Here is an 87,701-nt window from a genome sequence, read left to right as displayed (position 1 = left end):
GACATTATGCGGTATTAGCAGTCGTTTCCAACTGTTATCCCCCTCGCAAAGGCAAGTTCCCAAGCATTACTCACCCGTCCGCCACTCGACATCATCTAGCAAGCTAGACATGTTTCCGTTCGACTTGCATGTGTTAGGCCTGCCGCCAGCGTTCAATCTGAGCCATGATCAAACTCTTCAATTAAATATATCGAATATGAATCGTCGTTGTGTGACACTCTTAATGAGTACCCACACAGATTGTCTTGTTATAAATTGTTAAAGAACTATCGTGCAAAAATCATAATGCGAAGCATTCTGTTTTTGCGCAAGGAGGACTAACACTACATATAGTTGCTTAGACTTCCTCACCTCACCCGAACGGCCATTGCCTTTTCGATGAGCGCTTCTCTTCGAAGCGGATGCGCATTCTACGCGTTTCGTTTTCAGTGTCAACGTTTTTCGTAAATTTCTTTTCGAACCGTTGTTAACTCCAAAGAGTTAATGAAAACTGCTTTTCCAGTGTTGTTACCAACTCCTTAAAGCGAGGCGCGCATTCTACGCGCTTCGGTTTTCATGTCAACACTTTCAGAAAATTAATTTCAAAAGCATTTCCTTGTAAACCTTGCCAGTACTACCTTTCAGGTTGTAGTGACTTGCTTTGTCAGTGTAAGTTATTTCACTTTCCTGTCGAAGCGGATGCGCATTCTAGAGATTTCTGAGGCAAGGTCAACCTCTTTTTGATAATTCATAAAAAAAGCGACCTAGAAGGTCGCTTTTTAGTCGTTTGGTATATTAATACAACTAACTCATCACTATTAATGACTGAGAGGCGTGTTTTTACACTTTATTAGACGACTCTTTGTCTTGCTGCCCTTCGCTACTATCGACAGTATCGGTCGCACTATTAGCATCAAAGTCTGCATCTTCTTCTTGCTCACCTACTACGTCGTTCAATGTAACTTTATCGACGGTTCTAAATGTATTGATTGGGCCAGCAAGCGCGTAAAGAGAAAACACAATAAAGAGTACCAAAGCAGGCTCTGTTGCTACCACCACAAATATAAGTAGCACAATAAGCAGCCCTACGAAAGGAACCTTCCCATGCCAATTCAATTCTTTGAATGAATTGTATTTGAAGTTACTCACCATTAGTAGGCCAGCGAAACCAGTGACTAACGCCACTACAATTCCGTAGTCTGTACCTACAGCATCATATTCAACGCCTACCCAGACTAAGCCAGCAACTACTGCTGCTGCTGCTGGGCTAGCCAAGCCTTGAAAGAAGCGTTTATCGGCAATACCAACTTGCGTATTAAATCGCGCTAAACGTAGGGCAGCACCTGCCACATAAACAAAGGCAGCTAACCAACCGAACTTACCGAGCTCAGTTAAGCCCCAGTTGTATGCCACTAACGCCGGCGCCATACCAAATGACACCATATCGGCCATTGAGTCATATTCAGCACCAAAATCGCTTTGCGTATTCGTCATACGCGCAACCCGGCCATCTAATCCATCAAAAACCATAGCAACAAATATAGCTACCGCTGCTGCTTCAAATCTTCCTGTCATTGAAGACACTACTGCAAAAAAGCCTGAAAATAGACCCGCAGTGGTTAATAGATTGGGAAGAAGATAAATCCCTTTTCGCTTTTGTTCAGACATAAGTCCTCATACTTCTATATGTAATGCAGCAATTATTTCATAGATATTGTTTAACGCCTAGCAAAGTAAATTCTACGTATGCGTTATCTATAAGTAATAGTGTGCGACTTGGTTTAAGTTTACATGCGCAAACTTATCTAATAACTAGGTATACGCCCACATACCTTTTTTAGCTCACCGTTCAGTTATCATACAAATCCATGTTGAAACTAGCGATACCTTTTACGCCGCCTTAAAAGTTGTACTTCTGCTCAGTAAGAAGAGGTATTCGCGCCCAAGCCCAATTAGGGTTTATAAGGAACACCGCCATGCGCAGTTTATTTAAAAAAGTAGTACTACCATCGCTACTCTTATTCTCATCAACCACAGCAATCTTCGTTGCTGGCAATGCGCAAGCTACCTATCACAACAACCACAATTATTCTTATTGCGGTAGCGGTAGTTCTAATAGTAGTAGCAACCAAAACTCATCCTGTAATTCTGCGTTGGGTGAGCATACTTATGATTTAGTAGAAGACGGGGTCTATCAAAGTACAAATGCCAACGACTCAAATATCAGCATAGATGGTGTCAGTATATCACTTGCCGCCTTTTCTGATACTCAGGGTGTTTACAACGAAACCGTAGTAGGTGCAGATTTAGAGAAAATATCTAATCAATGGGCCTATGGTGTTACCAACAACGACGAAGCAATTTACAGCGGTAACTCTGATCACGCCATAGATAACCTGAATTACAATTATCAAGGTAGTAACGCTGCGTACAGAAGCGGGACAACCAATGTTGAGAGAGACTACGACTTCGTACTTCTTTCTTTCGACCAAGCTGTAACCTTAACCGGTGCAAGTTTCTCTTGGCTATATGACAGTAACGACAGTCAAATATCTGTTGCAGCATTAGGAAACACTTCAACGCTGACTTCCGGGGTTAATACTTGGAGCGATATAGTTGCAGATGCATTGACGTCAGCATCTTTTGATATAGAGAACTGTGAAACGCTAGATCACCGCGCCGACTTTACCTTTACTGAATCTTCTCAGTATTGGCTTGTTGGCGCTTATAATACCGTTTTCGGTAACATAGGCGGGTATGTAGGTAACGATGCATTCAAACTTGCTAACATAGGTTTTTCCAAAACTGAGACACAAGCGCCCCCCGCCCCTACAGAAGTTACTGAGCCAGGTACGCTAGGACTGCTTATGGCATGTTCATTATTTGTGATGTGGCGCCGTAAGAAAAGCATTTAAAGTTATTAGACTTTAGATCACTGACAAGTGGTTGTACCTGTCAGCTTTTTTTACTACCATAAAAACAACATCATTAAATTATAAAAAAATCAACGACATAACAAATGGCACAGTAAATGCTTACTAACTATTATTATGGTAAATATTAGTGGTAATGAAACATATGAAAGGCTTAACAAGTTTTGCGTTTAGCGTAGCTGTATTATTGACCGGAAACGTTCTGGCTGATGATAGTCTCAGTGAAGCAACCTATTCTCTTTCTGAAAATGGAATTACTCAAACTTTAACTCCATCTGCCTCACATGGTTCTGTGATCAACATTGATGGAACAGATGTTTATGTCGGTATTACAGCATGGTCGGACACAGGGAACTTAAGCAGTTCTTCGTCTGAAGATACAAAATTAGACCAAGGCGACATCAAAGGCTGGAGCGAATACGGCAACGTCGGTTATGGCATCTTGAATGACGATTATTCGTGGGGTGGAGATAGTCATTCGGCTGATAATTACAATGATAAAGGTAAAGATGATTTCGATATGTTTTTACTGAGTTTTAGTGAAGACGTGACTCTTCAGGGATCATCATTTTCTTGGGTAAATGGAAATAATGGAACCAAAGAGGTGACTGTTGCGGGGTTAAGTGACATTAATTCGTTTAGCGATAGCGTAGAGTCAACATGGGCTAGTGTTTCAAGTTCTATTGTTGCGGGTACACTAGGTCACTTTGGTATAGGCAGTAGAGATAGTTCAACAAAATTGTATGAATCTAAATTTACGACGTTAACGAATTCTGCAAAATACTGGTTAGTCGGTGCATATAATACTGTTTTTGATGATAGTTCAAGCACTTATCACGGAGTAGGCTTTAAGCTTTCTTCTCTTGACCTAGCGATTCAAAAATCTACAACACCACCGCCGGCTCCAACACCAGTTAGCGAGCCAGGTGCATTAGCGCTGATGAGTATAGGTCTTGGTCTTCTTGCTTACCGCCGTAAGCGTCGCGTTTAATTGTTTTAAAACGCAGAGAAAACACGTATCTTTATAAGGTGGCTTAGGCCACCTTTTTTTATGCTATTTTTAAGCTTGTAGCTGGGTAATATTTTAAGGTAATTATGGATTTGGTTAATAATAAGAAAGGTTTTTTCAAGCAAGCCCTTGTCTCGGCTATCGCAACCTCATTTTTTGCATTCAATAGTTTCGCAACAACTTCTGAAGATTATGAAAAAGCACTCTCAGCTTTTAACGAGACGGCTTACGATGAAGCCTATATACACCTAAAAAACAGCTTACAAAAAGATCCCGAAAACCTTGCTGCAAAAATGTTGATGGGTGAAATTTTACTTATTAACGGTTATTTAAACGCAGCTGAATTGGAATTTGTAGAAGCGCTAGAAATGGGCGCCGATATAAATTTATTGGCTGAGTTACTGGGTAATACCTGGCTGTTCATGAACAAGTATCAAAGCATCGTCGATTTCACCGATGTGGACAAGTTATCTGGTGACGCTGAGCGGGAATGGTTACTGATAAGAGCTACCGCGTGCATTCGACTAGAAGATAATGAATGTGCGCTAAAAGATTACAATACGATTGTGGCCTCTTCACCTAATTTTGTGCCGGCGATAAACGGGCTAGCCTCTATTGCTTTGCAAAACGAAGAATTAGTTGAAGCCAACCAACTAATACAGAACGCTATTTCCATCGAGCCAGAAAACGCTATTTCGTGGAGATTAAAAGGACAATTAGCTTACCGCCAGGGCGATAAAGATGCCGCAACCGCTAATTTACAACAAGCGCTTACCTTTAATCGAAACGATCCTATTGCACTTCGTAATTTAGTTGATTTGTATTTGGAAGCCAAAGACTACGATACCGCAAAGTTGTTTGTTGATGAAATTATTGAAGATACACCAAACGATCCTTTAGCTATACTGTTGAATAGCTGGTTGCAAAGTAGAGACAATAAAGAGGCCATTGATAATAAAAAGCTAAAAGAGCTAAACGACTTTATGGCTCAGCTCGATCCAGAGTTAATTACCTCTCAACCTATGCTGCTTTATATCAGTGGTTTAACTAACTTTTTCAATAACAACATGGAAACGGCAGCTAAAGATTTTTCCTCTTATCTGCAAAAAGAGCCCGAAGATTTGCAAGCAGTACTGATGCTCAGTCAAGTTTATATGGCTACTCAGCAAGACAAGCAAGCACTGCTACTTCTAGAACGCTATCAAGAACCTTTAATGGAAAATCCCGACTCTGCACTTATGTTGGGTGATCTTTTCATTCGTCAAAAAAAGGCATTTAAAGCTGAACGACTGCTTCGAAATTTAGAAGAAAAGTATCCTGATGAAGGAAAACTTCAACTATTCAAAATTAAGTTGATGGCGGCTAGAGGTAAACAAGAGCAAGCCTTATCTATCCTTCAAGAGAACCTGCCAAAATACACACAAAATGCAGGTTTCCTTTTTACTTATGCGTTAATGAATTTGCAAGCAGAGCGTTTTGAACCAGCCCTTGAAGGGGCTAACTTGCTAAACAAGCTGTTCCCTGATGAAGCCGAGGTTTATAATTTAAAAGCCGGTATTCTTATTAGGCAGGGGCAACTAGAAGCGGCAAAAGAAAATATCGAAAAAGCACTTGAGCAAAACCCCACCCTCTTTCCTGCAAAGTTTAATTTAGCAGCTACAGAAAGTCGTTTGGGTAATGTTGATGAATCAAACGCGCTGGTAGAAGAGTTACTTATCCTATCGCCAAAGCACAGTGAAACCCTAATGTTGAAAGCGTTCAACATGACTAAACAGGGCTATGTAGAACCCGCGAAACAGATTTATCTCGATATACTTACTTTAGACCCATCGAATGTGGGTTCAAGAGAAAGACTGTCATTCTTGTATCAACAACAAGGCGATACAAAAAACGCGTTGTATCATTTAGATTTACTGTTAAAGGATAACTTCGATAACGCAGAGTACTTACTGAGAAAAGCATCGCTACTCATAAACTCAAAGCAGCGTGCTGAAGCAGAAAAGACGCTCAATATTGTTCGCAACTTTATTAATGACAACCCAAGAGATTTAGTAACGTATTCCGATTTGATACGCTCGCTAGGCAATAATGACCTATCGCTCCACGCGATGGAGCGGGCATATAATATTTCGCCAGAGAATAGCTTTATTTCTTTACGGTACGCCAGCTTACTGCTCGACTTACAAAACAACAATAAAGCTAAATCACTGTTAAATGGCATGCCAAAAGCAAAAGAGCAAAGTCCAATTTATTGGTATTTGATTGGCCGTTTAGAAGCTAATTTGAACAAAGACAAGGCAGCAGTCGATGCTTACCTCAAGGCTCTGGATGTTAATCCAAGCTTTTCTCAAGCTTTCGTTGCCATTTACAATTACGCGTTGAATGAAGAGTTTGTAGATACCTTTCTATCTAAATCTAGAGAACTGATAGCAGAAAATGACGCTAATTTGTTAGCGAAAAACTTATTAGCGCAATATTTGTTTTTCATTCGCGATTTTGAAGAATCTACAGCGCTATACAAAGAGTTAGTCGAGAACCCCAATACACTTAATCCAGCTGAGGCTTACAACCGTTTGGCTATTATGGCCGTTGAGGACTCATTAGAAACAGCCCATGCATACGCTAATACAGCCTTCGAATTGCAGCCTAATTCAGCCAAGATACTTGATACGTTTGGTTATTTAAAAGCATTGCGAGGGGAATATGAAACCAGCCTCAAACTATTACGCGACGCCTTTGCCCGTGATGCCAATGATCCTAACATTCGCTATCACTTGGGTTATACATTGGCTAAGTTAGGCAGAATTGAAGAAGCAAAAGAAGAATTAACCTTTGCGGTAAATGTGAAACGACCTTTCTTTAAACGTCCTGAAGCACAAAGCCTGCTTGATAGTCTTTAGCTACGCTCGTTACCTTTTCTCACGTATAAAAAAGCCACACTATCTATCAAGATGTGTGGCTTTGTTTTATCTACACAGTCACTACTGCGGCATAGCTAATCAATCACTGGTTTGAAATCACTAGCTTTTCGTTATCCACATCTATTCTGATAACAGAATCTGGCACCAAATCACCAGAAAGTAACTTTTGTGCTAGCGGGTTTTCTATATGAACTTGAATTGCCCGTTTGAGTGGCCGAGCACCATATACTGGGTCGAAGCCGGCATCAGCAAGTTTATCCATAGCGGCGCCCGATAAATTAAGCTTATAGCCTTTTTCTACTAACCTAGCACGTAGAGCTGCCAGTTGAATTTTGGCAATAGATTTAATTTCATCTTTGCCGAGTGGGTGGAATACCACAATGTCGTCAACTCGGTTGATAAACTCAGGGCGGAAATGTTGCCCTACCACCGACATCACTGACGCTTTCATTTCTTCGTACTGACTTTCTTCATGTTGATTTTGAATAATGTCAGAACCTAAGTTGGACGTCATGATCACCACAGTATTTTTAAAATCTACAGTGCGGCCATGTCCATCGGTCAAACGGCCGTCGTCTAGCACTTGTAGCAAGATATTAAAGACATCAGGATGCGCCTTTTCAACTTCGTCGAGCAAAATAACAGAGTAAGGCTTTCTACGAACCGCTTCGGTTAAATAGCCGCCTTCTTCATATCCAACATAACCAGGGGGCGCCCCAACTAATCGAGCAACAGAGTGACGCTCCATAAATTCCGACATATCAATACGCACCATGGCGTCTTCGGTGTCGAACATGAAACCGGCTAGTGCTTTACATAATTCAGTTTTACCAACCCCTGTTGGGCCTAAAAATAAGAATGAACCGATAGGACGGTTAGGATCCGCAAGACCAGCTCGAGAACGTCTGATTGCATTAGATACAGCCTCAACCGCTTCCCCCTGCCCTACTACACGTTTGTGTAAAACATCTTCCATCTTAAGTAATTTATCACGCTCGCCTTCTAGCATTTTAGCGACAGGTATACCTGTCCAGCGAGACAATACATCGGCAATTTCAACATCGGTGACTTTGTTTTTAACTAGCTTCGTTTCTCGGGTTTCATTTTCAGATGCCCGCTCTAGCTTCGCTTCTAACTCAGGAATTCTGCCGTACTGAAGCTCAGACATACGATTTAAATCAGATGCTCTGCGCGCAATCTCTAAATCGAGCTTCGCTTGTTCAAGTGCCGACTTAATAGTTTGGGTGCCTTGCATAGCCTCCTTTTCATCAAGCCACACTTTTTCAAAGTCATTGTATTTTACTTCCGCCTGCTCTCGCTCCAGCTCAATCATTTCTAGTCGTTTATGGCTGGCGTCATCAGTCTCTTTCGCAAGCGCTTGCTCTTCCAGTTTCAATTGAATAATACGGCGCTCTAATCTGTCCATATCTTCAGGTTTTGAATCTATTTGAATACGAATACTTGATGCTGCTTCGTCAATCAAATCGATAGCTTTATCGGGTAGTTGCCTATCACTGATATAACGGTGCGACAACGTAGCTGCGGCTACAATCGCGGGGTCGGTAATATCTACTGAATGGTGAAGTTCATATCGTTCTTTCAACCCCCGCAAGATAGCAATGGTGTCTTCTACGCTGGGTTCATCTACCACTACCTTTTGGAACCTGCGTTCAAGAGCGGCATCTTTTTCAATATATTGGCGGTATTCATCAAGGGTTGTGGCGCCCACACAGTGCAATTCACCTCGGGCTAGCGCGGGTTTTAACATATTCCCCGCATCCATAGCACCGTCGCCTTTGCCGGCACCAACCATGGTGTGTAATTCGTCGACGAACAAAATAACGCGGCCTTCTTCTTTAGCCAATTCATTGAGTACCGCTTTAAGTCGCTCTTCAAATTCTCCGCGATATTTTGCGCCTGCCACCAGTGCTCCCATATCAAGAGAAAGTACACGCTTATTCTTGAGCCCTTCTGGTACTTCACCGTTAATAATTCGCTGCGCTAAGCCTTCAACAATCGCGGTTTTACCGACTCCAGGCTCACCGATTAACACGGGATTATTCTTGGTTCTACGTTGCAAAACTTGCACTGCACGACGAATTTCGTCATCACGACCAATAACGGGGTCGAGTTTGCCTTGTTCTGCGCGTTCAGTTAAATCGGTCGTAAATTTTTCCAGTGCTTGACGTACGTCTTCGGCATTAGGATCGTTTACGGTTTGCCCGCCACGCATAGAATCAATGGCATTTTCAACGTTATCTTTGGTAATGTTAAGCTGCTTTAGAATTTCGCCTAACCGGCCATTGTCTTGAATAGCGGCAAGTACGAAAATTTCAGAGGTAATATATTCATCTTTACGCTGCTGAGCGATTTTGTCGCACAGGTTAAGCAATATGCCACTTTGTTTACTTAGCTGTACATCACCGCCAATGCCATCAACACTAGCAATGCGGTCAACCGCTTCACTTAACGCCGAGCGTAGTGCATTCACATTTACATTTGCTTGGTCAAGTACGGGTCGTACCGAACCACCTTGCTGATTTAGCAAAGCCGTCATTAAATGTACAGGTTCGATGTATTGATGGTCGCGCCCAAGCGCTAAAGATTGAGCATCCGAAATGGCAAGTTGGAACTTATTGGTGAATCTGTCTAATCGCATAGCTAAACCCTAATAATGTCAAAATACCCTATACATTAGTTATGGGAGCTTATTGAATGAGATTCAAGAGAAACGATTAAAGTTTCGTAAACCTTTGATTTAGCGCAAACCTATTACACTTACCATTCTACCGGTAGATGGCTTGCCTTGATGCGTGGCCCTGCGGTGGGAGTAAAACTGTTTTTCATTGCAGTAGGTGCAAAGCTGACTATTAATGACGGTACCCACATTGAGCGATGCTAGCTGCTGGGCTGCAATGGCGGGTAAATCCAATTGAAACTTAGTGGGAGTATCACCTTGGCATAATGCTGACGGATAATCTGCGAAGCGTTGTGCTAATGCTGAATCTACTTCATAGCATTGTTGACAAATAGCGGGTCCAATCCAAGCCATTAACTCTGAAGCTTGGCTTGAAAAGTGGTTTACTGTGCGTCTAATAATTTCAGACTCAAGCCCTTTCCACCCAGCATGCACGGCGGCTACTTCCTTACCCGCATTATCACAAATAAGAATAGGTACGCAGTCAGCGGTCATTACCGCACAAAAATGCGTAGTACTTGTGGTATAAGCTGCATCGCCTTCTGTCTCGCTAGAAGGCAACGTAACAACATGGTTACCATGAACTTGGTTTAACCACGTAATAGCATTGGCATAGGGCAAACCTGCACGATTTAATGCCACGGCTTTTGTGTCATCACCCACATGGTCACCAACATTGCACTGGGCATACTCACCGCGACTGGCACCTGGGTTATCGTGGTCACAGCCACTACCGTCACGGGTAGTGGTGTAAGCAACCACGTTATTAGGGCTATTCCATTGAGGCGTTATCATACCGAGTTCCGTTGCACAGCAACCATTATTCGTGATTCAGACATACCAGTTACACTGACTAAATCATATCCTCAGGATTTTCTTTAGAGTCTAAGCGTACCGCCGCTAATAAGTCTTGCATATCTTGCGGCAGTGGCGCTTGCCATGTCATCCATTCTTCCGTTTCTGGATGATATAAAGAAAGCTGAGCTGCGTGTAAAGCCTGACGCTGGAAACCCCGTAAGGTGTTAACAAAGTCATCAGATGCACCTTTGGGTAAGCGAGGTCTTCCACTGTAGGTAGGGTCGCCTAGTAACGGATGCTTAATGTGGGCCATATGCACACGAATTTGGTGGGTCCTGCCTGTTTCCAGCTTTAAGCGCAAATGCGTATAAGCACGAAACTTCTCAATGACACGAAAGTGAGTTACTGCAGGTTTACCATTTTCACGCACGGCCATATGTGTACGCTTAGTTGCATGGCGACCAATAGGCTCATCCACCACACCACCCGCTACCATAGTGCCCATTGCAACGGCTTCATACTCTCGGCTCATCACCCGCGTTTGAAGCTGGTCTACTAGGTGGGTTTGCGCTGGTAATGTTTTCGCTACTACCATCAAGCCAGTTGTGTCTTTATCTAAACGATGCACTATACCGGCCCGCGGCACTTTATCGATGTCTGGAACATGATTAAGCAATGCGTTTAGCACGGTGCCACTTGGATTGCCCGCACCAGGATGAACCACTAAGTCAGCAGATTTGTTAATGACTAAAATATGTTCATCTTCATAAACAATATCCAATGCAATATCTTGCGCTTGGCTCGTGACCTGAATTTCTATTTCAGCGCTAACAGTCACCACCTCATCCATTTGCATTTTATGGCGTGGTACTGTGATAACCTGTCCATCAACGGACACATTTCCGCCTTGGATCCAAGTTTTTAGCTTAGAACGTGAATATTCAGGGAACAAATCAGCTAAAACCTGATCTAACCGAAGACCAAAGTGCTCAGCCCCTGTGGTTGCTTCTAATTGTAATGTGTTGTCCGACTCTGTCATAACACCGATTATTAAGTGTAAAAAGGGTATTATAACAAGCTTTCAATCGGTACACTGCGTTGTTTACGAATTTGTATGGTTTTTATCATCGCGAGTACGTTAGAATAAGTGAACATGAGCTTAGACAGCGAAGTAATCAATACTGTTTAGCAGGAAAAAAGAACTATTATGAAATCAATTCGATTACTAGCACCTGTGTTATTAGGTGCGATGGTATCTGTCGCAGGCTGTAGTAGCTCCTCCGACGAAGAAGAAAAAGCCGTAATGGCTAATATGGGTGCGCAACAGCTATATAACCGAGCCAAGCAAAGTATGGAAGTAGGTAACTTCAGTGCTGCAGCCCAGACATTAGGCGCGTTAGACTCTCGCTATCCATTTGGTCCGCTTTCGCACCAAGTACAATTGGACCTTATCTACAGTTACTACAAATCAGGTAAAAGTGATGAGACGTTGGCCACTATTGATAGGTTTATTCGTCTTAATCCAAACCACTCAGATGTTGATTATGCCTACTATATGCGCGGCCTGACCAACATGGAGTCTGACAGTAACCTGTTTCAAGATTTAATGAACATTGATAGGACTGACCGAGATCCTTCGAAATCTCGTCAGGCTTTTGAAGATTTCAGACGCTTAATGCAACAATACCCTGACAGTAAATATGCTGCAGACGCTCGCAAGCGCATGCTTCATATTAAAGACAGGCTTGCACGATATGAAATTGCTATTGCCCGCTTCTACATGCGCAGACACGCTTATGTTGCAGCAGCTAACCGTGGTAGATATGTTATCGAGCACTTCCCTGAAAGTACGCAAATTCAGCAAGCGCTTGAAATCATGGTGTCTAGTTACGAGCAGTTAGGGTTGGACGATTTACGTGGAAATGCAATGAAGACATTGAAGCTAAACTTCCCTGAAAGTGATTTTATTAGCTAACGATGCTGATAACGTTATCAAAAAAGCGCAGTTCATAATGAACTGCGCTTTTTTTTGATTTTAAACTTTTACAGAGGAAATATTTGGATGCTGCTATTGCGAAAGGTTAGCGAAAGAAAAGATGACTAAACGGATTGAGAAGGCGCGCTATACCAGAAGTAAAATGCAAAGGCTGATCGACAATAGTAAAAACCAGGCAACCTTGAGTGTTATCTGACCGAGGTGTGTGAGTGTTTTGGCCATCCATAAAGATAAAATCGCCGGAGTCGTAGTTGTTAAGCCCGTCACTAAATTCACCATTGATGACTAAGGTGTATTCAGTGCCTCGGTGGGTATGTTCGGGCACACTCCCCCCCTTACCCATATAGATAAAGTTAGCAACACCTTGGCTACCTAAATCTACTGGTGCCTGCCACAACTTCCCTACTAAGCTAGACCAACCTCCTGTCTTCTCTATATATCGCTGAAGTGTTCTTGGAAGGACAAAGTTTCTACCATCAAGCTCAATAGAACCCTTAGCGGTAATGCTGACTTGAGTGCTTTCGCATTGTTTGCGGTTGGGCTGCTTTTGCTTTTCAACAGTATCCGCTTCGACGGATGATGGCGATTGGGTAATTTGCGCAATCATTGCGCTATAATCAGCTTTAAGATCAACTTGCTTAAAACCATTATCTTCTAGTAATGAACCAGCAAGGCGCTCGGTCTCTTGCTCCACAAACCGCTGACATGTGCTACACATATCACAGTGTGCGGAAACCATCAGCGAAACGGCCGGCGATAAATCCCCGTCCACAAATGAAACAAGTTGTTGAGCACTCGGGTGGAACCTAATCATTACTCTGCAACATACCTTTTAGTCTTTGAAGTGCCAAACGGGTTCTTGATTTAACTGTACCCAAAGGAATATCTAATTCATCAGCGACTTCTTGCTGTGATTTACCATCGATATAAATTGCTTCGATTACTGCTTTTTGTTTTACAGGAAGCGATTCAAACAAATAACCAATTTGTTCTAATGTAACTTGTTCATCAAGAGGTGCTTCGTTTAAGTCTGCAGTTTGTTCACACAATACTGGCCATAAATCATCAGAACACACATCTTCTTTTCGATTTTGAAGCTTACGAAGCATATCAAAACGAATGTTTCGAGCGATAGTGAAAATCCACGTAGATGGCGAACCTTTTTCCGCATTAAACAAATGCGCTTTTTGCCACACGTTCGACATGGTGTCTTGGACTAACTCCATAGCAAGGGCTTCGTTACCCATCTGCTTTAAAGCATATGAACGAAGTCTTGGAGCAAAGTAATTAAAAACTCGCGCAAAAGACGCTTTACAACGCTTTTGGGCAACTTCTACTAGGTAATCTGACATCTCAACCGCGCATTCTTTCGGTTTAATCGTACTCTTACTTTGTTCTAAAGGAATTCCAACTAACATAAGGTTTCGTCCGTTTATCCGATTCTATTAATATAGTTTACAAACAAACGATGAAAGAAGTTCGAAAAAATCGCCAAATCCACATTACAATTGTTTAATGGAATTTAAGAAGTTATCTCTTAATTCGTTTTATCGAATTAAAGCACAAAGATAGTTAAGTAAGTTCTTGTCACCACCTTTATTAAGAAACTGCTGCTTTTGTCCACCATCAACAGGTAACAATTCAAGCCACCGTCTTAACACCCATGTAGGGTCGTCAAACCGGGTTTCTTCGTAAAGTGATGCTATCTCCGTATACTTCGCAAAAATTTCTTTCAAACGCTCATTTATAGGCGCTAATTGCTGAGGTGATATTTCGCAGTTCCAAGGCGATACAGAACGACAATGGCCTGTACGTAACCCATCTGATTCAACTGCTACATCAGTTACCTCAACTAACTCTAATCCAGCAACCTTTATGCCAAGCAAGCCGTCATCGAGTAAATCGAAGTCGACAACCTTAGCGTAGGTACCAATCGGATAAATATGTTCATTACGGGATTTATCACCTGATGCGTTGAGCATACACATCACAAACCCTTTGTTTTCAGCGCATGCCTGCTTAACCATGCGCGTATATCTGGGTTCGAAAATACGTAATGCCATGCGTCCTTCTGGAAGCAAGTGGGCAGATAATGGAAATAGTGGAATCGGTGTATTACTCATAAACTCTTAACTCTTTTGGTCATAAGCAATTACGCCACTGTGAACAAATTGGATCGCTAGGGAAAAAATTTCACACTTTAGTCTAGGGACAATGATCCTACGCGCCGCTTTATTTGTAAAATGACTATATTAAGAAAACGTTAACTCACTCGGTTACGCTTGGAATAATAGAACGACAATCAAAATAGCGTGTATAGTAGTTACAAACATACTTTATCGAGTATTAGCAATAGTAACAAAGAGTTACATAGTTGTTTTACGTTAGCAAATTAACAAAGTGAAGAAGTAATGACTGTATTAGATAGATTCTCAACCATGTACGCCGATATATGCCAAATCACTTTAGATGACTTATCCGATATATATGCTTCCAACGTTACATTTGTTGACCCTATCACTACCCACCATGGCCTAGATGATGTTCAGAAATATTTTGCGAACTTGCTAGAACAAGCCGAGCGTTGTCAGTTTGACATATCGATGATTGCGCCAGTGAGTAGTAACAGTGTGACTCATATTGTTAACTGGACGATGAACCTCAAACTTAAACAAAGTGATAAGTTGATTACCGTGGATGGGAACACCCAACTAACGGTAAAGGATGACATTATTGTTTATCACAAAGATTATTATGATTTAGGGGAAATGGTATATGAACACATTCCTCTGTTAGGCTTCTTTGTGAAGAAAATTAAAAAGAGGTTAGCGAAATGAAGACATTACTCATTACAGGCGCCACCTCGGGTATTGGCAAAGCCTTAGCACTTCAAGCCGCAGAAAAAGGCTATCAGGTAATTGCATGTGGTAGAAACCAAGATGTTCTAAATGAGCTAGCGTCGAAGCCGAATATTCAGCCGCTTCAATTTGATGTAACTTCTCTAGAGGATGCAAAACAGGCGCTTCACAACGTAAAGTGCGACATTGCTATTTTAAATGCAGGCACTTGTGAATACGTAGACATTGATAAATTCGAGTCAGATATGTTTAGGCGCGTTTTCGAGCCCAACTTTTTTGGGGTGGTTCATTGTGTAGAGGCGCTCATTCCTTCATTAAAGAAAGGGAATAAGCTAGTCATCGTGGATAGTATGGCTCGCCTTCTACCATTTACCCGTTCTCAGGCTTATGGGGCAAGCAAGGCAGCCCTTCACTATTTCACGAAAAGCTTAGAGGTCGATTTACACGACCGGGGTATAAAGGTTCAAGCGGTATCACCAGGGTTTGTTGAAACCCCTCTTACCGACAAAAATGATTTTGATATGCCAATGAAAATTACGGCCACTGAAGCGGCCGAGTCTATGCTTAAAGGTATTGAAACCGACAAGCAAAACGTTTTTTTCCCCCGCATGTTTGGTTTCATACTAAGGTTTATGCATATTTTACCTGTAGGATTACAAAAAAAATTATCGCTATCAATGCGAGAAAAGCAGTAGAGCACAATAACAATGACAAAAAATGTAGCGATTATTGGGACAGGCATTTCAGGCCTGACTTGCGGGTATTTGTTAAATAAAACGGCTGATATAACGGTTTATGAGGCCAATGATTACATTGGCGGGCACACCGCCACTAAGAAAATCATTGATGATGGCATTGAACGAAATATCGATACCGGTTTCATTGTATTTAATGATTGGACTTACCCCAGATTTATAAAGCTGATGAAGCAACTTGATGTTGCATACCAACCTACCGAGATGAGCTTTTCTGTTACCAGTAAGAAAGCTAACATCGAGTACAATGGCAATACAATAAACAGTTTATTTGCACAGCGTAGAAATATACTACGCCCGAGGTTTTGGCGCATTGTACGCGACATTCTGAAGTTTAATAAAGCTTGTAAAGCTTTTGTCGCCGAGAAGCGAGACACTTCTTCAATGACACTTCAAGATGTCATTAACGAGTTAAAATTAAGCGATGACTTTGCGCGCTACTATATTTTGCCCATGTGCGCCGCTATTTGGTCTGCAAGTCTTGCTCAAACTAGGCAGTTCCCGCTGACTTTCTTTCTTCAGTTTTTCAACAACCACGGTTTACTCAACATAAGTGACAGGCCACAGTGGTATACCATTAAAGGTGGCTCTAGCACTTATATTCCCCCGTTAATTGCCAGTTTTCAAGACAAGGTAAAATTATCATGTGGCGTTACTAATGTTAAGAAAGTGGGTGATACGTGGCAAGTTACTGACACATCTGGCGCTCAAGCAATATTTGATCACGTTATTTTTGCCTGTCATAGCGACCAAGCACTAGCAATGCTAGATACCCCCACCAAAGCGCAGCAAGCTGTGTTGGGCGCCATTGGCTTTGCTGAAAACGATGTCGTCATGCACAAAGATACAAACCAACTTCCTAAGCGAAAGCTTGCATGGGCAAGTTGGAATTACCGCTTAAAAGACGATGCTGGCGAGGAGGAAAGACCGGCCTCGGTGACTTACGATATGAATATTCTTCAGCGATTAGACGCGCCCAACACCTACTGCGTTACCCTAAATAACACGGATGAAATTGATACAAGCGCGTTACTGGGTAGTTATCAATACGCGCACCCTCAATTTAGTGAAGTTATGGTGAATGCACAACAGCGCCGAAGCCAAATATGTGGTGTGGATAATCTGCATTTTTGTGGCGCTTACTGGTATAACGGTTTCCATGAAGATGGCGTGCATAGCGCATTAGATGTATGCGAGCGATTTGGAGTTAACCTTTGATGGATAGCGCTATTTATGAAGGAAAGGTGTATCACGAGCGCTTTTCACCTACCCAACATAAGTTCGACTATCATATTTATTTGTTCTGGATAAAGTTAAACGAAGTCGATGCATTGCCAGCAGCCTTGAAGCACTTCTCTGTTAATTCTAAAGCAAGAGTGCGCTTTAAACGTGAAGACTATTTAGGTGATAGCAACACACCATTAGACCAAAGCGTACTAGAAAAAATGAATAGTTTAAGTGAGGATACCTTAAGCGGTGATGTATATATGCTTGGGCAACTTCGTATGTGGGGAATGTACTTCAGCCCTGTTAATTTTTACTATTTAAAGGGCGAAGACAATTCTTTTACCCATGTATTAGCAGAAGTCAGTAATACCCCTTGGAATGAGCGGCATTATTATTTGGTCGATTTAGCCTTACAAGCAGATACACCGAAAGCATTTCATGTATCGCCGTTTAATCCCATGGACATGACGTACAAATGGCGAATTACGCAACCTAGCCAACGTCTCGCGTTAACGATGGACTGCGTTCGAGGCGATAAAGAATTTAGTGCTGGAATTAATTTAACACGGCTTTCATTAGATAATGCGAATCTAAGTCGAGTTATGAAACGTATACCTAGTATGACCATTAGAACAATGATTGGCATATATTGGCAGGCGCTTAAGTTACTTATAAAGCGAACGCCACTTTATAACCACCCTAAGAAAAGTCAGGAATAATAACTACATGTCTTCCGGTGAATCTGTATTTAGTACCCCTTCAGAAGCGTCTCTTTTAGACAAGGTTTGTAGGCGCGCATTTTTAAAGTGTTTAGAGAAACTTCCACATGGTTCACTTACCATTATGGAAAATGGCAGCAAAATTGCTTCAATGGGTAGCCCAAATGACGACTTGCACGCTACGATTAATTTCAAAGACGTAAAGGCGTATCGCCAGTTATTATTAGGCGGTAGCGTGGGTGCAGGTGAAGCCTATATGGATGGCCTGTGGGAAAGTGACAATGTGACGGCAGTTGTACAGATATTTGCGCGTAACCTATCTACCCTTGATGCTTGGGAAAACAAGTTCAAGTGGATTTCCATGCCTATTCTGAAAATTCAGCATTTTGCCCGCCGCAATACACAAGACCAAGCCAAGAAAAATATTGAAGCCCATTACGATTTGGGTAATAAGCTTTACACTCGTTTTCTTGATAACACTATGATGTATTCATCGGCTATTTATCCTGATGTGAACGCCAGTTTAGAAGAAGCGCAAAATCACAAACTTAAAACAATTTGTGACAAGCTTCAGTTAACAGAAAGTGACCATCTTTTAGAAATTGGCACTGGCTGGGGTGGTTTAGCGGTATATGCAGCCAAGCATTATGGTTGTAAAGTGACCACCACCACTATCTCTGAAGAACAATATGCGTGGGCAGAGCAGTGGATTGAGCGCGCACAAGTGTCTGATAAAGTCACTTTACTGAAAAAAGACTATCGCTTGCTAGAAGGTAAGTACGACAAGCTGGTTTCAATTGAAATGATTGAAGCTGTAGGAAAAGATTACTTAGGTAACTTTTTTGAGAAGTGTTCATCGCTGCTTAAAGACGATGGGCTAATGTTGCTACAATCCATCACCATTGATGATAGACGTTACGAAAGTTACGCCAGCAGTGTGGACTTCATTCAAAAATACATTTTCCCTGGTGGATTCCTTCCCTCACAGTATCAGTTAAACGCTCATTTAAAGCGCTATAGCGACATGATGATTAGAGACCTGCATGATATCGGATTAGATTACGCTCAAACCCTTAATCATTGGTACGAAGCCTTTATTAGCGCCAAAGAAGCATTACTCAACGATGGTTATGATGAACGTTTTATGCGTATGTGGATTTACTATTTAAAATACTGTGAAGGCGGTTTTTTAGAAAGAACCATTAGTACGGTGCAATTGGTAATATCTAAGCCACATCACAGGGAGGCACTGCAACGTTAGTTGCCTATAAAAAACAACGTTAGTTGACTATAAAAACCCACGTTAATTGCCTATAAAAGACAACTTCAAACTAAAAGGGCGAATCATTGATTCGCCCTTTTTGATTTTGTATTTTGCTTAGCAACCTATTCATCAACCACTGATATAGGTTGAGAAGTCATTGGTTTACCTTGATTGATATTAATCTCTACCCGTCTGTTCCGTGCTCTATCCGCCGGTGTTGTTGCATCTTCCACCATGGGGTCGGTATCGGCCTTGCCGACTACAGACATTCTGCTTTCATCGAACCCCGGCGCTGTTCGCATGGCTTCAGCTACGGCTACGGCACGCTGAGACGATAAATCCCAATTAGAACGATAGAGTTCATTAGCAATGTGTTGTCCGTCACTATGCCCTGAGATTTCTATTTCCCCTGGAACGTCTGCTAATAACACACCAATTTTGCGTAAAATAGGCTGAAATTGAGGTTGTAAAAATGCAGAACCGGCAGAAAATGAACCGTTCTCTCTAATGCGAATAGTCAACTGCTGACCTAAAGATTCCAATTCTACTGCGCCATCGAGAATTTGCTTTTGTAACTGCTGCGCTACTTTTTTCATTAACTCAGCAGTTTGTGTTTGATCTGAACTTTGCGACTCTGAGGACGACTGATCGGTGGCGGTTTGTTGTGACTGCCCCCCTCGCTGCTCACCCCTTTGCTTCTGCCTACCGCCGGATGAATCTTCGTCACCCGCTTGGAACTCTAGCATCTGCTGAGTCATTTCGATTGTTTGTTGCTGAATAGTGTCGATGGGCGACGGATCTGGACGACCAGGCCTAAACTCCATCGCAATAACACTCGTCCCTTTTGGGATGTCTTTCACTTCAATTTTGTTTTGCACACCAAAGGCAAACTTCATTGAGCCGGCGATTTGCTTGAACTTCAGTACATCCATTTCTGAAAATGAGAGCAAGAGTACAAAGAAGCACATGAGCAACGACATCAAATCAGCAAAGGTCCCCATCCATGCAGGAAGCCCTTCGGGAGGACATTTTGGGCACTCTTCTTCAGCCATTATTCGTCCTCAGCGCCCGTACCGCGTTTACTTGCCGCCAGATAATTTTTCAATATACCTTCGATAACACGCGGGTTTTGCCCATCGGCAATCCCTACAATGCCATCGAGCACTAACATTTGGTTAAGCTTTTCTTCTTGTGCGCGGTTTCCGAGCTTTACCGCCATGGGTAGGCAAATAATGTTGGCAAGAAATGCACCATACAAGGTGGTTAATAGTGCTACCGCCATTGCTGGCCCAATTGATTTAGGATCATCCATGTTAGAAAGCATGGCCACCAGACCAATCAGAGTTCCAATCATTCCCATTGCTGGTGCGATATCACCCATGCCTTTAAAAATGGTGGCACCAAACTCGTGTCGCTCGGTGGTCATAGAGATATCTTTCGCTAAGGTTTCTCTGACCACTTCTATGTCGTGACCATCAACTAACATGTCTACGCCTTTTTGCATAAACGGATTGTCTATTTCAGCTTCTTCTAATGCAAGAAAACCGCCTTTACGCGCTGCATCTGCCATCTCAACAATTTTTTCAATAAGATCTTCAGGCGTATCAATTTTGAACATGAATGCTTTGCCTGCAATTTTACCTGCACCAAAGAACTGCCCTAAAGTGTATTGGGATAAAATAACGAAAAGGGTGCCACCAAATACGATCAAGATAGACGGTACGTTGATGAACATGGCAATACTGCCACCCATAACCATGGCCATTACTACAAAGCCGATGGCGCCCAACATACCTATGACGGTTGCTAAATCCACTCACTCTTCCTCATTTTTTGCAGACGCTGCATACTATTACTCGTATTCTATCGGCATTGTATAGAATTTCTATAACAAGATTATCGCAAATTGCCTTAATTATTGTATACATAATGAGGTTAGTCGAACTTTAGGCGGTAGTTTTTAATACAAAGAGTTGCTTCACAAAACGTTATCATAGATAGCTGCAATAGGGCATATATTGACAAACCATTTGACCCTTTGGCTACCCTCAGTTAATGTGCGCGTAATCCAAAAAACGCCTAAAAATGAGTGCGATTGTGACGAAAGTGACGAAAAAGACAAATTCTCCCTCGTTTGAGGAAACCCTTACCGAATTAGATGCAATCGTTAATGAGATGGAAAACGGTGAGTTGCCATTAAACGTTGCACTAGAAAAATTCGAGCGAGGCATAGCCCTTTCCCGCGAAGGTCAGAAATCGTTAGAGCAAGCCGAGCAAAAAGTTAAAATTTTGCTTAATGAGCAAGGCGAAAGCGCATTACACCCTCTTCCTGAAGACGAGCAACCTTAAGCCTCGTGTCGCAACAAACAGGTATAGTATGAATTTCACTGCATTGCATCAGCAAGTTAAGCAGCAGACCGATACGTCGTTAAATACGCTTATTGATGACCTTCCCCACGACGCGCCGCGGCTTAAAGAAGCAATGCGTCACGCGTTGTTGGTGGGAGGAAAGCGTATGCGACCTTTACTGGTTCAAGTTATCGGCAACACCCTGGATGTGCCTAAAGGCGATCAAATGGCTATTAGTATGGCCATTGAGTGTGTGCATGCTTACTCGCTTGTACATGATGACTTGCCAGCCATGGACGATGACGATTTGCGTCGCGGCCAGCCGACTTGTCATATTGCATTCGATGAAGCCACCGCAATATTAGCCGGTGATGCATTGCAAGCGCTTGCTTTTAGCACGTTGGCAGATGCGCCTTTAAGTGATTTCGCAACCAATAAACGTGGCGAGTTACTTTCTGTGTTAGCCCGCGCCGCTGGCTATCGCGGTATGTGTGGCGGGCAAGCAATCGATTTAACCAGCACGGGTGAAGAAATAAGCCTTGAGCAGCTTAAGCGACTGCACAATTTGAAAACCGGCGCCCTACTTCGTGCATGTGTTGAAATGGTATCTATTGTTTCTCAAGACCTTGATAGCAACAGTAAAGCAGACTTATTAGCTTATGCCGACGATATTGGTCTTGCATTTCAAGTCCAAGATGACATTCTTGACGTAGAAGGTAATAGTGAGCAATTAGGAAAGCCAGCAGGCTCTGACATTGCTTTGGGTAAGAATACCTTTCCTGCCAAACTTGGCATTGAAGGTGCAAAACGAGAACTTGATAAGCTGCATCAGAATGCCCTTCAAGCCTTGGCTCGTTTACCCTACAATACAGACAGTTTAATTGCGTTTAGCGAACTATTGGTAAAACGAGACCATTAGTTCTGCAACCATGTTGAAAAAGATAATAAATAATGAGTTTAGACCTCCAACATTACCCCACGCTTGCTATTGCGCAAACGCCGGATAAGTTAAGACAGTTACCGCAAGAGAAATTGCGTGAGTTGTCAGATGAATTACGAGAATATTTACTAAATAGTGTAAGCCAAACCAGTGGACATTTTGCGTCGGGCTTAGGCACGGTCGAGCTTACTGTGGCCTTACATTATATTTATAACACGCCTATCGACAGATTGATTTGGGATGTGGGTCATCAGGCCTACCCCCATAAAATTCTTACGGGTCGCGCTAAGCAAATGTCGACGATTCGACAAAAAGACGGCTTACACCCCTTCCCTTGGCCTCCTGAGAGCGACTACGACACTTTTGCTGTAGGCCATTCGTCTACGTCTATCAGTGCTGCACTTGGCATGGCGGTTGCCGCCGAGCAAGAAGGCAAAAACCGTAAAGTGGTTGCCGTAATTGGTGATGGTGCGATTACCGCGGGCATGGCATTTGAAGCGATGAACCATGCTGGTGACATCAATAAAGATATGGTTGTGGTGTTAAACGACAACGAAATGTCTATTTCTGAAAACGTAGGTGCGCTTAATAGTCACCTAGCTCGCTTATTAACGGGTAATGTTTTCAACTCTATTCGCGATGGCTCTAAAAAACTATTAAGCAATGTACCGCCTATCAAAGAATTCGCTAGTCGCGCAGAAGAGCACCTTAAAGGTATGGTAGTGCCCGGCACAATCTTTGAAGAGCTTGGCTTTAATTACATAGGCCCTATTGATGGCCATGATGTAGATGCCGTTGTAGATACCTTGCGTAATATGCGCAAATTTAAAGGTCCGCAACTGCTTCACGTGGTCACTAAGAAAGGTAAAGGGTACGCCCTTGCTGAAAAAGACCCGATTAAATTCCACGCGGTGCCTAAATTTAACCCTGCCGATAACGCGTTGCCAAAAGCGAAGCCTTCAGCGCCAACTTTTTCTGCTATTTTTGGCGATTGGTTGTGCGATATAGCAGCGCAAGATCCTAAATTGATGGCGGTAACGCCTGCCATGCGTGAAGGTTCAGGCATGGTCGCGTTTTCGCAGCAATACCCTGATCAGTATTTCGATGTAGCCATTGCAGAACAACATGCGGTTACCTTTGCTGCGGGCTTAGCCAAAGACGGGTGTAACCCAGTAGTTGCGATTTATTCGACCTTTTTACAGCGTGCCTACGATCAGCTTATTCACGATGTGGCGTTGCAAGACTTGCCTGTTTTATTTGCCGTTGACCGAGCCGGTATTGTGGGGGCTGATGGCCCCACCCACCAAGGTGCGTTTGATATTGCCTTTTTACGCTGCATACCAAATATGATTGTGATGGCACCATCTGATGAAAATGAATGCAGACAAATGCTTTATACAGGTCATAAAGCACAAAAACCTGCGGCGGTACGCTACCCTCGCGGTGCTGGAATGGGCATTACCCCTGACACCGCAATGACCGAGTTACCTATTGGTAAATCGAAGGTTAGCCGCGCTATTACCGGCAAGCCATCGAAAAAAGCAGCCATATTGAATTTCGGCACACTCTTACCTAATGCATTGGCAGCTGCCGAAGCTATTGATGCTACGGTTATTGATATGCGCTTTGTTAAGCCGCTCGACGGCCAGGCTATTGAGAAAGCGGCGGCAGAACACGATTTGCTTATTACCTTAGAAGATGGCTGTATAGCCGGCGGAGCAGGCTCTGGTGTGCTTGAGTACTTGCAACAGCAAGGTATTATGAAACCTGTTCGTACATTAGGGCTTCCAGACAGCTTTGTTTTACAAGGTACGCAACAGGAAATGTACAAAGAGCATGGACTAGATATCGAAGGTATTACCTCCACACTTAGAAGCTTACTGAGCTAGCTGTTTGCTTTCACTCTCGCTCAATAGCCTTTAAAAACAAAAAGCCCGCAGTTGCGGGCTTTTTAATATGTACAAATTTTGCGTATTATTGCACGAACTTATCTTCGTCCAATTTAAAACAAGGTGGTAAATGCCGGCCACATCATCATCATAATATGTAAACACGCACACGCCATAGCCCCAGCCACTATATCATCAAGCATAATGCCTGTACCGCCGTGTAAGCGCTTATCGATAGGCCCTATTGGCCAAGGTTTTAAAATATCGAATATGCGAAACAGCACAAATCCTGCTAGCAAAGACGGTGCAGTAATAGGTACAAATAAGAAGGTAATAAACATACCTGCCACTTCGTCCCACACAATAGAACCGTGATCATGCACCTGCATATCATCAGCGGTTTTTCCGCACAGATAAATACCAAAAATTGAGGCGAAAACAGTGAAAGCGATAAATACCATCACAGGCATGTTGGCCGACAATATAAGTAGTGGTATTGCTACCGCAGAACCAAAGGTTCCAGGCATAAACGGGATAAGTCCGCTACCAAACCCAAGCGCTAAAAAGTGCACTGGATTTTTCATGCTAATTCTAGCGCGATATTCTTTTTGCATAAAATGCTCTATTAGCTTCTAGAAAGTATGTTCGTAGCCATTTTCATTGGTTGGTGTAAACGGCTGATTGTCTTTTAGCAAAGACAACTGACCCGCTTGCCCAGTAAGCTGACCAATGCAAGTTGCTTTCACACTACTACCGCCCATCGAGGTTTCAAAGTTACCTCGCTGTTCTTCACCTACGGTAAAGATGAGCTCATAGTCGTCGCCTGCTGACAGTGCATATTCGATCGCTTGGGCATTATCTACGGCACTGGTTAACGCTCTCGATAAAGGAAGCTTATCAACATGTACGTTTGCACCACAGCCTGATGCTTTCAAAATGTGGCCTAAATCAGAGATTAAGCCATCAGACACATCAATACACGATGAAGCAATACGACGAAGTGCCGTACCCATTGCTACTCGAGGCGTAGGGTAATAATGACGATTAATAAGCACATCTCGCGCTTCACCGGCCACGTTAAGTTTATTTTGCAGAATATCCAAGCCAGCACCAGCATCGCCTAAGGTGCCTGTAACATAAACCCAATCACCGGGTTTTGCATTACTGCGGGTCAGTTCGGAACCGGGTGGTATAAACCCTTGCGCCGTAATGGTCATGGCCATCGGGCCCTTAACGGTATCGCCACCAATTAACTGCACAGAATAGTACTGCGTAAGCTCGTACAAACCATCTACGAACTCGCTAAGCCATTCATCATTCACTGTTGGCAACGACAGCGATAAGCTGATCCAAGCAGGTTCAGCGCCCATGGCGGCTAAATCGCTCAAATTCACCGCTACGGTTTTATACGCAACCGATTTTGCTGGCGCATCTTCTAAGAAGTGCACACCTGCAACCAAAGTATCTGTGGTAACGGCTAATTGTTGATTACTAGGAACGTTAGTTACGGCACAATCATCACCGATACCAATAACTACGTCTTTACGAGTGTGGCCGCCATCAGAGAAGTAACGGCCGATAAGATCAAATTCTTTCACGATAGTCTATTAAACCCTTGTGACATCCAATGCCACTGTACAAGGTTAATCGCGTTCGTCTTTACGCAACGAGCGAACCGCTTTATCAAGCGCACCATTAATGAATTTATGACTTTCTTCGGCCCCGAAAGACTTCGCAAGTTCAATCGCTTCATTAATAATTACGCGATAAGGCACATCCTTACGCTCTGTAAGTTCCAGTGTCGCAATGCGTAAAATAGCCTTTTCGATTGCATCTAGTTCTTCAGGCAAACGGCCCAGGTACGGCTTAATAGTCGTATCTAAGTGGCTAGCGCTGTGCGCCACACCGCGAAGCAGTGCCTGAAAATAAGCCATATCAACTTTCTTCATATCGTTACTGGTCGCAAGCGCCAGTTCAATTTGTTGAATATCGTTATGACTCATTTGCCATGAATAGATGCCTTGAAGGGCAAGTTCACGGGCTTTACGACGAGCTGAAACTTTCACTTAATTTTTTACCTTAAAGCTTTTCAACAGCATCGATAACGTTAACCATCTCAAGCGCACCTAAGGCTGCTTCAGCGCCTTTGTTGCCTGCTTTGGTTCCAGAACGTTCGATAGCCTGTTCAATAGAATCTGTAGTGATAACGCCAAAAGATACCGGTACACCGTATTCTAGCGATACTTGCGCTAGGCCTTTGTTACATTCGCCTGCAACAAAGTCAAAATGAGGTGTGCCGCCACGAATTACCGCACCTAGTGCAATAATGGCGTCAAAAGATTTTTTCTCAGCAAGTTTCTTAGCAACAATAGGCAACTCATAAGCACCTGGAACACGAACCACTGTGATATCGTCTTCATTCACTTCGCCGTGACGGTCTAATGTGTCTAATGCGCCTTCCAATAAGCTCTCAACAACAAAGCTATTAAAGCGTGCAACAACAATAGCAATCTTCTTACCGGTCGCTCTGATATTACCTTCAACTACTTGCATGATTTCATTCCTCGAGAAAAACGGCGCGAAGTATACCACAACTACGCCCAAACTAAATCGATTGTTTCTTTTACTCTGCTACTTAGTTCATTAGCCGCAGCCAAGTGATAAGGAGGGGGAGTGCCTGCCGTAAACCCTCCACCGCATGGATGCGGTGGCGGAGCGTACATGGATGTATTCACCGCGTGTTTGCGGCAGGCGCTCCCCCTCCTTTATAAACCGCTCAGTCGTGAACGTACTCAACCACTTCTAGGCCGTAACCTGACAGCGCATGATACTTAATAGGTTTACTTAGCAGGCGCATTTTTTGTACGCCAATAGAGGCTAAAATTTGGCTACCCACACCAATAGTACGTGACGAGCCTTGCCAATCAGCACCCGTTGGACGTTCGCCTCTATCTTCTGCGGCAAAGCGACGAACTTGCTGTTCAATTTGCTCATCTTTACCAAGCAATACCAGAACACCGCCTTCATCAGAAATTTTTTGCATTCCTTCAGATAACGTTAGTGAGCGATGAATACCTCGGGTAGAGCCCAACAAGTCACTGAAAGTGTTATGCAGGTGCACGCGAACCAGTGTTGGGTTTTCAGCGCTAACTTCCCCTTTCTTTAAAGCAAAGTGTAGCTGATTATCAATACTGTCTTTAAAAGTATGAAGCTCGAAATCACCATACTCTGTGGGTAGGTTGCACTGAGCAACCTTTTCGATGGTGGTTTCGTTTAAATTTCTGTACTCGATTAAATCGGCTATGGTGCCAATTTTAAGGTCATGTTTCTCGGCAAATTTCTCAAGCTCTGGACGACGTGCCATTGAGCCATCTTCATTTAGGATTTCAACGATAACACCCGCGGGTTCGAGCCCTGCTAAACGAGGTAAATCCACGCCCGCTTCAGTGTGGCCTGCGCGGTTTAATACCCCACCTTCTTTTGCAATTAGTGGAAAGATATGGCCTGGCTGCACAATGTCAGTCGCCTTTGCTTCTTTCGCGACCGCAGCTTTGATAGTTACTGCGCGATCGGCGGCTGATATACCTGTAGTTACGCCCGTTGCCGCTTCAATCGACACCGTAAAGTTGGTAGAAAACTGCGCTTCGTTCTTATCCACCATTAACGGTAAATTAAGACGACGACAACGCGCCTCTGTCATAGGAAGGCAAACTAAACCTCTGGCGTGCGTTACCATAAAGTTAATGGCTTCTGGCGTGACATGCTCTGCTGCCATAATAAGATCGCCTTCGTTTTCACGATCTTCATCATCCATCAAGATAACCATTTTACCTTGACGAATGTCTTCAATAATTTCTTTCGAGGTGTTAAATGCCATAGTTTTTATACTTCTTGTAGGGTTACTTTCTCAAAAATCCGTTCTCAGCCAAAAACGCCATATCAATGTCTTTTGATATCGGTGACGCTGCTTTATCACCCATCATTAAGCGTTCAAGGTAACGTGCTATTACATCTACTTCTAAATTTACAGCGGTGCCTACTTCGTAATGTCCCATCACCGTTTCTTTCAGCGTATGAGGAATTATCCAAAGCATAAACTCAGCACCGTTGACTTCATTCACTGTAAGGCTCACACCATCAACAGTGATGCTGCCCTTATGAGCAATGTACTTGGCTAAAGATGTAGGTGCTTTTACCCAAAATTCAACATAGTCGGTGTGTTTTATAATTTTACTGATCTCGCCCACGCCATCGACGTGACCTGAAACAATGTGTCCGCCCAGTCTGTCAGTGGGTCGCATTGCCTTTTCAAGGTTCACAGTAGAGCCCGTGCCGTAATGGGCAAACCCGGTAAGTTTTATGGTTTCAGCCGATACATCAGCGCAATAATAATCGCTACCCATATCAGTTACGGTAAGGCATACCCCGTTGGTAGCAATACTATCACCAAGCGCTACATCGGCCATATCCAGTGTAGTTGATGAAACCGTTAACCGTATGTCACTACCTCGGTTATCGAGTTTGGTAATCTTGCCTAAAGCTTGAATAATTCCAGTAAACATAATGTTCCTATAAGGCTATTGAGGCGTGTTAAGGGTGTTAAGAAGGTAACGAAGCTTAATATCGTTACCTATTTGTCGACTTTCAATCAGCGACAATTCAATAGCTTGATTCAATTCGGTAAAGGTGGGTAAAGATACCATACTCACCCCTTTGTCTCCCAATAGCTTAGGTGCTTGATAACAGATGAGTTCATCTACTTCACCAGCTATCAGTAAGGCGCCAGCTAAACCCGGTCCTGCCTCTACCCACACTTCATTAAACTGCATGTCGCCTAACTGCAGCATCAATTTACTGATATCCACTTTACCGTTCATCGCATCAACGGTTAGGTGTTGGCGGTTGTCAGTATCGGCGCTATTTTGGGTAGATACCACGAAGGTGGGATGACCATCGTTCATGCACCTGTAGTCTCTTGAAAGATCATCGGCACTATTCACAATTATCCGCACTGGCTGGCGAATAGCCTCCAATGGGTAATGTGCAAACTTCGCTTCGTCTGGTCTGACTAATAGACTAGGATTATCGGCTTTTACCGTTCCCGATCCTGTTAACACCGCGCAGCTTTGTGCACGGTAATGCTGTACATCTCGTCTAGCTTCTGGCCCAGTTATCCATTGACTATTACCATTTTGAAGCGCAATTTTTCCATCCACACTTATGCCTAATTTCACTCGCACATAAGGTTTGCCAGTTAACATGCGCTTGATAAAGCCTGGGTTCAAAGCGGCAGATTCTGCCGACATAATATCGGATGACACCTCAATGCCCGCATCTTGTAACATGCGAATACCATTACCGCTGACATTGGGGTTAGGATCAGTCATGGCAATAACTACTCGCGAGACTTGTGCTTTTATCAGTGCTTCTGCGCAGGGGGGCGTTCGTCCATAATGACTACATGGCTCTAGTGTCACATAGGCTGTAGCGCCTTTTGCTTTTTTCCCTGCTTCACGAAGGGCATGAATTTCTGCGTGAGGGGTGCCGGCTTGGACATGAAAGCCTTGGCCAATAGAGTCATTGTTATTATTAACAATGACACAACCAACACGGGGATTAGGAGAAGTTGTAAATTGGCCTTTTTGCGCCAATCGAATGGCTTTGGCCATCCAATAATAGTCAATTTCAACGGCCTTACCCGGCAAGTCACTGGAAGAGCTACTATTGTGGTCTTTGCCTACGTCGGTATTTGAGCCGCTATTTATATGAGCATGGGTAGTATTAATTGACACTGCAAATCCCGTGGTTAATCCCCTAGTCTGGCTATTTCCTCACCAAACTCTCGGATATCTTCAAAGGAACGATAAACAGATGCAAACCGCACATAAGCGACCTTATCTAGCTCTTTTAGCGCTTTCATGATTAGGTTGCCTAACAGTTCACTCCCCACTTCTCGTTCGCCGGTTGCCCGAAGCTCTGACTTAAGTGACAAGATACACTGCTCAACTTTTTCTGTACTCACTGGGCGTTTTTCTAGCGCGCGCTGTAAGCCTGCACGAAGCTTATCTTCGTTGAAAGGCTCTCGTGAACCATCACGTTTAATAACACGCGGCATTACGAGTTCGGCACTTTCGAAGGTCGTAAAACGTTCATGACACATTGCGCATTCACGACGCCGGCGCACCTGATGCCCCTCTGCCACTAGGCGAGAGTCAATCACTTTTGTTTCTTGTGCTGAACAAAAGGGGCAAAACATGAGCGATCCTTAACTTACTATTTACTACGCGTTAGCCTGTGTTTGTAGAGACTAACGCGTGGTAACTTTTCTTATCTAGGTTGCTTACGCGTAAACAGGGAACTGTTCACAAAGTGCAACCACTTCACTTTTAACACGGTCAATAACGCTGTCATCACCCATATTATCTAGCACATCACAAATCCATGTAGCGACTTGTTTGGCTTGTTCTTCTTTAAAGCCACGACGAGTAATAGCTGGGCTACCGATACGCAATCCACTTGTAACAAACGGTGAGCGAGGATCGTTAGGAACCGAGTTCTTGTTAACGGTAATGTTAGCCGCACCAAGGGCAGCATCAGCATCTTTACCCGTAATATCTTTATCGATAAGATCTAACAGGAACAAATGGTTTTCAGTACCATTAGATACAATTTTGTATCCGCGTTCTTGCATTACCGCCACCATCGCTTTTGCGTTCGCAACAACCTGTGTTTGGTATTCTTTAAAATCTGGCTGAAGTGCTTCTTTAAACGCTACTGCTTTTGCTGCAATAACATGGCACAAAGGACCACCTTGGTTGCCCGGGAATACTGAGCTTTGAAGCTTTTTATAAATCGCTTCGTCACCACAGGCAGACAAAATTAGTCCACTTCGTGGGCCCGCTAAGGTTTTATGTGTGGTTGTAGTGACTACGTGTGCGTGCGGCAGAGGATTTGGGTAAACACCCGCTGCAATCAAACCTGCTACGTGCGCCATATCAACTAACAAGAAAGCGCCAACACTATCGGCGATTTCACGGAATTTTGCCCAATCAACAACACCTGAGTAAGCTGAGAAACCACCAATAATCATTTTTGGTTTATGTTCTTCTGCTAACGCAGCAACCTGTTCGTAATCGATTTCACCGGTTTCGTGGTTCAAACCATACTGAACGGCATTGTAGGTTTTGCCCGAAAAGTTCACATGAGAACCATGAGTAAGGTGACCACCTTCAGAAAGGCTCATACCAAGCACAGTATCGCCAGCATCAAGCAATGCCATAAATACCGCTGAGTTAGCTTGTGAACCTGAGTGAGGCTGCACGTTAGCGTAATCTGCACCGAAAAGCTCTTTTGCACGGTCGATAGCAAGTTGCTCAACCACATCTACGTGCTCACAACCGCCGTAATAACGCTTGCCAGGATAGCCTTCAGCATACTTGTTAGTAAGTTGAGAGCCCTGTGCTTCCATAACCCGCGGGCTACAGTAGTTTTCAGAGGCGATAAGTTCGATATGCTGTTCCTGACGGACAACCTCTTTAGCCATTGCATCGGCTAGTTCTGGATCAAAGTCAGCGATATTCATTTCGCGAGGTAACATGAGGGCTCCTTAACGGCGTTAATTTATGGCTTGTTCGTGGCTTATTCTAGTCATTTTCAAGGGCTTGTATACCGCTTTATGACCAATTTAATTTAAATGGCGCAGGTTTAACGAATTCCCTGCGCTGTGACGTGATCAGACCTGTTTTTCTAGCGCCTTCACGCGGTCATATAAACTGCCAATTTTTTGCAGTCTTATGGTATTTCGCTTCCATTCTCGGTTAGACGTGGCTGGCTGACCTGAAGAATAAACCCCTGGTTCCGTGATATCTTGAACAATCATGGAGTAGCCGGTTATTTGCACTTTGTCGCAAATAGAAATATGGCCGTTTACGCCAACACCACCGCCGATAACAACGTACTTTCCTATATGGCAACTGCCCGCAATACCGGTTGCACCGCAAATACACGAATGATCGCCAATAATGCAGTTGTGACCTATTTGTACTTGGTTATCAATAATCACATTTTTACCTAGCACAGTATCTTCCATGGCACCGCGGTCGATAGTACTACTTGCACCAATTTGACTGTCGTCGCCAATTTGTACAGACCCCGTTTGCGGAATAGGAAGCCATACGCCTTTATCATTCGCGTAACCAAAGCCTGCAGCACCGATAACCGTTTGGCTATGTACTGCTACACGTTTTCCTAAAACAACATCGTGGTAAATAGTAACGTTAGGGTGAATTACACAACCTTCCCCTATTTGCGTACCTCTACGAATAACCGTATTCGCACCAATAGTTACCCTATCGCCTATCACCACGTTATCTTCAATAATCACATTGTGACCTAACGACACATCACTACCAATATTTGCCGACGACGCAATAACGGCGGTGTCGGCAATACCACTTGCTACTACGGGTGTGGTATCAAATAGCTGGGCAATGCGTGCAAACGCTGCATGAGGATTGTCTACCACAAGCGCTGGGCACGGGGCCGTGTCTTTCAAACTGCTGTGTAGAATAACCGCACCGGCAGAGGTATCGCTTAACTGTGATTTATATTTCGGATTAGTAAGAAATGAGATTTGATGGCTGGCAGCGCCTGCCAGCGTTCCTACCGCAGAGATAACGACACTGCCGTCTCCCTCTACAACACCGCCTACATGGCTGGCAAGTTCCGATAGGCTGTAAGGGCGTTTGTTCATTGCAGTCATACAGTGAATACCTATTTTTTCATTAAAGCGTATGCTAGCGAAGTTTACCTCAATTTGTTAAAGGTGACCGCCGTATTATTCGTACTTTTCGCCTTCTTTTTACTTCAATTGAACAAAATACCATCAAGCATGAGGTTGTATGGCGGTTCACACTGGCACAGACTATCCTGTTACGAGTACAATGATGCTTTATTTTCTGGCAAGGACACAGCATGGCTCAATACGTTTACAGTATGCATCGCGTGGGGAAAATTGTTCCACCGAATCGTCAAATTCTTAAAAATATCTCTCTTAGTTTTTTCCCTGGTGCCAAAATTGGCGTATTGGGTTTAAATGGATCTGGTAAATCTACGCTGCTTCGCATTATGGCCGGACTAGACACCGAAATTGAAGGTGAAGCACGCCCTCAACCAGGTCTTAAAATAGGTTATCTACCTCAGGAGCCTCAACTAGACGAATCAAAAGATGTACGCGGAAACGTGGAAGAAGCGTTAGCCGACGTTAAACACGCGCTAACTCGCTTAGACGAAGTGTATGCTGCTTACGCAGAAGCTGATGCCGATTTCGACGCCCTTGCAAAAGAGCAAGGTGAACTTGAAGCGATTATTCAGTCGAAAGACGGACATAACTTAGAGAATACCTTAAACCGTGCTGCCGAAGCGCTTCGTCTTCCAGCATGGGATGCAGACGTTAGCAAGTTATCAGGTGGTGAGCGCCGCCGTGTTGCCTTATGTCGCTTGTTACTCGAAAAGCCAGAAATGCTTCTTCTCGACGAGCCAACCAACCACTTGGATGCTGAATCGGTTGCTTGGTTAGAACGCTTCCTTCACGATTATGAAGGCACAGTGGTAGCGATTACCCATGATAGATACTTCCTAGATAATGTTGCAGGCTGGATATTAGAACTAGACCGTGGTGAAGGTATTCCATGGGAAGGTAACTATTCCTCTTGGTTGGAACAAAAAGATCAGCGTTTACAGCAAGAAGAACGCAGCGAAAATGCACGCCAAAAGAGTATTAGACAAGAACTCGAATGGGTTCGCTCTAATCCAAAAGGTCGCCACGCAAAAAGCAAAGCGCGTATGGCTCGCTTTGAGGAGATGTCTACGGGCGATTACCAAAAACGTAACGAGACTAACGAACTCTTCATTCCACCTGGTGAGCGTTTAGGTGACAAGGTTATTGAAGTTGAACACCTCAATAAGTCCTACGGTGAACGTGTACTTATTGATGACTTGTCGTTTAAAGTTCCTAAAGGGGCAATTGTAGGGATTGTCGGGCCAAACGGTGCGGGTAAATCTACCCTATTTAGAATGCTTACCGGTGCAGAAAAACCAGATTCAGGCGACATCAGCTTGGGTGATTCTGTGAAAATTGCCAGCGTTGAGCAGTTCCGTGACCACATGAATGAAAACACCACGGTGTTTAAAGAAATTTCGGAAGAACAAGATATCATTCGTATTGGTAACTTCGAAATCAATAGCCGCGCGTATTGCAGCCGCTTTAACTTTAAAGGCAACGATCAGCAAAAATTCATTAAAGACTTATCGGGTGGTGAACGAAATCGTGTGCATTTAGCCAAGCTATTAAAAGCAGGCGGTAACGTACTGTTACTCGATGAACCAACTAATGACTTGGATGTTGAAACCTTACGAGCACTCGAGAATGCGCTATTGGAATTCCCAGGCTGTGCCATGGTTATTTCGCATGATAGATGGTTCTTAGATAGAGTGGCCACGCACATCATGGATTACCGCGACGAAGGTAACATTAACTTCTTTGAAGGTAACTACTCTGACTACGAAACTTGGCTTAAGGCTGAATTCGGTCAAGATGCAGTTGAACCTCACAGACTAAAATACAAGCGCATGACCAAATAGCGTTACAAAACGGGCTTATATGAGCCCGTTTTTTTGTGCCGTAAAGACTTGCTTTACACTCCTACACTTATTGCTAGTTGCCATGTGTACTAACATCACTAATACTGAGTGAATGAAAGATTTTCAAGCTTGAGGAAGTTATGTCAGACAAACGCTTATTTACACGTATTCCATTGGCCGTAAAAGGAACACTTGCCCATCATAATAAGCGCATTGATGTCATTATTATTGATGTCTCTCTTCAAGGCGTAAAATTAAGCGCAAACGAAGATGCACTTAACGAATTACCTTTCGACAGTCATGACCCTTACACGGCCACATTCAGAGCAAATGAAGACAGCCCGGTTATCACCCTGCATATAGAGCAACTGTATCGGCAGAATGATAACCGCAAAGATTCGGTTTCTTTGGGCTGCAAAGTTTCTCAAATGGATGTAGACAGCATAAGCGCACTTAGGCGCTTAATACTGCTTAACAGCCAAGAAGCTGATTTAAATGAAAAGGAATTAAACGCGTTAATTGAAGCGGTTTATTCTAATGCGTCTAATGCGTCGCTAAGTTGAGAGACTGGAATAACTTTCATACCATTTATTGCCTGTTTAGGCGCATTCGCCTTTGGCACAATCGCACGTTTGAAGCCATGTTTAGCGGCTTCAATAATGCGCTCAGTGCCATTGGGAACAGGCCTGATTTCTCCGGCTAGCCCCACTTCTCCAAATACAATGAGATCTTTGGGCAACGAACGATTTCGAAAACTCGATACCATTGCTAACAGTAACGCTAAGTCAGCACTGGTTTCGCTCACTTTCACGCCGCCGACCACATTCACGAAGACGTCTTGGTCGTTCATTTGCACATTACCGTGACGATGCAATACTGCTAGCAACATCGACAATCGGTTTTGGTCAAGCCCCACCGCAATTCGTCTAGGGTTAGACATTTGTGAGTAGTCCACCAAAGCCTGTATTTCTACCAATAGAGGCCGCGTGCCTTCCCAAATGACCATCACGCTCGACCCAGGGGTTTCATTTTCGCCACGGCTTAGAAAAATAGCCGAAGGATTGTTCACCTCTTTTAGGCCTTTTTCTGTCATCGCAAATACGCCTAATTCATTTACAGCGCCGAAACGATTTTTATGGCTGCGCAACGTACGGTAGCGCCCATCACTCTCCCCTTCCAGCATCATTGAACTGTCAATACAGTGCTCTAATACCTTCGGGCCAGCTAAGTTGCCATCTTTGGTTACATGACCTACAAGAAACATTGAGATGTGGTGTTGTTTTGCAAAACGAGTTAGATAGGCCGCACTTTCTCTAACTTGGGATACACTGCCCGGGGCAGATTGCACATCGGCTACATGCATCACTTGAATAGAGTCGATAACCATGATTTTTGGTTTTTTGGTTAACGCCAAGTCGCAGATAGTTTCTACGCTGGTTTCTGCCAGCATCATTAGCTTATCATCAGGCAAGGTCAAGCGCTTAGCCCGCATGGCCACCTGCTGAAGCGACTCTTCCCCTGTTACGTATAAAGCCGTTACAGTTTGTGCCATTTGACACATTACCTGAAGTAACAGGGTGCTTTTACCGGCACCAGGGGAGCCGCCAATTAGCATAGCAGCGCCTGGCACTATTCCACCGCCTAAAACCCTATCGAGCTCTTTAAACCCTGCGCTAAATCGCGGTAGAGATTCTAAATCAATCGCATTGAGCATTTCTATTTTAGCGGAAGTTTGCCCGGCATAACCTGATAAGGTTGGTTTTGAATTGGTTTTGGCGCTACTGACTACAAACTCGCTAATGGTGTTCCATGCTTTGCATTCAGAACACTGACCCTGCCAGCGTGGAAATTCAGCCCCACAATCTGAGCATACATAAGCCGTTTTTCGTTTTGCCATATTCCAGTTTTATCCCAGCGTGAAAAAGAGTATTCTATCTTATTAAGATACCAAGGCACACTAACCCATCTAACAGTTTTGTCAGACTCTCATCCCAGTCGTCATTCGCGTTGCAGTTTGCAAAACGCTGTTTATTAATGGGTTTAGCATTCGTGCCGATAATAATAATGTCTATAATAATAGAAAGTAACTAAGTTGTGCATACATGAGCCAAGATTTACAGCAGTACGCTGACATAATTGAGCAATTGAAACCACTGGTAAACGAGCCTGAATTTAATAAGGTGCTTTTACAAATTGGTGGTGATATTCCCAAGGAAAAACGCTTTCTATTAAAAATGGAAGTGAAACGCCTTGCGAAGCCCTGTATGCGTTCAATTGATTTACGTGGCCAAGTAGACGGTAAATGCAAAAGCTATTTGCATGATGGCAGAACCCATTACATGGATGAAATTGCTGTCGATAAATTCGAAGAGCAAATTAGAATATTTGGTGGGTATACATTCGGTGTATACGAAGCCGTTCAAAATACTGAAAACAATTACCGTATCATTCGTGAGAAAGCAGAAGAAGCCCGAGACACAGGCTCAACTTCAAATACCCCTCGCAAAAAAGGCTCTGCCATTTTAGAGCAGTTTAAAGTGCCAACGGTAAACCTACTAGATTATCGTCAACGCAACACAGAACGTATGAACTTTGCTGTTGCGGTTGAGCTATTTAATGAAAGCAACCACTCGATTAAAGGCTTAAGTGTTGATGTGTCGCTTGAAGGCCTGCAAGTCAAACTCAACAAAGAAACGTTGTTTAAACAAAATGAGCTGTTACAAGTCTACTTCCGTGGGCTTGAAGGCGAGTTTGCCATGGATAAGAAAAATGGTATTGCTTATCGCCTGGTGAAAACCGTTCGCAAAAAAGATGTTATTTATTTAGCTTTACAACGTGCGACAGAGCGCCCAGCGCCCAGCTTCGATAAGTTTTTAGAAAGCTTTATTCACGGTAATAAACGCCGTTATAAAGTAAATATGAACAACACCATTGAGGCAATAACCAGCAAAACGTGTGAACAATACTTTTCTCCAAGAAGCCCAACGTTACCTATTTATATCGATGTAATTGAAGATAGGCTTATTCCACGCTTCGCTATGGTTAACGAAGTTAATCGCGAGACGGTGAGCTACTGGCAAGATGAGGAAGATGAGTGTCGCTTAGGCTTTCTGCTGTCGCAAAATAGATTGAACACCTTGCACGCTAAGCCTGCACACCGTCGCGAAATATTTGTATTCAGCTTTACCCACTTACAAAACGACAAAGTCTTTTTTTACTCGGCCTCTTACGAGCAACTTATAGAAAAAGACATGCTAAAACAGGTTTTCTTAGGCTTTGGCTCTAAAAAAGTCAGCTGGCGAGTATTTAAGTTAACCTTGACCGACATGTTGCCCGAACAAGCCCATACCCCCTTATCTATTCCAGACTCTGTGGGTACGAAAATAAAGCGGCAGAATACACCGCCTTCGCCTCGGGTTATGTCGAAGTTAAAAAACCTCAAATACTTGCTTCATGTGACTGACGTAACCTCTATATATGGGCAACAGGCGTATAACGAATTAAAGTTCAATCGTGATAACCTCTCTCATCTGCGCGTTTTTGGGCACCCTAGAAACCAGAAGACCCCAAACATAGAGTTGTTCCGATTTAAATATGAAGATCAACGTTTAGAGTCTCGCTACCGTTTACGCTCTCAAATAGAGCTTAAATTATCTCATGACGACAGCGTTCATGTTGGCGTAAGTGAAGATATTTCGGTTCATGGATTGGGTCTTCGTGTTGAATTGAATAAAGAGTACGACGGTGAATTAGAAGGGCAAGTTGAAGTATCCTTCCCTCGCCTTCAGCAGATTACGCAAAACTTTAACGTAATGAACTTGCAATACTCGGTCATTTATCACAACGCTGAGAAAAACATTCTGCACTTAAAAGCCGCGACGGGTGAAGCAGGAAAAAGTGCAAGGGCGTTTTTTGAAGAACTGATTAGAAAGAACAAACACAGCTTAGAAGAAGACTCTGGCGAAGAAGAATTGCCGGGCATGGGTCAAGCACTTCGCTGTATTAATGCTCGTAATGCTACGTCTCTATCCTTCTTAATGAGTAAAGAAGGAGTTAGGTACACGCCGCAAGCGGGCATTATCGGAAAGCAGGACGAACGGGTTTCAAGCCTTGTCACCTACTTAACGGAAAAGCGTCAAGTCAATTTAGAGTTCTTATTCAGAGACAGAAAGCTAGATACCCCTTTCATGCAAAGCGGTATTAAGCAGGTGAAACTGGAAAACATGCCCTTGCGCCAAGAGCTTTTAATCTCTTTTGATGCCAAGCAAAAAGATCCGCGCATGGCCATTATTCCACGGTATTCCCACCGGTTTGAAAATAATGAGCAGCGTAAGACCTTTATTACTGAAGCGTTAAACAGAGGGCAATTCATTGCTATTCACGTGATGCTTACCACCACAGGCAAGCCGGATTTATCCATGTTACAAACAGAGATAAATTACGTTAGCGTGTATGCTATTCATCGGGCAAAGGAACTTGAAAATAAACTTTGGAGCTTAGCTGCCTGTTCGCACTTAATTGATGTAACAGATGAAGTATTGATTAGATATGAATTCGATGACGACACAATTAGCGCCAACCGAGACACTAAAGCAAAAGTAGAAGCGCCCGCTCAGTCCGGTATTCAAGCATTATTACAAGACCAAGCATTGGCGAAATAAAAACAAGCTCTGACACAACCTTCAGAGCTTGTACTCGCTATTTATTCTTCGCGCTTAACACAGCGCCGCTAATATTCGAATATGCACCCTAGTCAAGTTCAGCTATTTCACTACTAAGATAGAAAGTACAATAGACAATGTAGGCTGCCCAATCGAATAGCAACGTCAGCTTTTTCGTTCACAACTGGCTTTCCATGGCACGCCACCCCTAACGCCGATTCGGCCATCATCACTAAATCGTTTGCGCCGTCACCCATGGCAACCGTTTGCGCGCTCGGCACTCCCCAACGTTCCGCCAACGCTTTCACGGTTCGCGCTTTCACTTCAGCATTCACAATTTCGCCAGACACTTCTCCGGTCAATATTCCCTGCTCTATCACCAACGTATTTGAAACCGCTTCATCAAGATCTAAACGGGCTTTTAAATGGTTAGCAAAATAAGTAAAACCACCTGAAGCGATAGCAAGCTTCCAGTTGTGTTGTTTTAGAATGGCAATCAGCAGCTGTACACCTGGCATGATGGGCAAGCTATCGCGTATTTGTTGAAGCTGTTGCTCTGGTACACCATCTAGGCAAGCCACCCGGTGGTTCAAGCTATCGTTAAATGCTATTTCGCCCCGCATGGCCTGTTCGGTTACCGCAGCTACTTGTTCACCAACGCCTGCTAGTTTGGCAATTTCATCAATGCACTCAATATCAATTAACGTGCTATCCATATCCATCACAAGAAGACCTGGCTCGTTAAGCGATGGCTGCACATCTTGAATACCTAAATCCACATGATAACGGGCCGATAACGACGCGACTAGGGCAGGCACTGCCGTCTCAGCTTGGGAGTCGGCGTTTTCACTTAAGCGGCCTTTCACTACCACCACGCCATCACCGAGTTTGTTGTGTAACGGATGTAAGTGAATTGATGTAGCATTAAAAACGTCGCTAAACCCTTCAACAACCTGACTAACAATGTATGGGGTTAATGCTTGACCAATAACGGTTAAAATTGAAAGACCAGCTTCATCCTCACTGGGTGACTTTGTGGTAAGCTGCGTAGATAAAAAAGAGGTATCATGCATTGCATGAGGCGGTATTTCGTTTAAAAACGTGATCACTATTTATTCAAACCTTTGTTAGTCTTGCCCATATGCTACCCAATCATTACACATGTGGAAATACACACTTTCAAATTAGTCAAAATTACCCTACTGTTACCGCATAAAGATAAAGGAAATTGAGGCGAAATGCTGAACCACTTAGAAAGCGAACGCATTGCTCACAAACACAGCGTTTCACACTCGGCTTATACTGCGTTCAAGCGGCTTATCCATACTATTATCATGGCTACCGCTGTGGCATTGGCTGTGGGTCTATTTCTCATGTACCAGCAGTACCAGACCCATTGGGTTGACGTACAAACGGCCCAACCGGGTACCAGCATTAGCAATCAATATTCAAAAATCTTACAGCCTGCCTTAGTGGCACAAGACACGGTTCAACTAGCCCGTTTAATTACCATTGCATTAGAAGAACCCGCCGTTATCTCTTTAAGCGTATTTAATGCCCAAGGCGTTTATATTGCGCCCTTACCAAGAGTCGACAGTGTGGTAGCACTAGCCAGAGAACGAGACGTTGCTCCCAGTAGTCATGTTGAAAAAATTCTCGATGATAACGGCAAGGTAATTGGCTATTTGAACGTTAACATCGACACAGAGGTGGTACTTTCCAGTCCGTTAACGCTTCGCCAGCAATTGTGGCTTATTATTAGCGCCGTTATTGTGTTGGCATTGATTGTAGGTGTTTATATAACACGAGGGTTTTATAAGTTTCGCCCGTGGATAATTCGAGTTTTTCAGTCTTAAACACCATTTTTCGCTAACCCAAGTTAGCTCAAGCCAACAAACTTCACCTGTTTTTAGGCCTTTTATTGTCTGTTACAAAAAAGCCCTTTATGAAAAAGCGTAAGATAATTTTGGGTGGTAAGTTCGTTTAGGGCTTGCCCATCATACTCCCCTAGTTTACCGAGCGCGGCCAGTACATCCCCAAGATATTCAGGGCTGTTGCGAGCGCCTTGTCGCCCCTGCATTGGCATATCAGGTGAATCAGTTTCAAGAAGTAATCGGTCTGGGTGGTGCTGAAGCAAGTATATGATTGTCTCTTGCGTTTTCTTTGCTCTGTCATAGGTAATGGTTCCCCCTACGCCAATATAAAAACCTTTATCGACATACGCTTTGGCCACCTCTACACTGCCAGAAAATGCATGAATAACGCCGCCTTCTGCAAATCCTGTATTTTTGAGACTTTCAAAAATAAGATGATGGCTTTTTCGGTGATGTAAAATGACAGGAAGGGCGTATTCACTCGCTAATCGCAATTGCGCTTCAAACATCGCTTTTTGAAGCTGCATAGGTATCGCTATATGCCCATCTAAGCCAATTTCACCCACCGCGACAACCTCACTACTAGACTGAAATAAAAGACGCTCTAGTGCGCTTAAGGCCGTGGCATTATCAGTTTCGCTAGTAGACAAAAAGTATGGATGTAGACCACACGCTATATCTATCGAAATAGCGTGCGTATTTTGGTTCGCAAAGGATTGTATAGCGAGTTGAGTTGACCACTGCGACACTTGCGTACCAGGAATAAGAATGTGTGTTAAGCCGGCGCTGATGGCGTGGCTTATCACCGACTGCCAGTCACCTTGAAATGCTGGCAAGTCTAAATGGCAGTGGCTATCAATCATTAAAGAATGCCAGAATTAGTGCCTCTTAAGGCATTAAACGTTGAGTATTCCAGTTGCCATTTTCATCCCGGTTATATTCGAACCGGTCATGCAACCTGTCTTCACCGCCCTGCCAAAATTCTATTTGGTGAGGAACAATACGAAAGCCGCCCCAGAAGTCTGGTGCGGGTAGCGTTTTATTCGCAAACTTTTGTTTCATTTGGGCAAACTGAGTATGCAAAAGCTCGCGACTGCTAATAGGTTTACTTTGCTCAGAGGCATAAGCCGCCAACTGGCTGTCTTTAGGGCGAGAAAGGAAATAGGTCGCGTTTTCCTTAAAGGAAAGCTTTTCTACTACACCGCACACTCTCACTTGTCGCTCCATAAAAAACCAAGGGAAGTGACATGAAACTTTGGGGTTTTGACCAAGCTCTTGTGCTTTGCGGCTGCCTAAATTAGTGAAAAAGACAAACCCAGCTTCACTTACATCTTTCAACAGCACGATGCGCTGAGAAGGCTGACCTGTAGCATCAACGGTCGCCACAGTCATAGCAGTAGGATCGGGAATTTCAGCGCTGATGGCATCTTTTAGCCAACGGTCAAATAATGAAAAAGGATTAGCCGTTAAGTCTTTATCTTGCAGACTCCCTTTTGCATATTGTCTGCGCATATCAGAAATTGCCATACCTACCCCTTTTTATTGCTTTATAACTAATGGATGCTAGCTGATTTTTTAGCTGATACGTTTGGGCTTTTGATTTGGGCTACACGTTCTTACATTATATTTTGGGCTAACAACTATTGCGTTAAGCCCAAAACAGATAATTGCTGAGTGCTAACTATCGTCTGAATAACCTAACGAACGTAGAGCACGTTCATCGTCAGCCCAACCTTGTTTCACTTTAACCCACATTTCTAAGAAAACTTTATTATCAAACAGGTTTTCCATATCTTTGCGGGCATGTTCACCAATGGTTTTCAGGTGCTTGCCACCCTTGCCTATAATCATACGCTTTTGCGTTTCACGCTCTACAAGAATAAGACCACTGATACGGTATACACCATTTTCAGCTAGCTTAAACTGTTCAATTTCTACGGTTGTAGCATAAGGAAGTTCATCCCCGGTAAAGCGCATCAGCTTTTCGCGAATGATTTCAGCAGCCATAAAGCGACTTGAGCGATCGGTAATGTAATCTTCGGGGAAGAAAAACTCACTTTCAGGCAAGCTATTCGCTACAAGTTCTCGGATGTCATCCACCATTTTGCCCTGTTTAGCGCTAATGGGGACAATATGTTCGAACTTATATTTTTCTGATAGGCCTTGAAGGTGAACCATAAAGGCTTCTTTATCGTCTACTTTATCCATCTTGTTGACGATAAGGTAGCAAGGTAGACCTGAGGCTTTCACTTTAGACAACACCATTTCATCGTCGTCGTTCCAGCGTGTACCTTCTATCACGAACAATACCAACCCCACTTCGGCAAGAGAACTTGAAGCGGCTCGGTTCATATAACGGTTCATGGCGCTTTTTTCTTCGCTATGAAGGCCTGGAGTATCTACGTAGATGGCTTGATAATCGCCTTCAGTGTCGATACCTAAAATACGGTGGCGGGTAGTTTGTGGTTTACGCGACGTAATACTCACTTTTTGCCCGAGCAATCTATTAAGTAACGTCGACTTGCCTACGTTGGGGCGCCCTACAATAGCGACTAAGCCACATCGGGTTGTATCATTTGGCTGTGTCATCGAGTGTCTCCAAGGTAAGTCTAGCTGCTTCCTGCTCGGCTTTTCTTCGGCTATTTCCAGATGCCGAAACGGGCTTATCTAACGTTGTCACCGTGCAGCTAACTTCAAAAATTTGAGCGTGGTCTTTCCCTGAAATAGAGATAACTTCATAAGAAGGTAACGGTAGCTTACGACCTTGCAGGTATTCTTGAAGACGGGTTTTGCTGTCTTTAGGGTGCGCATTGGGGTTTAACGCTTCAATACGGCTTTCCCATAAATGGTAGATAACGTTACAAACCTCTTCCATACCTGAGTCCAAGTAAATTGCGCCTAACACAGCTTCCACCGCGTCTGCCAATATTGAACTGCGACGATGACCACCGCTTTTAAGCTCACCGGGACCAAGATGTAGTAATTCACCCATACTCGCTTCACGGGCCAGTTCGGCCAACGTATCACCTTTTACTAAGGTTGAACGCATACGAGTAAGCTTACCTTCAGGCACATCTGGGAAACGCTTAAACAAGGTTTCACCAATAACCATACCTAAAATAGCATCGCCTAAAAATTCTAATCTTTCATTGTGCTGCTTTGCAGCACTTCTGTGGGTTAACGCCTGCTCTAGCAAGGCTACATTATTAAATGTGTACCCTAACGCTTTACTTAAGCGAATATATTTATCAATACCCTGCATTAACTAATGCCACCTACGCGTTCAAATCTAACGCCCGTTGGGATCCATGTTGGTAAAACACTGTCGCGGTCGCGTTCGAATTCAAATGAAATCCAAATGGCAACAGCTTTACCTACTAAGTTTTCGTCCGGTACAAAGCCCCAAAAACGGCTATCTCTGCTGTTGTCACGATTATCGCCTAGTACGAAATAATGACCATCAGGTACAATCCATTCGTTGCTGCGTGTACCTGGCTGAGTATAGAAGTTACTTGAAGAAATTTCTCTGACGGGGTGGCGCAGTATGTCGTGTTCTTTGTCGCCTAGCGTTTCTGTGTAACGCATCAGCTTAGCCATGTCCTGAACAAATTCGTCTCGACCTACAAAATCTAGCGGCATAGCGGTAAGCTTTCCGCAGTTATTTGCAGCACCTTCGCATTTCGACTTGATATAAACCTGTTTATCTTGATACACCACGGTGTCGCCGGGCAGTCCTATAACACGCTTGATGTAATCTACTGAAGTATCTTCAGGATATTTAAATACCACCACATCACCACGTTCTGGCACGCCGGTTTCCACTAGTTTACTGCGAAATACAGGGTCTTTTATCCCATAAGAAAATTTCTCAACCAGAATAAAGTCGCCCACCAACAAGGTTGGCATCATCGAGCCTGATGGTATTTGAAATGGTTCGTAAATAAACGAGCGCAACACCAATACAAAAGCGATAACTGGGAATATTTGCTGCGAAGTATCAACCAAGTACGGAAGCTGTGGCTCACCTGCAAAATTAGCCCCTTCTGCTTTTGCCAATGCTTGTAACCGCGCCTTTCGTTTTGGTGCAAACACCATACTATCCACCAGCCATACCAGCCCAGTAGTTAGCGTTAGAAGTACTAAAATAAGCGAAAAGTAATTGGCCATTACTTACCTACCTTCAAAATTGCCAGGAATGCATCCTGCGGTAATTCAACATTACCTACCTGTTTCATTCTTTTCTTTCCATCTTTTTGCTTTTGAAGCAGCTTTTTCTTACGACTCACGTCACCACCGTAACATTTAGCGATAACGTTTTTACGTAACTGTTTCACCGTACTACGGGCAATAATGTGGTTGCCAATAGCAGCTTGAATAGCGATATCAAACATTTGGCGAGGGATAAGCTCTCGTAGTTTTTCAACCAATTCACGCCCGCGGCCCTGTGAATTATCTCGGTGAGTGATCATGGCTAGCGCGTCTACGCGCTCGCCATTAATCATAATATCTACGCGTACCATGTCAGAAACTTGGAAACGCTTAAAGTTATAATCAAGAGAAGCAAAGCCGCGGCTTGTTGATTTCAAACGGTCGAAGAAATCAAGGACCACTTCAGCCATAGGCAGTTCATAGGTAACAGCAACTTGCTTACCGTGATACGTCATTGCGGTTTGCATACCACGCTTTTCAACACACAAGGTAATCACGTTACCTAGGTATTCCTGTGGTACCAGAATATTCGCTTCAACCAATGGTTCGCGAATTTCGGCAATATCATTTACCGCTGGTAATTTAGACGGGTTATCACAGCTTAAAATTTCGCCCTTTGTGGTTTCTACTTCGTAGATTACCGTGGGTGCAGTAGTAATAAGACCAAGATCGTATTCACGTTCTAAACGCTCTTGAATGATTTCCATGTGAAGCATGCCAAGGAAGCCAATACGGAACCCAAAGCCTAGCGCTTGCGAACTTTCTGGCTCGTAGAACAATGAAGCATCGTTCAAGCTTAGTTTAGCTAATGCATCACGGAAATCTTCATAGTCATCTGAACTGATTGGGAAAATACCGGCGTAAACCTGCGGCTTCACTTTCTTAAAACCAGGTAAAGCGCCTACAGCAGGTTGTTTTGCTAGGGTAATAGTATCGCCAACCGGTGCGCCTTGGATGTCTTTAATGCCCGCAATAATAAAGCCTACTTCACCCGCGCGAAGAACGCCTGTATCTAAAGCTTTGGGGGTAAACACACCAATCTTATCAACTTGGTGAGTTTGGCCATTCGACATAATTTGAATTTTGTCTTTCTTAGAAAGCTCACCTTCTACGATACGAACTAATGACACTACCCCTTGGTAGTTGTCGAACCATGAATCAATAATAAGCGCTTTTAGCGGCTCTTCACGGTTACCGCCCGGAGGAGGAATTTTATTTACTATAACTTCTAGTACATCTTCAATACCAATACCTGTTTTCGCCGAGCAGCGCACGGCGTCAATGGCATCTATACCAACAATGTCTTCAATTTCTTCGGCAACACGTTCTGGTTCAGCCTGTGGTAAATCTATTTTATTTAAAATAGGCACCACTTCCATGTCCATGTCCATGGCGGTATAGCAGTTGGCTAGTGTCTGTGCTTCCACGCCCTGCCCTGCATCAACCACCAGCAACGCACCTTCACACGCGGCAAGTGAGCGAGATACTTCGTACGTAAAGTCTACGTGCCCAGGAGTGTCGATGAAGTTCAGCTGATAGACTTCACCATCTTTAGCAGTGTAATTAAGCGTTACGCTTTGTGCTTTAATAGTAATTCCACGCTCCCGCTCCAAGTCCATTGAATCAAGAACCTGTTCGGCCATTTCACGATCGGCTAGCCCGCCACAATGTTGAATAAGACGGTCAGACAGAGTCGATTTACCGTGATCGATATGAGCAATAATACTGAAGTTACGAATGTGCGATTGTTGCATAATGCTGGAAATTACCTGCAGAAAAATTCATTAATATAAAAAAGACTGGTAGCTATAGTTTGTGTTGTAGCTAGCGCGTGCGGATTTTACCCATTTCTTTGCACAAAAGCGAATAAGCTTGTGGGTTATATTGCCAAAGATTGAAATAGTGTAAGCCAAAGTAGCCATTTTGGTAATAATATTGCCGAATTAGCGCAAGTATTACGCTAAATAGTATTCAACAGCACGGGTTGAAACTTACCTTTATCAAGCCGTTTAAGCTTAAATGCGATGGCTTTATAAGCTACAAAGGTAAACGCTGCGGCGGGGAGCAAGCCCCACAATTCATGACTAAGCCCGATGGAAGATAACGTGGCATTCGCAAGGGCAAAGACCGCGATAAAAACCATTAAGGGAAGCAAATACAACCACGCGGAGGCACTCAACACCCCTTCCTCTGGCACACCTACTGTTACGTCTTGCCCTATCACTACCGGCATAGGTGAGCGTAACGTTAGTTGCTGAGTTTTAGGTGCTAATGCTCTGGATATGGCACCCGTACCGCAGTCACTTTGCGCTTGGCAACTACTACAGGTCGATTTAATCGCGGCCTCGACGGTAACGAGATCACCCTCTACAGCAACAACACGGGCGGTTTCAGTAATCATTATTTATCTGCCGTAGGGGAAAGCGAGGTAGCAATAGCATTCGCGGTTTGCAGTGGAATTTCACCCACCACTGTCACTTGCGTGTTGCCATCGGTAAGGGTTAAAAACGTACTTAAATCATTCCTAAGCACCAAATCTCCCCCAAGGGCATCTTTTGCTGGTTGCACGTAAACAGATACATCTACTAACCCATCACTGTACATTTTATATTCTACCACTTGGCCTGTTAGGGCGAGACGACGAGTATCACCGCGCACTTCTTCCATACCGTTGGGTAAATACTTAACTTCCCAGTTAGGTTGGCGAGACTGCTTTTGCGTTAATGCCATCGGCTTGGGTAAAGATGCCTGGTTAATACGTGCGAAATAGTCGTCAGGGGCATCGGTTATTTTAAGCGAAGTGACTTGAATTTGCTCTAATAACCCACCCTGTAAATCCAGCATGTTAAGTTTCAGTACCATCCCTGAATCTTCATCTAACCATAGTTGGTAGCTAAAGCGACTATTGTCGCGACTAACAATGCGGATTTGTTGAGCAGGTCTTCCTGCAACACGAGCTCTGCCCACAGAGACAAATTCATAACCGCTTTTCAGTCTATCAGGATGATGGAGCAGTTCGCTGGGTATAGGCCCATTAATAAATTCAGAGCGAAGACTATAGGGCGACACGTCAGGTTCAAACACACTCACAATACCATTGACGCGAATTTGCTCACGGCCTGGCCCATTTTGTAAATTGAGCTGCTCCATACTGGTGCCATCTTCCAATACACCATGACGCCACAAGAAAGGAATAGTTTCACGGCCCGCACGGCTCTGAACAAAAGCAACCTCGAAGTTTTGGGTTTTCACCACTTCGCTTAATTGCATAAGCCAATCTGATGTGGTTTGAGGGTGTGTATTCACTACGACCAAATCAGTGGCTTGAGGTACTGCCTGAGACGAAGCCTGTGAAGCATCTGTAGGCAAAGACAATGTTGTAGATGAAGTTTCAGCACTTTCAGAAGGTGTATCTTGTACAGACTCGCTTTCTTGCGCTGTGGTGCCAAACGATAAACCCAAAAACGTTATAACAACATAGGTCATGGCTTTGATGAAAGCCCGCGGGCGACTACTGAAATTTACGTTGGCTAAAAACACGCGTACCAGCACTAAAAGCGCTGGTACGTTATTACGATAATCTATTTTCATTAAACGATATTCTTATTGAGCGTCGTATGAACTACTTACGGGCGGTTATCTGCACTCGCCTCGACATCGTCAGTTTCAGATTCTTGCGCTTGCTTCAATTTCACTTGCTGCTCGTGATCGGCAATAAGGGCGTTGATTTTGCGCTTTTTCTCTAATACTTCGTTCATGTCATTGCGAGGCAATGCACGTGTTTGCTCTAAACTAACTGGCGCTAAACCACCTTGTGGCCCTGCCGTAGGTGCTGTCATGAACGGCTCAGTTGGCGCAGGCTGATTGAAGTGTTGAACACCTAAAATCACGGCTACCGCAACTGATGCTGCAACGGCAAACTGGCCAGACTGTTTCGCGAATGGCACTACACCGCTAGAAACTAGACTGCCGAGTACCGGAATTGAACGCCAGCGTGAAGCTTTTGGCGCGACAATAGCAGGCTCATTTTCAAGCGCGGCGGCAACACTAGCAGTAATATCTAACTGCGGTGCGACACTGGCCTCTTTGCGCATTGCGCCCCTAATGACATGGTAGCGTTTCCATTTGGCCTGCAATTCTTCATCTTGCTTAATCGCATCGATGATTGCATCGCCATCTATTTCGCCATCCATGAAAGCGGACAAATTTTCTTGCTGTTGCGTCATAAATTCATTTCCTGATCAACTGTGATCAATTAATACCCTAACACAGCTGTTAGTCTGCTCAATATAACGAAAGTTCATTTTCATTATATTTAATTTTCTAACAATGGCTGAATCACTTTATCGATAGCCTCTCGCGCTCGGAAAATTCGTGAACGAACCGTACCTACTGGGCACGCCATCACGTTTGCAATTTCCTCATAACTTAGCCCTTCTATTTCACGAAGGGTTATCGCCATACGAAGGTCATCAGGTAACTTTTCCACCACTTTAAATAAGGTTTCTTCAATTTCATCCGTTAACAAACTGCGTTCTGGCGTGGATTGCTCTTTAAGCGCATCACTGCCTTCGTAGAAGTCTGCTTCGTCTGCGTCGACATCACTAGCGGGTGGCTTTCTTCCCTGCGCAACAAGATAATTTTTAGCACTGTTTACCGCGATACGGTACAACCAAGTGTAAAATGCACTGTCGCCACGAAAGTTTGGTAATGCCCGATAAGCTTTTATAAACGCTTCTTGGGTAACATCAGCCACATCACCGCTGTTTTTTACATAGCGCGATACCAAATGCATGACTTTATGCTGATAGCGAGTTACCAGTAAGTTAAATGCATTTTTATCGCCACGCTGTACTTTTTCGACCAATTGTTGGTCGGTTATTTGCTCGCTCATTCGAGCCATTACTCCTACTTCAACTACCCAATAGCTCTAACAAGCATTGATATAGACGCGTACTGTTACAAAAAGTTCTGTATTAGCATTAAAAATATTTAAAAATGCTGAGGGAAAGCCATCTAGATCATTGTGTTTTGCCACTCATCCTTTAGACTTGCCGAACCTTTGCTCGTTTAATATATACAAAAATACATGAAATCAGTGTCATCTTCACTAACTTCCACATCAAATTCAATTGAACATCGATGTGATGTACTGATTATAGGTAGCGGCGCAGCTGGGCTTAGCCTTGCACTTAGGCTTGCCGACCACTGTCAGGTTATTGTGCTCAGTAAGAGCGATCGTAATGAAGGGTCTACCCGTTATGCCCAAGGCGGTATTGCTGCGGTGTTCGATGAGCAAGACTCTATCGATGCGCATGTACAAGATACATTAAAAGCGGGCGGCGACCTGTGCGATGAACCTGCCGTACGCTTTACTACCGAACGAGCCAAAGAAGCATTGAGCTGGCTAATTAGTTACGGTGTGCCGTTTGATACCGAAACCACAGAGTCTGGTGAAGAGCGTTTCCACCTCACCCGCGAAGGTGGGCATAGTCACAGACGCATTCTTCACGCCGCCGATGCCACCGGCGAAGCACTGCAAATAACATTAAACGATGCAGTTTCTGCACATCCTAATATTCACGTTTTCGAACGTTACAACGCTATCGATCTTATTCCGTCGAAAGACGATAAAAAGCGGGTTATTGGCGCATATGTGTGGAACCGCCAACAAGAGCACGTTGAAGTTATTCGCGCCCCCTTTATCTCACTAGCAACGGGTGGTGGAAGCAAGGTTTACCAATATACCTCAAACCCAGACGTTTCCAGTGGCGACGGTATTGCTATGGCTTGGCGTGCTGGTTGTCGTGTAGCCAATATGGAATTTAATCAGTTTCACCCAACTTGCTTATTCCACCCGCAAGCCCGAAATTTTCTTATTACAGAAGCCCTACGTGGTGAAGGCGCGAACTTATGTCACGCCGATGGCACCCGCTTTATGCACAAGTTTGACGAGCGTGGCGATTTAGCCCCCCGGGATGTGGTTGCACGTGCCATTGATTATGAAATGAAGCGCCTTGGCGCTGACTGTATGTATTTAGATATCAGTCATAAACCCGCTGACTTCATCGTTAAGCACTTCCCTAATATTTATCGTAAATGCCGTTCACTAGGTATAGATATTACCCGAGAGCCTATCCCAGTGGTGCCCGCAGCCCATTATAGCTGCGGCGGCGTTGTAACCGACTTCAATGGAAAAACAGATTTAGCCAATGTGTATGCAATAGGAGAAGTCGCCTATACCGGTTTACACGGGGCAAACCGCATGGCATCTAACTCACTGTTAGAATGTGTTGTGTTTGCCAGCGCTGCCGCCGAGCATATTATCTCTACGTTACCTTCAGCCTCGTGTGAAGAAGCCATTTTGCCTTGGGATGAAAGTCAGGTATCAGACTCTGATGAAGAAGTTATTATTCAGCATAACTGGCACGAACTACGCTTATTTATGTGGGATTATGTAGGCATTGTTCGAACCGACAAACGGTTAGAGCGCGCCATGCGCCGAATAAATCTACTGGAGCAAGAAATTGCCGAATACTACGCGCACTTCAGGGTAAGTAATAACCTTCTTGAATTAAGAAACCTAGTGACGGTTGCTGAATTAATTGTGCGCTGCGCTATGCAACGAAAAGAAAGTCGGGGCCTACACTTTAATCTAGATCACCCTGGGCAACTTGAAAACCCTCAGCCCACCTTTTTGTGCCCCGAAAAAGATGCTTTACCAACGGTACCAGGCACACTTATTTCTTAATGATTTTGGGTGAGTAGACACCTAGCCGTAGCGTTTTCAGCGTGGCTTGAAAAGACAATAGACATACAATAGAAATACAATAGCTATTTAATAGAGATACGAAAAAGCCCACTTCCTAATACAGCGTGTTCAATACACTATATTAGGAAAGTGGGCTTTTTTATTTATATTGCGACGTTGAGCTGCACTCGGCTTATTTCTTTTTAATAAATCGAATACAAAGTCCTGAAATTACAGCACGAAGACCTAGTAGCTCATGGCTAGCAGGTCATGACTATCAGATCATAACTAGCTGGTCATAAAAAGCACCGAACCAAACAGACCGACTTATCGGCTGATAATAATAACCTTGTTACTGTTTCGTCATAGCAGCTTTGACCTACAGCGTTGAGACCTCTGCATCTAGGTGTACTTGCTGATCATCACTGCTCGTAATTTCCAAGATAGAGCGGTCTTCATCTTGACACATTTGATAGATGTTAATGCTGCAAGGCAGCATAACGGGTCGTTTAAAACGGCAAACCACATCTGAAATATGCTGACCGTTCGATACTGGTACGAATGATAACGCGCGGGCCAGTGTCCACATTCCATGGGCAATCGGGCGCTTAAAGCCAAATGCTTTGGCACTTAGTCCAAACAAATGAATGGGATTATAGTCGCCAGAAATTTTCGCGTAACGCCTGCCGGTATCGGCCGTTACATCAAGCTCTGCAAGCAAGTTTTTAGGGCTATCGACACAGGCTTCAGTGGTATCTTGTACAGGCGCTCTGGGCGCCACATGTACCGCTTTCACCTTCACCAAGTAGCTACTGATTGCTTTATAAACACAGCGCCCTTGTTGAAAAGCCTCTAAGGAAACATCTACTTCCCAGCCACGTGAGTGCGGCCTGACATCGCTGAATCGAACCCTGCATTCAAACGTCTCGCTTAAATCGCATTCTTCTAGCACTTCTACGCGATTAGCCGCATGTATTAATCCCAGTAATGGAAACGGGCTTTTCTTATCGAGCAAACACTGCATTTGAAGGGGAAGAGACAGCATTTGCAGATACAAAGGATGCATGGTAGCAGCATCTTGCCACGCCACTTCTTGACAAAATGCAGCGTAGTGCTTGTTGTCAATATTAAGTTGTTTGGTGTAAATGCGAGGCGGTAATGTGGGTGGTTTGAATTGCATTAACTGTCGGGTATCGACACGTTTTAATAAAGCTTTTGCATACTCACGAAACATCAATGTTATTCCTTGTTTGGCCTGCTCCTTGAGCGAAGATTATCGCTCGGCATAGCCGTCGATAATCTGCTTCAGAGCATTCACCTTTTAATACCCAGCGCACATGCTCGTAATACGGCTGGTACCATTTTCGCGCAGTTCGTTCTACATGAAGGCTTAGACCCCATGGCAACAGTAATGATGACTTGTGAAGATTCACTGCTGGCGAATAAATCTCTTCTCCCGATACCATCAACGCCCGCAATGAACCATTGTCCGTAAGCGTGTAAACATCATTAGATGGCACCGTCGTCGGTTTGCTCAATTTACGCCATACACTCAAGCAGAAAGCGATATACACCGGCAAACACGCAAGCGCGCATAACCAAAGCCAACTTGGACTTACCCACGTCCACAAGGCTTCAGGTAAATTTATAATACTAAAGCCAAAAGCGGCAATAAGAATTAGCATTCCTACTATTTTTCGCCACGGCGAATAAGTGAGTTTAACCCTGTACTTTGACACGATTAACGATAGTAGACACCATACCAGCAAGTTCTGGATCTTGGCATTGTTGATGGCCCATAAACCATGCAAACAAGTCTGGATCGTCGCTGGTAAGTAAGCGTTCGAATATTTCTTGTTGTTCGTAATCAAGCGAGTCGAAGGCTTCATCTACAAAAGGCATGAGTAACACATCAAGTTCCAACATCCCTCTGCGGCATGCCCACTTTAATCTAGCACGTCTTTTTGGCTCAAACATATATTCACATTCTTAATTATTGTTTTAACACTGTCATTATATTACCACGGTGATGGGCGAAGGATCACTGCCCTTTTAGACAGAAAGGCGTTTCAATAGCACCGTAGATAGCACGAATTAACCACAAAACACGATAATCTTAAGGGTTCCCCTTGATAAAGCGCGCAAACCCCTCACCTACTACATTATAAATTCTTCATTCGGAATCTTTGATGACAGCGTTAACGACTCTTTCTGATTTACCTTCGCACTATGCAATTAAGTTAAATGACAACATGCTAATAAAGCTGGAAGGCGAGCAAGCTGACAGCTACTTACATGGTCAAGTGACAGTTAACATTAACGCTTTAGATGAGAATACGGTGAGGTATTGTGCCCATTGTGACAACAAAGGAAAGACCTGGTCTATTTCGTTTGTGGGCCGCCATGGAAATGGTCGCCATGGAAATGCTATCTTCATGCTAACTAACAAAGACTCTGGTGCGCACTCCCTTGCGCAGTTAAATAAGTACGGTGTGTTCTCAAAGGTAGATATAACCGATGAATCAAACCAGTACACGCAATTCTTCTTAGGTGAAAACCTTGGGCAGATGTTACTTAGTAGCTATTTCGACACCCTTCCTAGTGAGCCATTAACCAGTGTTCACAGTGATGTAGGGTGGGTATTTAAAAGTGATACTCAGCGCGCCGGCTATTATGTGGTACTGAATTCTGAGCGAGCCCCTGAATTTGAGCAAAAAGTGAAAGACACCAACGGCTCAATTTTTGAACAAAATGTATACGATGCTATTATGATAGAAAGTGCGATACCGTCTATCGAAGAAACTGGGGTCAGCGAATACGTTCCCCAAATGATGAATGTGCAGGCACTTAACGGTATCGATTTTGACAAAGGCTGCTATATGGGCCAGGAAGTGGTTGCCCGCACTCGATTCTTAGGTAAAAACAAGCGTGCAGCCTATAGTTTTTCAGTGCCAAAAGCGTTTCATATTAACGCTGGCGATACACTAGAAAAGCAATTAGGCGAGAACTGGCGTCGCGCTGGTATGGTAATTCGTAAAGCTGAACTTAGCGAAGAAACATGGTTTATGGCTGTGCTCTCAAACGATACCACTGAGCAAGATATTCATCGCCTAGCTGATCAAGTTGAAATTACCTGCTACCCTAGCCCTTTACCGTACAGCATTGAGCAGGCTAAGAGCTCATTGGTGAAAAACCGTAAATAATCTTTAATAAATTTAAAACCATCGCCCAGAAGGGCAAAACTACAGGACAAATTATGACTATAACCTCTGACAGCGTTGTCACCCTTCACTACACCGTTTCAACTGAAGACGGTACCGAGCTTGATTCTTCAGCCGGTAAGGAGCCGCTTGTAGTGCTTCAAGGGCGCCGCTTTCTTATTGAGGGACTAGAAGAAGCATTGGTAGGTAAAGAGAAAGGTGAAAAGTTCAACTTGTCTGTTGAGCCAGAGAAAGCCTACGGTGAACGTATTGATGAACTCGTTCAGCGCGTACCTAGTTCAATGTTTGAAGGCATGGACGTTGAAGTTGGCATGTCTTTTCGTGCAACCACGCCAGAAGGTGAGCAATCGGTTATTATCATCGAGACATCTGATGACGAAGTAGTTGTAGACGGTAACCACCCACTTGCAGGCATTCCACTTACTTTTGATGTAGAAGTGGTTGATGTACGCGATGCGACTGCTGAAGAATTAGAGCACGGCCATGCCCATACGCCAGGCGGCTGTGGTCACGACCACTAATACTGTTGCTTCGTGATAAACGCACTAACTAAAAAGGGAGCCTAAGGCTCCCTTTTTTGATATTGACTGCAACACAAAGCGTTAGTCAATAATGCCTATTTATATCGCGTCTTCGTTTTGCTCACCCGTACGAATTCGCACCGCTGACTCAACGTTAAATACGAATATTTTGCCGTCACCAATTTTGCCTGTTTTTGCAGAGTTTTCGATAGCTTCTATCGCCTGCTCGACGCGCTCATCATCAAGCACTAGCTCAATTTTAATTTTAGGCAGAAAATCCACTTGATATTCAGCACCGCGATAAAGTTCAGTATGTCCTTTTTGGCGTCCGAAGCCTTTTACTTCAGACACTGTCATTCCAGCAATACCGACTTCGGCTAATGCTTCCCTTACATCGTCCATCTTGAACGGTTTGACTATCGCTTCAATCTTTTTCATGGTAACTACTCATCATAAATGGTTGGAATAGGTACGCGCTTGTGCTGAGTACGCTGATAAATGTACAACAACTTTTCATCCACCTCAGCAGACACTGATTTGCCTTCTAAGAAGTCATCAATTTGATCGTATGTCATGCCAAGAGCTTGTTCATCAGCTTTTTGCGGCGCGAGAGTTTCGAGATCGGCGGTGGGCGCTTTAGTGATAACAGTTTGGGGGGCACCTAAGTGCGAGGCCAGTTGTCGAACTTGGCGTTTACTCAACCCAAACAAAGGCGCTAAATCACACGCTCCATCGCCATACTTTGTATAAAAACCCGTAATATTTTCAGCTGAATGGTCAGTGCCTAACACTAATCCATCAACCATTCCGGCAATTTCATACTGAATCACCATACGGGTTCGTGCTTTTACATTACCTTTAACGAAGTCACGCTTTGCTTCACTTTCAGGTAATAAACCAGCGCTTGATAATGATTCAGTGGTAGAAGCATGAATAGCATCTGCACCGGGCTGAACATTAACCGTCACAGAATGGGAAGGCTCAATAAAGTCTATCGACAACTGAGCATCAGCTTCGTCGGCTTGCGTTTGGTAAGGCAAACGAACAGCGACAAACTGAAAATTTTCGTGCTTTTCTTGGTTTAACTCATTCACTGCTAACTGAGCTAATTTACCCAACGTACAAGAATCGATACCGCCACTAATGCCTAGCACCAGTGAATTTAAACCTGACGTAAGAAGCTGCTTTTTAATGAAAGCCACTCGACGAGTAACTTCAAATGCCACATCGATTTCAGGCAGCACTTTCATTTCTTCAATAACTGCTTGTTTTTGCATTATAATGTCCAATTAGTGAGTGGGCGTCCTGATACCTGAGTTTACGATAAACTCGCCTTAGATGTTAGTGGTAAAAGAATTCAAACTTCATTAATCGTTGAAATTCACTACTTTTTGTATCTTTGGGCATGCCTACACGCCTTTTTTTATACCCATTTCGAGGCAAATTGGTTTACCTTGAATGTTCACGCGCGTTGACCTTTATTGTTGTAATAATAGAGGCTAACGCTAATATCATTGTTAAATTAACCTAGTAAATAAATCTCAGTGAAAATAAAGTCTTCTAGCGCTTTGCGCCTTCAATACGGCCTGACTCTTTTAGAGATGCTAATTACGGTGGCCATTTTGGCAATCTTAGTAGGAGTCGTTGCCCCGTCTATTAATACTATTTTAGTCAAAAATAGAGTAACCGGCGACATCAATACGTTGAGCGCTATTGCACAGCAAGCTAGGTTTAGTGCCATTAACGAACAGTTTAACGTGATACTTTGCCCGACCACGAGTTATAGCACCTGTGTCAGCGATTGGGCTAACGCGAAAATGGTCTTTATTGATGAAAACTCTAATGGAAGCAGAGATAGCAGTGAACCACTTATTGCCAGCAGCGACCCGCTGAACTCAGGCAATACAATCAGTGGCATTTCTGGCGCTATTTCGTTTTCTGAACAAGGCAGTATTAGTAACAGTGCAACCATAACCATCTGCCCAAAGAGTAAAGATGCCTCTTATGCTTCTGCCCTGCTATTGTCACTCTACGGTAGAATATCTGTTGCCATCGACAGTGACGACGATGGTATTAATGAAGATTTATCTGGCACCGCTCTAACTTGCCCTTAATACCTTGTCCTTAATTCCTTGTCATGACCTGATTCGCAGCGGACTAATGGTAAGTCCATGATAGGCTACCTTCCCCAACATCCATGGGGTAAATTTTCGTAAGGGGTGATAGTTAGCAACCGACAAGGGTTAGATTTGTCCAAAAAGCTTAAAGACGCAACAATGCTATAATTTCCATTCTTAGATTCGCTGTATGTCAGTGTAACGCCGTCAATATTGGGTGCCGGCAATCCACTAAGCCCCGAGTATTTACCTTCACTCAACCAATACCGTTCTTGCTTTATTTGCAAAGTGAGCAAATAGCTAATGGTTTCATGCTTATTTGCAAGCGCGATGGTTGATGAATAACTGGGAATGGCGAACATAGAAACAATACCCACAATCGCAACAGCGACCAAAAGCTCGATTAACGTAATCCCTCCCATCTTAATTAAATTGATTTTCCCTTCCATGGTACAGCAGCCCTCTATTTGTTGATTCGCTATGCTGTAAACCTAACAGCAAACAAATGACAAATAACCGGACTAAGGCATGGTTTTAATTAAAGCAGGTGGATTTACCTTGTTAGAGTTACTTGTGGTGCTTTGCATTGTGGTCATTTTCACCGCCATAGCTGCCCCCTCTTTTGTTGAATGGCGACAAGCCATCGCTATAAAGAGCGCGTTAAAGCATACCGCTGACATTGCAAAGTACGCCCGCACGCTTTCTATCTCTGAGCGTAAGGCGATTACCCTAGTCGTAGACGCTTCAGCAAATCATTGTATCGGCTTAACCTCAGCAAGTGACTGTGATTGCCATGTAGCAAGCAGTTGCCACGTTATTAGCCAGCAGAAACGGCTTATTATGCAAAGTTATCATGCAGTCATTGCTAGTCCAGCCAATAAAAAGGCGTTGCTGACGTTCGATGGAACTCATGGCATGAGTTTCGGCAGCGCAATGACAGTCACCATAAGTAACGCTCGATACACCGGCAAAGTTATCATTAATAACCTAGGCCGTGTGCGGTATTGCACTTCTACTTCACTAGAGGGAATTCCTTTATGTTAGGGTCCTCTGGTATTAGCCTAGTAGAGCTCACCATAGCCATGGCCATCAGTACAACATTGGTTCTTTTTTCTGCCATGGGCGCTGCGACTATCTCTAAAGAACTAGGTTATTTTCAGCAACAATTAGCACTGCAAAGTGAGTTACGGCTTATTAGCCATTCTCTCTCGCTACAACTCCAGCGGGCCGGATTCGTGGCGCGCCCTTTTGAAGAAATTTTTGCCAACAGCGCATTACTACCGCCTGCTATCAACATCAGCCATCATCCGCTAGAGGCCGAAAACTCTTGTGTCTTATTTTCCTATGATAAAAATGCTGACGGCGACATTAGTCATGAAGCCCCCGCAGAATTGTTAGGTTTTCGATTGCGCAATAAAGCCCTTGAGTACCGTGTAGCGAGCAAAAGTTGCGAGCAAGGTGGATGGCACGATCTTACAGATGCATCAGAATTAAAAGTCACTCAATTCACTATATCTTTGCACGGTGAGATAAACCATGCCCCGGTTTACAAAGTTGAGCTTGCACTACAAAGCAAGGCGTCCGCAGAACTCACCGCCGAGCAACATCTGTATTTACGAGCTGCCAATGCGATATAACGCCGATTTTTACTCATCCTCACTAGTCGTTCAAAAACATGTGATAGGTGCAAGAGACGCAAGCGCTTGGCAATGTCCTAGTAAGGTAAAAGGCGCCGTATTGTTAAGTGTGGTGGGTATACTGTTAAGCTTAATAACACTGGCACTGTGGGCAACCAACTCACTACTTACCAGTGAGTTTCAAGCCAGTAAGCGCAGTATTGCTTATGTTGAGGTGATGAATACATTGCACAACGACATGACACAATTAACCGAGCAACTGCGTACCAGCGAAGATTGGCAACAAACCGCAAGTCTATTCGCCCGAGCATCAGTGACGGCGACTCACTATTCAGGAAGAGATACTCAGTATTTAACGCTGTTTACCGTGTCCATGACTCACCCTGTTACGTCGCTATTCATTAGACAAGGTTTTTTACGCCACCCCGCCATAGTTCGTCTTCCTGCCAACGGTGTAGTAACCGGTGCGACTAACGCTATATTGCCTCACCTTTTTGAACGACATGACAGTAACTTTACGCCGATGTTTTTTCCAAAGCCGCGCATAGCAAACGACTGCGACGATCTTACTCGCCATCTCGTGTTTTGGGTGCGTGGTGACTGCCATATTTCGCCCAGTGAAATTATAGGGTCAGCGAGTCAACCTGTTTTACTTGTAGTAGAAAAGGGGGATTTCACCCTTGATACCCATGCTCAAATTTACGGGTTAGTAGTGATATTAGGCGACACCAGTGTGCCTTCCAGCTCTTCTAGTAGTTCCCACCCTGTTATACCCGTTGCCACTATCGCCTCTTCGGCCAAGCTTGAAGGCGCCATGGTAAGCAATGAGGAAGTATCTAGAGTTTTTCACGGGCACATCAATTTCAATCTAAGTGTATTACGCACCCTTCAACAATCTAGCGGTTTGCAAAAGATGCAACCCATACCCGGGAGTTGGCATGACTTTAAGTAAAAAGACCCAAGGGTTTTCGCTCATAGAGGTAATAATTGCATCAGGACTCTTTGCGCTGACCTTTACCGCTGGACTGAAGCTTTACCAGCAAATATACGGACAATGGCAGCAACTTAACGCAGTGCAACAAGCTCGGCAACAACTTGAAGCCGACCAAACGACTCTACTAATCAATGTGAATGCCAATCAAGATGCATATATCGCCATTACGCCCTCGTCTACCACGAGCGCAGCAAAAGCTGTGACCTTAGAACAAGTTGTAGAGCCTTTACCCCAGTTGAACCATACGGATGAAGCTTTACGTGCAGACGAAACGCTTAGTGAAGAAAGTGGGTTAACGTCTGAAGAAAAACTAAATGAAGAAGAGGCCCTTGATGAAGCGCAAGAGCTCATCGAAAAAGTAAAACCTGAAAGCCAAGCGATTACCCAACAATTGAAGGTTGTGGTGGCACCACCGTATCAATCGCGTTGGCAAGATATAGCGATCATGGGGCCGTTGGTACCACTTCCCCCCGCAAAACCCTAGTGAATTAACAAGACCAGCAATACTCGCCCGCCGCCAACGAACCATTGTTGTTTACGTCCCAGCCTTTGCGGCCATCACTAAAATAAAACAGCGCGCCATCAGAAGCTTGCGCGGTGCTACTTACGGGTGTTGCTTTTAGCTGGTAACTGGTTGCATCGGCAGACACTATGGTAAGGTCGTAGCGTTTATTGCCCGCTGCTTCTGTAGAAGGCGAGTAAGTGGCAAATATGGTTGGTGCCCCTGTATTTGCGCCACCTGCACCCGCACCTTGGTAACTGAACGAGCCACTATGATGACGCTCCATTGCAGCAGCAAATGCCAGCATGTCTGCCTGCGCCGAGCCTCTATACCCATCAGTCATAAAAGACTGGTATGACGGGTAAGCAATACTGGCAAGAATGCCAACAATAGCCACCACGATCATTAATTCAATAAGGGAAAAGCCTTTATATTTTTCGTTACTACTAATCACTGAGATGTATCCTCTCGCTCAGTTTCAGAATGCCAACTGCCTCGTTGTATTCGTTCAAACTTACCATAAATATTTTGCGCTAAGCATTCAAACGCTGAATCACAGGGTTCTTCGTTGCCATCATCGTCGACACTGATAACAGTGGAAGCACACTCGGTACCAAGGCACACCACAGGACTGGTTATATCTTCAATAAGAATTTTAGTCTCTGGCGCGATCCCTGTTTGCTGTAACTCAACTGATCTGTCTGAACTATCAAGTTCGCCATTATTATTAAGGTCTGATACCGCATTCGCATTAAATAGGTTAACGAGATAAGCACGGCTATTTCCAGACGGCGGCGCACACAAACTGGTGCTACTTACCGCAGGCACATAAGTCGTAAAGAATATTTTGTAATCTACTATTAAAGGTGATGCCAATACTTTTTCGCCATCGGTGGTAAGCTCGATATACCACCCCGCTTTATTTGCAAAGCTTGATGCTGCCACCCCTTGCTCAGTTTCATCGCTACTGGTAAGCAAATGTTCGGTGGCATTATATAAATCGGACTCAGACACCGTGCTCATAAAGGTAAATTGACCACTCGCATCGCGACTAAAAACGCCCTCGTCTTTAAGCATATAAAAATTATCTTCTACTGTGACATCTAGCGGTGATGCTCGCCATCCACTACCCATTGCCACGGCATAATATAATTCGTCACCCAGCGCGACCTCTGAAACATCGGGGCCATAGTAAAAGCGACGATGAGTTTCAGCGGTGTCTCCAGCAAAATTAGCCAACCGAGCCCCTTTTATAAAGTTGCTGCCCGACTCGCCATTATAAATATCCATCCGGAACAGCTGCCCGCCCATGTCACCGACATACATATGGTCAGCGAAGCCATCGTTGTCTCTGTCGATTACGGATATACGACCTGGGATACTGTAGTTCATATCAGCTAGATTCAAATCTGCATCAGCGTTACTGGCGTGCCAAAGCAAGCTTCCAGTGTCTGCATCGAACATATAAACCGCATTTCCAATATTATCAGCACTTCTCACTAACTTATCATCTTGCGAGTCATCGTAACCGCCACCGATGATCATGACATTCTTCTCTTCGGTGCCGTAGCGAACTTTAGTGATAGTAGGGCGAGACCATGTTTGTCCTAATTTCTCAAGACCCGTACTGCCGCCTTCAATCACAAACTTAACCGTAGGTGACGTCTTCTGGGTAACATCAAATACATAATAATTACGGCCACCTCGTCGCATACCTAAATACAAGTAAGTCGACGTTCCCACTGTACGCAACACCATCTCGCCGTCTAAGCCGTAAACGTGATTAAACGTTGAGATATCCTCATAAAAATGGTGCAGGTTAGGCAGTAGCGCTTTAGGCATAATGCCAAAGTTTTCTTCACCGGTTTCTGCATCAAACGAATGCAGCATACCTTGGTTTGTGGCAACCAAAATGGCCGAGTCTGTGCTCCCGTAATTAACCACTACAGGCTGAGAATGAATGGGGTCGCCCATTTGAAGACGGTAGTCCGTTGTATCGCCGTCACCATCATTATCTTTAACATCTATGCCTCTTGCCCATTTAAGCAGTACTTCGCGAAGCGCATCTGCATCGAGTTCGTCATCCACACCTAGCAATGCTGTCGTAATTTCGCTGTTGTCTTCATGCAATTCGTTACTCGATTGAATGATATTTCCAGCACCATCGAAAACATACAAGTTACGGTTAGCAGTCATTTTACTCGCGGTACCGCCCTCTCGAACATCACTACCATCAACGAGAGTTGACCAGTAGCTATGAGAAGTATCTTTAAAAAATCCCGTATCACCATCGACAGCAACCAATGAGTTTTGATCTAAAATATTCTCACCATCTAATCGATATCGCTTAAGATTCCCTGGCCAGATAGCCCCTTCACTTGGCTTAAATAACGCAAAGTAAAGTTCGTCGTTATGGGTCAAGCGATTAAGTTGATTCACCGCTACACCCGGCGATACAAAGGTAGAATTAACATCTTTTACAGAGCGAAGAATAGTATTGAATGCCTCAAGCAACTCAGTGCTGTCATCGGCTTGATAGAATCCACCACCACTTTGTACTGCCAATTGGTTTAGGAAGTTATTGGCGGTACTATTTGCCGCAAATCCAATCGTATGGGTGATTACGCGACGATCAATAACCGATGTATCTGAGTCACTGACATTTTTCACAAGATTTAAACCACACTTTTCACCGCCACTACCGGTACAACTATCACCTAGTAACGACTCGATAAGTGAGACACTGTGATTATTGTTTGCTTCACCGTCAGACAGTAAAACAATATGGTTGTTGGTCTGGCACTGCAGGTCATTCACCGGTGATATATAGGTTGCCCCACTAGGGATATATTCATTAATACAGTCGCTGTCAGACAAGTTGTCATCGGAACACCCATTTGGCTGAACGGCATCCCCCCCCAGATAAGCGCTTCTATGACTGACACGCGTATTCTTCCTCACCGTGTTTGATACATTATAATTACCACGGGTTAGTCCATAATCAACGTCTCTGCCGCCGTAATAGTTAACCGCCTCATATAATGTATCTACGATGGGTGTATAACCGCTAGCAGTAAGCTCATCAACTTTACTGATCAGGTGTTCTCTTACTGTCGATGTCTGTCCAGGTGTGGCGGAACCATTAAACTTAACGACTAATTTTGCGGCAGACGACTGAGAGCCACTGTAGGTATAAGCACCTCGATAGCCCGTGAAGTCACTAAACACGAACGCCATTGCATTACCGGATTGCCATCCTGCTCTATCTACAATCTCTTTAACGACACCTGATAAATCGGGCGAGGCGTAATCGTTTCCCGATGAAAATGACCCCATAGACCAGGTTACACCTGACGTTTTGCCAATATTTCTAAGCAAATATCGATTTCCAGAAGAGAAATCGTCAGCATCATTAGCAGCAACACCGCGAATTAACATGCTCGAGTTGTTCTGGTTGTAGCTGCTATAGGCTGTTAATTCTATGTAGGCTTCGGTAATTTCAGCCCCTTGAGGGATGTTTACATTTTGAAAGCGAACGCCTATGTAGCTGTTGTAATTACTTGAGAACGTAAGCTCTGAGCCTGTATTTTCATAACCGTTGTTATTTTCTTCTATGTTGTCGTTAGAACGGCTAACTTGGTAAACACTTTCACCGCTGATACAACCTGTAGCGGTTGTATCATCATAAGACACCACCAATTGCGGCGACCCAGTTTGCCCAGAGTCAAATGCTCGGGCTTCTCGGCTACTGGCAGCATCTGAACTTGTGCCTTCTATAAGAATGTTGAGGTCTTTGCCCCCGCACCACTGTGGCAAATCTACAATTTCTTGAATAATCGATGAGATATCTGGCGTGGCAATGACCTCATCAGCAGAAGGAAAATCATTGTTACTTACCCATTCAACTTCTGATGCAGTTTTGGTTCTTGACGAAAGGTTGTTATATGCCGTGGAAAATTCCGTGCTAGTGGCTGACGCCTCTCCACTTATCGTGAGTGTGGTGCCCGCTATATTAAATTTTTCTGATGTAAAACGAAGGTGCGCACTGAGTATCGTTGCCCCTTGAGGAATATTCATCTCAGTAAAACGCATTCCGGATGTGACTATATTCGTGCCAGAGCTCAACACCAGGTCGTTAGCCGTAGTATTTACTGTACCGTTGATTTCTGACGCATCGTGACTGCTTGCACCCGTTGAGGTGATAAGCTCCGGTTGAATAGCATCGTCAATTCCGCTTACTGGAAAGAGTATAGGGCCACCATAGTCGGAAAAACGCATAAGGCCGGCATCTATATTGGTGGCTGACGTTAACGCCTCTTTAAGTGCGTTTTGTACTCTAAGAATGCGTGATTGGCCGGTGCCATCTTTGCCCGTCATACTGCCTGACGTATCCATAATAAAGAGTACATTTGGATTATAAGTAGCAGACTCTGACGCCGTGCCTAAGTAAATATCCAAATCATCACCGACAGCAGAAAAGCCAATGCAAGAAAACATCACTACCGAGACAAAAAAACTACTCACGCGCTTCATAATTATTACTCTTTTTATTGTGACGCAGGGCCAAACACTGATGCCGCTAGGGAGTTCGCAACCACCGTAGATTTACCACCTACTTTGCCGCAGCCTCTAATAATAAATACGTGGCAATTTACGTTGCTACCACCAATAACGTTGCTTGAACCTCGACATGCTTGCTCTCTTATAAACGCTGTACGAGACCAGCTTTTGGTACTCGCCATGGTTTGATAAGTACCATTTGTCGTGTGTTCATTACCCCACGATAGACCACCTTCGGTCATGTACCTATCAGTCCATTCATTTTCATCGAAACAGCTCATTGTTTCTGTTTCAGGTTCGTAGGGGTCAAGCTGGCGTGCCGCAGAAAGAGGGTCAACTTTAGTGCTATCTTGTAACAGGGATTCGTCCTCCGACTCAAAAAACACCCCCGCAATAGCCGCTTCCGCAGCGTCGAATGCTAGCCCCGTCTGCTGCATTGACATTGCCATTTTAGATTGGGATAGGCTACTGGTTACCGCACTTACGCCTAAAATGGTGAGAGAGAGCAACACTAACAATGCAAACACCATTACTAATCCACGCTGTTTCATTGAATGCTCCTAACAAAGTTTTTCACATTTCTAAGTGACACTGTTTTAGCAAAAACCTGATAATAATGGCTCGAATCTAGCGTAACTTGATTCTCGTTTAGTAATGCAAATGTAGGGGCTGAAGTTTGCTGAACTTGATTTTGATAGCTTTTAAGTAAGATCCCCCAGCGCAATGCAACCACTTGTTGATTCTGTGCTCGTAGCGCAGCCAACTTATCGGCCGTCACATAGGTTATCGCTTGCCCATTAGAATCCTCAGCAACATCACTAACGCCATATTGAAGTTGGAAGTTACTTACATTGTCTAGCAAGGTCACAGTATTTGGTGAAACGGATTGTGTTTTTAGGCCCCGTAATACTCGCCCATCGTAGCCTGTACATTTAAATTCATTGCCGCTAACGTAGTATCGGTTAACCACATGAAACTCATCACCTGCGGCATAACCATGCTTACTGCCCGTACAGTCTGTAGAGGCAAGCAAATTCACCACTAACACGTCATTTGCACCACTTGATGCTTGCGTGCTTCCGAGCGTAGTGTTTGAGACGAAGTCTCCGGCTAACCCAATTGGCTTATTCTCAATAAATCCAGCCTCCGCCACCGTATCAACTGAGTTATCGATAGACGCGACAATAGTGTCATAGCGACCAATTTCGTAAAACTCACTACTAAGCCGGCTTGTTATATAACGTCCAGACTCCTGAACCTGTGCCACCGCTTGATTAAGTTTGTTCGTTACACTACTACTCACTAATACCTGAATTATCGCGCCAGATATCACCAGCCCTAAGGCCAATGAAATCATTAACTCTACAAGCGAAAAACCCTTTACACGCTTCACAAGGTTAAGTCCTTAATCACACAGGCGTTACTGTCTGAGTCATTTGGATTGCAACGCGTATTTAAGGTGTAATTTTGACTACCTGCTGATGCTACCGGCCACGCTAGAATAACTTGCAGCCGTGAGCCCGCACTGCAACTGTAAACATCTGCTACGTTAGTATCTGTACAGGTTAATGACAGTGTGGTTTGAGGGTTAGTTTGTACTGCCGCGCAAGATAATGCCCAGCCATCGTATTTAGCCATATCCAGCTCGTTGCAGGTGGCGGTTTCACAATTGGGCACTCCAGAAGGACGACTCAAACAAAAACATTTATAAGGATGGGTGGAACCCGAGCAGGTGAGCCCGTTGAAGTTGTAATTGCTTGCATTGAAATATTGGTTGTTAACCACAATGCCATCACCTACCGTTGCCACACGCGCAGCAGCACGTAAGCGCTCTGCAACTTGAGCCGCAACAAATTCGCTTTGCGTGCGGCTAATCGCATCTTTGTTCGCAAAAGATCCTGTGAATTGAAGAGCAGCCACCCCGAGTAAACCAATGGCAAGAATGAACATAGTGACAAGCACCTCAATAAGGCCAACGCCTTGTTGCTTATCCAATCCACTAGTGTTTATCGTTCGATTCATAGTCCCTGCATTGCCCAATGGCATTCACGCTAAAATTTAGACACAACCTTATGTTTAGCATTCTATGCTAAAAATTTCTTGCTCAAGGTATAAGCAACCATAAAACGTATCAGATTGTATTACCATTAGACGATAGCGTAAAAAAAAGCACCGCATATCAATGCGGTGCTTTTAAATTCAGCCCAATTTTTATACCTAAAAGGCGCTAGCTTACTTGTTTGACTCTAAGCTCCTTAGGAACCGCGAATTCAACATTTTCTTCTCGGCCAGCACGTTCGGAAGCAGAAACCGCTCCCCATGCTTTAAGCTTATCAACCACGCCTTGAACTAACACCTCGGGTGCAGAAGCACCTGCCGTTACTCCAATATGCTCAACATCTTTAAGCCAACTTTCCTGAATGCAATTCGCATCAGCAATTAAGTACGCCTTCGCACCAATTTTTTCGGCTAGTTCACGTAAACGATTCGAATTTGAGCTGTTTTGAGCGCCAACCACCAACAGTACTTGGCAATCTTGAGATAGATCCCGCACGGCGTCTTGACGATTTTGGGTGGCATAGCAAATATCGTCTTTACGTGGTCCTTGAATATCAGGGAAACGTTCACGCAATGCATCAATAACATCTGCAGTATCATCAACAGATAAAGTCGTTTGGCTGCAGTAATAGAGATTTTTGGCATCTTTTACTTCAAGGGTCGCTACATCGGCTTCAGACTCGACAAGGTAAATTCCACCCTCATCATTGCTGTACTGCCCCATCGTCCCCTCAACCTCGGGATGTCCTGCATGGCCAATCAAAATACATTCAGTGCCTGTTTTACTCGCACGGGTCACTTCCATATGCACTTTAGTCACTAATGGGCAAGTAGCATCAAATACCTTTAATCCACGATTTTCGGCTTCTTTTCTTACTGCTTGAGAGACCCCATGGGCAGAAAAAATAACAATGCAGTTGTCGGGCACTTCATGCAATTCATCTACAAAAATAGCACCACGCTCACGTAGACCATCAACCACAAACTTATTGTGAACGACTTCATGGCGAACATAGATTGGCGGCTCAAATATTTCGAGTGCTCTTTCTACAATGGTGATGGCTCTGTCTACACCGGCACAAAAACCACGAGGATTGGCAAGATGAATTTGCATAATTACTGATCACCTTTTGATGTAGGTGCAGGTGCAACTTTTACATCGACAATTTCAACATCGAAAATAACCGTTTGCCCAGCTAATGGGTGGTTAAAATCTACCGTTATCGAGTCGCCCGCGACACTTCTGATAATACCGGGTATTTCTGAGCCATCTGGCTGAGAAAACGCAAGAATAGCACCTTCTTGAATTTCCAAGTCAGCACCAAAACGGCTTCTATCCATGTAATGGATATTATTAGGGTTAGGCTCACCGAAGGCATCGTTCGCGGCTAACGTGAACGATTTCTTTTCACCCTTTTGAAGTCCTAGTAAGCAAGCTTCAAAGTTAGGGGTAAGACTACCGTCACCCATTACCATTTTCGCGGGCTTATTATTTACGCGGGTGCTGTCAGCGGCTGAGCCATCTTCAAGTTTTAAGTCAAAGTGAAGAATAACTTCGCTGTCAGAACCAATAATTAGGTTGTCGGTCATTGTGGCTCCGGTTACTGCTTTGACGTGCTGGTTGAATCGGCGCTTTTATGTTTCTCGCCGTTCTTGAACATATCAATAATTAATAGGGCTGCACCAATAAATATCGCGCTATCGGCAATATTGAAGGCAGGCCAGTGCATGTTGTTTACATGAAAATCGAGGAAATCGATAACATATCCATGCACTAAACGGTCGTAAACATTACCTAGCGCGCCACCCAAAATAAAAGAAAAGGCGACAGGCAATAAGGTCTGATTTTTGGGTGATTGTTTTAACCACCATAAAATAACCACACTGACGACAGTAGCGATGGCAGTAAAAAACCATCGCTGCCAGCCACCGGCACTATCAAGAAAGCTAAATGCCGCGCCGTAATTGTGTACGTAGGTTAAATTGAAAAACGGTAATACCTCTATCGATTGATAAAGTGACATACCGCCTAACACTGCGTATTTGGTAACCTGATCTAGCGCAAATGCAATTAGGGTTATCCAGAGAAACCGTAAACCGGTTTCACTGAATAACTTAGGCTTGGTATCCGCCGTAGTATTAAGCATACTGACGCGTTTCCCCTTCGCCATCAATGTTGGTTACACAACGGCCACATAATTCTTCGTGTCCCTTATGGGTGCCAACATCTTCGCGATGGTGCCAACAGCGAACACATTTGTCGCCGCTTGCTTTGTTTACACTTAACCATAAACCTTCAACATCGGTAGCCGCAGCATTGTCTGGTGCGCCTTCTACTTTTGTCAGGTTCACTGCTGATGTAATCAATACAAAGCGCAGTTCATCTTCAAGTGAAGCCAAGGTGTTAAACAAAGACTCTGTAGCATACAAGTCAATCTTAGCTTCTAACGAACCGCCTAACTGACCGTCTTTACGCGCTTGTTCCATGGCTTGGTTTGCAGCGTCTTTTACGCTTAATACCTGATGCCATAGTTCGTCGTTAAATACGTCACTTTGCGTGAAGCTGTTAAAGCCTTCGTACCAGGTTTCGGTAAATACAAATTCACTACGCTCGCCCGGTAAAGCTTCCCAAATCTCTTGCGCCGTAAAGCTTGTGATGGGTGCCATCCAACGAACTAACGCTTCCATAATATGGTAAAGCGCAGTTTGACAAGAGCGGCGTGCATTGCCGTCAGATTTTGCCGTGTACTGTCTGTCTTTAATAACATCTAGGTAGAATGAACCTAACTCGATGGAACAGAAGTGCATCAGCTTTTGCGTAACGACTAACAAATCGTACTTTTCAAACGCTTCAACAAGTTCTTCTTGTAGTGCTTTCGCACGCGCCACAATCCAGCGGTCTAGTGCCACCATCTCGTCTTCTGGCAAAGCATCTTCTGGCACAAAGCCATTAAGGTTTGCTAGTAAGAAACGTGACGTGTTACGTAAACGACGATATGCATCAGCAGCACGTTTTAAAATTTCATCAGACACCGCAATTTCACCGCGGTAATCAGTAGACGCAACCCATAAGCGAAGAATGTCTGCGCCTAGTTTGTTCGTCACTTCTTGCGGTGCAACTACGTTACCTACCGACTTCGACATCTTTCTGCCGTGAGCATCTACGGTAAAGCCATGAGTTAACACTTCTTTATAGGGTGCGTGGCCATGCATGGCGGTAGACGTCATTAGCGATGACATAAACCAACCACGATGTTGGTCTGACCCTTCTAGGTACAAATCGGCGCTAGCGGGAATGTCTTCACGTTGGTCAACCACAAAGTAGTGCGTGACACCTGAGTCGAACCATACATCTAGGGTATCGGTGACTTTGTCGTAGTTATCGGCTTCGCTACCTAGTAGTGCAGCATCATCGATATCCCACCAGGCTTGAATACCTTTAGTTTCCACCTCAGCGGCCACTTTTTCCATAAGTGCAACTGACTCAGGGTGAAGTTCACCGGTAAGTTTGTGCACGTACAAAGGAATAGGAACGCCCCATGTACGCTGGCGAGAAATACACCAGTCTGGACGACCTTCTACCATTTTCTGGATGCGGTTTTCGCCCCACTCTGGGATCCACTTAGTTTGTTTGATTTGTTCGATTGACTCAGCACGTAAGCCTTTTTTATCCATGCTGATAAACCACTGCGGCGTAGCACGGAAAATGATAGGCGTTTTATGGCGCCAGCAATGCGGGTAACTGTGCTCATATTTCACGTTAAGCACAAGGTTACCGTGCTCTTTTACCGTTTCAACAATGGTATCATTGGCTTTAAATACGAACTGGCCGGCAAATAAAGGCGTGTTTTCTAAATACACACCATTGTTACCGACTGGGTTGTACACTTCAATGTCGTATTGTTTACCTACATTGAAATCGTCAACACCGTGAGCAGGCGCGGTGTGAACACAACCTGTACCTGATTCAGTGGTAACGTGCTCACCCAAAATTAGCGGTACTTTTAAATCTAAGAACGGATGATTAACTAGCAGTTTATCTAAGCTTGAACCTACACAGGTCGCTACTTCACGATACTCTTCAATACCGTAGCGCGTCATGCAGCTTTCAAGCAAATCTTGCGCAACCACTAACCATTCGTTGGTCGACGTGATTTCTACAATCGCGTAGGTTAATTCTGGGTGCAAGCTGATGGCGCGGTTGGCAGGCAGCGTCCACGGGGTCGTTGTCCAGATAACCACGCCCGCTTTGTGCGCGGTTAAGTCTTCACTACTTACACCAAACGCAGCCGCAATAGCGTCTACATCAGCAACAGGGAATTTCACATCAATAGCAGGTGAAATTTTGTCTTGGTATTCTACTTCTGCTTCTGCCAACGCAGAACCACAGTCTGTACACCAATGAACTGGCTTGAAGCCTTTCTCTAAGTGGCCCGATTCAACCACTTTACCCAGTGCGCGAATAATGTCGGCTTCTGAGCGAAAATCCATGGTTTTATAAGGATTGTCCCAGGTACCGAATACACCAAGACGTTTAAAGTCAGCCATTTGGCCATCAATTTGACGTTGTGCGTATTCGCGGCACTTTTGGCGAAACTCAGCAGCCGTCACTTTTTTGCCCGGCTTACCCACTTTCTTCTCTACCATCAATTCAATAGGCAAACCGTGACAGTCCCAACCCGGCACATACGGCGAGTCGAAATCTGACAGTGTTTTTGACTTAACAATAATGTCTTTAAGAATTTTATTTACTGCGTGACCAATATGAATATCGCCGTTTGCGTACGGAGGGCCATCATGAAGAATGAAAGGCTTCTTACCTTTCTTCGCTTCTCTAATCTTTGTGTATACCCCTTTTTCCTGCCAGTCTTTAAGCATTTTAGGCTCACGCTGAGCAAGGTTGCCGCGCATAGGAAAGGCGGTTTCGGGTAGGTTTAATGTGGCTTTATAATCACTCATATAATTGTATTATCCGGTTACCTTTAATAATACCCAACGCCTCGTTAGGCGCTGTATAGGCTTGCATTGGTCGACGCTATGTTAAGCGTGGTGACTTTATCACGTTTCACTATTCTAATAACAGGCGCGCCTTAGCGGCATCGGCCTGTATTTGTGCTTTTAGTATCTCAAACGAGTCAAATTTCTGTTCATCTCGTATTTTTGCAACAGGAAACACGGTCATTGGTTTCCCGTACAGGTCGGCTGACATATCGAAGATGTGCACCTCTAACTGGTTTCGCACCCCGTTTAACGTGGGGCGAGTACCAATGTTTGCCACGCCATTGAATTTTTTTCCATCTACGGCAACATGTACCGCGAAAACGCCGTGAATTGGTGCTCTGCAACGCTTCAGCATGACATTGGCGGTAGGAAACCCTATCGTGCGCCCTTTCTTTTCACCATGTACAACTCGACCATACACAGCAAACGGCCTACCTAACATTTCTTCACCAAGCGCAAAATCCGAATCAGCCAGTGCTTCTCGCACTGCAGTAGAGCTAATACGATGAGCATGCATCATAAAGCTTTGCGTGCTAACCACTTCAAAGCCGTACTTTTGCCCAGCGGCTTGCAGCATGGCAAAGTCGCCTTTACGACCTTGGCCAAAGCGAAAGTCATCGCCGACCACAAGAAATTTAACCCCGAGCTTATCCACCAGCAAATCATGCACGAAGGTATCGGCACTTTGACTGGCAAAAGCTCTGTTAAAACGCACAGCCAATAAACGATCGACGCCTTGCTGTTTCAGCAATTCGTACTTTTCACGCAATGGACTGATGCGTGCAGGCGCTCTATCAGGTGTAAATACTTCCTCGGGTTGAGGTTCAAACACCATCACCGTGGCCGGCAACCCCAGCGCTTTGGCTTTTTGAAGCACATTACTCAGTACTGCCTGATGGCCCAAGTGCACGCCATCAAACTTTCCGATAGTTAGTACACACCCGCTGTGTTGCGGTTTTACGTTGTTAAGCCCGCGGATAAATTCCACTATTAGCCACTGCCTTTAGTTACTACTGAAAATTCAAAGCTCGCGATTATAAACGACCCAGCACGGAATACCAATATTAGCCGCCCCCACTTTTGAAATGACGACGTCTTGCACCCAATAAAATCATGCATGAGAAGAAAGCGGCGGCAGATAATGTGATAGTAATGGCGACATCCACCACTTGCACTGTCCATTCAAGGTCGAAAAATGCCACGCCCTTATCGCGATAATAAATCACTGCCCCCATCACTGCGCTGGCAATGAGTACTCTAATTATAAACATTACTGAGGTACGACTTAATACAAAAACCCCTTGTTTGTGCAGCGTAATATAAAGCAATGTGGCATTAAGTGTAGCCGACATGCTTGTAGCAATTGCTAAGCCCACATAGCCAAACCAAATTGCTAATAGGTTAAACACCATATTGGCGACCATGCACCAAATACCAAATTTAACCGGGGTTTTAGTGTCTTGGCGCGAGTAAAAACCAGGAGCGAGAACTTTTACTAACATAAAGCTCAATAAACCAAATGCGTAAGCGGTTAAAGAATAAGAGGCCATGGTGGCCGTTTCAGCCGTAAAGGCACCCCGCTGGAATATCACGGTTAAAATTGGTCGCGCCATGGTGGCTAAGCCTACGGCGGCTGGAATACCAAGCAAACACACCATACGAAATGCCCAATCTATATTGGCTGAAAAAGCTTTAGGATCTTTACTTACATGATTACGCGACAGCGCCGGCAATATTACCGTGGCGATAGCGATACCAAACAGCCCTAACGGGAATTCTAACAAACGGTCGGAGTAATATAGCCAGCTAATAGAGCCTGTCATCAGGAAGCTGGCGATAAAGGTATCGAACAGCAAGTTAATTTGCCCTACCGACACCCCAAACAATGCAGGGATCATCAAGGTGCGCACCTTAACAACGTTTTCATCTCGCCAGCCCCATTTGGGCTTTACTAATAATCCCGCCCGATACAAAAATGGCAGTTGGAAGGCAAGTTGTACTATACCGCCTATAAACACCCCCCACGCTAATGCGAAAGCGGGTTGCTCCATATCGGGAGCTAAAAAGACCGCACAGGCTATAATGCATACGTTAAGTAGCACTGGCGTAAACGCTGCTACTGCAAATTTGTTTAGTGTATTTAAGATAGCCCCTGCCAAGCCTGTTAACGATACAAAGGCAAGATAGGGGAAGGTGATTTTCAGCATGGTTGATGCGAGTAAGAATTTATCTCCTGCCTCATCGCCCTGTACCCACGCAATGAACCACCCTGTGCCGAACAGCGCGGCTAAAACTGGCGACGCGATAACGCCTACAAGGGAAACCACAAACACAATGGCCCCAAGCGTGCCGGAAATTTTAGCAACAAATGCTTTAAGCTCTGCTTTCTCGTGATTTTGGTGTACTTCGGTTAATACCGGAATGAACGCTTGCGCAAATGCCCCCTCGGCAAATAATCGGCGCAGGAAGTTAGGAATTTTATTTGCAAAGAAAAACACGTCGGCGGCAGCGCCATCACCCATTAGCCTTGCCACTACCACATCTCGCACTAACCCTAACACGCGGGATATCAACGTCATTACGCTGACAATAAGGCCTGATTTTAATAACTTCCGTGACACTAAGACTATTCCAATAGATACATTTCATTCACTTAAGCGCTCAATCATAACGAAACCCTGTTACCGGCGAAACGTATTATTCAAAATATAAGTGCATCTCATGAATTTTTTTTGCTATAATCCGCGCCCGTTGTGGGTATGGTTTCGTACTGTTTCATTTGTATCTGTGTGCTGTATCTGTGCACATGAGTACATATGTACAATAGCCATTTCGTTCTGCACTTTTTATTTGGCGCTTTATTAGCGCCTTTGTTAAGAACAGGCCGAAAAACCAAAGCATTCGATAAACATCTTATTTAATGTAGAAATTAACTTTCTACTTATTGGGTAAAATCGTTTGACTTTTGGCTGGATGATAGGCAAAATCCGCACCCTCGTTTTTGACATGAATTTATTTGGGAGTTACACCTTGGCTAACATCAAGTCTGCTAAGAAACGTGCAATCCAAGCCGAAAAGCGTCGCCAGCATAACGCTAGCCGTCGCTCCATGACTCGTACAAGCTTGAAGAAAGTAGTAGCTGCTATCGCTAGTGGTGATAAAGAAGGTGCACAAACTGCATTTGCTGCTGCAACTCCAATTCTTGACAGAATGGCTACTAAAGGTTTGATTCACAAGAATAAAGCTGCTCGTCACAAGAGCCGCCTAGCTGCACAAATTAAAGCTTTAGCTTAAATTTTACAGTTAGTAAAAAAGCGCCTATTGGCGCTTTTTTTGTGTCTTTTTTTTGTGTCCTTTGTTCGAGGCTTTTATCAGAAGCTTTTATTAGTGTTTTGGCACTAACTCATTTTGCGAATGGTGCTTGAAGGCGCGACACGTAGTACCCAATGTAATAATGCCCACGGCCAACTTGGCACATAAGACACCGCTTTTTCCTTATTAATGGCTTTTACCAACGCCTTACAGCCGGTTTCGGTATCGACAATAAACGGCACTTTTTCTACCGTTTCATTAATTTCGGTACGAATAAACCCTGGATGTACACAGCTAACCTTAATTGGTGTATTCATCACATCTAAGCGGATCCCCTCTGTCATAGACGTAAGCCCTGCTTTAGTGGCGGCATACACCGTCATAGCGCGTCTGAAGCCTCTTACCGCACTAATTGATGAAATCGTTACTAGATGACCTTCATTTTGCGCTCTGAAAATAGTCATGGCCGCTTCGGCTTGCGCCAGTGCAGCCACAAAATTGGTCTCTGCGGTTTGCTTATTTGCATTAAAAAAACCCGTACCAATAGAGGCGCCCTTGCCCATGCCCGCATTAACAATAACTCTATCGAGTTGCCCCATCTCTTGTTTAAACGCATCAAACACTTCAAATACTGCGTTATGATCATTTACATCAAGGGACTTAATTAGCACCTTGATGTTAGGATTTACCGCTAGCAGTTCGCTTCTAAGTTCTTCTAAGCGGTCTAAACGTCTTGCGCACAATGCTAAGTTGCTACCTTGCTTTGCGAACTCCGCCGCCATTCCTTTACCAAGGCCTGAGCTTGCGCCCGTGATCAGAATATTTTGTCTTGTTGTCATTTTCTTTTTCCTGATTTACGAATGGCCTTTTTACAACGCCACATTAAGTAGTGAATGAATATCCAAAAGTTTTTAAACGCGGGGTTATTGGTTTGACCGTGGTGATAGCGATAGTAAATTTGTTGTGCAATACCCGCTAATCGAAACAAGCCGTACACTTCATAAAAAGTGAAATCATCAACGTCAACGCCCATTTGCTTGCAGTAATAAGCCACCACTTCATCTCGTGTCATCATGCCAGCAAGGTGGGTAGGTTGCCTGCGGGTAGATTGGGCCAGAAAATCATCATCTGCATTCACCCAATAGGCTAACGTATTACCTAAATCCATTAATGGATCGCCAAGGGTGGCCAATTCCCAATCAAGCACACCTAAAATTTTGGTGTAGTCGTTTGGATCTAACACCACATTGTCGAATCTAAAATCGTTATGGGTAATGCAAATACGCTCATTGCTTGGCATATTCGCCTCAAGCCACCGCATAACCCCTTTGCCCGAGGGAACATTCCAGGTTTTTGCTTTCGTATAGCGCTCACTCCAGCCTGTAATTTGGCGCTCTATGTAACCACTACCTTTTCCAATCGTGTCTAAACCAGCCGCCTTATAGTCAACCTTATGTAGCTCTATTAAGCTATCGAGTACATTTTTACACAGCTGATGGGTCTGTTCTGGGGAGGTCTTTAAATCACGAGGAAGATTCTTACGTGGAATAACGCCTGTCAGCTTTTCCATGATATAGAATTCTGTGCCAATTACGGCTTCATCATCGCAATATGCCAGCATATCGGGCACATAGCTATACACCGGCTTCAGCGCTGCTTGAAGGCGATACTCTCGCCCCATATCATGGGCACCTTTTGCTTTAGTGCCCGCGGGCGCACGGCGTAATATTAACGACGTATTTTCGTATTCAAGACAATAAGTCCAGTTAGACGCACCGCCTGAATATTGGGTCACCGTAGGTGTGCCGATGAGGTCTTGAATATGATTTTTTAGCCACCCATCGACAACATTAACGTCTAGCTCTTCGCCTTCTCTTACTGATACTGCTTTATCTAATACTGTATTCGTCATGGGTTACCGTTTTTCCATTGCACGTTTCATCGCTTTGGTTTGTTTTAGCATGTTGTTAATATACATTTGGGTGGGAAGTAGCTTCTTCATCAAAAATGCACGCTTGCCCAATTTGTGGGTAAGGATTAAAAATCGTTTTTTGGCAACCTGATCGCAGATACTTTGCGCAACCTCTTCTTTGGTCATATCTGCTTTTTTGAAAAACCGCGCCATCATTTTGTGCATGGCAGGGTTATCGCTACGCATCGACTCATCAAGATTAGTTTTAAAGAAGCTAGGGCAAACCACACTCACATCGATATTATCAGGCGCAAGCTCTAGCTTCATGGTCTCAGACAGTGATACCACCGCCGCCTTCACCGCGTTATAGCTGTTCATGTAAGGAATAGGCGTTAGCCCCGCTTGGGAGGCAATATTGACAAAATAGCCCGCGCCCTGCGCTTTAAACAAGGGCAGCATGGCCTTGCTGACGCGAACCATGCCTAATAGGTTGATATTGAAAATCCACTTCCACTGCGCAATACTTTCATCGCTTAAACTACCGCCGGACGCCACGCCTGCGTTATTAAACACAACATCAACACCGCCCCATCGTGCTTCTATCGCGGTAACCAAATTAGCGACATCATCATCTTGGGTAATGTCGCATGGTTGATAGAAAGCCTCTGTGCCTTTTTCCGTTAGTAGCGCTAAGGTTTCTTGCCCTCGCTGCTCATGGATATCAGCGATACAAATTTTCAATTGTTCGCCGTTTTTACCGGGTTGCTCGCTTAACGCAAGGGCAATAGCTTGCCCTAATCCCGTGGCACCACCGGTGATAAGGATGCGCTTTTCTTTATTATCTGTTTTTAGGTTATTTATTTTTAGGTTATTGGTTTCTGTACCCATGTTTTGTACTCGTATGTTTTGCTCTTATTGTTAACGCGCAGCCTAGGCTTTTTGAGTAGCGAGTGGTTTGTCCTTACCGTCACTTTTAGTTTTATTTTTCAAACGCTTCGACCACACAGCTAAAAGCCCCGGGCCTGCATACATAGTTAATCCGTAAACCCCAGCCGCCACAGCAAATTCAGGCGAGTTCAAAAAGGTAATACAAATCAACATAGCTAGCGCAGCGTTTTGTACACCCACTTCTATCGACAGTGTAATACCGTCAATTTTTGACAACTTAAAGGCAAAAGCCAAAATAAGCCCCAGCACTACTGCTGAAATATTCAGTGCTAAGCACACCAGTAAGGCTTCTTCCAATGACGCCATTAAATTCGCCCGCTCACTGATTAATATGCCAACGATCATGGCAATCATGAACCATAATGAAAAGGTTCTAAAAAAGTCTTCTACCTTAATAGAAAATGCAGGTTTGAAGTGGCGTATTGCCATACCAATGATGACTGGCACTATCGACACGCACACCAAACCGACAACGGTAGTAACAATGGAAAATGAAGGCGCGTTCTCACCGGCGAAATAATCCATTGAATAATGAATAATAAAGGGCGTTGAGAATACGCAAATAAAAGTCGATAGCGCGGTTAAACTTACTGATAGCGCTAGATTTGCACGCCCAATATGACTGATTAAGTTACTCATGGTGCCACCAGGACACGCTGATAAAATCATAATGCCAATCGCCATCGCCGGATGGAGGGAAAATGCCAAACACAAACCAAACGCCAATAAGGGGAGCAATACAGTTTGCCCCACCAGCCCCACCACAATGGGCTTAGGTGCTTTAAGTAACCGGGTAAAGTCAGCTACGGTTAACGTAAGCCCCATACCAAACATCACGAAAGCCAAGGCCAGTGGAAGAAGTATTTCGGTAAAAATCGAGGCCTGCATATATGCCCTTTGTTATTGTAATAATAGTAAATAAGCCAGTTTACAAACTGCTACTAAACTTTCTGTGTACCTCATGGCCGAAACGTCATTCTGACAGCAGCACCCGACCACCCAGCCTACTGCTTAACAGTTTAGCTACAAAACCACACTTTAATTAACATTTAAACCAGTGTAACCTCGAATAAAATAAATAGAAATGATACTTTTTTATGGAATTTCATAAATATGATGCATGGAAAAATAGATTTAAATTTGTTTTTTGTTCTTAAAGCTGTGTATGAAGAAGAGAGTATTACTGCGGCCGCTAAAGCATTACATTTAACGCAACCGGCAGTAAGTCATGCAATGTCGCGTCTACGAGATAAATTTGATGATGAGTTATTCGTGCGCCACAGCAGACGAATGGTGCCAACCCCGTTGTGCCAATCTATCATTCAGCCTATAAAAGAGGCTCTCGCGCACTTAGAATCTACGCTGTCAGACCCCATCGATTTTGATATCAGCCGCTATAAAAGAGAAATAAGGTTAGGGTTAAGAGATATTCTTGAGTCAACGTTCTTACCGGCACTTATTCCCGAGCTTTTGCAAAATGCAGCGAATATTACGGTAACCAGCAGGCGGGTTACCCGCCCTGAACTTGAAACCGCCCTTACTAATAAAGAACTCGATATCGTCATCGATGCATTGGTGCCTACTGGCCCTGATATCCGTTCAACACTGGTGTGCGACGAGCATTTCGTGCTTATCTGTGCGAAAGAACACCCCATTTTAAAAGATAAAACGCTAGCCAATTATGTATCAGCATCCCACGTTCTGGTGACCTTGAAAGACTCTCGATTAGATACGGTAGACTTAGCGCTTGCGAAACAAAACGCCACGCGACAATTTGCGCTACAGTGCGAACATTACTTCGCTGCCGCAAGTGTAGTCAGTAAATCAGATTTATTACTTACTGTACCAAGTCGTTATGCACAGCAGATTACTAGCAGCCTGCCAGTTGCCGTTACCACACTGCCCTTTGACGTACCACTTATGCCCATTCACATGTATTGGCACAAGCAAGCGGATGAGGATTTAGTGAATAAGTGGATGCGAGAGAAGTTACTGGCGTTAGCCGATGAGCTTCTTTTTTAAAGAAATGATAAATGAAGGCTAGCGAACGCCAGCCTTCATCGGTTTTATTATTGTACTAACTATTGCACTGGTTATTGAACTGGCAAGGTTATCGTACCTGACTCCTGTTCTCCAGCCAGCGTTTGGTACTCATAAGAGAATGTTACCGTAGACTGATAGGAAGCCGTGTTATCACTTGCGTAAACTCCCATGTAACGACGATACTTGAAAATACCGCTGTCTATAGATGTTCCACGAACGTAGTTGACGTTAGCATTGTTCGACACGTTTTCATTATCAGCCACTTTTAACGCCATAGATTTTGATATATTAATATCTCCATCGAATACAATTGCATATTGGCCAGACAATGGGTATGGGGTTCCCCCCTCGTTGTAACCCGTGGTCGAAATAATCAGATAGTTCAGTGTATTGATAGAAACAGGGAAGTACATATACACCGAGGAAGACCAATCACTAACACTGGAAAGCTGGCCTGCTGTGTTTTCGGGCACGATGATAGTGCCGTTAGAATAGTGATTTTCGTTATCGATAATCACGTCATTTATATCAAAAACCTCCGCACCAGACACAGGCGTAACAAACGTGTAATCATCTTCATAAAACTCAACGTCTATTTCGTCTGACTGTGCCGACACGCTTCCAATGGTATAGGTATATTCTGTATTGCTTGTAAGCTCAGCGTCTGGAGTCAAGGTTTGTTTTGTACCATTTAAAGCCTCAGAAAGGGCCAAAGGCACTGAAGTTTCGTTGCTGTTTATATAGGTATAACCCGCTGGAACGCTATCTGAGTCAGATTCATTTCCTAACGTTATACTAACTTCATTATATGATAATAAGGCTTCGCTCTCATCGAGAGTAACAGCCTCAGAGTAATACACACTATAAGCAAACGTTTCGCTATTTATGCTGCTGGTCACCACTTCTAAATTAGACTGCGCTTCAACCTCACGAGCTAACAACACTATAGAAACAGTATCGCTATCAGCAATGGTGTAATAACTATTTGAATCGTAACCACTAGTTTGGATATTCAGTGATACTTCACCTGTTGAACTATCCGTAGACTGATTAACCCAGATGTACCCACTTGAGTAAGTCGTATCATTAACGGTGAGCGATGGCATCGAAAGCTGCACATTTCCATCAAAAGGAACCGTAACGGTATACGCCTCTTCTGCATCATTATAAGTAGATTCAATGCCCTCTTCGCCCTGCATTGAGAACACCGCGCCTTCAACAATCGAACCATTTGCATCGATTAATGAGATGGAAATTAGTTTATCTTCTACCACATCGTCGACAGAAGGAGTTAACACAAGTTCTTCATCTTCAAATGTGTTCGCTTGATATAAATAAAGAAGACTTCCCGAAGTACTTCCAACAGAAGACGGCTCTATATCAAAATCCGGCTCCCCATCGTCATCTAAGTCAACATTAGCTGTTAACGTGACATACAGGTCTTTTGGCAAGGTGATATCATATTGGTTTGTGTCAGTGTTATAAGTTGATTGGTGTAAATAATCGAAAGCAGTACTTCCAGGCTCTCCGCTATACGAATACCCTGTAAAGGACAAACCTGTTATAAACTCACCACTGGCTTCATTAACGATACTAAAGGAGATATCGACAGGTTCAGAAACAGACAGCTCACCGATATCACTATACACATTGCCACCACTAGCGGAGGACGTGTTTACGAAGAAAGCACGAGGCAGTAAACTTTCATCGGTTGAAGATACAAGAATAATTAAATCAGAATTCGCCGGCAAACCTTCTACCGTAAATTTACCATCCACCGCCTCTATGCCATCTACAATGACCGTATCACCTTGCAGAACAGAAACAAGTGCATTTGCGGCAGGCGCATCAGTTCCCGAATTCACAACAATACCTGCGAACGTTACTGTAAAGGTCTCATTGTCAACTTGGTCGCTCAAAAGTTGATTTTGTTCTGCGAGAATAGTGTTCTGCTGGTTTAAAGCGTCTATAACCCCGTCATTACTATCATCATCAACTTCAATACAACCTGTCAGTGCGATAGAGAGTGCTAAGGGAATAGGGGCGAGCTTTCTATTAATTTTCATTGTACTTCCTTTTTTATTATTTTAACTGAATTGAATAATTCTGAACTTTGCAAGGAAAAGTAAGTGCTACGAGGTGTAGCGCGTAACGAAAAGAAAGTCGATATCGAAGGGTACTTCCATCCTTGAAATTAGCTTTAGAATACCTAAACATTTTCTAATATGCACTAGGGTTAACAGCAAAAATTCATGCATCTTATTTATAATGCCTTAAGTCTCAGCTGTAACACTATCGTCAAACAAGCGTCACCATTTTGTCAATTAACCTCCATATAGTGGCGTTCCAAGGCAATCGCTTTGGGACCTTGCTATGAAAAAAACACATTACCGCACACTTTGGCTTTCTGATATTCACCTTGGCAATCGTGATTGCAAAGCTGAATACCTACTTTCGTTTTTAAACAGTGTCACCGTCGACACCCTTTATTTGGTTGGCGACATTGTCGATATGTGGCAAATGACAAAACAATTTCGTTGGCCACAAGCGCACAATCAAGTTATGCATAAACTAATGGCGATGAGCCAAGATGGCACCCGCGTCGTTTATCTTCCGGGTAACCACGATGAACCAATACAGTCCTATTCTGGAATGGCATTTGGCGATATCGAGATTGAGCGCCAACTTGTTCATACCACGGCCCAAGGCAAACGCTATCTTGTGCTACATGGCGATCAATTTGATGGCGATGTCACCATGGGTAAATTTCATGCCTGGATTGGCGATAAAGGTTACGACTTACTGCTGTTTTTAAACCGCGAGTTCAATCGTTTTCGCAGCTGGCGTAAACGTGAGTACTGGTCACTTGCCGGTTACATTAAAAAGCATATCAAAGGGGCAAACGAAGCGATTGCTCGCTACCGTCAGGCTTGCTGTTCACGAGCAGCAGAAATGGGGCTTGACGGGGTAATTTGCGGTCACATTCATCACCCTGAAAGCACAATGGAAAACGGTATTCATTACATCAACGATGGCGATTGGATGGAAAACTGCAGTGCCTTGGGTGAAGACGAAAATGGAAATTTAAACCTTATCTATTCCCTTGAGAACATGAACAACGCAGATAATGTTACGCCACTTAAAGTGAAAAATTCACCATCGAAAGCAGCATAAGCATATCACTTGAACCCGCGTTTCATGATGCATGAAACGCGGGCCTCTGCATTGTCAGATAACTGACATCAAACTGTGTGAAAAACGTCATATTCCCCTGCTATTGTTCGCAAAAACCGAGAAAGACTATGTTTACTGTTGATGAAGTACTAAATAAACACTATCCCCAAGTGGCTAACAACCCCTTGTTGTTTAGGTCTTTATCGTTTGTGCTGCGCCACCTTTTGCATGAACGAGAAATAATAGAGTTCGGCGAAACCTATCCTCATTACGAAGACATCGATTTTGTAGAGCAAGTGCTCGAATACTTCAATATTAGTTACTCTACCCGAGATGTAGAGAAAGAGCGTATTCCCTCACAAGGTCGTGTGGTGATTATTGCCAACCACCCTATCGGCTCACTAGACGCCCTTGCGCTAATTAAACTGGTTAGTGAAGTGCGTCACGACTTAAAAGTAGTGGCGAACCAAATGCTCATGGCCATTGAGCCTTTGCATGACATGCTGCTACCAGTCAATAATATGCAAGGCGGTACGCCGAAACAGCATTTAGGGGCTATTCAAAACCACCTGCAATCAGACGGCGCCATTTTAATATTTCCCGCTGGAGAAGTGTCACGACTACGCCCTCAAGGTGTGCGGGACACCCTATGGCATTCAGGCTTTTTACGTATAGCCCGACAAGCCAAGTCCCCTATTCTTCCGGTTTATATTGATGCCAAAAATAGCCCGCTATTTTATGGGGTGTCTATGGTGTACAAACCCTTAGCCACCGCGCTGCTGGTGAAAGAAATGTTTAAGCAACGCAAAAAACACCTTCCTATGCGAATTGGCGAGCTTATTCCTTTCGAGTCTTACCAACAAACCAGCATAGCGCTAAAAGATCAGGTCAAACTATTTAAGCGCCACTTATACCGCATTGGCAGTAACAAGAAAGGTATTTTCGACACGCAAGCCCCTGTGGCCATGCCGGAAGATAGAAAAGAGCTTTCCCGTGCAATGAAGCAGTGCGAACATTTAGGCCACACTAGCGACGGCCAGTCGATATATTTGTACCAACATAAAAACTGCTCACCAATTATGCGTGAAATTGGCCGCTTAAGGGAAGTGGCCTTTCGTGCGGTAGGTGAAGGTACTAACAAACGCCGCGATATAGACCAATACGATACTTACTACTATCACTTAATTCTTTGGGATGAGAGTAATTTAGAGATTGTGGGCGCATATCGTTTTGGCGATGCTGAGTTACTGAGTCATAAAGACCACCCTACCGGTTTATATTCGGCAACGTTGTTCGACTATGGAAGTGAGGAAAGTAACAGCACCTTGTTCAAAGAAGGGCTCGAACTTGGTCGTAGCTTTGTTCAACCCTGTTACTGGGGTAAACGTAGTTTAGATTATTTATGGGTTGGCATAGGTGCATTTTTAAATCGCTACCCGAAATATCGATACATGTTTGGCGCGGTGTCTTTAAGCAATGCTTACCCTCAACCAGCTAAAGACTTAATTGTACAGTTCTACTCTACGTACTTTCCGGCTAAGTTTGGGCAAGCCACTTCTAAGCGGCCTTATCAAATGTCGCAAGATCCCTTGTATACTTTTACCGGTAACGACTATAAATCTGAGTTTACTCAGTTAAAGCATTTACTCGCCAATATGGGCGTGAACGTACCTACCTTATACAAGCAATACAGCGAACTATCGAAAACCGGTGGCGTGGCGTTCTTAGATTTTAATGTAGACCCTGACTTTAACGACTGCATAGACGGCCTAGTGGTGGTCGATTTAGAAGCGTTAACCCAAAAGAAAAAGGAACGCTATTTAGGAGCAACACAATTAAAACCTGAGCTTAAAAAGTCAGCGTAGAGGTTTACAAAAGGCTAATATAGGTGGCTTGATTACCTGATTTTCGTCAAGCACCCTATATAAGACACTACACTAAAATAAGAAAAGCGCCCGTTGGCGCTTTTTTTATTCTCGTTGGCATATGAATCTAATACAGGCGTTACAGACTCAATAAAACATCTGTAAAAATATCTTCTAGGGTCACAATATCGGATAGGTGAACGTGTTCATTAACTTGGTGGATGGTGGCATTTGGTACACCCACTTCTACCACTTGTGTTGTGTCTGATGCAAAAAACCGCCCGTCTGAGGTACCGCCAGACGTGCTGACCACGGGGTAACGTCCAGTGGCTTGTCGAATGGCTTTTTCTGTAATATTAATTAAGCACCGCTTTTCTGTATTGCTTCTACTCAAATAGGATTCACAGGGTCTAGACCAGCTTATCGAAGCCTCGCTATCTACTTCAGCGGTAATACGTGTTAATAACTTAACTAAGCTGTCACGGTTAAATTGCCATGCGTAACGCACATTAAATTCAATACGGGTACTACCCGGCACCAAATTATCAGTAAACGCGCCCGTATCTACGTGAGTGACTTGCAAAGACGTACCTGGAAAGTCGAGGCTACCTTGTTCAAACTCGTAGGAGGATAACGCCTGTATGATACGGCTTGCTTTGTGAATTGCGTTATCGCACGTATGCGGGTAAGCAACATGCCCTTGTTTTCCCGATACCAAAATTGTGCCCGACAATGAACCTCTGCGGCCTACTTTAATGGTGTCGCCGGTAGTATGCGTAGCAGTAGGCTCGCCTACTAAGCACATATCAAGTGTAATGTGTTTAGCATCTAAATAGGCCTTTATCCATTTAGAGCCATATTCAGCCTCGCCTTCTTCATCACTGGTAATCAACCACCAATACGTATATTGGTTTGAATTCATTGATGGTAGCGCTCTTTCTGTTGCTGCTAGCATGGCAGCAACACCGGTTTTCATATCGGCAGCGCCACGACCATAAAGCTTATTTTGACTTATCACTGGGCAAAAGGGATTAGATTTCCATTGTTCTAATGGGCCTGGTGGCACTACATCGGTGTGGCCAGAAAAAGCAAAATGGATAGGCCCATCCCCCCATTTAGCGATTAAATTAGTCACCCCTTCCACTTTGTGCTTTTCACATGCAAAGCCTAGCTTTTCTAATCGGTGCATTAGATAGCTTTGGCACCCAGCGTCAACGGGGGTAATGGATTCCCGTGCCATAAGCACTTCTGCAAAATGAATGCTTCTAGCGTGGTGGACCAACGAAAGCGCAGTATTGTTCATAAGAATAAATGAAGTCTAAGTTTGCTTACCTGTTATTACACAAGGCTATGTTCTGCTAAATT

At 44.0% G+C, this 87,701-nt stretch carries 82 protein-coding genes and 1 rRNA gene; 28 read left to right on the top strand and 55 right to left on the bottom strand.

Going from position 1 to position 87,701, the window contains the following annotated elements:
* Both C7Y69_RS16995 and pssA read right to left on the bottom strand, forming a co-directional pair.
* A 16S ribosomal RNA gene (locus C7Y69_RS16995) occupies positions 1 to 184 on the bottom strand; the annotation flags it as partial.
* Between the two features lie 635 nt (positions 185 to 819).
* On the bottom strand, positions 820 to 1,647 hold the full coding sequence (gene pssA, locus C7Y69_RS16990) for a CDP-diacylglycerol--serine O-phosphatidyltransferase (protein ID WP_126873481.1): 828 nt from the start codon (positions 1,645 to 1,647) through the stop codon (positions 820 to 822).
* A gap of 308 nt (positions 1,648 to 1,955) precedes the next feature.
* Between pssA and xdp1 (C7Y69_RS16985) the strand changes: the two genes are divergently transcribed.
* From xdp1 (C7Y69_RS16985) to prsT, 3 genes are all read left to right on the top strand, one after another.
* Positions 1,956 to 2,894 carry an exosortase-dependent surface protein XDP1 gene (gene xdp1, locus C7Y69_RS16985; RefSeq protein WP_126873479.1) on the top strand — a complete coding sequence of 313 codons (939 nt, stop codon included), beginning with the start codon at positions 1,956 to 1,958 and terminating at the stop codon, positions 2,892 to 2,894.
* Between the two features lie 154 nt (positions 2,895 to 3,048).
* The gene (gene xdp1, locus C7Y69_RS16980) at positions 3,049 to 3,903 is read left to right on the top strand and encodes an exosortase-dependent surface protein XDP1 (protein WP_126873478.1); all 855 of its coding nucleotides are present in this window, start codon (positions 3,049 to 3,051) and stop codon (positions 3,901 to 3,903) included.
* Between the two features lie 104 nt (positions 3,904 to 4,007).
* Positions 4,008 to 6,821, top strand: coding sequence for an XrtA/PEP-CTERM system TPR-repeat protein PrsT (gene prsT, locus C7Y69_RS16975; RefSeq protein WP_126873476.1), 2,814 nt, complete (start codon positions 4,008 to 4,010; stop codon positions 6,819 to 6,821).
* Positions 6,822 to 6,924: 103 nt separating this feature from the next.
* On the opposite strand, the gene clpB is transcribed toward prsT, so the two are convergent.
* From clpB to rluD, 3 genes are all read right to left on the bottom strand, one after another.
* A complete protein-coding gene (gene clpB, locus C7Y69_RS16970) occupies positions 6,925 to 9,501 on the bottom strand; it encodes an ATP-dependent chaperone ClpB (protein ID WP_126873474.1) in 2,577 nt (858 codons plus the stop codon).
* Between the two features lie 99 nt (positions 9,502 to 9,600).
* Positions 9,601 to 10,335: a peptidoglycan editing factor PgeF gene (gene pgeF / locus C7Y69_RS16965; protein ID WP_126873472.1), complete on the bottom strand. Its 735-nt coding sequence runs from the start codon at positions 10,333 to 10,335 to the stop codon at positions 9,601 to 9,603.
* 58 nt (positions 10,336 to 10,393) lie between these two features.
* Entirely contained in the window at positions 10,394 to 11,377 is a 984-nt protein-coding gene (gene rluD, locus C7Y69_RS16960) for a 23S rRNA pseudouridine(1911/1915/1917) synthase RluD (protein WP_013783383.1), read from the bottom strand.
* Positions 11,378 to 11,545: 168 nt separating this feature from the next.
* On the opposite strand from rluD, the gene C7Y69_RS16955 reads away from it, so the two are divergent.
* The gene (locus tag C7Y69_RS16955) at positions 11,546 to 12,313 is read left to right on the top strand and encodes an outer membrane protein assembly factor BamD (RefSeq protein WP_013783382.1); all 768 of its coding nucleotides are present in this window, start codon (positions 11,546 to 11,548) and stop codon (positions 12,311 to 12,313) included.
* Between the two features lie 106 nt (positions 12,314 to 12,419).
* On the opposite strand, the gene C7Y69_RS16950 is transcribed toward C7Y69_RS16955, so the two are convergent.
* The 3 genes from C7Y69_RS16950 to C7Y69_RS16940 all read right to left on the bottom strand — a co-directional run bounded on the left by C7Y69_RS16950 (position 12,420) and on the right by C7Y69_RS16940 (position 14,457).
* Complete coding sequence (locus C7Y69_RS16950; RefSeq protein ID WP_126873471.1) at positions 12,420 to 13,148, bottom strand: ChrR family anti-sigma-E factor; 729 nt, start codon at positions 13,146 to 13,148, stop codon at positions 12,420 to 12,422.
* Complete coding sequence (locus C7Y69_RS16945; protein ID WP_013783380.1) at positions 13,141 to 13,752, bottom strand: sigma-70 family RNA polymerase sigma factor; 612 nt, start codon at positions 13,750 to 13,752, stop codon at positions 13,141 to 13,143. The genes C7Y69_RS16950 and C7Y69_RS16945 overlap by 8 nt, the downstream gene beginning before the upstream one ends.
* 129 nt (positions 13,753 to 13,881) lie before the next feature.
* The gene (locus tag C7Y69_RS16940) at positions 13,882 to 14,457 is read right to left on the bottom strand and encodes an LON peptidase substrate-binding domain-containing protein (protein WP_126873470.1); all 576 of its coding nucleotides are present in this window, start codon (positions 14,455 to 14,457) and stop codon (positions 13,882 to 13,884) included.
* A gap of 288 nt (positions 14,458 to 14,745) precedes the next feature.
* Here C7Y69_RS16940 and C7Y69_RS16935 point away from each other — a divergent pair, with 288 nt between their 5' ends.
* Genes C7Y69_RS16935 through C7Y69_RS16915 form a run of 5 tightly spaced genes read left to right on the top strand, consistent with a single transcriptional unit; the run spans position 14,746 to position 19,154 of the window.
* A complete protein-coding gene (locus tag C7Y69_RS16935; RefSeq protein WP_126873469.1) occupies positions 14,746 to 15,171 on the top strand; it encodes a nuclear transport factor 2 family protein in 426 nt (141 codons plus the stop codon).
* On the top strand, positions 15,168 to 15,887 hold the full coding sequence (locus tag C7Y69_RS16930; protein WP_126873468.1) for an SDR family NAD(P)-dependent oxidoreductase: 720 nt from the start codon (positions 15,168 to 15,170) through the stop codon (positions 15,885 to 15,887). The genes C7Y69_RS16935 and C7Y69_RS16930 overlap by 4 nt, the downstream gene beginning before the upstream one ends.
* A 12-nt stretch (positions 15,888 to 15,899) precedes the next feature.
* Positions 15,900 to 17,165: an NAD(P)/FAD-dependent oxidoreductase gene (locus tag C7Y69_RS16925; protein ID WP_126873466.1), complete on the top strand. Its 1,266-nt coding sequence runs from the start codon at positions 15,900 to 15,902 to the stop codon at positions 17,163 to 17,165.
* A complete protein-coding gene (locus C7Y69_RS16920; RefSeq protein ID WP_185864191.1) occupies positions 17,165 to 17,893 on the top strand; it encodes a DUF1365 domain-containing protein in 729 nt (242 codons plus the stop codon). The genes C7Y69_RS16925 and C7Y69_RS16920 overlap by 1 nt, the downstream gene beginning before the upstream one ends.
* 7 nt (positions 17,894 to 17,900) lie before the next feature.
* Positions 17,901 to 19,154 (top strand): SAM-dependent methyltransferase, encoded by a 1,254-nt coding sequence (locus tag C7Y69_RS16915; protein ID WP_126873463.1) that lies wholly within the window; start codon positions 17,901 to 17,903, stop codon positions 19,152 to 19,154.
* 125 nt (positions 19,155 to 19,279) lie between these two features.
* On the opposite strand, the gene C7Y69_RS16910 is transcribed toward C7Y69_RS16915, so the two are convergent.
* Positions 19,280 to 20,209: a flagellar motor protein MotB gene (locus C7Y69_RS16910; RefSeq protein ID WP_013783373.1), complete on the bottom strand. Its 930-nt coding sequence runs from the start codon at positions 20,207 to 20,209 to the stop codon at positions 19,280 to 19,282.
* Positions 20,209 to 20,973, bottom strand: a complete 765-nt coding sequence (pomA, locus tag C7Y69_RS16905; protein WP_013783372.1) for a flagellar motor protein PomA — start codon at positions 20,971 to 20,973, stop codon at positions 20,209 to 20,211. The genes C7Y69_RS16910 and pomA overlap by 1 nt, the downstream gene beginning before the upstream one ends.
* A 281-nt stretch (positions 20,974 to 21,254) precedes the next feature.
* Between pomA and xseB the strand changes: the two genes are divergently transcribed.
* The 3 genes from xseB to dxs are packed head-to-tail and all read left to right on the top strand — an operon-like array spanning position 21,255 to position 24,335.
* Positions 21,255 to 21,506, top strand: a complete 252-nt coding sequence (gene xseB / locus C7Y69_RS16900) for an exodeoxyribonuclease VII small subunit (RefSeq protein ID WP_409513437.1) — start codon at positions 21,255 to 21,257, stop codon at positions 21,504 to 21,506.
* 28 nt (positions 21,507 to 21,534) lie between these two features.
* Positions 21,535 to 22,425: a (2E,6E)-farnesyl diphosphate synthase gene (gene ispA / locus C7Y69_RS16895; protein WP_013783370.1), complete on the top strand. Its 891-nt coding sequence runs from the start codon at positions 21,535 to 21,537 to the stop codon at positions 22,423 to 22,425.
* 32 nt (positions 22,426 to 22,457) lie between these two features.
* Entirely contained in the window at positions 22,458 to 24,335 is a 1,878-nt protein-coding gene (gene dxs, locus C7Y69_RS16890; protein WP_013783369.1) for a 1-deoxy-D-xylulose-5-phosphate synthase, read from the top strand.
* A 113-nt stretch (positions 24,336 to 24,448) separates the two neighbouring features.
* On the opposite strand, the gene C7Y69_RS16885 is transcribed toward dxs, so the two are convergent.
* The 10 genes from C7Y69_RS16885 to lpxD form a co-directional block, all read right to left on the bottom strand.
* Positions 24,449 to 24,949 carry a phosphatidylglycerophosphatase A gene (locus tag C7Y69_RS16885; protein ID WP_013783368.1) on the bottom strand — a complete coding sequence of 167 codons (501 nt, stop codon included), beginning with the start codon at positions 24,947 to 24,949 and terminating at the stop codon, positions 24,449 to 24,451.
* Positions 24,950 to 24,967: 18 nt separating this feature from the next.
* Positions 24,968 to 25,933, bottom strand: a complete 966-nt coding sequence (gene thiL / locus C7Y69_RS16880; RefSeq protein WP_013783367.1) for a thiamine-phosphate kinase — start codon at positions 25,931 to 25,933, stop codon at positions 24,968 to 24,970.
* Positions 25,934 to 25,978: 45 nt separating this feature from the next.
* The gene (gene nusB / locus C7Y69_RS16875) at positions 25,979 to 26,401 is read right to left on the bottom strand and encodes a transcription antitermination factor NusB (RefSeq protein WP_013783366.1); all 423 of its coding nucleotides are present in this window, start codon (positions 26,399 to 26,401) and stop codon (positions 25,979 to 25,981) included.
* A gap of 13 nt (positions 26,402 to 26,414) precedes the next feature.
* Positions 26,415 to 26,888 (bottom strand): 6,7-dimethyl-8-ribityllumazine synthase, encoded by a 474-nt coding sequence (gene ribE, locus C7Y69_RS16870; RefSeq protein ID WP_013783365.1) that lies wholly within the window; start codon positions 26,886 to 26,888, stop codon positions 26,415 to 26,417.
* Positions 26,889 to 27,111: 223 nt separating this feature from the next.
* Positions 27,112 to 28,212: a bifunctional 3,4-dihydroxy-2-butanone-4-phosphate synthase/GTP cyclohydrolase II gene (gene ribBA / locus C7Y69_RS16865; RefSeq protein WP_126873461.1), complete on the bottom strand. Its 1,101-nt coding sequence runs from the start codon at positions 28,210 to 28,212 to the stop codon at positions 27,112 to 27,114.
* A 22-nt stretch (positions 28,213 to 28,234) separates the two neighbouring features.
* Complete coding sequence (locus tag C7Y69_RS16860; protein WP_013783363.1) at positions 28,235 to 28,897, bottom strand: riboflavin synthase; 663 nt, start codon at positions 28,895 to 28,897, stop codon at positions 28,235 to 28,237.
* Positions 28,898 to 28,912: 15 nt separating this feature from the next.
* Positions 28,913 to 30,004, bottom strand: coding sequence for a bifunctional diaminohydroxyphosphoribosylaminopyrimidine deaminase/5-amino-6-(5-phosphoribosylamino)uracil reductase RibD (gene ribD, locus C7Y69_RS16855; RefSeq protein ID WP_041452763.1), 1,092 nt, complete (start codon positions 30,002 to 30,004; stop codon positions 28,913 to 28,915).
* 137 nt (positions 30,005 to 30,141) lie between these two features.
* On the bottom strand, positions 30,142 to 30,591 hold the full coding sequence (gene nrdR / locus C7Y69_RS16850) for a transcriptional regulator NrdR (protein ID WP_013783361.1): 450 nt from the start codon (positions 30,589 to 30,591) through the stop codon (positions 30,142 to 30,144).
* A gap of 84 nt (positions 30,592 to 30,675) precedes the next feature.
* Positions 30,676 to 31,932: a serine hydroxymethyltransferase gene (gene glyA / locus C7Y69_RS16845; protein WP_013783360.1), complete on the bottom strand. Its 1,257-nt coding sequence runs from the start codon at positions 31,930 to 31,932 to the stop codon at positions 30,676 to 30,678.
* A gap of 135 nt (positions 31,933 to 32,067) precedes the next feature.
* Positions 32,068 to 33,096, bottom strand: coding sequence for a UDP-3-O-(3-hydroxymyristoyl)glucosamine N-acyltransferase (gene lpxD, locus C7Y69_RS16840; protein ID WP_013783359.1), 1,029 nt, complete (start codon positions 33,094 to 33,096; stop codon positions 32,068 to 32,070).
* A 212-nt stretch (positions 33,097 to 33,308) separates the two neighbouring features.
* Here lpxD and ettA point away from each other — a divergent pair, with 212 nt between their 5' ends.
* Positions 33,309 to 34,976: an energy-dependent translational throttle protein EttA gene (ettA, locus tag C7Y69_RS16835; protein ID WP_013783358.1), complete on the top strand. Its 1,668-nt coding sequence runs from the start codon at positions 33,309 to 33,311 to the stop codon at positions 34,974 to 34,976.
* A 140-nt stretch (positions 34,977 to 35,116) separates the two neighbouring features.
* Positions 35,117 to 35,539: a PilZ domain-containing protein gene (locus C7Y69_RS16830; RefSeq protein WP_013783357.1), complete on the top strand. Its 423-nt coding sequence runs from the start codon at positions 35,117 to 35,119 to the stop codon at positions 35,537 to 35,539.
* Here C7Y69_RS16830 and radA read toward each other — a convergent pair.
* Positions 35,506 to 36,873, bottom strand: a complete 1,368-nt coding sequence (gene radA, locus C7Y69_RS16825) for a DNA repair protein RadA (protein ID WP_013783356.1) — start codon at positions 36,871 to 36,873, stop codon at positions 35,506 to 35,508. The two genes, C7Y69_RS16830 and radA, sit on opposite strands and share 34 nt — an antisense overlap.
* A gap of 205 nt (positions 36,874 to 37,078) precedes the next feature.
* Here radA and C7Y69_RS16820 point away from each other — a divergent pair, with 205 nt between their 5' ends.
* On the top strand, positions 37,079 to 39,637 hold the full coding sequence (locus C7Y69_RS16820) for a PilZ domain-containing protein (RefSeq protein ID WP_126873459.1): 2,559 nt from the start codon (positions 37,079 to 37,081) through the stop codon (positions 39,635 to 39,637).
* Positions 39,638 to 39,750: 113 nt separating this feature from the next.
* On the opposite strand, the gene serB is transcribed toward C7Y69_RS16820, so the two are convergent.
* Positions 39,751 to 40,749, bottom strand: a complete 999-nt coding sequence (gene serB, locus C7Y69_RS16815) for a phosphoserine phosphatase SerB (protein ID WP_409513438.1) — start codon at positions 40,747 to 40,749, stop codon at positions 39,751 to 39,753.
* A gap of 126 nt (positions 40,750 to 40,875) precedes the next feature.
* Between serB and C7Y69_RS16810 the strand changes: the two genes are divergently transcribed.
* On the top strand, positions 40,876 to 41,493 hold the full coding sequence (locus tag C7Y69_RS16810; protein WP_013783353.1) for a hypothetical protein: 618 nt from the start codon (positions 40,876 to 40,878) through the stop codon (positions 41,491 to 41,493).
* Positions 41,494 to 41,555: 62 nt separating this feature from the next.
* Here C7Y69_RS16810 and C7Y69_RS16805 read toward each other — a convergent pair whose 3' ends face one another.
* The 10 genes from C7Y69_RS16805 to rpoE form a co-directional block, all read right to left on the bottom strand.
* Complete coding sequence (locus tag C7Y69_RS16805) at positions 41,556 to 42,374, bottom strand: TatD family hydrolase (RefSeq protein WP_126873455.1); 819 nt, start codon at positions 42,372 to 42,374, stop codon at positions 41,556 to 41,558.
* A 25-nt stretch (positions 42,375 to 42,399) separates the two neighbouring features.
* Complete coding sequence (gene pdxH / locus C7Y69_RS16800; RefSeq protein WP_126873453.1) at positions 42,400 to 43,038, bottom strand: pyridoxamine 5'-phosphate oxidase; 639 nt, start codon at positions 43,036 to 43,038, stop codon at positions 42,400 to 42,402.
* Positions 43,039 to 43,188: 150 nt separating this feature from the next.
* The gene (gene era, locus C7Y69_RS16795) at positions 43,189 to 44,100 is read right to left on the bottom strand and encodes a GTPase Era (RefSeq protein ID WP_126873451.1); all 912 of its coding nucleotides are present in this window, start codon (positions 44,098 to 44,100) and stop codon (positions 43,189 to 43,191) included.
* A complete protein-coding gene (gene rnc, locus C7Y69_RS16790) occupies positions 44,084 to 44,773 on the bottom strand; it encodes a ribonuclease III (RefSeq protein ID WP_126873449.1) in 690 nt (229 codons plus the stop codon). The genes era and rnc overlap by 17 nt, the downstream gene beginning before the upstream one ends.
* Positions 44,773 to 45,678: a signal peptidase I gene (gene lepB, locus C7Y69_RS16785; RefSeq protein ID WP_126873447.1), complete on the bottom strand. Its 906-nt coding sequence runs from the start codon at positions 45,676 to 45,678 to the stop codon at positions 44,773 to 44,775. Before lepB ends, rnc begins: the two co-directional genes overlap by 1 nt.
* Positions 45,678 to 47,474 (bottom strand): translation elongation factor 4, encoded by a 1,797-nt coding sequence (lepA, locus tag C7Y69_RS16780; protein WP_126873446.1) that lies wholly within the window; start codon positions 47,472 to 47,474, stop codon positions 45,678 to 45,680. The genes lepB and lepA overlap by 1 nt, the downstream gene beginning before the upstream one ends.
* Before the next feature lie 206 nt (positions 47,475 to 47,680).
* A complete protein-coding gene (locus tag C7Y69_RS16775; protein WP_126873444.1) occupies positions 47,681 to 48,121 on the bottom strand; it encodes a SoxR reducing system RseC family protein in 441 nt (146 codons plus the stop codon).
* Positions 48,121 to 49,311, bottom strand: a complete 1,191-nt coding sequence (locus C7Y69_RS16770) for a MucB/RseB C-terminal domain-containing protein (protein ID WP_126873442.1) — start codon at positions 49,309 to 49,311, stop codon at positions 48,121 to 48,123. Before C7Y69_RS16770 ends, C7Y69_RS16775 begins: the two co-directional genes overlap by 1 nt.
* Positions 49,312 to 49,346: 35 nt before the next feature.
* Entirely contained in the window at positions 49,347 to 49,946 is a 600-nt protein-coding gene (locus C7Y69_RS16765; protein WP_126873440.1) for a sigma-E factor negative regulatory protein, read from the bottom strand.
* 89 nt (positions 49,947 to 50,035) lie between these two features.
* Positions 50,036 to 50,614 carry an RNA polymerase sigma factor RpoE gene (gene rpoE, locus C7Y69_RS16760; protein ID WP_013783342.1) on the bottom strand — a complete coding sequence of 193 codons (579 nt, stop codon included), beginning with the start codon at positions 50,612 to 50,614 and terminating at the stop codon, positions 50,036 to 50,038.
* Positions 50,615 to 50,809: 195 nt separating this feature from the next.
* Between rpoE and nadB the strand changes: the two genes are divergently transcribed.
* Positions 50,810 to 52,471 carry an L-aspartate oxidase gene (gene nadB, locus C7Y69_RS16755; protein ID WP_013783341.1) on the top strand — a complete coding sequence of 554 codons (1,662 nt, stop codon included), beginning with the start codon at positions 50,810 to 50,812 and terminating at the stop codon, positions 52,469 to 52,471.
* Between the two features lie 379 nt (positions 52,472 to 52,850).
* On the opposite strand, the gene C7Y69_RS16750 is transcribed toward nadB, so the two are convergent.
* Genes C7Y69_RS16750 through C7Y69_RS16740 form a run of 3 tightly spaced genes read right to left on the bottom strand, consistent with a single transcriptional unit; the run spans position 52,851 to position 54,448 of the window.
* On the bottom strand, positions 52,851 to 53,705 hold the full coding sequence (locus C7Y69_RS16750; RefSeq protein ID WP_126873439.1) for a MaoC family dehydratase: 855 nt from the start codon (positions 53,703 to 53,705) through the stop codon (positions 52,851 to 52,853).
* Positions 53,695 to 54,156 carry a protein YgfX gene (locus tag C7Y69_RS16745; protein ID WP_013783339.1) on the bottom strand — a complete coding sequence of 154 codons (462 nt, stop codon included), beginning with the start codon at positions 54,154 to 54,156 and terminating at the stop codon, positions 53,695 to 53,697. Before C7Y69_RS16745 ends, C7Y69_RS16750 begins: the two co-directional genes overlap by 11 nt.
* 34 nt (positions 54,157 to 54,190) lie before the next feature.
* Positions 54,191 to 54,448 (bottom strand): succinate dehydrogenase assembly factor 2, encoded by a 258-nt coding sequence (locus tag C7Y69_RS16740; protein WP_013783338.1) that lies wholly within the window; start codon positions 54,446 to 54,448, stop codon positions 54,191 to 54,193.
* Positions 54,449 to 54,660: 212 nt separating this feature from the next.
* Here C7Y69_RS16740 and C7Y69_RS16735 point away from each other — a divergent pair, with 212 nt between their 5' ends.
* Positions 54,661 to 55,674, top strand: a complete 1,014-nt coding sequence (locus C7Y69_RS16735) for a YgfZ/GcvT domain-containing protein (protein WP_013783337.1) — start codon at positions 54,661 to 54,663, stop codon at positions 55,672 to 55,674.
* Positions 55,675 to 55,727: 53 nt separating this feature from the next.
* Positions 55,728 to 56,213, top strand: a complete 486-nt coding sequence (locus tag C7Y69_RS16730; protein WP_013783336.1) for a peptidylprolyl isomerase — start codon at positions 55,728 to 55,730, stop codon at positions 56,211 to 56,213.
* Positions 56,214 to 56,312: 99 nt separating this feature from the next.
* Here C7Y69_RS16730 and C7Y69_RS16725 read toward each other — a convergent pair whose 3' ends face one another.
* A complete protein-coding gene (locus C7Y69_RS16725; RefSeq protein WP_013783335.1) occupies positions 56,313 to 56,651 on the bottom strand; it encodes a P-II family nitrogen regulator in 339 nt (112 codons plus the stop codon).
* Between the two features lie 5 nt (positions 56,652 to 56,656).
* Positions 56,657 to 57,490: an ammonia-dependent NAD(+) synthetase gene (gene nadE, locus C7Y69_RS16720; RefSeq protein WP_013783334.1), complete on the bottom strand. Its 834-nt coding sequence runs from the start codon at positions 57,488 to 57,490 to the stop codon at positions 56,657 to 56,659.
* A 267-nt stretch (positions 57,491 to 57,757) separates the two neighbouring features.
* Between nadE and C7Y69_RS16715 the strand changes: the two genes are divergently transcribed.
* Positions 57,758 to 58,327, top strand: coding sequence for a GspH/FimT family pseudopilin (locus C7Y69_RS16715; RefSeq protein WP_013783333.1), 570 nt, complete (start codon positions 57,758 to 57,760; stop codon positions 58,325 to 58,327).
* 65 nt (positions 58,328 to 58,392) lie between these two features.
* Here the strand turns inward: C7Y69_RS16715 and C7Y69_RS16710 are convergent, their stop codons facing one another.
* Positions 58,393 to 58,779, bottom strand: coding sequence for a type IV pilin protein (locus tag C7Y69_RS16710; protein ID WP_013783332.1), 387 nt, complete (start codon positions 58,777 to 58,779; stop codon positions 58,393 to 58,395).
* A 79-nt stretch (positions 58,780 to 58,858) separates the two neighbouring features.
* Here C7Y69_RS16710 and C7Y69_RS16705 point away from each other — a divergent pair, with 79 nt between their 5' ends.
* From C7Y69_RS16705 to C7Y69_RS16690, 4 genes are read left to right on the top strand one after another with little or no spacing between them, the layout of a single operon-like run.
* Entirely contained in the window at positions 58,859 to 59,374 is a 516-nt protein-coding gene (locus tag C7Y69_RS16705; protein WP_013783331.1) for a prepilin-type N-terminal cleavage/methylation domain-containing protein, read from the top strand.
* Positions 59,368 to 59,967, top strand: coding sequence for a hypothetical protein (locus C7Y69_RS16700; RefSeq protein ID WP_126873438.1), 600 nt, complete (start codon positions 59,368 to 59,370; stop codon positions 59,965 to 59,967). Before C7Y69_RS16705 ends, C7Y69_RS16700 begins: the two co-directional genes overlap by 7 nt.
* Positions 59,957 to 60,919, top strand: a complete 963-nt coding sequence (locus tag C7Y69_RS16695; RefSeq protein ID WP_126873437.1) for a hypothetical protein — start codon at positions 59,957 to 59,959, stop codon at positions 60,917 to 60,919. The genes C7Y69_RS16700 and C7Y69_RS16695 overlap by 11 nt, the downstream gene beginning before the upstream one ends.
* Positions 60,906 to 61,445, top strand: coding sequence for a type II secretion system protein J (locus C7Y69_RS16690; RefSeq protein WP_126873436.1), 540 nt, complete (start codon positions 60,906 to 60,908; stop codon positions 61,443 to 61,445). Before C7Y69_RS16695 ends, C7Y69_RS16690 begins: the two co-directional genes overlap by 14 nt.
* A 4-nt stretch (positions 61,446 to 61,449) precedes the next feature.
* On the opposite strand, the gene C7Y69_RS16685 is transcribed toward C7Y69_RS16690, so the two are convergent.
* From C7Y69_RS16685 to murJ, 11 genes are all read right to left on the bottom strand, one after another.
* On the bottom strand, positions 61,450 to 61,917 hold the full coding sequence (locus C7Y69_RS16685; RefSeq protein WP_013783327.1) for a type IV pilin protein: 468 nt from the start codon (positions 61,915 to 61,917) through the stop codon (positions 61,450 to 61,452).
* A complete protein-coding gene (locus tag C7Y69_RS16680) occupies positions 61,914 to 65,996 on the bottom strand; it encodes a PilC/PilY family type IV pilus protein (RefSeq protein ID WP_126873435.1) in 4,083 nt (1,360 codons plus the stop codon). The genes C7Y69_RS16685 and C7Y69_RS16680 overlap by 4 nt, the downstream gene beginning before the upstream one ends.
* Before the next feature lie 14 nt (positions 65,997 to 66,010).
* Positions 66,011 to 66,574 carry a PilX N-terminal domain-containing pilus assembly protein gene (locus C7Y69_RS16675; protein ID WP_013783325.1) on the bottom strand — a complete coding sequence of 188 codons (564 nt, stop codon included), beginning with the start codon at positions 66,572 to 66,574 and terminating at the stop codon, positions 66,011 to 66,013.
* The gene (locus C7Y69_RS16670; RefSeq protein ID WP_013783324.1) at positions 66,571 to 67,416 is read right to left on the bottom strand and encodes a PilW family protein; all 846 of its coding nucleotides are present in this window, start codon (positions 67,414 to 67,416) and stop codon (positions 66,571 to 66,573) included. The genes C7Y69_RS16675 and C7Y69_RS16670 overlap by 4 nt, the downstream gene beginning before the upstream one ends.
* Positions 67,413 to 68,045, bottom strand: coding sequence for a prepilin-type N-terminal cleavage/methylation domain-containing protein (locus C7Y69_RS16665; protein ID WP_126873434.1), 633 nt, complete (start codon positions 68,043 to 68,045; stop codon positions 67,413 to 67,415). The genes C7Y69_RS16670 and C7Y69_RS16665 overlap by 4 nt, the downstream gene beginning before the upstream one ends.
* Positions 68,046 to 68,250: 205 nt before the next feature.
* Entirely contained in the window at positions 68,251 to 69,195 is a 945-nt protein-coding gene (gene ispH, locus C7Y69_RS16660; RefSeq protein ID WP_126873433.1) for a 4-hydroxy-3-methylbut-2-enyl diphosphate reductase, read from the bottom strand.
* A gap of 2 nt (positions 69,196 to 69,197) precedes the next feature.
* Positions 69,198 to 69,671, bottom strand: coding sequence for an FKBP-type peptidyl-prolyl cis-trans isomerase (gene fkpB, locus C7Y69_RS16655; RefSeq protein ID WP_013783321.1), 474 nt, complete (start codon positions 69,669 to 69,671; stop codon positions 69,198 to 69,200).
* A gap of 11 nt (positions 69,672 to 69,682) precedes the next feature.
* Positions 69,683 to 70,228 carry a signal peptidase II gene (lspA, locus tag C7Y69_RS16650; protein WP_013783320.1) on the bottom strand — a complete coding sequence of 182 codons (546 nt, stop codon included), beginning with the start codon at positions 70,226 to 70,228 and terminating at the stop codon, positions 69,683 to 69,685.
* Positions 70,221 to 73,040 (bottom strand): isoleucine--tRNA ligase, encoded by a 2,820-nt coding sequence (ileS, locus tag C7Y69_RS16645; RefSeq protein ID WP_013783319.1) that lies wholly within the window; start codon positions 73,038 to 73,040, stop codon positions 70,221 to 70,223. The genes lspA and ileS overlap by 8 nt, the downstream gene beginning before the upstream one ends.
* A gap of 109 nt (positions 73,041 to 73,149) precedes the next feature.
* Entirely contained in the window at positions 73,150 to 74,070 is a 921-nt protein-coding gene (gene ribF, locus C7Y69_RS16640; RefSeq protein WP_013783318.1) for a bifunctional riboflavin kinase/FAD synthetase, read from the bottom strand.
* 76 nt (positions 74,071 to 74,146) lie between these two features.
* Entirely contained in the window at positions 74,147 to 75,703 is a 1,557-nt protein-coding gene (murJ, locus tag C7Y69_RS16635) for a murein biosynthesis integral membrane protein MurJ (RefSeq protein ID WP_013783317.1), read from the bottom strand.
* Positions 75,704 to 76,112: 409 nt separating this feature from the next.
* Here murJ and rpsT point away from each other — a divergent pair, with 409 nt between their 5' ends.
* Positions 76,113 to 76,376: a 30S ribosomal protein S20 gene (gene rpsT, locus C7Y69_RS16630; RefSeq protein WP_013783316.1), complete on the top strand. Its 264-nt coding sequence runs from the start codon at positions 76,113 to 76,115 to the stop codon at positions 76,374 to 76,376.
* Between the two features lie 104 nt (positions 76,377 to 76,480).
* On the opposite strand, the gene C7Y69_RS16625 is transcribed toward rpsT, so the two are convergent.
* The 4 genes from C7Y69_RS16625 to C7Y69_RS16610 are packed head-to-tail and all read right to left on the bottom strand — an operon-like array spanning position 76,481 to position 80,142.
* Positions 76,481 to 77,233, bottom strand: a complete 753-nt coding sequence (locus C7Y69_RS16625) for an SDR family oxidoreductase (protein ID WP_013783315.1) — start codon at positions 77,231 to 77,233, stop codon at positions 76,481 to 76,483.
* The gene (locus tag C7Y69_RS16620) at positions 77,230 to 78,306 is read right to left on the bottom strand and encodes a phosphotransferase family protein (protein WP_013783314.1); all 1,077 of its coding nucleotides are present in this window, start codon (positions 78,304 to 78,306) and stop codon (positions 77,230 to 77,232) included. Before C7Y69_RS16620 ends, C7Y69_RS16625 begins: the two co-directional genes overlap by 4 nt.
* A gap of 3 nt (positions 78,307 to 78,309) precedes the next feature.
* Positions 78,310 to 79,194: an SDR family oxidoreductase gene (locus C7Y69_RS16615; RefSeq protein WP_126873432.1), complete on the bottom strand. Its 885-nt coding sequence runs from the start codon at positions 79,192 to 79,194 to the stop codon at positions 78,310 to 78,312.
* Positions 79,195 to 79,236: 42 nt separating this feature from the next.
* Complete coding sequence (locus C7Y69_RS16610) at positions 79,237 to 80,142, bottom strand: bile acid:sodium symporter family protein (protein WP_126873431.1); 906 nt, start codon at positions 80,140 to 80,142, stop codon at positions 79,237 to 79,239.
* Positions 80,143 to 80,367: 225 nt separating this feature from the next.
* Between C7Y69_RS16610 and C7Y69_RS16605 the strand changes: the two genes are divergently transcribed.
* Positions 80,368 to 81,276, top strand: coding sequence for a LysR family transcriptional regulator (locus C7Y69_RS16605; protein WP_126873430.1), 909 nt, complete (start codon positions 80,368 to 80,370; stop codon positions 81,274 to 81,276).
* Positions 81,277 to 81,347: 71 nt separating this feature from the next.
* Here the strand turns inward: C7Y69_RS16605 and C7Y69_RS16600 are convergent, their stop codons facing one another.
* Positions 81,348 to 83,363, bottom strand: coding sequence for a hypothetical protein (locus C7Y69_RS16600; protein WP_126873429.1), 2,016 nt, complete (start codon positions 83,361 to 83,363; stop codon positions 81,348 to 81,350).
* Between the two features lie 307 nt (positions 83,364 to 83,670).
* Between C7Y69_RS16600 and C7Y69_RS16595 the strand changes: the two genes are divergently transcribed.
* Together C7Y69_RS16595 and C7Y69_RS16590 are read left to right on the top strand one after the other, a co-directional pair.
* Positions 83,671 to 84,471 carry a UDP-2,3-diacylglucosamine diphosphatase gene (locus C7Y69_RS16595; RefSeq protein ID WP_126873428.1) on the top strand — a complete coding sequence of 267 codons (801 nt, stop codon included), beginning with the start codon at positions 83,671 to 83,673 and terminating at the stop codon, positions 84,469 to 84,471.
* Between the two features lie 128 nt (positions 84,472 to 84,599).
* Positions 84,600 to 86,336 carry a GNAT family N-acyltransferase gene (locus C7Y69_RS16590; protein WP_013783309.1) on the top strand — a complete coding sequence of 579 codons (1,737 nt, stop codon included), beginning with the start codon at positions 84,600 to 84,602 and terminating at the stop codon, positions 86,334 to 86,336.
* Positions 86,337 to 86,475: 139 nt separating this feature from the next.
* Here C7Y69_RS16590 and dapE read toward each other — a convergent pair whose 3' ends face one another.
* A complete protein-coding gene (gene dapE, locus C7Y69_RS16585) occupies positions 86,476 to 87,639 on the bottom strand; it encodes a succinyl-diaminopimelate desuccinylase (RefSeq protein ID WP_013783308.1) in 1,164 nt (387 codons plus the stop codon).
* Positions 87,640 to 87,701 lie beyond the last annotated feature (62 nt).

It is taken from the genome of Alteromonas sp. KS69, from assembly GCF_003989595.1.
In the GTDB taxonomy this organism is placed as follows: domain Bacteria; phylum Pseudomonadota; class Gammaproteobacteria; order Enterobacterales; family Alteromonadaceae; genus Alteromonas; species Alteromonas naphthalenivorans.
Note: the sequence above shows the minus strand (reverse complement) of the source record. Positions and strands in the feature narration are given on the sequence as shown.

Bases quoted from the DNA above. Each gene is read 5' to 3' on its own strand.
- xdp1 (WP_126873478.1), top strand. From the start codon at position 3,049: ATGAAACATATGAAAGGCTTAACAAGTTTTGCGTTTAGCGTAGCTGTA.
- ispA (WP_013783370.1), top strand. From the start codon at position 21,535: ATGAATTTCACTGCATTGCATCAGCAAGTTAAGCAGCAGACCGATACG.
- radA (WP_013783356.1), bottom strand. From the start codon at position 36,873: ATGGCAAAACGAAAAACGGCTTATGTATGCTCAGATTGTGGGGCTGAA.
- C7Y69_RS16885 (WP_013783368.1), bottom strand. From the start codon at position 24,949: ATGCAAAAAGAATATCGCGCTAGAATTAGCATGAAAAATCCAGTGCAC.
- C7Y69_RS16625 (WP_013783315.1), bottom strand. From the start codon at position 77,233: ATGACAACAAGACAAAATATTCTGATCACGGGCGCAAGCTCAGGCCTT.
- fkpB (WP_013783321.1), bottom strand. From the start codon at position 69,671: ATGACCGACAACCTAATTATTGGTTCTGACAGCGAAGTTATTCTTCAC.
- C7Y69_RS16930 (WP_126873468.1), top strand. From the start codon at position 15,168: ATGAAGACATTACTCATTACAGGCGCCACCTCGGGTATTGGCAAAGCC.
- C7Y69_RS16810 (WP_013783353.1), top strand. From the start codon at position 40,876: ATGCTGAACCACTTAGAAAGCGAACGCATTGCTCACAAACACAGCGTT.
- C7Y69_RS16730 (WP_013783336.1), top strand. From the start codon at position 55,728: ATGACTATAACCTCTGACAGCGTTGTCACCCTTCACTACACCGTTTCA.
- rnc (WP_126873449.1), bottom strand. From the start codon at position 44,773: ATGCAGGGTATTGATAAATATATTCGCTTAAGTAAAGCGTTAGGGTAC.
- C7Y69_RS16725 (WP_013783335.1), bottom strand. From the start codon at position 56,651: ATGAAAAAGATTGAAGCGATAGTCAAACCGTTCAAGATGGACGATGTA.
- C7Y69_RS16935 (WP_126873469.1), top strand. From the start codon at position 14,746: ATGACTGTATTAGATAGATTCTCAACCATGTACGCCGATATATGCCAA.
- dxs (WP_013783369.1), top strand. From the start codon at position 22,458: ATGAGTTTAGACCTCCAACATTACCCCACGCTTGCTATTGCGCAAACG.
- C7Y69_RS16665 (WP_126873434.1), bottom strand. From the start codon at position 68,045: ATGAATCGAACGATAAACACTAGTGGATTGGATAAGCAACAAGGCGTT.
- C7Y69_RS16590 (WP_013783309.1), top strand. From the start codon at position 84,600: ATGTTTACTGTTGATGAAGTACTAAATAAACACTATCCCCAAGTGGCT.
- C7Y69_RS16775 (WP_126873444.1), bottom strand. From the start codon at position 48,121: ATGATTACTGAAACCGCCCGTGTTGTTGCTGTAGAGGGTGATCTCGTT.
- pgeF (WP_126873472.1), bottom strand. From the start codon at position 10,335: ATGATAACGCCTCAATGGAATAGCCCTAATAACGTGGTTGCTTACACC.
- C7Y69_RS16830 (WP_013783357.1), top strand. From the start codon at position 35,117: ATGTCAGACAAACGCTTATTTACACGTATTCCATTGGCCGTAAAAGGA.
- C7Y69_RS16940 (WP_126873470.1), bottom strand. From the start codon at position 14,457: ATGAGTAATACACCGATTCCACTATTTCCATTATCTGCCCACTTGCTT.
- C7Y69_RS16770 (WP_126873442.1), bottom strand. From the start codon at position 49,311: ATGAAAATAGATTATCGTAATAACGTACCAGCGCTTTTAGTGCTGGTA.
- ettA (WP_013783358.1), top strand. From the start codon at position 33,309: ATGGCTCAATACGTTTACAGTATGCATCGCGTGGGGAAAATTGTTCCA.
- C7Y69_RS16740 (WP_013783338.1), bottom strand. From the start codon at position 54,448: ATGTTTGAGCCAAAAAGACGTGCTAGATTAAAGTGGGCATGCCGCAGA.
- lpxD (WP_013783359.1), bottom strand. From the start codon at position 33,096: ATGACTGCAATGAACAAACGCCCTTACAGCCTATCGGAACTTGCCAGC.
- C7Y69_RS16695 (WP_126873437.1), top strand. From the start codon at position 59,957: ATGCGATATAACGCCGATTTTTACTCATCCTCACTAGTCGTTCAAAAA.
- C7Y69_RS16615 (WP_126873432.1), bottom strand. From the start codon at position 79,194: ATGGGTACAGAAACCAATAACCTAAAAATAAATAACCTAAAAACAGAT.
- xdp1 (WP_126873479.1), top strand. From the start codon at position 1,956: ATGCGCAGTTTATTTAAAAAAGTAGTACTACCATCGCTACTCTTATTC.
- C7Y69_RS16805 (WP_126873455.1), bottom strand. From the start codon at position 42,374: ATGATTGATAGCCACTGCCATTTAGACTTGCCAGCATTTCAAGGTGAC.
- C7Y69_RS16675 (WP_013783325.1), bottom strand. From the start codon at position 66,574: ATGAAACAGCGTGGATTAGTAATGGTGTTTGCATTGTTAGTGTTGCTC.
- C7Y69_RS16860 (WP_013783363.1), bottom strand. From the start codon at position 28,897: ATGTTTACTGGAATTATTCAAGCTTTAGGCAAGATTACCAAACTCGAT.
- C7Y69_RS16710 (WP_013783332.1), bottom strand. From the start codon at position 58,779: ATGGAAGGGAAAATCAATTTAATTAAGATGGGAGGGATTACGTTAATC.
- C7Y69_RS16910 (WP_013783373.1), bottom strand. From the start codon at position 20,209: ATGGCTGAAGAAGAGTGCCCAAAATGTCCTCCCGAAGGGCTTCCTGCA.
- C7Y69_RS16820 (WP_126873459.1), top strand. From the start codon at position 37,079: ATGAGCCAAGATTTACAGCAGTACGCTGACATAATTGAGCAATTGAAA.
- C7Y69_RS16680 (WP_126873435.1), bottom strand. From the start codon at position 65,996: ATGAAGCGCGTGAGTAGTTTTTTTGTCTCGGTAGTGATGTTTTCTTGC.
- C7Y69_RS16700 (WP_126873438.1), top strand. From the start codon at position 59,368: ATGTTAGGGTCCTCTGGTATTAGCCTAGTAGAGCTCACCATAGCCATG.
- rpoE (WP_013783342.1), bottom strand. From the start codon at position 50,614: ATGAGCGAGCAAATAACCGACCAACAATTGGTCGAAAAAGTACAGCGT.
- nadE (WP_013783334.1), bottom strand. From the start codon at position 57,490: ATGCAAAAACAAGCAGTTATTGAAGAAATGAAAGTGCTGCCTGAAATC.
- ispH (WP_126873433.1), bottom strand. From the start codon at position 69,195: ATGCAAATTCATCTTGCCAATCCTCGTGGTTTTTGTGCCGGTGTAGAC.
- C7Y69_RS16600 (WP_126873429.1), bottom strand. From the start codon at position 83,363: ATGAAAATTAATAGAAAGCTCGCCCCTATTCCCTTAGCACTCTCTATC.
- C7Y69_RS16735 (WP_013783337.1), top strand. From the start codon at position 54,661: ATGACAGCGTTAACGACTCTTTCTGATTTACCTTCGCACTATGCAATT.
- C7Y69_RS16750 (WP_126873439.1), bottom strand. From the start codon at position 53,705: ATGTTTCGTGAGTATGCAAAAGCTTTATTAAAACGTGTCGATACCCGA.
- clpB (WP_126873474.1), bottom strand. From the start codon at position 9,501: ATGCGATTAGACAGATTCACCAATAAGTTCCAACTTGCCATTTCGGAT.
- lepA (WP_126873446.1), bottom strand. From the start codon at position 47,474: ATGCAACAATCGCACATTCGTAACTTCAGTATTATTGCTCATATCGAT.
- C7Y69_RS16595 (WP_126873428.1), top strand. From the start codon at position 83,671: ATGAAAAAAACACATTACCGCACACTTTGGCTTTCTGATATTCACCTT.
- pssA (WP_126873481.1), bottom strand. From the start codon at position 1,647: ATGTCTGAACAAAAGCGAAAAGGGATTTATCTTCTTCCCAATCTATTA.
- C7Y69_RS16690 (WP_126873436.1), top strand. From the start codon at position 60,906: ATGACTTTAAGTAAAAAGACCCAAGGGTTTTCGCTCATAGAGGTAATA.
- nrdR (WP_013783361.1), bottom strand. From the start codon at position 30,591: ATGTTTTGCCCCTTTTGTTCAGCACAAGAAACAAAAGTGATTGACTCT.
- C7Y69_RS16955 (WP_013783382.1), top strand. From the start codon at position 11,546: ATGAAATCAATTCGATTACTAGCACCTGTGTTATTAGGTGCGATGGTA.
- C7Y69_RS16950 (WP_126873471.1), bottom strand. From the start codon at position 13,148: ATGATTAGGTTCCACCCGAGTGCTCAACAACTTGTTTCATTTGTGGAC.
- glyA (WP_013783360.1), bottom strand. From the start codon at position 31,932: ATGTTACCTCGCGAAATGAATATCGCTGACTTTGATCCAGAACTAGCC.
- C7Y69_RS16925 (WP_126873466.1), top strand. From the start codon at position 15,900: ATGACAAAAAATGTAGCGATTATTGGGACAGGCATTTCAGGCCTGACT.
- rluD (WP_013783383.1), bottom strand. From the start codon at position 11,377: ATGACAGAGTCGGACAACACATTACAATTAGAAGCAACCACAGGGGCT.
- lepB (WP_126873447.1), bottom strand. From the start codon at position 45,678: ATGGCCAATTACTTTTCGCTTATTTTAGTACTTCTAACGCTAACTACT.
- C7Y69_RS16620 (WP_013783314.1), bottom strand. From the start codon at position 78,306: ATGACGAATACAGTATTAGATAAAGCAGTATCAGTAAGAGAAGGCGAA.
- ribBA (WP_126873461.1), bottom strand. From the start codon at position 28,212: ATGGCATTTAACACCTCGAAAGAAATTATTGAAGACATTCGTCAAGGT.
- prsT (WP_126873476.1), top strand. From the start codon at position 4,008: ATGGATTTGGTTAATAATAAGAAAGGTTTTTTCAAGCAAGCCCTTGTC.
- lspA (WP_013783320.1), bottom strand. From the start codon at position 70,228: ATGCTTAATACTACGGCGGATACCAAGCCTAAGTTATTCAGTGAAACC.
- C7Y69_RS16745 (WP_013783339.1), bottom strand. From the start codon at position 54,156: ATGCTAATTCTTATTGCCGCTTTTGGCTTTAGTATTATAAATTTACCT.
- C7Y69_RS16705 (WP_013783331.1), top strand. From the start codon at position 58,859: ATGGTTTTAATTAAAGCAGGTGGATTTACCTTGTTAGAGTTACTTGTG.
- ribE (WP_013783365.1), bottom strand. From the start codon at position 26,888: ATGCAAGTAGTTGAAGGTAATATCAGAGCGACCGGTAAGAAGATTGCT.
- ribD (WP_041452763.1), bottom strand. From the start codon at position 30,004: ATGGCCAAAGCCATTCGATTGGCGCAAAAAGGCCAATTTACAACTTCT.
- nadB (WP_013783341.1), top strand. From the start codon at position 50,810: ATGAAATCAGTGTCATCTTCACTAACTTCCACATCAAATTCAATTGAA.
- ileS (WP_013783319.1), bottom strand. From the start codon at position 73,040: ATGAGTGATTATAAAGCCACATTAAACCTACCCGAAACCGCCTTTCCT.
- era (WP_126873451.1), bottom strand. From the start codon at position 44,100: ATGACACAGCCAAATGATACAACCCGATGTGGCTTAGTCGCTATTGTA.
- C7Y69_RS16765 (WP_126873440.1), bottom strand. From the start codon at position 49,946: ATGACGCAACAGCAAGAAAATTTGTCCGCTTTCATGGATGGCGAAATA.
- C7Y69_RS16915 (WP_126873463.1), top strand. From the start codon at position 17,901: ATGTCTTCCGGTGAATCTGTATTTAGTACCCCTTCAGAAGCGTCTCTT.
- dapE (WP_013783308.1), bottom strand. From the start codon at position 87,639: ATGAACAATACTGCGCTTTCGTTGGTCCACCACGCTAGAAGCATTCAT.
- pdxH (WP_126873453.1), bottom strand. From the start codon at position 43,038: ATGGCAATTTCTGATATGCGCAGACAATATGCAAAAGGGAGTCTGCAA.
- C7Y69_RS16920 (WP_185864191.1), top strand. From the start codon at position 17,165: ATGGATAGCGCTATTTATGAAGGAAAGGTGTATCACGAGCGCTTTTCA.
- C7Y69_RS16605 (WP_126873430.1), top strand. From the start codon at position 80,368: ATGATGCATGGAAAAATAGATTTAAATTTGTTTTTTGTTCTTAAAGCT.
- C7Y69_RS16945 (WP_013783380.1), bottom strand. From the start codon at position 13,752: ATGTTAGTTGGAATTCCTTTAGAACAAAGTAAGAGTACGATTAAACCG.
- C7Y69_RS16610 (WP_126873431.1), bottom strand. From the start codon at position 80,142: ATGCAGGCCTCGATTTTTACCGAAATACTTCTTCCACTGGCCTTGGCT.